Genomic DNA, 110,814 nt, shown 5'->3' on the forward strand with positions numbered 1-110,814 from the left:
ATTTTTGGGAGCCGTCAGAGTTGTAATTGATATTGTAGCCCAGGAGCCCAGACCCGTACTGGTGCCCGTCCCCTGCATCCAGCAGACGGACAGCGTACGAGTCAGACGAGATCGATGTATTTTTGATCTGAGCGTTTGAAATCGGGATCATCACAACCACCGAATCGAACGCTGAAAGGGTTTCGACACCCCTAACTGAGAGAGTATGTACGTTGTTGCCGCCCGGCTGCGTTTGCTGACTGGGGATCGAAACGCCGTAACTGTCCGAGATAGGTTTGTTGACCTCTAGGATTTCAGCGGCGGCGGGGGCGACGGCCACCACCAACAAGGCGAGGGCGACGAGCACCACCACCCGCGGCCCCCCCGGCGGGGTCAGATTCAGCCGCATTTTAGTGCCCCCTTAAGATGATACACACCGTGGCGAGCAGCACAATCAGCAGGACGACGATCAGAGAGTGGTCGGTGAGCCAGGCGATCAGGGTGGCGAGCAGGTCGGCGGACTCAAGATTCGTGACCTGCGGTTTGAGTTGAAGCGTGTATCGGTTGGACTCCGAGACGTTGAGCGCGATCACGCTACTGGTATTGGTCGTCAGGAGGTGGGTGCCGCCGGCGTCGAAGACGTCCACCTGTTGTGTCGATAGGCCGATGTCCTGGAAGACCAGCGTTACGGTCTCGGCCGATGCCGCCGGGACAATCAGCGCCGCCACGATGAGGAGGGCGCAGAAAATTGTTTTGGGTATGGGGGATGGATCAGGCATGCCAGTACTCCCCGAGGTGTGTAGGCAGTGGCCCGGATGATCAGAAGACCCGGTCCATCATGCCGAGGATCTTGCCGAGGAAGCCACCGATGAACGCAAGGACTGCCATTGCGACGATCGCGGGGAAGATGCCGGTGATCAGATCGATCAGGCTCGGGACGAGCGTGACCACCGCGCCCAGAACTTCCTGGATGGGGGTGAAGTTTACCGCCATGACATAACACCTCGTTGAGATGTCGTTATGTCCAAGAGTATAAAGGATACTCCACACTTGGCCAAGACTTATGCACAATACGCACATTGTATATATGTAGGACGGACAGGCGCGGGCACGGCGACGCGAAAAACCGCCGCCGGAACCCCCTCGCATGTGTGCGCCCGGGTGGTGAAGAGGTGCAGCATACCCAATACACAAACAAGTTTTTGGACGTCGAATTGACAGCAGAGAAGGCGTTTGCCTTCCGGCGGTGCCTGCGCCTGGAGAAGAAGAACAGGGTGCCTGTCAGGATCATGGTCGAGCAGGAGTTATTGGATGCGGCGGGGTGCGAGCCTCGGTCCGGGGAGTTGTCGGACCTGGCAAACCAGGGCCTGACAATGATCCTGATCGCATCTGGACGACTGTAGAATTATAGCCCTTTTTTTATCTCTTTGTCTGCCGAGCCTACGTGAAGTCGACCAGGGGCGAGGGGGGCGCCGGGATCCTGGGGGAGGTGTTGGGAGACGGCCTTTTTTCTTTTCACTGGATGCGAATGGGAAAGTTGAATAATCCGAATTACAAGGATAGTGATCATGGGAAAAAAGGGATTGTTACGTCGATTGGAAAAAGGCAAGCCCCTAACTGAGGCAGAAAGAAAAGAACTCGATGACATGATAGAGATGGATGAACATTATGTCCATGAGGATGGATCCCCAGATCTAAAAACGATGATTCAAGATGCCGTGATCCAGAGAGATGTGTGTTACGAACGATTTGGAGATGGAAGCGAAGGGGATCAACCCGGAAAAGGGGAGAAGATCGCCTCATGGAATATATTTGATAAGCCGGTCAAGTGCCCTCAATGCGGTAGTGAAGATGTTGAAGGGGGGACAGATGGCTACTCGTTAATTTATGACTGTTTTGACTGTGGGCATCGTTGGTTTGAAGATGATGATGATCTCCTGAACTTTTAATCGATATTCTTTTTTACATGAAGTCGGCGAGGCTGAGCCCTTTCAGATCAGCCGCTCCGCTCTTGCTGAGTAGACTGGTAGCAGGGGCGAAAGATAGACTCTCTTCTGCTCTTCGTTTCCTCCAGTATTCCCGTTCGTTCTCTTCCTCCTCCAGTGGGCCGGGAATGTGGGCCGGGTCGTTGTAGATCAGAGGATCCTCATACCCGCGTACTCGAGGACGTTCAAGGCGCCGAAGGGCATCGGGAAGATCGTCCCGGTGGAACACCCCCTTAAACTGATAGTGTGGACCGTGTTCCTGTCTCCACCGCTGAACCGCCTTTTTCATTGCCGCCTTGATCTCTGCTCCTTCGTCAAGATAGCGGAGAGATTGGCTCATCGTGAAAAACCGCTTGTTGAAGGTCCAGTAGTTCCAGAAACCCTCTTCTGTAAACAGGGCCTTCTTTAGATACTTCTTCAGATAATCCGCTGGATTCTCTTCCTTCTTGGCATCCTGCGGCCGGTTTTTAGAGTCTTTCCATTCCCAACGGCCATTCCGGTTCCTGACAACATAGGCATGGACCATGAAACCCTGTTCCCGTTCAATCCCCCATTCATAGGCCAACTGTTTCCAGTCCTTAATCCAGTCGATACCAAATAACAGAATATGGTCATGGATGAGGCCGTTCTTCTGGAATTCGATCACTCGCAGGTAGGGGATCCTCACCTTGCGCCGGTGGACCTCAGCCTCATACCAGCCCCGCCAGGCTATAGATTCGTGCCGGTTGGCATCGTATAGGGACAGTCCTTTCCCTTTAAAATTGAACCGAGCCAACTGATTCCCGTCTTTGTCCTTGATTATCCGTTCCTGGGGAGAGCCAGCAGGAGACATCCAGATCTTTGGGTCAGTGGTGAGAGTGAGGAAGACGGCCTTGTCGAATAATTCCAGGCTATTATCAATTGCTGTCTCGAATTTTTTCAGCATCTCGACCTTTCGCCCGGCGTTGTTGAATCTGGTCGTGATCGGTAAGACCACATGATCAGGACCGTCAGCCCCTCCACAATGCTCGAGTACGATCCGGTTGTTCTCGCAGTTCACCAGCCACTCCTGGAAGAGCCGGTCCTGGCGGTTGATCCATGCCTCCAACTCTGGGTTGAGGTGTTCGGGATCGGGCCGGACAAAGAGCGGGTAATACCGCAGGTGCATTGCCCTGGCCATGGCGACCCGGCGTTCATGACTTACTCGTTTCGGGAAGAAGGATGGCAGGATCGAAAACCGCCGTTTGGTCTCCTTTTCTGAATCGGAAGAAGAAAAGGCAGGTGTGCAAAGCCTCTTGGAGTTTTGCACCTCCTGCATCAAGTTAAGTATGTTAGGGGTAGCATCTACGTACAGGCCTTTTTTCTGCTGTGGTTCGACACTGAGAGGGTCGATCACATTGTGGTGAAGACGGACATAACCCGCCTCTTCCCACCTCTGGATCCGCCGGCGCAGCCGGTGATAGAGTGCATCTCCAGATTTTCCAGGGTGGTTGAGGACCGAGCAGACCCGATCATACAATACGGTGAACTTTGCACCGCCGAGAATCATCTTGGTGAGATCGACAGACCGATCTCCAGCAAAAAAGTGAAGGGGGCCATTGGACCCGGCGGTAAGGGGGGCAGCGTCCGTCCTGATCACCTGGGGGTATCAGTGCTTCAGGACGGCGCGGACGATGCCGGCGAAGTGGAGACCGATCAGGAGCCCCACGATGAAGCCGAGGACCGGCCAGAAGAACGGCCACCAGGAGAGATCAGGCACGAGACTCCAGCCGGGACCGATGCCGGTGACGTTGATCCACCCACCCGCGTTTGGTTCGGTGATGTCCAGGATCACGGGCTCGCCTCCCGTGGAGCATAATGGGGACAGAGATACCAGGGCCAGAACTGCGGATTGCAGTAGGTCGGGAGAGTGGTATCTCCTCGATGCCTCAAGCGACAGTAACCCGTGAAGAGGGGATCCCCACGGACATTACAGAGACCCCCATCGGTGAAACTGTGCATACACAGATGGGCGGTCATGGGCCGACACCCACTTGATCCCCTGAGATCCCTGATTGCCGGCGTGAACTCGAAGTCCTTGCCGTCCCTGGAGAGGACCAGATCCAGCCAGGCCGGATTGACGGGAGAGAAGGCTGTGAGGGTGGCCTGCATTTTTACCAGTCCTCCCCCGAATCTCGCCGGTCGTCGGCATCCCAGAGATCACAGGTGCGAGGGCAACCGCTACACCCTGGACTGTGCCGACAGACAGATCCGGCACCCGGGCAGGGGTTGTTTGCGACCCCGCCCGGACACCCCGGACAGCCGTAGCACCGGCACTCGTCACCGTTGCGCCATGCGCATTGACTGCCACGTAAGTGGGTGTGGAAGTTCAGGGTCATGCCGGTCTCCTGGAGGATGTCGAAGAGGGTTTTGGGGGCGGTCACAGATCCCACCCCCTCTGGATAGCCTCGAACGTCTCCAGAGCGTGCGGCCCGCTCAGGATCCCGGCCGGCGTCACCAGCCGGACAGAGGACAGATCACCCGGACGAGTCCAGGGGCCGAGGTCAGAGACGGCCTGACAAAACGCCCTGGAGGCGGTGCGCACCTCGGCGGGGGTGACTGGAGGCATTAGGCCACCTCCCGACCCTCGGCGGCAGCCTCCTGGGCCGCTATTAGACGTTCCCGGAGGCGGTCGAGTTTGGCGGCGCCACCGGCCGATGTGATACTCATCGAGATTATCCAGCATGTAGGCAGTCCAGTGGGCCCATTGCCGGTGTTCGAGTTCGGCGAGGCGCTCAAGGAGCAGATCGTCAAGAAGAGGGTCCACTCAGGCCACCCCCTCAGACTCGGCGCGGGTGACGCGGTGACGGGCGAGGAGGCCCGAATTGGCGACCTCGGTGAGGTGGCCGCGGGTGAGGCCGTGCCTCTCCAGCACTGCAAATTCATCCTCCCGCAGGAGAGACAACCTATATAGGATTGCCTCGGCCGCCAGGGCCGCCCGCTTGAGATGGGCGGTCTCCTCGGCGAGAGAGTCAATGGGATCCTCCATGGCGGCCATGAGGGCGAGGTCGGTCGGCGAGGCATACCGCATCATGCACTTGCGCTCGCCCCGGCCGAGGTTGAGCCAGAATTCAGGGACGGTGGCGAACACCAGATAGGGATGCACGGCACCCTGGAGAGGGCCCGGCACCCGGAGAGAGGCGGCGCTCATGGGCTGTCCTCCAGCAGTTTAGACGGGATCCTCGGCCAGATAACCACATGGCAGACCCAATCATCCAGGGTGCCATCGACGCTCCAGTTCAGATCGTATCGCTGGGCGATCTCGTTAATTTTGAGGAGGGCAACATCGACAAAGGCCTCATCCACCAGGACAATACTACTGGTTTTGAGTTGTATGCCGTCAGGATGGACACAGGAGGGGCGGGCATCATACCACGCCACGATCTCCTTATAGGCAGCCTGAAGGACCGCCGCCACCCCGGCAGGGACGGTCATTCGGCGTCACCCCTTGTAAGGGCCAGATCAGATACCTTCCGTTCGACCGCGGCCCGATCCTCAGTATATCCACCGCAGTACTCCACGTTGCCGCCGTGTAGGGGCCGAGTCAGATCAATCTGACGGCCGGCAATGTACATCCGCCGATCCCCGATGATCTGCGAAAACACGCGCCACGGGCCGGGCATCACGCCACCCCCCTCGGCACGCTTCCCACCGCCGCCGGCGGCATCTCGTCAACGACAACGATGATCCCCTTGGCCTCAAGTGTCTCCAACTGTTCCCGGATGTCCGACACGAAGGGCGACCGCCTGATCAACTCCTCCACAATCGCCCGAGTGAACACCCCTTCAGGTCGAGGGCGGCCGCCAGCGGCGGGTATGCTGGCAGTTGACATTATGCCTCACCCCGTGCATGATCCCTCATCGCAAGAGCGCGCAGAATAGCAGACGAAAAGGTGATAATCTCAGAAGGAGAGTGGTGATCAGCGCTTCCCCACTCGGATGCTTGGCGGCTTTGGGAGGAGGGGGCGCCACTCGATTTTTCCATCATCTTACTCAGACTCCTGAGAATGGACAGTGTCTATCAGGCGATTTATCGTCATATCAAACGATTCTCCGGGGATTTTCTCCCCGCTCAGCCGGCGCCAAGTTTGCCCTGACACTTTGACATTCGTCCATCGTGGGATTTCGACTTTGGACATGATCCATGGTGTGCAGGGAATATAAATAAAGGTATCCAATGCATGCATAGGATAACATCACAATTATCATAGAGTCGGATCTGAGAGATGAGTGTGAGTACGAGAAAAAGGAATATCCAGATTAGCCCTAGATTGCCCCCATCTACCTATGATTGGCTTAAGGATATGGTAGAAAGGGGAGAATATCCCAATATAAATCAGGCTGTAATTGCGATTCTAGGAGAATGCAAGACTAATTATGATATCAAACGTATTCGAGGCAAAGTATCAGATGATATCGAGGATGTTAAAAAGAGACTGGACATCTTAGAATCTGAAAACACCGCTCTTAAAACGGAACTTGAATCTATTAAAGCAAGGGAAGAACAAATTGATAAACTTACTGCCATAGTTGCAAAATATAAAGATATTCTGTAAAAGGATTCCTCCATACAATCTATTTTGACATCATTTGAGCGGGAGAATCGACGATAAGGATCACACCGGCTGTGGCGAGATCTTCAAGGATACCTGGCCGAGCATGAGGGTTTCGGCGATACCACTCATCACAGATGGGGGAGGTGATCACAAGTTCTAGGGTCATTTCACTCCCATCGTGGGAGACCACGCGATCTTTAACATTTTCTGAGTTATAATCTCCAGTAGTGTTTCCCCATTCGGATGCTTGGCGGCTTTGGGAGGAGGGGGTGCTCGTTCTGATTTTTGATATCATGAGATCACTGCATCTAATTCGTATCGATACTGAAATATTCATCCCGTATGCGCGGGGTGAAAGTAAATCGAAGATCGGTGTAAGATGAAAGTTATGATCCCTTCGTGACCTCCTGGTGCTCGGCGAGGATGGCGGCGAGGTGATCCACCTGGGCCTGGGTTTCCTCGACAGATTCCAGGCGCTTTTTCAGTTGGATATTCTCACTGACCAGATTTTCAAGGATTTCGGAATGGACTTCCATCTTTTGCCTGAACTCACTTTGGATTTCCCGGATCTCCTGGGGGGCCTGAATCGTGAGTTGTGGCTCTGCTTTTTTGTACTCCTCTGCGAGTTGGGCATTGGTGTATCGTCGATAGGCGTCGGTGAGATAACCCCGGTGGCCACTGAGGGCCTCCGGGATCTCAGCGGAGATCACCAACTTGGATTGACTGAGGAAAAACTTTCGAAGGCCGTGGTATGTCCGGGTCAGCCGGTTCGTTGTCGGATCACGTTCCAGGAGGCCGGCTCCCGTCAGGGCTCGCTCCCAGATCTCCCAGGCATTCCGGCGAGAGAAGGGGAACACCCGGTCATCGGCTGTGATATCTTTTGGCCTGGAGTGGCCGGCGGCAACTAGGCCGGAGTTGCGGAAGGCGGAAGATCGTAGATATTCGTCTCGCACCTTGAGCCACTCTGATAATGCCTGCGCTGCCTCTTCGGTAACGAAGGTCAGGCGGGGGGCACCGTTTTTGGTGATCGTCCCTGGGAGATTGATTGTCGCCGGGCTCTGAGAGAGGTCGAGGTCTCGGATAGAGAGTTTGAGGGCTTCTCCAATTCTCATTCCTGAGCTGGCCAGGGTCAGGACCAAAGCCCGCCCCTTGAGATCCATGTGAGCAAGGATCTTTTTCAGGACAACATGATCTACATCTGCTTCCCGTGTTTGAGGGCCGCCGCTTGGCATCTTCTGACCGATCCGCCGCCGCTGGGAGCGGGACACCTCGATCTCGTTCTCTTCAAGCCATGAAAATGTGCCACTGAGGTATAACTGAGCGGTCATCGGAGCATATCGATTCAGGACGACGGCGAAACCTCGGAGATCGGAAGGGATATCTCGATCCTCCCGAAGGTATTGAAGAGAGAGATGATCATAGGTTGCGGCGTCCGAGGCGGGGCGCTTTACATCCGGCGGGTAGATATAATCTAGGAACCTCCTGAGAGCCGTGCCGTATGCTTTCTTGGTGCTGGCCTTCGCATAGAGTCCAAGATACTGAGAATACGATGTTACCGCCATTCTATGTAATATGCAGCCGACTACATAAAAAAAGATATTAACTTCACCCTCAAACCTCTCTCTGATGTCAAAATCATTCATCACAGCTCTGCTCATCGGTGCTGCAGTGATGTGCGCCTGTTTTGCAGGCTGCACCGGCACCGAGTCTCCCAGTGCCTCCGCCGAGGCCGGGGCGGACAATGTGCCCACCTACATCGTCGGCATCGACGCCCCGTACCCACCCTTCTCGCTGGTCGACAAAGAAGGCAAGCCCACCGGCTTTGATACCGAATCGATGGAATGGATCGCAAAAGATCAGGGATTCAAGGTCGAGTTCAGGCAGATCGCCTTCGACAGCCTGGTCACGTCACTTGAGGGTAAGAACATCGATATCATCTACTCAGGGATGACCATCACCCCCGACCGTGAGGAGAAGGTCAACTTCACCCACCCGTACTGGCAGGTCAACCAGACGGTGATCATCAAAACCGACTCGTCCCTGACCATGGACGATGTCATGGCCGGAAAGGCGACCGTCGGCACCCAGCGCGGCACCACCGCCGGGATCTGGATGGACGAGCACCTCGTTGCAAACGGCACGATGCCCAAGGAGAACGTGAAGCACTATGACACCATCTCTCTGGCCGTCACCGACCTTGAGAACGGCAACATCGATGCCGTGATGTTCGACAGCACGGTCATCAACGATGTCATGGCCGGCAAGAACCTCGAGAAGATCGGTTCCATCGACACCCACGAGTACTTCGGGATCGGCGTCAGGAAGAGCGACACCGCCCTCCTCAACTCTCTCAACGAAGGGCTCGACAAGTTAATGAACGACCCCTACTGGCAGGAACTGATCACCAAGTACAACATGGAGTGACCTTCCCGGTTGCTCTCATTTTTTTCGCAGACTCCGGTTCTGCCCGGGGCCTGCCCGAACCTTTCGGCATTCGAATCTGTAGAATAGAGCATGAGCCGGGAGCACGCCTCAAGCATGCCGCATCAAAAACTTTCATGGCGGATCTTCCGGGGAATTTATATCGAGCATATCCTGAAGTATCCCGGGCATGAACAATCACCCTGGATCGGGCTCTGTTGAATCGACATGAACCCCGGATTCAAGCATACGCGATTGAACATGGCTCAGAGCAGCGTCTCAAGATGTAGAATTATTCCCCTCCCTTGCGCCGGTACACCAGAGAGAGGATCTCGTTCAAGCGCCGGGGTCGCTGCCCCCGGATCCCCGGGAAGGCAGAGGAGAGATCATGAAGAGGATGGCGTCGTCCCCGGCGCTCTCTTCACATGGGGGGATCGAGGAGCGGTCAACTCCCGCACAAAAACCCGTACAGACGATTTCTTCCCGGCAAAAAAGATTGGTCGTCCAGATACATTCTATTGGCGACCTTTTGTTCCTGACACGACCCTAGTTCAGTTCCACAGAGATCTTCGGTATTGTTGAAGTGTCATTGTAGGTCTTTGTGGCCTTTCCTACGAATACAATCCTGGTCTCTGCAGGGGAGAAGTCGGCCTGAACGAGGGGAGCGAACCAGTACTCTTTAAGCGCTTTTTCCGCGTCCTCGAAGTTGAGTGCCGGGGTCGTGTAGATCGTCGTCCCGTTCTCTCCCGCACGTACCTTTGCAAACCCTTCCACATGGAAGGAGGCGGTCTGATCGTCCATGGCAACCGACTCGACGCTGTGCCCTCCAGAGTACTTCTGGAGCGCCTTTTTAAACTCCTCGGTCGGGTCGGCGATCTTGAGGAAGACGGCGAACTTCTCCAGCCAGGAGAGCGAGTACGTAAAGTCTATCGTCGCCGCGCCACTCTCATTGACCGAGATGTCCAGTTCCTCCGCTGTGAAGGCCCCTGCTGGCAGGACCATACTTGCGACCAGAAGGAGCACGGCCAGGATCTGAATCCATGCCTTCATTCTTTCATCACCACGCATACATCAGATTAGCGCCATATAAATATACTGAACACACTCTATTCATTTCCTGCCTGCCCGCAACAGATATATACAAGAACCGATATCGGTGATGGTGATGGGCCGTCCGGGGAGGCACCTCGTTGCGGGGGGGTTTATAACCTGGCTTTTTGCTGTGACCCTCTTCCTCGTCCTGATGAAGAGCGTCGACCTGATGGTGTTCCTGGTACTTGTCTCGATCGGATTTTTCATCCTCGTCGAGGTGCTTGACACCACCTTTGTCAGGCCTTCCCATGTACTCTATCTCAAGTATCTTGTCGCCGCCGGACTCGTCGTATTTGGAACGGTCATCATCGATAAAGTGGCGAGGGTTCTCATCTGATGAAGAGAAAAATGGTCCTGAAAGGGATGGTCGCGGCGTTTTCCCTGGTATGCCTTGTCATCCTGAGCGGGATGTTCGCATCGCCGGTGCTCTACTCGGATGAGCAGGTTGTCTCCACACCGGCCCATGCCCGACCGGTACCAAACGAACGCGCCCAGGACGGGCGGATGGATATGGTCGTCCCCGCGATGGCGGACCTCATGGACCAGAGCGGGACGATCGTCCTCCACGTCAGAGAGAAGGACTTCGAAAAAGCTGAAGAAGATCTGGTCCGTTATATGGAGGCCTCCCGCTCCTTCAACAATCTGGTCGTCAGTCTCGACATGACCGAGAGCGACATCAGCGAGTTCACCGAGGGGAACATGGAGAACATGGGCGCTCTCGCCACACTCCTCGAGGAGAGCAGAAGGATGGACGAACTCTCCAGACTTGAGGTAGTCTATCAGGACGAAAAAGATTCTGAAAATTTCTATTCTGTCACCTATGAGGGTGAAGCGCTCCAGATGAAGATGGAAGAGGCCCTGAAGCGGTATCAAGGTCAGCAGACGGCGATGACCGATATCGGAACAAAGTACGATCTCCCCGTCTCATCCTATGTCCAGAGCGTCTCGGCCTTTGCCGGCGTGGTGGACGAGACCGACCGCACGCGGCAGGGATGGGGAGAGCGGCACGACGACGGCCGTCCTGCACCGAGCATCTCGGTCAGTCCGCCTTCGGTCTCGTACGGCGACTCGGTCCGGGTCTCCGGCGTGACGTCCGGGAGGTCCGCGGAGACGCTCTCGCTCTTCCTTGACGGCAGGGAATGGACCACGGCGACGGTCGACCGGGCCGGGCGGTATGCGGCGGCAATCCCGGCCTCTTCCATCAGTGCCGGCCGCCATCTCCTCTATGCCACCCATGACGGAGGTTACTCGGAGGTGGCCGAATTCGAGGTGCTGGCCGCCCCGGCCGCCCTCACGCTGGAGGTCGGGCCGTCGGCATCGGGCTGGGAGGAGAATATCGTCTGCAGCGGCACCCTGCTCAGCCGGGGAGAGCCGGTCGAGGGTGCCGGGGTCACGATCACATCCGACGACGGCACCACGCTCTCGGCAAAGACCGATGCAGAGGGATCGTACTCCTGCACCGGTCGTATCGAGCCCGGCCCTCGCGAATTGCGGGCCGCCGTCTCCGGAGAGGCTCTCCCCCTCCGTTACACCGTCAGCGACACCGTTGAGATGGATGTACCCGAGCCCGGCGCCCTGGTCACGGCCCTCGTCATGAAGGCCGCGGCCGTCCTGATCGCAGGGATAGGAGTGGCGCTGGCGGTCAGACACAGGCAGGCCAGACGCCGCTCAAGGAATCTGCTCGCAATACCCAGGCGGCCGGTCGGCCCGCCCGAAGGGGTGTGGCCGGGAACGGCACCGGACGCGGTCTCGCAGGCCCGCGAGTGGACGCCTTCTGAGGTGAAGGAACGCTACGCCGACCTCATCTCAAGAGGTCGGTACGGCGATGCGATCCGCCTCCTGTACCTCTCAATCGCCGCCAGGATCGGAAGAGATCAGAAGATCGGGAACTACAACGCCCTGACACCGCGCGAGGTGCTCGGCATTGCGACGGCGGCGGCACCGGCCGGCGGCCTCTCCGGATTTATCGGGGCCTATGAAAAGGTGAGGTACGGCCGGTCCGAGCCGTCGTACGAGCAGACAGCATGCCTGCAACGGTTGTATGATCAGAACTCCGACTATGGGGGTGAGCGCGATTAGTCGGGCGTGGGGGTGTACGGCGGCCCTCCTCCTCGGGATGATGGTCGTCCTCTCTGTCCACTTCTCGACGACCGGCGACGAGTACGGCATCTCGAACCGGGGGTGGAACGGATCCTCGGTCTTCTTCGACGCCGTGCTGGAAGAGGGAGGGACGATGATCACCGACCCGGCCCTCCTCAGCAATTATGAAAACTCGCTTCTCCTCCTTGTCGTACCGGCCTTCGAGTCCGGAGAGAGAGATCCCGGTGCCTATCGAGCGTACCTTCGACGGGACAACACGATCTTCATCGCAGACGAGGGGGGGGCATCAAATGTCATACTCCAGAGTATCGGGTCGTCGATGAGGGTGGTGCCGGCGAACATCTCCTCTCTCGACACCGCGTATACCGGATCGTTCTTCCCGAACGGTCACCCGGCCGCCGGCCATCCTCTCCTCGCCGGGGTGGAGACGCTCACCTTCAACCGTCCCGCCCATGTGACCGGGGGCGAGCCCCTCATGGTCTCCGGGCTCTTCAGCTGGCAGGATCTGAACGGCGACGGGAGGATGGACGCCGGTGAACCTTCGGGGACCTTTTCGTTCCTTGCAAGGGAGGAGATCGGTGCCGGCGAGGTGATCGTCTGCTCTGACCCGAGTCTTCTCATCAATGCCATGCAAGGGGGAGATGTGCCCGGCGGGAACAGGGCCTTTGTCGGGAACCTCAGGTCATATCGCGGTGCGATGCTGGTGGACGGTGCGGCCTCGACGGCAACCCGGGACCGTGCGCTTCTTGCAGGCCTCAGGGATTCGCCGTCACTCCAGGCAGGTCTGCTTGCTGCGTCTCTCTTCGCCGTTGCAGTCCTCTGGAGAAAGAAGTACAGGGTGGGTGGGTAGATGGAACCTGATCTTGTTGCAACAGAACTGAATGGTATATCTGAGACATATGGAAAGGTAACCGAGACCGTCGGCCGGTTTGTGGTTGGAAACGAACCCCTCATCGAGATGATCTATATCGGAATGCTCAGCGAGGGGCACATCCTCCTTGAAGGAGTGCCGGGGACAGCCAAGACCGTCATTGCAAAGACGATCGCCCTCCTCTCGGGGTGCGATTTCAGCCGGATCCAGTGTGCGGTCGATATGCAGCCGGCAGACATCGTCGGGGTGCGGATCTATGACCCTGAACGTCGGGACTTTGTCCTGAGAAAGGGGCCAATTTTTTCGAATTTTATCTTGATCGATGAGATGAACCGGGTCAGCCCCAGGACGCAGAGCGCCTTCATCGAGGCGATGAGCGAACGGCAGGCAACCATTGACGGTGCTCTACACCGCTTTTCAAGTCCGTTCTTCGTGGTCGCAACCCAGAACCCGTACGAGTTCGAGGGAACCTTCCCGCTCATCGAAGCCCAGAAGGACCGATTCATGTTCAGTGCAAGGCTCGACTATCTGGACGCCGAGAATGAACTCGAGATCATCAGGCGGGAGAGCACAGGTTTCCTTGACTGGGAGAACTACAGCACCGAGGTCTCCCCGGTCCTTTCACCGGCAAGGATCGGGCGTTTTATCCGTGCGGTCCGTGCGGTCAGGGTCGAAGAACCTGTGCTCCAGTATATCAGAGATATCGTCCTTGCCACGAGGAACCATACCGACATCTGGCTCGGTGCGAGCCCGAGGGCGTCCATTGCCCTGGTGCGGGGCGGGAAGGCCCTTGCAGCGCTCCATGGCCGGGCCTATGTGATCCCCGACGACATCAAGCAGGTCGCTCATCTCGCCCTTCCCCACCGTCTCGTCATCAGGCGCGAGGCCGACCTCGGTGGCGTGACCGCCCATGAAGTGACCGACGAGATCCTGGCCGCCGTCGAGGTGCAGTAGGTGTCTGTCGGGAGCGGTGCCTACGGAGTTCTTCTTTATCTTGGAATACTCGCAGGTCTCTCGCTCCTGGTGGATAGCCTCGCTGCGGTCCTCGGAGCGTGTGCCGTCGGCACGTTTCTCTTCATCAGGTACGCCGTCGCCTATCGCCGGTTTGCGATGGTCGTCACCAGCCTGAAGGTCACCAGAGAACTGGAGAACCCGGCCGTCAGGCAGGACTCGACGGTCGGCGTGCGGGTGCGGGTCACCGCCGCACTCCCGCCCGGGTGCCGGATCGAGGTCGAAGACCTCCCACCTGCCGGGGTGCAGGTAGTCGGGGGATCGACCTGTCTCTCCCTCGTTGGCCCCCTGCTCGAGGAAGAGGTGATCTCCTACTCGATGGTCGTCCCGACCGAAGGGGAGGTCGTCTTCAGGGGGGTGGAACTCAGACTCCCCGACCTCTTCTTCCCGAGGATCGCCGCTTTCAGGGGAGAGGGCATGCGCCTCCCCACACTGATGGTGCGGCCTGAACGTCGTTTCATCACTCAGAAAGGTGAGCAGGACGACACCGGGCCTGAGTCCCGCCACCCCTCAGGGGGGACAGGCGGGACGGTACGCTCCTTCAGGGAGTTTGTCGACGGTGACGATGTACGCAGGATCGACTGGAAAGTTTCGGCAAAACGGGACTCCCTCCATGTCAGGGTGTATGCCGACGAAGAAGAGCGGCCGCCGCTCATCTTTGTCGACCTCCCCAGGGGAGAGGTCAGTCAGCATGCCCGCGCCGCCCTGAAAAAGGCGGTGCGGAGTGCGGTCGCGGCTTCGGTGCAGACACATGGCCGCACCTCCCTGATGGCGGTCAAAGGCCCCAACCTCCTCGTCTATCTGCCTCTCGAAGCCGATTATGCACGGGCCATGCAGGCACTTGCCGGCGGAGAGAACACGACGGCGGAGGAGGCATACTTTTACCGCGCCCGCCCCCCCTCCTTCCTCCGCACCAATCTGAACGCCCTTCTCTATGGGTCGGGGAACGGAAACGGAGATGGGAACGGCCATCGAGCAGGCTCTGACTATCGCGAGAGACTCTCTGCGGTCTATGGATCGACCCTCAGAGGACGGGAGCGGACAGTCTACGAACGGCAGTTGACACAGGCGGTGTGGCGGCTCCGGCCCCGCCGCATCGAACTCTTCTCCTGCCGGGACGGCGATCGGAGCCACCTTGACTTTGTGGTCTGCATTGCGGAGCGGGCCGGGGTTCCGGTCGATCTCTGGAAACAGAACGGGCACAGACACCCGGAGAGTCCAGAAGGGGGAGCGGAGGCGGTGCGGTGAAGCCGGTGCTCTTCCTCCCGGTACCCCTGGCCCTGGCGGCCGGTCTTCTCTCCGGGGCATGGCTCGACACCCTCCTCTTCTCGTTCCTCTATCTCGGAACTCTCTGTCTGGCGCAAAGGTGGAGGTCGGACGGATGGCTTCTTCTTTTCTGCGGCGGCGAACCGCTGGTGCTGGTCACCGCCGGGAAGTCATGGGAAGCCGCAATCCTCATCCAGTTCCTGGTGCTCTGGGCGGCGCTCGCCACCACCCAGGATCGATCGGCACCATGGGTGATCGTCGGGGCGGGGTTCGTCCTCTCAGGAGGGGCGATGATCGCCGCCCTGGACGAGGTCGTGACCGCACTGCTTGCCGTGGGCGGACTGGTGCTCCTGGCTTTTTCCCTCGTATGGCTTGCCGAACATCAGATGAAATCCAGGGCGGAGATCGGACGATGAAACAACATGGATACAATGACTATTTCATGGCAGGGACGGTGCTGATCGCGGCCGCGGCCCTGGTGCTGACGATTGCATATCTCACCAACCGCGGTGACCTGACCAGTGCGACGCTGGCCATGTGCGGGATCGCCTCTTTTGTCGGCGGGGTCTTCCTCCTCACCCTCTCGAAGGGAGAGCCCTTCGACCCCGGTTATGTCGGTGCTCTCCCTGCCGCCGGCACCATCAACCTCAGTCGGGTGGCCTCAGACCTCGGGCTGATGGGCGACGGAGTCTACCTTCCTCATGAGACGAAAGATTCCCCCATACTCCAGTTCATCCCGGCGGGGTCGTATCATGGAACGACGATCAGGGAAGACTTCTCCTTTGCAACGGCAGACGGTTCCGAAGGACTGGTATTCCTCCCGATGGGGCTTCCGCTCCTCGAACAGTTGAAGCATGATGCAGGACTCAGGATCCCGGCCGACGAAGCCGAGATCCTCTCCTGCATCCGGGAGGTCTGCTCAGATGTCCTTGAGGTCGCCGAGAATGCCGCCGCGGAACGGAGCGGCGATGGGATCGTCGTGACCATGGGAAAGTTCAGGCTTCTCTCCTGCTGCACTGCCATACGTGCCGAGTCTCCGAAGTGCTGCACCATGGTCGGGTGTCCGGTCTGCAGTCTTGTCGCCTGCATCCTCACCGAAGGATTCGGGAAGCCATGCACGCTCTCGAAGGCCCAGGTCGACGAGGGGCGCGGCGACCTGACCCTCGTGTATTCCTTCCCCGAGTGAGAAATTTCCGAGTGGCGGCGCGTCATCACTCAATGTCTGGTACCTTTTTTTCCCTGTGGTGCCGCGCCATCTCCCTTTCTCGCGTCGGGGTGCACGGGCATAACGATTGCCAGAAAATGATCGTGACGCGCGTGGTACCGACCTCCCCACCGATCCTCGCCTTGGAGGAGTCCGGGGGCAGCGCCCCCGGCGTGAAGATGGGGGAAGGCACGTCGATCAGACGTGCCGCCCCGACCGCCGTATCTTCACCGCCGTCTCGCACCGGGGGGCGTTGCCCCCCGGACCCCCCACGGATGAAGATAGCCGAGGGGCGGCAGTTGAACAGTATCCTTCAGGTGCCCTGTTGCGAGGAGAGGAATCAAGTATCCCTTCGCACTCAGGAGAACTGCAACGAGAAATTTTCATCACGTATGCTTGAGCCAGGGGTTCATGCCTGATTCTACAAAGCCAAAAAATGTTCAGTCAAGGTCCAGACCTATTGGTCAGAGATTTGAGATGCGAAAAATGGAGACGCCCCGGCCGGGACTTGAACCCGGGTCAAAAGCTCCGCAGGCTTCTAGGATATCCACTACCCTACCGGGACACTGCAGACGTGCTTTATAGAGTTGGAGGTCATCCCATATATTCATTTCTCTCTTCTGGAAGAATGGTGGTCAGGTCAGACCGATTCCTCAATCTGCCCGACCCTGACTGTCAGGTTCACGTCCACACAACTCCCATGCATCTCCAGCAGATATTTTCCCGGTCCCAGAACTCTCAGTTCCTTCTCCCTGACCGTCGAGTAGAGTCCGCCGAACCCATCTTCAGTCACGATGTTCCCGTTCTCGTCCCTGACGATGAGCGTAAGCCTGCTCCTGTCACTGGGCCGGGTCACGGTCTCCCACTTTTCCTGCGTCCCATGGGTGACCAGCACCTTTCTGCTCTCGATCTCGGGCGTCACCTCGGCCTCGACGATCATGGGAGGGCAGGGAACATCGATCGACCACGCCTTTGAGAGTGAGGATTTGTTCAGTTCTTCATGGAGGACGATCGGGTACTCCTGTTTTATCGGTTGTTCAGGCATGGTGTGCGCACTCGGCCTGAGCGTCGGCGTGGTCTCAGTAGGATAGGGCGTCACCTCGGCGACATGATTGCTGTCCATCACCGTGCCGGGAGTCTCTTCAGGACCGGTTGTGCCACCACCCTGTGACGACTCGCCCGCCTGAGCGGAAGGGATCTCCTCGGCACATCCTGCGGCAAACAGGGCCATGCAGATGAGAAGAGGAAGGAGAATGTATGGAATTTTCATCACGAAAGAATGCAATCTCTCGATATATATGACTTTACAGCCGGATCTGAGCCAAGATTATATATTTTAGAATGGGAAAAACACCGTGCAATATAATATTTTGCATTTGCCCCGGGAACTCATAGGGCACAATATGAGGAAATAATCCCGTAAAATATCTCTTCAGCGCGGATGAGCGACTCGATGTTGACGCGTTCATTGACCCCATGGATCGTCGTCACCTCGCCGGGCCCGTACTCCACCGCCGGGAACCCGGCTTTCCGGAGATGGCGCGCGTCGCTTGCCGCCCACTGAAAGATCGGGACCGGCGCCTCCCCATAGACCCGCCTGATCCCGGCACAGACCCGTTCGGTCACCCGCGCCGCCGGCGAGGTGCAGGACGGGTCGGAGACCGCAGTCACCTTCATCTCCGCCGACGGGACCTGGGCCGCGATCTCGGAGACGATCTCGCCGGCCGTACACCCCCACGGGATCCGCAGGTCCAGGTCAAGGTCGCAGTGTTCGGCCACGATGTTCGCCTTCTCTCCCCCCCTGACCACGCCCGGGTTGAACATCACCCGGCGGAGCACATGGTCCAGACCTTTGAGTCCGAAGAGATCCTCCAGCACCACGGAGGAGCGGGAGATGATCGTCTCCATCTCAGTACTAACCGGGTAATCACGTTCATGGAGGGCCTTGAGATATTCGATGACCTCGTGCGCCTCCATCACCGCGCTCTTTCCGATGGCGGGGTACAGAGAACTGTGGCCCGGCTCGCCTTTAAAAGAGAGAGAGACCCGTGCAAGACCTTTCTGTCCGATGCACGGGGAGAGAGGCGGAGTTGGTTCTGCAATAAGCGTGTCGCACGGTCTGAGCACACCTCTGGCCAGGAGATACTCCATCCCATAACACCCACCGGTCTCCTCGTCGCAGACAAAGACCACCTCAACCGGCGGTTCCTCCCCCTCATCGATGGCCCGCCTGAGAGCGGTGAGCAGGGCGGCACACCCACCCTTCATATCGCTGCTCCCCCGCCCCCAGATGCACCCGTCCTCTTCCACGCCGCTGAAAGGAGGGTGGCGCCAGCCGTCGGCAATAGCCGGGACGACATCGAGATGGCCGCAAAGAAGAAGTTGTGGGTTATGGTGCCGCGCGATCAGGTTGCACCGTCGACCGTCCCTGGAGACGACCGCACTCTCGATCCCGATCTCCGTAAGAAATGTATGGATGTACTCGGCAACCTCCCGCGTCTCCCCGGGCGGGTTCTCGCTCCTGAGTCTGACCAGGTCTTTGCAGAGATCGACGACATCCATCCTTTTTCTTCCTCTTCAGGCGCTTACGCTCGATTTGTACTCCTCAAAGAGTCGCCCGAGCGATCCCTCCGTGTAGATAGTGTTGAGAAATGTACGGGAGAAGAACTCCTCGACCGCATCGGCGAAGAACGCCGCAGGTACAGGTCGCTTGCTCTCCGGGTCCAGAACAATCCTGAAACTCCGGTAACCTGCCGGGTTGTCCTCATCATAGACCCCCCGCCAGACCATCGGGAGTTTCTCAAACCGCTCCGGATGGTTTGCCTTGAGCCAGTTGACAAAGCCCGGGAAAAGCGGGCGGTCGTCCTTTTTCGCCTCATCAAGCCGCCAGCGCATGTACTCCTGGTGCATCATGTTCTTGGGCGCCTGATAGTTGATGGCATAGGTGCTCAGGGTATGCTCGATGTGCGCAAGTGCATCGAAGAAATAAAACGAGAGTGTCGGGTGGAAGTCACTCGGATCCTCCAGGATGAGGGACTTTCCATAATACCTCACCAGAACTCTGAAATATTCATCCTCGAAGAGTTCGTTCATACACTCTGTTTACCCGGTCATCCTATATACCATTGCATACGGGTAGGAACAGAAAATAAGAGCAGAAAAAGCGTGAGAAAGAGATCATACCTCCCGCTCACTTGAAAAACGGCTCCCTGCTCTGCACTGCCTGCATGAAGAGGGCCTCAAGTTCCTCCCCATGCTTGCCCCTGATATCGACGTGGTTGTCGGCCCGGAGCAGACAGGGCTTGAGATACCCGTCTGAGGTGACCCGCAGACGGTTGCAGTAGGCACAGAACTCGGTGTTGTGGAGAGGACGGACCACCTCCACCTCAGCCCCATCCATACAATATTTTTTGCGGTGATGCATCCTCCTGGTGAGGATCTCCTTCGAATGTTCAGCGATCTCTCTCTCCAGACGGTCCACATCTCCATGGAGAGTGCATTCGTTGAACTCCATCAACTCGATCACCTGGAGGATGAGGTCGTCGGTATCCCTGACATAGGCGAGGAAGTCATCGATCTCGTCCTCGTTTACGTCCTTGAGAAGGACCATGTTCAACTTCACCGGGGTGAGGCCGGCGTCCATCGCAGCCCTGATGCCCCTGACCACCCGGTCGAGGAGATCTCTTTTGGTGATCTCCCGGTAGCGTTCAGGCCTGAGTGTGTCGAGGCTCACATTCACCCGCGAGAGCCCGGCCGCCTTAAGATCATGGGCGAGCCCTTCGAGAAGAGTGCCGTTGGTGGTGAGCGACACCTCGATCCCATCAGGAACAGCCCTGATGATATCAAGGATGTCTTTTCTGAGGAGGGGTTCCCCGCCGGTCAACTTCACACTTCTGATCCCGAACTTTGCCCCGACTCTGAGGATCTCCCGAATCTCCTCGATCGAGAGTTCTTCGCGCGGCTGTACCTCGCCCTCCGCATGGCAGTAATAACAGTCGAGGTTGCACCTGGGGGTGATACTGAGGCGGAGGTTGGTCACCTTCCGGCCGAAATGGTCCTCAAGCACCATCTCCACTCCTCCTGAAGTTCTTGGCGATGATGTACACCTCCCGGCTCCCCCGCCTGGAAGCCGGCGGTCGGTACGTGCGCACCGAGTGGAAATGCTTCTTCACTTCGGCATAGAACTCAGGAAAGTCCTCGCCCTGGAAGGTCTTACAGACAAAGTTCCCCCCCTCCTTGAGGAGCGTGACCGCAAAGGTGAGGGCATCCTCTCCCAGAGCAATGGCGCGGGCCTGATCGTAACTCGTCGCCCCCGAGAGTTTGGGGGATGCATCGCAGGTCACCACCGAGACCGTGCCTTCGGCGAGTGTTCGTATCTCCTCCTGGACTTCAGGAGTGGTAAAGTCACCGACCACGGTGGTGACGCCCTCCATCGGTGCGATCGAATTGAGATCGACCCCGATGATCCGGCCGTGCGTGAGGCCCTGGAGTACCTGCAGCCAGCTCCCCGGCGCGGCGCCGAGATCGACGACATTGTCGTCCTCCCTGATCATTGAGAACCGCTTCTGGATTTCGGTCAATTTATACGCGGCCCGTGCCCTGAAGCCCTCTTTCATCGCTTTTTTATAATATCTGTCCCGTGTCCATTGTGATGTCATTGCCTTATCACCGTTTTATTTCAGAGCCCTATGGCGGTACCGGATAGAATAAAAAATATCATGCTATAATGTATAAAGAGTCTTATAAGGGGTTTGTAATGTTAAAAGCAACGATTGATGCAGAAACCTTCAGGGAGTCGATCGACGCGGTGGCCGCGCTCGTGACCGAATGCCGGCTCCACGTCGACGAAGCCGGGATCAGGACATGCGCGGTCGACACCGCCAATGTCGCCATGGTCTCCCTCGAGTTGAGCAAGGACGCCTTCGAGACCTACGAGGCCGCCCCTGAAGAACTCGGGATCGATATCGCAAAGATGAAGAGCATCCTCGGGATGATGTCAAAGGGCGACCTCCTCTCCCTCAACCTCGCCGAGGGCAGCCACAGACTCGAACTCTCTTTCGGGAGTTACCAGTACTCGGTCACGCTCCTCGACGTCAACACTATCAGGAAGGATCCGAGTCCCCCCGCGATCGAGCTCCCCGGCAAGGTCGATCTCTCGGGCAGCGCTCTTTCCTCAGCAATCAAGGCCGCCGACGTCATCTCCGACAAGATCGCACTCGGGATAGACGAGAAAGCCGAGACCTTCTTTATGATGGCCGAAGGCGACACCGACCACATCAGACTCGAACTCGGGCGCGACCAGCTCATCGACATCCGGCCGGCAGAAGCGCGCTCCCTCTTCTCCCTCGACTATCTCAAGGACATGGGCAAGGTCATGGCCCGTACCGAGAAGGTCAGGGCGGAGATCGGCGTCGACCATCCGGTGCGTTTCCTCTTTGACCTGGCCGACGGGAACGGTCACATCCAGTACCTCCTTGCCCCGCGGATAGAGGCCGAGTAATGGGCATCGACCTGGACCTGAAGGATCTGGCACGATATCCTTTTTTGCAGGAGTCCCAGACATTTGCCAGGGACAGGACCGGGTCCATCGACACCTTCCTGGAGAGTCAGGTCGGCAAGATCGTCCTCCCGCATGCGGCAGCCCGCGTGAGGGCGGCGCTTTTCCCCGACCAGGTCGACCAGGACGAATCCGAGCCCCTCTCCGAGGTATCCATCTTCTCCTATGCCGTCGCCCGCGTCCTGGTCTCCTGTACAAAGGACCGGATGATGGCGGACCGGCTGGCCAGGTACGAGGCCGCACGCGCCGCCGCCGCTCTTCAGGACGAAGACCCCGCGATCAGGGCCTATGTCGCACAGAGCCTCGGGATCGATCTCGATGCGCGGACCATCCCGGTCACGACCTATGTGGAACTCGTCGCCCGTCTTCGCGATGACCGCTGGCGACTGGTCAACCGGCAGGTGCGGGAAGGCGCGGTCACCGTCGGCACCACCGAGGTGGGCGAACTGCTGCGCGAGCGGATCCGCGTCGTCGTCGGGAGAGACCTCCCGCTCAATGTCCCGACGTCGCTCTGCGATGCGCTCAAGCCCTATATCGACGAACTCACCGCCGCCCTGAGAGAGAAGACTCTCGAAGAGTTCGGCGAGGTGGACGAGACCTCCTTCCCCCCCTGTATCGCCGCCCTCATCAATGCCGTCACCGCCGGGACCAACCTCTCGCATATGGGCAGGTTCGCTCTCACGGCCTTCCTCCACAACATCGGGCTCACGACGACCCAGATCGCCGAGGTATTCCAGCGCGCTCCCGACTTCGACCTCTCGATAACAATGTACCAGGTCGAGCACATCTCCGGTCGGTCGGGAACTGAGTACACCGCTCCCTCGTGCGCGACGATGCGGACCTACGGGCTCTGTGTCCACAAAAATGCACTCTGCGAGACTATGAGCCATCCGCTCTCCTATTATCGACGCAAAAAATGGCAGCAAGAAAACAAAAAAAAGGAATAAACGGATTTTTCAGCTGATCTTTTCTTTGATGATATAGCCTGCGCCGCTCATCGTGACCAGGAAGATAACGAAGGCGGCGACGTAGGCAAGCCCGGTTCCCTCCGGCCTCATCCCCTCGGGGACAACCCCGGGCAGGGCGACGAGCAGCACGACGAAGAGCAGCAGGCTTACAGCCCCGGTCAGCACATCAAGTACACGCGCGTCCATATACTCACCTGTTTTGCCGTCCCCCTATTTCTCTTCTCCTGACGGTCTTTCATCCTTTTGTGGGTCATGACCCATCACCCTGGTATGGGCCGTGACCATGCACATGCCCCTCCCGGGCCGAGATGTCGTCTCCGAGTCGCTCGTCAGACATGGCATCACCGCGCGGGCCGCGGTGATGCGCGCCCTCACCAGAGCCTTCGGCGAGGATGTCGACCTCAGGGAGACGATCAGGATCCTCCATGACGTCGACGTCGAGGTCGTCGGCGAGGGGATGAAGTGACCTGCCCCCGTGTCGAGGGGGGCCAGGATCCCCGGGGAGGATGGACTTCCCGGAGTGGGCTGCCGGGCGGTGGAGCGGCACAACCACACGCACTTCAGGCGACAGCATCAACGGCTATATTATCCGCATGTGCCCCGGTCACATGGGGGAGCGACCTGTCACGCAGGGGCAAGGGCGGAGTCAAACCCCCGATGTTCACCCTGGAAGAGGGCTAACCATGAAAATGATCCTGACGTTCAATTCTGGAGTTCTTGATGGGAGTTCGGACACATATTTTGCTCCCATAACTGATATGCAGAGACAAAAACTTCCCTTAGAACGATCAGGGCCGCTGCCTTCCCTGGCACGAGGAGGTGGGACGGCGTGATGATCCGATGTGCCGCCCTCAATCGTAGAATCTTCACCGTCGTCTCTCGCCGGGGGGGCCCCGAACCCCTCCACGTATGAGGATAGCCGAGGGGCGGCGACTGAACAGAGTTGAAAAAGAAGTCCTTCGCCGCCTGGTGCGCGCGGGAGCGGATCGCCGCGGTCGGAGCACTCATGGACCTGACAGACTTCCACCAGATCGCCCTCGACACAAATTGCCGGGTGCAGAGAGGAACTCGACCCGCGGTAGGATTATGCCGGTTCAGGGCGAGGAGATCTGACATGACCGGAGATGAACGCGACCTGGCGCTCAGGCGGCTCGCCGAGGCGGTCGAACTCCTGAAAGAGGAGATGGATCCCGATCTCATCCCTGAAGTCGGAACCAACATCGCCTATGCGCTGGAAAAGGCGCGGAGTCCAGAAGACGTCGCCGCCGTGGAGGGTCGGATAGTCAGACTCGGCGATCAGGTCCATCCTGTCGGCGAGATCGCCTTCGGGACGAGCGACCATATGGCCAGGATCGTCCTGACAGCGATGCGGTTCGACCGGCGGGTACGGGCGGCCGCCAACATCAGGTTTGCCGATTTTCTCATCGAAGAACTGGAAGAGATGATGCTCGACATCAGGTACTTCGACCGCGTACAGGAACCGCCCGGAATAAAGACAATGGATTGGGGGGTCGCCTCCTGCTGCAAGACCGGCGTGCCGGACATCATCTATGACCGCGGGGCCGTGGGCAAGGAGCCGATGATCCGGATCCTGGGCGAGGATCCGATGGAGGTCGCGCACAATATTCTTAAACTGTCAAGACTCATTAAAGATACAAAATTGAGGGATAGGTGCGAATGGGAATAAAGCCAACATATATCAAGAGTCTCGCTCAGGACATGATGAAAACCCACGCTGGACGCTTCTCCGGCGATTTTGAGCAGAACAAGCAGGTCGTATCTGAGTTTTCAGTTATCGACTCCAAGTGTGTCAGGAACCGCGTCGCCGGCTACATCACAAGGAAGCAAAATACTAAAAGGACATCGGCATAACTCCTACTCATGTTCGAGGGAGTTTATCCAGCTATTATTACTCCTTTTTCACGGACGCCTGACCGGGCTCTCGACCTTGAGGGCCTCCGGTCAAATATAGCATATTTGATCGAAGAAGGAGTCCATGGAATCGTCCCCTGCGGTTCGACCGGGGAATCTGCCACCCTCACCTTCGAGGAGCACGAGCAGGTGATCGGGGTGGCGGTGGAGGCGGCAGACGGCAGGATCCCGGTGCTTGCCGGGACGGGATCAAACAACACCGCCGAGGCGGTACGGTTCACGAAGGCGGCGCGTGACCTCGGGGCGGACGGGGCCCTGGTCATCAGCCCGTATTACAACAAACCGAACCGCTCAGGACTGATCAAACACTTCACCGCCCTGGCCGACCTGGACATCCCGATCGTCATGTACAATGTCCCGGGGCGGACCGGACAGAACCTCCGGCCCGACCTGGTCGTTGAACTTGCCGATCACCCCAACATCGTCGGGATCAAGGAGGCGAGCGGCGACCTTGAGCAGGTCTCCATGATCATCGAAGAGACGCAGGACAAGGACTTCGCCGTCCTCTCAGGCGACGATGCCCTCACGCTCCCGATCCTTGCTCTTGGCGGGGCGGGCGTCATCTCGGTCGCCGCCGACCTCGAACCCGCACGGATGGTTGCGATGTACGAGGCCGTCCGGAGGGGCGACCTGGTCGAGGCGAGGAGGATCCATTACGGACTCTCACCGCTCTTCAGGGCGATGTTCATCGACACCAACCCCATCCCGGTGAAGACGGCCGCAGGGCTGCGCGGGATGGCCGCAGGGCCGGTCCGCCTCCCGCTCGACGAACTCGACACCGAGAAGATCGAGGCGCTCAGGGAGGTGCTGCGGCATTATGACTAAGGTCGTTGTCTGCGGTGCCCTCGGACGGATGGGGACGATCATCGGGCGTCTGGTCACAGAATCTCCAGACCTCGAACTCGTCGGCGGCGTCGACATCAGGGAAGGCTCCTTCTATGGGGCACCTGTCGTCGAGGCCGAGAAGATCGGCGAGTTCCTTGACGAGGTGCGGCCCGACGTACTTATCGACTTCACGGTGGCAAGCGCATCGGTCGAAAACATCAAGGCCGCGGCATCGCGCGGCGTTGCCCTGGTCGTCGGGACGACCGGGTTCTCAGTCGAACAGCGCGAGGAGATCAGGACGGCAGTCGAGGGGCACGTCCCCGCGGTCATCTCCAGCAACTACAGTGTCGGCGTGAACATCTTCTGGAAACTGATCCGCGAGGCGGCGCGCCTCCTGCGCGAGGGGTACGACGTGGAGGTGACCGAGGCCCACCACCGCTACAAGAAGGACGCACCGAGCGGCACGGCAAAGACCATCCTTGAGATCCTGGATGAAGAACTCGGTCCCCGCCCCCATGTCTACGGACGCGAGGGGATGAAGGAGCGGGAGAACGAGATAGGCGTCCATGTGGTCAGAGGCGGCGATATCGTCGGCGATCACTCGGTGCTCTTTGCCGGGAACTACGAGACCATCGAACTCTCGCACCGTGCCTATGACCGCGCAGTCTTCGCGAGCGGGGCCGTGCGGGCGGCGGCCTGGACCCATGGTCGGACACCGGGGATCTATTCGATGGACGACGTCCTGGGTCTCTGACCGGGCAGTTCCATCGAAATCTATTTCTCTGTTTTTTGTGAAGATATAGAACGGAGTATTAGTATGGTTGCAGTTGTTGACTCTGATCTGTGTGTTGGATGTGAAACGTGCGTCGATGAGTGCCCGGCAGAGGCCATCACTATGGAAGACGGTATTGCGGTCGTCGACAAGGACCTGTGTACCGACTGCGGAACCTGTGTCGACGTCTGTCCGGCAGAAGCCATCCAGATGGAATAATCTTTTCACCTTTTTTCTTTCGGATCTCTTCTGCCGATCCGCCGTGCACGCCTGGCCCCCTGCCTCCTGTCACCCGTGGATCGAAAGGCACATTTATCTATTTCGTTGCGTTCTTCACCAAATCGAATCTATCGCCCCCTTTAACGTCACTGATAGAGAAAAAATGGAGAATGCTCTGCAAAAGGAACATTTTAATAAACCTTCGCATATAGGTAGAGTCATCCATGATTACGGTAGGAGTTCTCGGCGCAACCGGTGCCGTCGGTCAGAGGTTTGTACAACTCCTGGCCGATCACCCCTGGTTCGACCTCGGGGTGCTGACGGCTTCGGAGCGCAGTGCTGGCAAGAAGTATCGTGAAGCGGTCAACTGGCGCCTTGATGTGCCGTTCCCTGAAAACGCGGGAGAGGTTGTTGTCAGCCCCACCACCGCCGAGGCGGTCAGGGACTGCGACATCGTCTTCTCGGCGCTGCCTGCAGATATCGCAGGGAAAGTCGAGGTCGAGGTGGCTGCCGCCGGCGTTGGTGTCTGTTCCAACGCCAGTTCACATCGGATGGACCCTGATGTCCCGCTCGTCATCCCCGAGGTCAATGCCGATCATCTCGGCCTCATCGAGGTGCAGCATGACCGGGGACGGGACGGTTTCATCGTCACCAACCCGAACTGCTCGACGATTATGCTTACTCTCGCTCTTGCACCTCTATGGTCGCTCGGCTTCTCTGGCGTCCAGGTGGCGACGATGCAAGCGATCTCGGGCGCTGGCTTTCAGGGTATCGCCGGCATGGAGATCTTCGACAATGTGGTCCCCTTCATCAAGAATGAAGAGGAGAAGATGGAGACCGAACCAAGGAAGATCATGGGAACATTTGATGGTGCTGCGGTCGAACCGGCTTCCTTCTCGGTGAGCGCATGCTGTAACCGGGTGCCGGTTATCGATGGCCATACTCTCTCGGTATGGCTTGACATGGACCGACCCCTCGATGAGATCAGGCGGGCGTTCGAGGAGTACGTAGCACCGTTCTCCGGCCTGCCGACGCAGCCCGCAAAGTCTGTTGAGTACCTGAAGCAGCCCGACCGTCCACAGCCGAGGCTCGACCGGAACCGCGGCAATGGCATGACAGTATCGGTTGGAAGACTGCGGGAGGGGCCGAGATTCGCTGCACTCGGCCACAACACCATCCGCGGTGCGGCCGGGGCATCGGTCCTGAATGCCGAGTTAATTTATAAGGAGAAGTATCTCTGATTGACCATCAGCAGAGGTGGACTATGTTGAAAGACAACACAGTATTCGTCGGGAACAAACCGGTGATGAACTACGTGCTCGCAGTCGTTACCCAGTTCAACAATGGTGCAGATGAAGTGGCTATAAAAGCAAGGGGCAAGGCTATTTCAAGGGCTGTCGACACGGCGGAGATTGCCATCAACCGTTTTCTGGATGGGGTCGCAAAAAAGGAGATCCTCACCTCGACTGAGATGATCGATACTGACACAGGAAAGACGAACGTGTCGAGTATCGAGATTATTCTGTCCCAAAACCTCTAACAGGGACATACCTCTTTTTTTCCCCGACCAGAAAGGCTATATGATCTCTCGTAAGAGATCTATTCTGAATGAGACGACTGGCGTATGGTCTTATGATCTTCCTGTGCCTCGCGGCGTTTGCGGTGCCCGCAACGGCTACGGAAAATGCATCTGAATATCGATATGGCTATATCACAGTCCAGAGCGTCGAGATCGATCTGGTCAACGAGGATGCAACCGTGAACGTCACATATGCCGTCGACGATGGTGTTCAAGTTCTTGTCCATTTTCTCGGGATGAGCGACCTGCGCACCAAGATTACCGAGGCGGCAAACTTCCAGAACGCCACTATAGAAGAGATTGGAATGGACCACGCGGTCCTCGCGGTCAATGGAGTGGCCAGGAGTTTTGATGACGGCACATTCCGCTTCTATGAACACGATTTCCTGGTATCAGTCCCCCAGCTCACCGTGAAGTCGCCACAGGAACAGCGGGTCTATTACAACACCACCCGTCTGCCGGCAAGCATAGGATACTTCAGGACGTAAGTCCCGGTTTCTCAGATTCGTTTTAATTAGGTACAGAGGCCCCGGCTAACAGGCCAGGGAGAGATTGCCCTTTCACCTTCAATACATTTTTCCCGGCTCTGTTGAATCGCTCATGAAGCGAAAGCACGTCTCAGGCGTACTGTATGAACATTGTTCTGAGGGGATCTTCTGATCGACGGGCCTTCCCCCGCGCTCGCTCCGGGGGTAGTGCCCCCGGCACCGGGTTTGGGAAGGCGTGATGATCAGATGTGCCGCCCTCATCGCAGGATCTTTCTCGCCGTCTCGCGCCGGGGGTTTCAACCACGTATGCGTGAACCTGGAGTTCATGCCCAATTCTACAAAACCTGAAAAACCGATCCTCCCGATCGATACCCACACTCCACAGAAGTGCCCGGCGTGTGAGCATACGTACAGGGAGACTTGCGAGGACATTGGGTACCGGGAGTGTGAGTTTCAACTCCATACCGATCCCACTGCTGCTCGAGCCATCGCTCAGACAGACATATCGTGCCCGAGAAGGCCATCTGTCAACCAGCCGAAGTAGCGGAGCCTAATTACAAACTCCGTCCTTCAGGGTGGGGTAGTTGACTCCCTTTTTTCTCGATCCAGCGGTTGATCAACGACTGGATGTACACCCCGACAAAAGCGAGGAAAAGCCCGGCGACCATCGAGTAGACCGCCCACTCCACCCCTGCGATCTCCTCGAACGGGAAATCCTTGATCATCGAGATCGAGAGCATGTATATGCTGATCCCATAGACGATGATCCCGATCGCCCCGATGAAGAAGGGGAGGACGATCACCTTGCCGAGGTCGACAATCTCATGGAGATAGACATCGATGATCTTGCCGATCGAGGCGGTGAGTCCGGCCACGGTGAACCACCCGATCGCCCCGAAGGCGAAGGTCAGGATGTGAAGGAGGAGGCCCTCCTCAGTGTAGTACGCGAGGAGGCTGTTGAGGCCGATGATGATCCCGACGATCACAAATAAAATCGCTGCGATATAGGAGACAAACGTGATCCGTCCCCGGTGCAGTGCGGTCTGGAGCGAGTTGATGCTGTAACTGAAGAACTCGTCCATCCCCAACCCTTTGAAGAGCAGATACAACCCGAGGGCCCCGACCACGATGATCGTCGCCCCTTCGGGGTACCCGATCAGGTACGCCGTCGCATAGATGAGCATCGCAAGGCCCAGGGGTATGAGAACCATCCTGGCGACCTTGGGGTCGTCGAGGAGTTTTTTGATGATATAGTAGGTCCCTTCGAGGTTCGGCATCTGGGTGACGATCACCCGCTGCACCCCGCTCACCACCATTCTCGACTGGACAACCGGGAGGACGTACTCATCCTCCGCACCATCGGAGATCAGAATGCAGGACTCCGCACCGGTCGAGTCGACAACCCCCATGAGGTCCGCGGCGATCTTACGGTCACCCTCGAGCATATGCATATGGTCGCCGGCAAGGAGGGCGACCTCGACCTCTTCGCCCTTCTCGACAAGGGCGTCGTACGTCTTGACCGCCTGGAAAATGGCATTGACATCAGAGTCTTCGGGGTCTGCGAGGCCCAGCGCTTCCGCAGCCTTCAGACATGCCTCCCTCCCGACCACCGGGCTTTTGACATTGGCCTTGAACCCAAGGTCGTCGTCCCGATCGACGCAGAGAATGAGTGTCGTGCCGTCAGCCATTAAGAAGGTACGTTGTTTTCAAAGTAATAAATGGTTGCGAATGGACAGAAAAAAGGGTATTAAATAAGTTTGGAACGCTGCAGGAGAAGAATGTCCTCGGTGGTGAGCTTCTCCCCGCCCTTGAAGAGATCGAAGATCCGCTCTGCTTCCTGGCGGACCTGCCGCTGCTCCTTCGTGACCTTGGTCTTCCTCTTCTTGTTGTGCAGACCGGAGATGACCTTGTCATAGTCACGGAGTTCCTTCTGACAGGCGATGAAGGCCTGGTGCTCCTCGTCGGCTGCCTCCTGTGCCTCGACAAATGCCTTGTGCTCGGCGTCGGCATTCTCACGGGACTGGTCGGCCTTGCGGTAGAAATCGACCATCTGATCGTGGTGGTTCTGGGCAAGCTCGGCGACCTCGGTCACCCTGTCGTGGATATCGGAGGCCTGCTTGCGCAGATCCCGGGCGGCCTGGAGTTTGGTCTTGAGATCCTTGTTCTGCTCAAGTTCGTCTTCCTGCTCCTTGATGGAGGCCTTCATCTGCTTGATCTTGTCGATCAGTTCCCGTTCCTTGTCGGTGGTGAAGACTTCGGTCTGCTGCCGAAATTCCATCGACTCGATCTGCCGCTGGAGCTCCTTGACACTTGAGTTGCGCTGAAATGAGGAGTGCTCCTTCTTGAAAGACTCGATCTCGCCAAAGTACTCGTTCGCCTGGGCGTTGATCTCGTTCCTCTGAACCTTCAGCTCCTTGACCTCGGTGTTGTATTTGTCACGGAGCTCCTTGTTCTTCTGGGCCTCCTCAACGAACTCACGGGTCTGGCCGTTGAGTTTATTCCTCTCTTTGGCATGGGAACTGGCGAGGGCGTTCAGTTCGTTCCGCCTATCTTTGTGCTGTTCAGACTCGGAAAGAGATTTCTTTCTTTTTTCGATCAGTTCATCCAACATGCTTTACCAATCCTCAAATCTCGGTACCAGTTGTATAGAGCCACCGGGTCTGTTGATGCACGGGCGGTGCCCGTAGGAACGTGAGGTGAAACAAAAGAAATGATACAACAAAAGATGCCATACGGAACAGAGACAGTCCTCCGTATCCTGTGCTCACAACGCTGTACATTGATGTTCAACTCCGATACCCTCTGGTGCATCCGACTTTTCGGTGTGCCGATTGCACCATGGCGATCCGCGGTGGGATATACCAGGATTTCTAATAATTAACGTCATTGTTCGTATTAAGCGTTTCGTTTGGGGCGAGGGGAATGAAAGCCGGTATCGCCGGTCCCGAAAAAAAGGGGGTTGTAGAGTTATACTGATCAGAGGAAGTCGATCAGGTGCCCGCTGGTCTTGTCCTGCGCGAAAGACCGCTGCGGAGCCGCCTGATGCCTTGCACGAGAAGCCGGTTCGCGGGAGGCCTGGAGCCCCGCATGGGCGCCGCCGAGGATCTGGGCGCTCTTGACCCCGGTCATGATGGCCATGACCCTGACCTTGCCCTCATAGTCGTTGTTCACCCGTGCACCCCAGATGACGTCGGCATGGGGGTCGAGTTCATAGGTGAGGGAACTTGCGATCTCCTCGGCGTCCTGGAGAGTGAGGTCGCTGCCGCCGGTGATGTGGATGAGGCTGCCGGTGGCTCCCCGGTAGTCGATGTCAAGGAGCGGGTGGGAGAGACACTCGTGGACGACGCTCTCGGCCTTGTTCTGCTGCTTGCTCTCGCCGACGAGCATGCAGGCGACGCCGCCCTTGCTCATGATTGCCCGTACGTCGGCATAGTCGATATTGATCAGAGAGGGCTGGGTGATCGTCTCCGAGATGCCCTTCACGGTCTCGGCAATGAGCTGGTCCATCACCGAGAAGGCCTGGCCCAGGGGGAGGTTGGGGACATAGTTGATGAGCCGGTTGTTGTCGAGGACAATGACCGAGTCGGCGCTGGCGGCGAGTTGCTGGAGCCCTTCCTCGGCGCGCAGCAGCCTGGCCTTCTCCACCTGGAAGGGGTAACTGACCATCCCGACGACGATCGCACCCTGCTCCTTTGCGATCTGGGCCACGACCGGGGCCACACCGGTGCCGGTGCCGCCGCCCATCCCGGCCGTGATGAAACAGAGGTCCGCGGTCTCAAGGAGTTTCTCCAGGGTCGGGCGCGCCATCTCCGCAGCCCGCTTGCCGACGTCAGGGAACCCGCCTGCGCCCAGACCCTTGGTGAGAGACTTGCCGATGAGCACCCGCTTGTCGGCCTGGATCATGTCCAGGTGCTGCTTGTCGGTGTTGACGGCAATGGTCTCCGCCCCATTGACCTGCATGTGGTAGAGCCGGTTTATCGTGTTGTTGCCCGCGCCGCCACAGCCAACGATGACGATCCTGGGCTGGCCGAGGAAATCGTCTTCATCACCAATTACTCCTCCATTATATCTTGTTTGTTCCATTTCGGCATTTTTCAGTGCCTCATTGATGATCGTCTGCATCAAAATCCTCCTAAACCTTCACTGACACCTGGTCGCTCTCCCGCAACGCCCGGTCACCACGCTTCTCGACAAGATCCCGTACCGCGTGCCGTACCGCCTCGGACACCGTTGGGAACTCACCGCTATCGACAAGCCTTTGAAGCATTTCGACCTGCTGTTTTGGAAGTCTGATCGTGATCCGCTCCATCTTCATCCTCGGGGGGAAATCTGACAATTGGCAGACGAGCGTATGCCAGTTGTCAGACAGAAAGATGCTATCTGTCTGATCGCTGCACCAGTTGAATGAATTAACATTATGATAGTATAAAAAGATTTTGAATTGCGTTTTTGCCGATGAGTATCCTTATATGGCATGGAATGCCAAATTTGCGTGAATACGTGTCGATATGACCTCGCAGATACCAGACAAGATTATTCACGGCGGGACCGTGCGGTGGCATAAGAAGCATTCTGAGATAGATCTCCTTGATTTCAGTGCGAGTATCAATCCCTTCCCCCCTACTGTCTCTCTCACCCCTCCTGATGAGGAGGCGATCACCTCCTATCCCGACGACCGGTATGAGGAGTTGAAGGAAGCGATCGCCGTACACTTCAGGAGGGCACCAGAGGAGGTCACTCTGGGCAATGGCTCGGTCGAGGTGATCCGCACTTTCTGTGCTGCCACCCTCGGCCCGGGCATGCGCGCCGCGATCATCCCGCCGACCTTCGGAGAGTACGAGATGGCGGCGCGCCTCGCCGGGGGAGCGGTCACCACCGATCCTCGGGGGGCCGCGGTCAGATTTCTCTGCAATCCCAACAACCCGGACGGTACGCTCACCGGCCGCGACGAAGTGCTCGCCCTCCTCGACAACCTCCCCGAAGGCCAGCGACTCTTTATCGATGAGGCCTTCATCGAACTCGCCGACCCGGCCGAGAGTGTCTCTGATGTACGTCACCGGGCGCTCTTTGTCTCCAGGTCGATCACCAAGTCCTTCGCCGTACCCGGCCTGCGGTTCGGCTTCGGCCTCGGCGACCCCGACCTCATCGCCGAACTCGAAGCCCGTCGCCTCCCCTGGACCGTCAACGCCTGGGCCGAGGCCTTCGCGCTACGTGCCCTCCGCCACGCCGACGATCTCGCCGAGTCCAGGCGGCTGATCAGGGGGGAGCGGGCATGGCTTACCCGCGAACTCCGGGCTCTCGGCCTCGCCCCATACCCATCCTCTGCCAACTACCTCCTGGTTCCGGTCCCGTGTCCGGCCTCCGACCTGGCCGCGACCCTGATGAAGCAGGGGGTGCTGGTGCGGGACTGCACATCCTTCGGCCTTCCCCATGCGATCCGGGTGGCCGTGCGGCGACTGGACGAGAACAGGAGACTTGTGGAGGCCATCGCTGGATGCTTGCCCTGATTCTGGCCGGCGGCCAGGGTTCCAGGCTCAACATGGGCGAAAAACCCCTGGTGACCATCTGCGGCCGACCGATGATCGAGTACGTCGTCGAGGCCTTCACCCTGGCCGGTTGCGAGACGGTGGTCGTCGCCTCCCAGCAGACCCCCTACACCAGAAACTGGTGCCGGGCCCATGGGATCTCTCTCTACTCGGCAGGCGCCCGCGGGTATGTCGCGGACATCGTCGAGGCCGTCACCGAACTCGGCGAGGAGGGGCCGATCATCACCTCGGTCTCGGATATCCCCTGCGTCACCCCCGACCTGGTGACGAGAGTGCAGGAGGCCTATCAGGAGTCCGGCACCCCTGCCCTCTCCACCTGGGTGCCGGCGGCACACTGCACCGGGTCGGCATTGCGGGCCTCGTATCAGGAGTATATCGACGGGGTCGCCGCCTGCCCGGCCGGGGTGAACGTCCTTCTCGGTGCCCGGATCGAGGAGGAGCAGAAGGAGTCTCGCCTCCTTATCGACGACCCTGCCCTCGGGCTCAACGTCAACACGCGCGCGGATCTCGCCCGTGCGGCGCGCCGTCTCTGTCCGGAAGCGGCGGGCGCATCCGACAGGTTCGGGCGTGAATCCTGAATTTTATCCTTTAGAAACCATATTAACCTGCACGGTCGAAATCTCTCTATGCAAGCTTCCCGGGAGATAGAACTGGAAGGGCATATCATCGATTCAGGCGTCATGACGATGGTCATGGACCGGGTCATGGATATGGGCGGGGATTTTGAGACCCTCGTCTTCGATATCGGGAAGAAAAAGACCGACACCAGTTATGCACGCCTACGGGTGAGCGCCCAGGACGAGGGCCATCTCGAGGCGATCCTCAGCGAACTCTTCAGGCTCGGGGCACACCTCCCGGTCTCCACCGACGCCAGGCTTGTCCCGGTGGAAGGCGACCGGATCGTTCCCAAGGGCTTCTACTCGACGACCAACCACCCGACCTGGATCAAGTTCAGGGGCGAGTGGATCCCGGTCGAAGACCTGGAGATGGACTGTCTCCTGGTCATCGACCCCGAAGAGAAGCGGGCCTTCTGCACTCCCCTCTCCAAACTCAGGAAGGGAGACTGTGTCGTCGTCGGTGACGACGGGGTCAAGGTCGAGTTCCCCCAGCGGCCGCGCGAAGGGGGCCGGTTTGAGTTCATGCACGGGACCGTCTCGTCCGAGCGCCCTTCAGAGACGCTCATCGAGAAGATCGCCCGCGAGATCCTGGACATCAAGCGCGAGAACGGCAAGATTGTCCTGGTCGGCGGGCCTGCAATCATCCATGCCGGCGGCGGTGCGGCACTGGCCGAGATCATCCGTGAGGGCTACATCGACACCCTCTTCGCGGGCAACGCCCTGGCCACCCACGACATCGAGTTCAACCTCTTCGGCACCTCCCTCGGGATGAACATCAAGACGGCGAAACTCGTCACCGGCGGGCACAAACACCACATCTATGCCATCTCCGAGGTGATGCGGGCGGGCTCGATCAAGGACGCGGTAGAGCAGGGCGTCATCACCGGCGGCGTGATGTATGAGTGCGTGAAGCGTGACGTCCCCTTCGTTCTTGCAGGATCGATCCGGGACGACGGACCCCTGCCCGACGTCATCACCGACGTGATGGTGGCCCAGGACCGGATGCGCGAGCACCTCCGCGGGGCGAAGATGGTGCTGATGGTCTCGACGCTCCTCCACTCGGTGGCAGTCGGCAACTGCCTGCCCTCGCAGGTGAAGACGATCTGCGTGGACATCAACCCGGCCTCGGTGACCAAACTGATGGACCGCGGCACCTCGCAGGCGATCGGGGTCGTTTCGGACGCAGGCACCTTCTTCCCGATGCTTGCGAGAAAACTGGAAGAACTCTCAGAAAAAGTCAGCGAGTAAGGGGCATGCACCATGGGCGTTCGTGCCCCATGACATACTCCCACTCTTTTTTGCATCCGCACTCCACCTCGTCGAGGAGAGCGCGGACCAGTTCCACGTCGCCGGTGAGGGCGAAGTCGTTGATCCCCTGGACAAGGTCGCGGTCGCAGGTCCCGCAGTTGTGCGGTCCCCGCGTCGCACCCCCGCCGACGGGATCGCAGAAGACCGGGACGTCGCCGGAGATGTCCGCGAGCACTTCGAGGATGGACCAGAGGTACGGCGGGCGGTAGGTGCGTTCCTTCCAGGCCTGTTCCAGTTCGGTGCCCCGCTGGACGGTGCAGGCATTCATCGAGATCATCCCGCAGTACGGGGTCACCTCCAGGATCGATTTTTTCATGTCCTCGACCGCTTCTTTCTCGGTGAGGAACATCGGCTTGAGGAGAAGGTAAGCCTTCACCCCGGCCCCGGCCGCACCTGCCCGCTTCGAGGCGGCGATGAAGTCGTCGAAGGTGAAGCCCTTCCTGATCGATTTTTCCCTGATCGCGTCGTCGGTCGTCTCCAGTCCGACAGCGATGTGGAGAGGGGTATCGAAATCTCCGGTGTCGAGGGCGGCTACCATCGCCGCCGTGCCCTCTTCCTCGACGTACTCGGGGCGGGTCTCGACGACGACGACTTTCCCGGCAAAGGCCCGGCAGACGTCCTCCCTGAAGGCCGGGGGTACCTCGACCGGGTCGAGGAAACTCCCGGAGGTGAAGATCTTCACCATCTGCACGGCCGTGAGGTCGAAGTGCTCCTCCACCCAGGCGAGTTGCCCGCGCATCTGCGCGAGGATCTCCTCTTGAGATGCCCCAAAGTAGCCCTCAAACCGGTACCCGCACATCAGACACCGGCGGTACGAGCATCCGCCGCTCTTGAAGATGACGGTGAGCGAATCGAGAACCGAGCCCTCATATCGGTCCTTTCCCTTCCACGTCGCCAGAGGTTTGATCGACTCCATAGATACCATTAACACTTCATTCGTTGATCTTTTACCTATGAAAAGGGTTGTTCTCCCCCTGATCTGTCTGCTCTGTCTCCTCTTTCTGACCGGGCCAGCATCAGCAGCATTTGTAAAGATTGCGACCCCTGAATCGGTCAATGCAGGTCAGACCCTCGAGGTCACCGGCACGACCACGGGCGTGAACCCTGGTTACACCTTCAATGTCGTCCTCTATAAGATCGGCGGCAGCAAGTCGGAGATCGACCGGCAACAGGTGATCGTCCAGGATGACGGGAACTTCACTGTCGACTTCAAGACCGACGGCCTGAAGAGCGGAACCTACTCGACCGAGGTTGCAACCAAGGGCGAAGATATCTTCGGCGGGAGTTCGAAGAGAGTCACCATCTTCAACGTGGTGAACCGCGCCGACGACTTCACCGTCACCTCTCCATCCACCCAGGAGTTCGACGGCACGCTCAATGTCGCCGGAAAGATCAAAGACTATGCCGACGGCGGCGTCCGCCTGACCGTCACGGGTTCGGGCAAGAAGACAGTCTATGGCCCCACCTGGATCACCACCACGCAGGGAGTCTTCTCCGAGGAAGTACCGATCGCCTCCGGCGGCCGGTATGTGGTCGAGGTCATGGACAACTCCAGTTATCTCTGGCAGACCGACTTTATGGTGACCGGCGGGATCGTCACCGGCACCCCCACACCTGTCCCCTCGGACGGACAGCCTGCGGGCGCGGTCTACTCGGCCGCAGCCCCGGCTTCCCGCGACGCCCCGGCCTACTTTGCCGTCGAGACCAGCGGCGGTGAGATCACCATCGCCACTTCTTCAGGTACCGACTGGGTGATGGAGTACATCGACACCGACGGCACGAAGACCGTGGTCAACGAACAGGGTGCCTCGGCCCCTGAGTCGGTCACCTTCGATGCCGACGCGGGCACCGTCTATGTGAAGGTCACCCCGCAGCTCTACACCGGCGAGGGCACCGTGACCGTCACCGCCGAGAACGTCCGCTCGGTCGCGGCCGATCTCTCGGTCGCCGAGAAGTTCGGCGACGCCGTCCCCGAACCGACGACCCAGAGCCCCCTCCCGCTCTGGCCAGTCTGTGCAGCACTGGTGCTGGGTGCCGTCCTCTTCACCAGGCGGGCGTGAGCGCCTTTCGGCGCATATCTTTTTTATGCGCAGCCTGCCAATAGGGTATGGCAAGCCGGGATAGTCTAGTCCGGTAAGGCGACGGCCTTGAAAGCCGTTGGTGTCCGCACCTCGGGAGTTCAAATCTCCCTCCCGGCGTTTTTGAAACAGGTTCCAGATCTCTTCTCGTGGCGAGTCAAGAACAAAAGGTTGCCAGGAGAATGCGATTGAACGACAGAAATTTTCTGTACTGATTTTTATGTGTGGGGCACTCGCCCCCCCGCCCCTGCGTGAAGAGAGCGCCGGGGTGAGACCACTCTCTTCATGATCTCCCTGCTGCCTTCCTGTCCCTATCGCAATTCCGGGGGTTCCGGGGGCAGCGCCCCCGGCGCGATTCATGGAGGAAGGCACGTCGATCAGACGGGCCGCCCCCACAGAAGAACAAGAAAACTCACCCTGCTCTCTCGCGCCTGGGGGAGACCCCCCGGACCCCCCACGGCGAAGATAGGGGCGGGGCGGCAACGAAGCGGCGGTCTTGCCCGTTGCCCCCCGCCGTGAAGAGCGTTATCAGGAAAACCCGGCCAGAGATTTTGGGTTTGACATGACACGAGAAATCATTCTACCAACTCTGTTGAATCAGGCACGAGCCGGAAGCATGCCTCAGATGTTGGGGGCTCTTTGATCCATCCCCTCACCGTCGGGGGGGAATCGACCCCCCGGTTTCTTTGCCATCTTCATGATGAGTGCATGGTCCTCTTCCGTGATCGCTCGCATCGCCTGCCCCTTGATCCGGTCTGACCACTGCTTTTTGTCGGTGATGAATTTCAGGCGAGGGATGAGGGGCGTGAACTCCACGGGCGGGTCGAAGATTGTGATCGTCTTCAGTCTGACCCGCAGTGGAAAAACCTCGTCCCCGAGTTTTCTTGGGGCGGTGAAGATCGGATCGGTGTCCTCATAGACAACGGAGACGATCTCGAAGCACCCGATGATCGCAGGCGGCAGGGTAACGTCTTTATCGACCGCCTCGTGCCCGACATGGAGGAGCAGGGTGTCGCCAGGTCTAATCCTGTTGATCTGGCTGACGTCCCTCTTCGGGACGCCCCAGATCTCCTTTTTTATCACGACGTCTGCATTCTCACGGGTGGAGGTGGCGAGCCAGCGGATCATGAAGTGCAGTATAGTTCGTGTTTGGAAAAAGGTATCGAAGGGTCTCCCTGACCAGGGATGCGATGCCTTCATCACCAGATCCATCACGTCCACACAGGCGAAAAGATCTCTGACCAGGTATTTTCGCTGGCATAAGAAGAAAAATGGGGCTCTGTTGAATTCCTCTTCTGGAGTGACCATGAGGGGTTGCTCACACCCTTGCCCCCATGTGATGGATGGATCGGCAGAGGACGGGTTCACTCTCAGAACGATCACACTCCGCCTTCCCGGCCCAATCGCAATTCCGGGGGTTCCGGGGGGCAGCGCCCCCGGCGCGATTCATGGGGGAAGGCACGTCGATCAGAATATCTCTTGAACAATATTCAATCGCGTATGCTTGAGCCCGGGGTTCATGCCTGGATTACCATGAAAAACTTTTCATGAGGTATGCCTGAGGCGTGCTCTTGCCTCATGCTCGATTCAACAGAGCCCATAAATGGACAAACCGAGAGGACAGCACACATTCACCACCCGGACCCAACCTTCAACACCCCCCTCCCCCCACTATGAAGAAGAACTCATGCACACCGTCGACGCACTCCTGAAAAAATACTGGGGCTACACCGCTTTTCTCCCCCACCAGAAAGAGATCATAACATCGGTCCTGGAGGGACGGGACACGGTGGCGATCATGGCGACGGGAGGCGGGAAGTCGCTCTGCTACCAGTTGCCCGCCCTGTACCTCGGCGGCCTGACCGTCGTCATCTCTCCCCTTATCTCGCTCATGAAGGACCAGGTCGACGACCTGAACCTGAGGGGGATCCCTGCGGCCGCCTACAACAGTTCGCTGGAATATTGCGAGCGCAAAGAGATCGAGGCACAGTTGAGAGACAACACCCTCAGGTTGCTCTTCATCTCCCCGGAAAAATGTATGCAGCCCAACTTCCTCAAATTCCTCGGCAGGTTCCAGGTCCACCTCATCGCCGTCGACGAGGCGCATTGCATCTCAGAATGGGGGCACAACTTCAGGCCTGAATACCGGCAATTGTCCAGGCTGAAAAAACACTTTCCAAACGTCCCGGTCGTCGCACTGACGGCCACCGCCGTCCCAGAAGTCAGGAAAGATATCCATCGACAACTCGGGTTATCGGATGCCCGCGAGTTCGTCGGCAGTTTCAACCGCACCAATCTCCGGTATAGCGTGGTCCAAAAGACGAACCCGATGGCCCTGCTTCTCACCTACATCGGGAGGCACAGTAACGAGTCAGGGATCGTCTACTGTTTCAGCAAGAAAGAGACCGAAGATCTTTCACGGGAACTCCAGAAGTACGGGTACAAAGCGCTCGCCTATCACGCGGGCCTCGCAAAGACCATCCGAGAAAAGGTCCAGGACGATTTCATCCACGACAATGTGCAGATCGTCTGTGCCACCGTCGCCTTCGGCATGGGCATAGACAAACCTGACGTCCGCTATGTCATCCACTACGACCTGCCCAAGACCATCGAGTCGTATTACCAGGAAACCGGGCGTGCGGGGCGGGACGGCCAGTCCAGCGAGTGCGTTCTCTTCTACAGCCGCGGCGAGTACGGCAAAGTCCGCTCCATGCTCGAACACGACCGATCGAACGAAGGTCATATACGAATCGCCGTCCGCAAACTGCAGGAGATGCTTGATTATTGCGAGACAACCGGCTGCAGGCGGAAATATCTTCTCAATTATTTTGGAGAGGAATATGGCGGGGAAAATTGCGGTCTGTGCGATAACTGCGACCATCCCGGGGAGACGGTCGACGGCACGGAATGCGCACGAACGATCATCGCGTGCGTGGAACAGTTGCCGACGAATTTCGGGATCGAACTCATTGCAGATGTCCTGAGGGGCTCGAAGAACGAAAAAATCCGGGACAACCGTTTCGACCTCCTCCCGGCCTATAATACCGGCGCTGAGCAGAGCAAAAAGCAGTACAGAACGTGGATCAACGACCTGGTCAGGCAGGGATATCTGGCACGGACCGGGGAGAGATATCCGGTCATCGCCCTGACAGAGAAGAGTGCGGAGGTCATGAGGGGAGAGGTGCGGGTGATGCTTCCGGCGCCTGAAGCTGGCGCAAAGAAGCGTGCCAGGCCCCAGAGCAATGAACCCACGGATCCGGAAGACAGGGAGTTGTTCCTCCGACTAAAAACGCTGCGCAAGTCGATTGCAGACCGTGACAGCGTACCCCCCTACATCATATTCCCTGACCGAAGCCTGAGAGAGATGGCCGGCGCCCGTCCCTGCGACAGGGAGAGTTTTGGGAATATCACTGGCGTCGGAGAGTTCAAACTGAAAAAATACGGTCCAGAATTTATCTCAGCCATCGAGCAGTATGTGCGGGATAAAGGGGCCTGACCATACCCTCCGGCCGGTTCTGCCATCAACACTTATACCCCTTGCGGTCTATTTTTCACCCATGTCGCCGCGTATCCTCATCGCCTATGCGACCAAACACGAGACCACGCGGGAGATCGCCGACGCCATCGCCGAAACGCTGAAGGAGCAAGGCATCGACGCCGAGGCCAGATCAGTCGGTACGGTGGACTCCGTCTTCGGATATGACGGAGTCGTCATCGGTTCTCCCATCTACATGGGAAAGATCCTCAAAGAGGCAAAGCAATTTGTGGCCCGCTTCGCCGGCGCCCTGCAGGAGAGACCGACCGCGGCCTTTGCCGTCGGGATGAGTTGCAAGGACCTGACCGACGAGAACTGCCGGAAGGTGGAGAAGGCAATGGAACCGGTCACCGGCCCTCTTCAGATCAGAGGAGAGATGGGAATGTTTGCCGGGAGGATGAACCCTTCCTTCGCTCCGGTCATCGGCCTTTTCATGAGATATGACGAGGCAAAGACCGAAGACGCCCGCGACTGGGATGCGATCAGGACGTGGGCCCGTGAGTTGCCGGGGCGGCTCGGGATTGCCGCTGTCTGATCAGGAAGGGCATCTGAAAATTCGGCCCTGTAGAAAATCTCACTTCTTCTAGGTTTGAGTATGATTCAACCGCTTTCCCCCATGCTCACGCCGGGGGCTCTGCGCCCGGTGAGAGCGTAAGGGGAAGGCACGTCGATCAGACGTGCCGCCCCGACCGCCGTATCTTCACCGCCGTCTCGCACCGAGGGGCGGCAGTTGAACAGTATCCTTCTGGTGCCCTGTTGCGAGGAGAGGAATCAAGTATCCCTTCGCACTCAGGAGAACTGCAACGAGAAATTTTCATCCCGTATGCTTGAGCCAGGGGTTCATGCCTGATTCTACAGAGTCGAAAATTCAAAAAAATAGGTTCGGAGAGGAATCTCTCAGATTGTATTCTTCTGAGTCGCCTCTGCCTTCAACTTTGCCTCAAGTTGGTCGAGGAGTTTTCTGATCTCCTCGATCTCCTGGAGGGTAGTTACATTGTCTGAGGTGCCGTCGTCGCCCCCGGTGATCCCGGTGCCCCGCCACTGCGTGAGGACATCGTCGAGGCTGGTCCCGATATAGGTCTCGCCGCCGTGCGCCACGACCAGCCCGATCTCCATCACCTCGCCGGTCTGGGAGACGACCGGGATGATCCATACTTCCTGATCGTCGATGACGTACATGATCGGTTGCACGACCTCAAGCCCGCTGGCCATCGCAACCTTCTGGTGCTGCTGGACATTGGCCGCGGCCCCGAAGTCGTTGTAGTAGCCGGGCGCGTTGTAGAAGGTGAAGGTGCCGTTCTGGACGTCGCCGAGGACATACCCGACCATCGAGGAGTCCTTGCCCGGCGTGGTGATCGCGCTGAACCAGTACTGGTTCCCGTCGGTGCCCTGCACGAGATAGACGTCGGGATCGCCGGCAGAGAGGCTGGCCCCGGCTTCGCCGTGCGCGATGTACACGCTGCCGGTCGGGTACTTCAGGTTGCGCTGTCCCCACCAGGAATTGATCCAGCCGTCCGAATAGGTGCCCCACCAGCCCAGGTACGTCTCGGTGAGATCCTCGTCATAGACCCGCTGGACCCATGCGGGTTGTTTCCCGATCTCGTAGAACTCGTTGGTACCGGTGACCGGGTCGGTGATGACCAGGCCCTGCGGGGTCTCGCCGATGATGCCATACAGCCCTGGCTGCGAGAGGAGGGCGACCCACTTCGGCGTGCCCCGCTCATCGATCTGGAAGACCGGGTCGTGGATGATATAGGTGGGATAATCCTCCCAGATATGCCTGGTCAGATCGTTTTCGAGGATGGCATTCGGGGTGTAGTGCATCGGGATCCCGGTGACCAGTCGGGGTTCTGCCTTTGGCTCCTCGGCGGAGACGAGGATGTATCCGTCGGTGCCCTCGCCGGAATAGATGAGGGCCTTGTCGACTGAGTTGTAATCCAGGGGGACCAGCCAGGTCAGTTCTCCATCGAGGAACTGAACGTCGGGCTCGAAGACGCCCACTTTATACCCGAGGTTTCCGATGACCTTGTCGGCCCGCCAGAGTGCGGTTTTGGCCGAGGTCAGTCTGATGTGGTCGGTGTCGATGAGGTCGACGGTGGTGTCGGTCGTCTCGACCTGCGGGATCTCGGCGAGGCTCTGGGCTCCGATGATGTATGCCCCCGAGGTGATGAACGGGACCGCGACGAGGGCCACGGTCAGGGCGACACCGCCGATGACTCCCATCCTCTCGTTGTGATGGAGATATGAGGAGGCGAAGGCGCTCATCGCCAGAGAAATGCCGAGGTAGGCCACGATTTCAAGCGGGATCAGCGCCGGCGTCGTGATATACAGGACGGCCGCTGAAGCAACGGCACCGATGCCGATGAACCAGGGTTGGTTAAGTTTGAGTGTCTTGTCTTCTATGCGGACTGCCCAGAAAGCCGTCATGATGAGCCAGAAGAGTACGAGTAGTATGCTCATAGTTGTTGATCTGATTGCTATTGGTGTTAAGGATACTTTACATCTCGTATCGATGGACGGTTGATATGCTCTTTTTGGTACGGATACTCCGGTTCCGGGATCAGTGAGGTACCCCCATATTGTCCGTCTTTCCGGGATATTGAGGTTTGAAGATGGAACCGATCGAGCCGCGATGAGGATCTCGACATCCCGGGTGTTTCCCAATGATTGGAACCAGGATTATGAGATTTATCGGGGTTTTTGAGGCCTGATCCCGGCGGAGAGGATGGATGAGTATGGATCCACCTGCAACAGGCGGGTGCGGGGAAGGAGAGCAGACGGAGGATGCCCCAATATTTTCGGGCATTTAGGGGCCAGGGTGAAGATTAATTGGCTTATCGGCGCCAATTTACTTTAATAAGATTTTATATGGACCATAATCCAATAATATGTCATAATATTGAGGTCAATCCCTCTATTCTGTTCCATGCAATACATTTTATTGCCGCACATGAATACGCCATTTAATACATCAATCTGATTTTTTATTACCCCAAGTATCTTTATCATCCAACATGCTCGCCCATACTCCACCGAATATTTGAGAATGTTTATATCTGATCGTGATGTTCATGATCCGAGGGACATCTGATGAAAGCAGCGCCCATTATCTGTGTATTGATGCTTATCGCCGCCTGCTGTATTGCAGGATGCGCATCTTCCAGTACAGACGAAGAAAAAGGTCAGGAGCCAGTTACCACCGGTGCAACCGGCAGCGGCGACTCCGGCCCGAGTGCAGATCTCTCCGCCGGCGAGGAACAGAGACCAGAGGCGGGAAGCGTCAAGGCGGTCGGTTATCAAGAGTTGATCACCTATCTGCCCGCAGCCCCGTCAGGCTGGACCGCGGAAGAGCCCTTCGGCATCACCAACCAGATCGACGAGGGGACGTGGAGCATGGCAACCCTGAGTTATTGCAACGATGCCAACGAGGAGACGACCGCGGAACTTGTCATCTATGACTCCGCCTATTATGCTGTCGGAGGATGGGAGTTCTGGGAGAGCAAATTCTCGTACGAGACCACCGACGGCTATCTCAAGTCCGGCGAGGTCCAGGGTTATCCGTCCTGGGAATCCTATGAGAAAGATCTCCAGACCTACGCAAAATGGGTCGGAATCGATGACCGGTTTATGGTCTATGTGTCGATAGATGCGGGGTCAAAGGCAGATCTCGACACCTTCGTAAATGCCATCGACTACAAGGGGATCGCATCCCTGAGATAAGCAATCCCCTCATTTTTCCCCTCTGGTTTGATATGGCAATTCTTCTCAGGACTATCTGATAACCCCGGCCTTTCGGCTCTGTTGCATTCCTCTTCTGGAATGACCATGAGGGGCTGCTCACACCCTTGCCCCTCCGTGATGGACCGGCAGAGGACGAAAACCCCCTCTGAACGATTCCCCTCCCGCCTTCCCACCCTATCGCAATCACGGGGGTTCCGGGGGCAGAGCCCCCGGCGAGAGCGTAGGGGGAAGGCACGGCGATCAGAAGGGCCGCCCCGCCAGAAGAACGAGAAACTTTACCCGGCTCTCTCACCGGGGGGCGGCGAAGTGCTCGGTTCCCGAGAGGGAAGGCGGTTGATGCATGCTCAGATCGGGGGATCAGAGGGTCGTCCCGAAAAAAGGCAGAAAAAAAGATCGAAGATTCCTTCAACACTCACTCTTCTGAAGTTCTTTTTCAGTCTCCTCAAAGACCGCTACGATTTCGGGCTCAGGCTCAGGCGTCATTTTGCTGACGACATAGATCGCAAGCATCGAGAGGATGAACCCGGGCACGATCTCGTACAGCCCGAAGAATCCAAACCACTTCCAGATCAGGACCGTCAACCCACCGACGACGATCCCGGCGAGGGCCCCCTGCCGCGTCGTCCGCTTCCAGAAGAGACCCATCAGGATCACCGGGCCAAAGGTCGCGCCGAAACCGGCCCAGGCATAGGAGACGATCTTGAAGACGCTGCTCTCGGGATCGAGCGCGAGGAAAATAGCCAGCAGAGCAACAAAGAGAACGGAGAAACGGCTCACCCAGATCAGTTCCTTCTCGCTTGCCTCATGTCTGAAGAAAGACTTGTAGAGATCCTGCGAGACCGCCGAGGCGCTGACCAGGAGTTGAGAGGATGCCGTGCTCATGATCGCCGCGAGGATCCCGCAGAGCACGATACCCGCAAGGAACGAGAAGAATACCTCGCTGGTCATCACCATAAAGACCGTCTCGGCATCAGGGCCCAGAAGAGGTTGGTTCAGATAGGCGCGGCCGATCAGACCGATCGCAACCGCAGCAAGGAGAGAGATGGTAACCCAGACCATGGCGACCGATCTCGCCTCTCTGATCTCCTCAGGTCTTCTGATCGCCATGAACCTGACCAGGATATGAGGCTGACCAAAATACCCGAGCGCCCATGCGAGACTGGAGATGATCGCAATGGCGGTGAGAGGCAGACCGGTCTCCGCGTCCATGAAGGGGTTGAGGAGCGCGGGGTCGACCTGCTCGATCCCGGTGACGGTGGCACCGGGCCCGCCAAGAAGGAGGATGGCCATGATCGGGACCATCAAGAGAGCAAAGAACATCAGCGTCCCCTGAATGAAGTCGGTGAGACAGACCGCCTTGAACCCACCAGTGAAGGTATAGGCGACGACAATCAGCGAACCGATCAGCAGCGCCGTGGTGTAGTCGAGGCCGAAGACGGTATTGAAAAGTTTCCCGCCGGCGACGAACTGTGCGGAGGTGTAGATCAGGAAGAAGATCAGAATAAACACCGCTGCAATCGCGCTGATCAGACCGGATCGATCGTTGAAGCGATTCTTGAAAAAGTCGGGGAGGGTCAGCGAATCGTTGGCTTTCTGGGTATAGACACGCAGGCGTTTGGCGACAAATTTCCAGTTCAGGAATGTGCCGACGATGAGCCCGAGCGCTACCCATACGGCACTCATGCCGGAGAGATAGGCCAGCCCCGGGAGGCCGATGAGCAGCCAGCCACTCATATCCGAGGCTTCGGCACTGAGTGCTGCAACATAGCGGTTCAACCCCCTGTTCCCGAGGATGTAATCGCTGACCGTGTTTGTTTTGTTGTAATACAAGAACCCGATGACGACCATTGCGCCCAGGTAGACGATAAATGCGGCTAATATAGCGGTGCCATTGCTGAACATGCTCACTCCTGTAACGAAGGTCTCTGTCCGCCATTCATCCCTATTTAAAAAAAGAGGTCAGAGACACATCGATTTGTAGAAATGTTCACAGGAACACTATTTATAGGGTTCGGACTTGACTTCGGGTTTACGGGTGAGACGGGGACTTTATAAATGTTTGATTCGAAAAAAATTCTCATTTTTCTGGATGCTGCAATTTTAATCTCCCCTAGCCTCCCTTATAGCCATTCTAGACCTATTATGCTGCCCGGATGATATCCTGGAAGAGGTGGAACGCATTGTTTCAGCGATCCCCGGGTCACCGGGACGGGCGGAAAGAGGAGGTGATTGACTGATGGAGGAACCGCGATTATTCCTTCAAGAGCGTGACCATCGTTTCTCACCGCAACCTCACCACCTCGGCCAGGGCCGCCACCGAGTCGATGATCTCATCGGGCGCCACCTTCGCCTTCTGTACGAGTTCCTCCCGGTATTTCCCGGTCCTGACCAGGAATGCCTTCATCCCGGCATTTTTCGCCCCGCCGATATCGGTTGCGATGTCGTCCCCGATCATGACCGCATCTTCAGGAGCCACTCCCATGTCATCGAGGGCAAGGGTGAAGAAGGCCTTCGAAGGTTTCCCGACAAGATGGGCCATATTCCCGGCGGCGTACTCGAGGGCTGCCACATACGGCCCGGCAGAGAGCATGAGATCCTCTGCGCCCCGCCAATAACGGTCTTTCTCAAGAGCGATGAGATCCGCACCCCTGAGGAGGAGCCTGAGGGCGCGGTTCATCGACTCATACGTGAACTCGTCCCCGGCATCCCCGACGACGACGAACCTGGCATCTTTTGCACCGAGCGGGATGCCGGCCGACAGGAAGTCGGTATGCACATCGCCGGTGGCGAGCAGAAAACACCGTCCGCCACCGCGCTGTTCGATCTCCCGGGCGGCTGCGAGCGAGGGAGTGAAGATGAATTTCTCAGGGATCTCATACCCGATGTCCCGGAGCATGGCCGCCAGCGAGGCGCGGGAGCGGCGGGTCGTGTTGGAGACGCATCTGAAGGGGATCCCAACCTCCTGCAATGCTTCCACCGCCGCCGCCCCGCCGGGCACCGGCACGCCGCCGACATGGAGCACTCCTTCGATATCGAGCAGCACCGCTTTTGCATCGATCATCGTTCCCTCATCGGTGCAGAGCATAAAAAAACCATGTCTCTGCAGACACCCTCCAGGACACCAGTAATTTTCTAATTTTTCGGCTCTGTAGATTCGGCATGAGGCGGGATCACGCCTCAAGCATACGGGATGAAAATTTCTCGTCGCTTGCTCTCCCATATTAAGACAGGAGATTTGGGGGAGACCGTGTTCCATCGCCACCCCCACCTATCTTCGTCGTGGGAGTCCGGGGGTGAAACCCCCGGCGCGAGACGGCGAGAAAGATCCTGCGATGAGGGCGGCACATCTGATCATCACACCTTCCCAAACCCGGTGCCGGGGGCAGAGCCCCCGGCACGAACTTGCGGGAAGGCACGTCGATCAGACGTGCCGCCCCCAACAGAAGAATGAGAAACATTACCCTGCTCTCTCGCGCCGGGCCCCCCACGATGAAGAGAGCCGGGGGGGCGGCACCATGCTCTGCACGCTCTCTTTCTGGCAATCACTATGACCATGCACCCAGGGCGAGAAGGGAGATGGTGCGGAACCAGAAAGTTACGAAAAAAGTATCACACATTTGACTGATGACACAACACCAGAAGTCAGGAACTGATCACTTCCGGTCAGATATCGAGATGTTTATATGCACCAATATATCTATTGCATGTTGGAATGGATACTAAATCAGATTCAATCGCACTCTTCATCGATTTTGACAATATCGAGATCGGGATAAAGAGAGGATATAATCGGAGTTTCTCAATCGGACCGGTTATCAAAGAACTCTCTGAGATGGGCACCGTCGTTGTCAGGAGAGCGTACGGCGACTGGGTATCTTACCAGGCCTATCGGGAAGGCCTGATCGAACACGGGATCGAACTGATCGAACGAACAGCCATCACAAACAGCGGGAAAAACGGCGCGGACATTAAAATCGCCATTGACGCCGTCGACCTGGCACTGAAGAACGACTTCATCGACACCTTTGCAATCGTATCCGGAGACAGCGATTTTCTCCCGCTCATCCAGAAGTTGAGAGAATATGGGAAGTATGTGACGGTGATCAGCGGGGATGGTTTCACCAGTCCGTTTATTATGAAAAATTGCGACAAGTTCATCTCATATGAGACGATCGCCGGGATCGAAAAACCCCATGAAGAGAAGAAGAAGTTGAAAGATGCGATCGAACTGCTCGAAAAGGTCATACTCTCCAGGGTCGACGAAGGAAGAGGACTGCACCTGGCCGCGATCAAAAACCAGATGCTCAGACTCGACCCTTCATTCAACGAAAAGTCCTATGGTTTTTCCAATTTTGGAAAATTTATCAGGTACATCGGCGACGAGTGTCTTCTCCCGATAAAAATCCACACCAGGGACAGCGGGGACTGGTACCTCGACTACTTCTCCGACGACGACGAGATGATCACCTCAGAAGAATACCAGCAGCGGGAACCAAATCTCCGGGAGTGGGGGATCATTTTTGGGACCATTGAACGGTGTTTCCGCGAGGGCGAGGGCAAGTATACCCAGGGGTGGTATCAGTACCTGATCGCATACCTGACGCAGCAGAGACGGGAGGGAAAGATCGGTCTGGACCAGAACAGTCTGCGGGCGGCACTGCACCGTCTCCTTGACTATGGCATATTGCTCCAGAAAAATCCGGAGAAGAGCCTTGAGAAATCGGTGTTTCAGTTGTCCGGAACCTATGCGGAAAAAAAAGCCACATTCATGGACGAACGGTATCGCGGCCTCTGAGACGGTCCACCGACACCCCTATATCTCACGGCCCCCATCTCGCCGCCGGGAGAGATAATGCAAGAAGACGCAGCCCGACCGCCCACCAGGATCATCCGGGTGCCTCTGCGGATGATGAGCGCTTATCTGGTGCTGGAAGAGGGAGTGATCGTGGTCGATACGGGGTACCCCGGGAGCGAGGAGACGATCCTGGAAAAACTCAGAGAGACGGGCTCAGCCCCTGAAGGCGTCACCCTCATCCTCCTCACCCACTGTCATGCCGACCATGCCGGGAGCGCCGCGGCCCTGCGACAGAGGACCGGAGCCCGAATCGCGATTCATTGTCTGGACGCAGAAAATCTCAGGAACGGCCTTCAGGGTCAGATCCATCCGCTCAGTATGGTGGGGAGACTGACCGGGTGGTTCTTCGAGCGGGAGGCATACTCCAGGTACCCTGCCTGCGAGCCCGACATTCTCATCAAGGACGAACTCGACCTGGCGCCCTTCGGTGTCAGGGGCAGGGTGATTACGACGGCCGGCCACACCCCCGGCAGTGTCTCGGCCGTCCTGGAGAGTGGCGATGCCCTCGTCGGGGATCTCATCAACCCTTCGATCCTGTCAGGAAAGCCCGGCCTTCCCTTCTGGGGGGAGAGCGAGGAAGAGATCAGAGAGAGTGTCAGAAAAGTGCTGGCCTGCAGGCCCAAGCAGATCTATCTCGCACACGGGGGGATGTACCAGGCCACAAGAGTGAGGGAAGCGTTCGGGCCCTGATGATCAGATTCGCAAAAAAAAGAGTATTCTTCTCACCGATTAGTCGGCGTCGCGATGGTGAGGCACGTTCCGCCGATGAGACGGACGCTCCCGATGCTCTTTCCCTTCATCCGCTCGACGATGGTCTTTGCGGACTCCTCGGGCACCTCGACGAAAGTGTTGTTGTCTTCGATCCGGATCGCCCCGATGGACCGTCCCGGAATCCCGGTCTCACCGGCCAGAGCCCCAACAATATCCTTGGGTCTGATGTTGCGGTCTTTGCCGGCATTGAGGTGGAGACGAGTCATTCCGACCTCGACTTCTCCCCTATCCTCAGGTTCCGCAGCAGTTGACTTTGGCCGCGTCGTCCCATGACTGAGCATCATCTTCAGGAGGGCCGCCGCAACATCCTGGGCGGAGAGATCATCCTCGCCGATCACCCGGTCGACGATCCCGGCGTACCGGTCAAGGTCTCCTTCCTCGATCGTCTGCCTGACCTTTTCAGCCAGATTGCGCATTCTGCTCTCCTCAACATCCCGCTTGGTCGGGACCGGGAGGTTGTGGATCCTGGCCCTGGAATGGCGCTGGATCGCCCTCAGCCGGTAGCCGTCCCGCGGTCCGACAAAGGTGATCGCACGGCCGCCACGCCCGGCCCTGGCCGTCCGCCCGATCCGGTGGATATAATATTCTATGTCCTGGGGAAGGTCGTAGTTGATGACCAACTCCACGTCCTCGACATCGATCCCCCTGGCGGCGACGTCGGTGGCGATGAGCACATCGATGGCGTCGTTCCTGAACCTGCCCATCACCCGATCGCGCTGCACCTGCTTCATCCCGCCGTGGAGCGCCTCAGCCCTGACCCCGAGGGTATGGAGCTGAGTGGTGAGGTCGTCCACACCCTGCTTGGTGTTGCAGAAGACGATCGTAAGTTCCGGGTTGTAGATCTGGAGGAGCATGGAGAGCACCTCGGGCTTCTCCCTCCCCCGCACCGTCACCGAGAGTTGCTCGACTTGCGGGACGGTCATCTCTTTCTGCTGCACCCGTACAAACGCCGGGTCTCGCTGGAAGCGGCGCGAGATATCCCGGATCGGTCCCGGCATCGTCGCCGAGAAGAGGACGGTCTGGCGGTCTTCCGGAGTCTCCGAGAGGATCCGCTCGATGTCCTCCCTGAAACCCATGTCCAGCATCTGGTCGGCCTCGTCGAGGACGACGGTCTGCACAGCGTCAAGAGAGAGAGTACCGCGCTCCAGGTGATCGATCACCCGTCCCGGTGTCCCGACAATGATCTGCGCCCCGTGCCGCAGTGCTCCGAACTGTCTTCCGATCGGTTGACCTCCATAGATCGGAACGACAGAGAGATTTCCCTGGTGGCGGGAAAGCCTTTTGATCTCGCCTGAGGTCTGGAGGGCAAGTTCGCGCGTCGGAGAGAGAATCAACGCCTGTGTCCGGGGATCCTCTGGACTGATCTTTTCGACGAGCGGAATCCCGAATGCCGCCGTCTTGCCAGTACCGGTCTGGGCCTGACCGGTCACGTCCTTTCCTTCCAAGATCTGAGGGATAGCGAGTTTCTGGATAGGTGTTGGCTCCTCAAAGCCCATATCTTCTATTGCCTTGAGGATATTCGGGGAGATGGGAAAACTTGAGAAGCCACAATATTCTTGCATTCCTTACAAGTATGTGTTCACCCCTCATTAGGTACCATGTAAGGGCAGGGGCAAATCCACCTCCCGGACCTTTTTTCCAGATGCCCATATGCCGGTTGAATCTTATCGACCCTTAAGGAGACGGAGATATGAGGTTTTTATCGCATATTATTCTCTTTATGCCCACATTCATCTCCTCGCGCGGACGGTCGCCGGGGGAAGGGAGGAGAGATAACTCAAGGCCGAACGCTATCGGGAGCCTGAGACGCCCCCTCCGGATGTGATCGATAAAGTGGGCGCAACAGCCCCTCAGGAGAAATTTGAGCCAGTGCCTGCCCTCGATCGAAATCCGTTCGGCGAGGCTGATACCGTCATCTTCATGATCACCCCCCGCCTTCCTGTCCCCATCGCCATCCCGGGAGTCCGGGGCCAGCGCCCCCGACGAGAGCATGGGGGAGGGCAGGCGGGCGAACGAAGGGCCGCCCAAACCGAAGGACGAGGAATGCTCTAAGTTGCTCTCTCGCGCCGGGGGGCGGCGAGGGGTTGTGTTCTCCCTCGCTGTCAGGGTGTGAGGAGCGTGAGTCAACTACCCCGCCCTGAAGGACGGGGCTTGAGACTCTATCGTGTCGATAGTTCTCGTGTGGGTGGTTGACTGCACCCCTGCACCTCCAAGGTATACCTGTAGGTGCGTGCTCTGGACTCAATGTTCCGAGCCCCGATCAGGTCGGCATGAAGCGAGTGTCCACAACATTCGCAGACAAACGATTTCCTGTGCCTGTTGTTCTTGCTGATATGATTGCATCGAGGACAGGTCTGAGAGGTATAGGCCGGATCGACGTGAACCGTTGATATGCCTTTTTCCCCTGCTTTGTACTCGATAAAGGACTGAAGTTCAAAGAACGCCCAGGAGTGATGTGTATATCTCTGCTTCTTCGAGGTTTCTGTCCGATCCCTGATCCCGGAAAGATCCTCCAGTCCAATCACATCAACATTGTTCTGAACAGCAAACTCAACAATCTCCTTAGAAACACGGTGGTTCATATCAGTCATAAGCCGTCTCTCCCGGCCAGAGAGGTGGTTCAGCATCCTCTTTGCCGACCGGGTGCCCTTCGACTGCAACCGTTTCCGCATGTTAGAATAGATGTTTCGGAGATCCTTGGCTTTCCCGCCACAGAAAAACCGACACTTTTTGTCGGTTGTCGAGGCAACCGCAAGGAAGGTCTGGCCCACATCAACCCCCATGAAAGTCGATGACTCCATAACCTCACGGGTCTTGGTCTCCCTCTCACAACAGAGGTGGAAGTAATACGTCCCGTCCTGGTGTTTCACCAACTTTGAAGCTCCAAACTTCCACGATCCGTCGAGATATTGCTCCATGTGAGAATACCGGAAGAAATGATACTTTCTTCGGCCTTCGAGGGTGGTAAGCCCGATCTCGTCTCTGTCGAGAGTGAAGTCCCGTCCGAAGGAGAAGGTCATCGTGCTGGGGGTGTATGTGATCTGCTGCCACGTGGTCTTCTTTGCCTTGATCTGCTTCTGGAGTGTCTGGTAGGTTCCCGTGACCTGTCGGACGACGTTGCAGGACATCTGGGACTTGAGACCAATCTGTTCCCGGAGGGTCGGGTAGACGATCTTCTGGAGGGCAGCAGAACCCCTGGGTTTCCCGAGTTTGTACACGACCGCAGAGACGTAATTCATCCCCTCGGTGTAGGCCTGTACCGTCCGGTCAAGGAGATCGGTATCAGGACAGTCCATCTTGAGGATGACAGTCTTTGTGGTGAGCACATAGGCCTATTTCACTCAAAAGTATTAGGGTTATGTGCGTGAACTGCAAGTCCTCCACGGCCTGAAGACCGGGGACTCCTTGCGGAGATGGTTGAAGTTTTCTACAGAGCCCAAAACCCTACAAACCCCAAAAAAAGTATTAGATCAATCCGCGGCACGCGAGGAAGTAGGCCATCAGGGTTTCGAGCCCCCAGATGTACTCGGCGGCATCGACCGATCGGATCTGCCTGCCGATCTCTCGCACGCGCCGGTGGTCCTCCTCCCACTCCTCCATAAGGCGTTCCTCCACTTTCGCCTCCCTGAGATAGGAGAGGAAGGCTGCATCGTCACCCGAGGCACGGTGAGCAGCGATGTCGGCGGGCGTGATGAGTCCATAGGCCAGCGCCCAGCTCATCACCCCGGAGGAGTAGTCGCCCTCCTCGACCTCCCGCTCCCAGGTGCCGACCCAGTTTCCGATCCTGACCATCTGTTGGCCGTACCAGACCAGTTCCCGGAGATGAGGGAGGTCTTCCTGCCTGAGGGCGGGTGAGTACAGGGCGTCCACGGTCCCACAGATGTAGATGGTCATGTTGTGCGAGTTGTAGGAGAGGTTCTCGGCATGGCTGATCGCCTCGGGGTGCCGGTTGATGAGGTAGGCATACCAGAACGAGTTCCAGGTCTGGGCAAGGTCGAAGAAGAAGAGGTCGCCGAACTCGGCCCAGCGCGGGGCCGCTTCCACCCGGGCGTAGATTTCATCAAAGAGGGTGGCGAGGTAACGGACCCGGTGCGCCTCTTCGGGCGTCAGGTCTGTTGGTATCTCCAGATCGTCGCGCCTGAACGGAACCTGGAGCATCACCTCAAGCAACCGCCGGTTCTGGTGTCGGTCGGAGACGTCGTCGGTCACGGTGGTGGCCAGGATGATGAAGAGTTTGACCAGCGCCGCGTCCCTGCGGCATGCCGGCGGGACCGAGGAGAAGCCGAATGCCGGATCCTGATCGTACAGGATCTTCCAGCACCACTGCCAGAGGAACCGGTTCCTCTCCCCAAAATGTTCCTCATATTCGGGGAGGACGGCCACAAACTCTTCCGGAAGTCCGACCGCTGCGATCCCCTCTCTCAACAAGCCTTTTTCGGTGTCTGCATAGGTGCAGACCGCACTGATCACTGTTTCGTTATCGAGCATCTCAGCATCTCCTGAAAAGACCGGGCCGGAAGAGAGGACTGGGGGGTCAGGACCATCGGGGCCTGGCCGGACACTTCGGTGTGCTGGCGGGGGGTTCAGGCACCCGGTCTGGATCCTGATCGGGCCATCAAAGATATAAATATATTTATCAAATAATAAACCGGACCCGATGGTTCTGTATTGATTATACGTGACCGCAAATACCGTGATTTCCATGAAGAAGACAGGAACACTTCACGGCCTTCACCGCCCGGGAAACGGTGTGCACTGCGGGATCGGTGGCCATGAAATGGACGGTCCCTTTCTTGAGGTGAGCGAGGAGATCTTCTGGTCCCTCGAAGGGTTCGAGTTCAACAAAGGTGCGGCAGAGTTCGAAGGGGAGGTGGGCATCCGAACCGACCGAGAGCATTTTTTTGTGGGTCCGGCCGTACGCCTGGGCCGCACGATTCGCCTCCGGCGAGATGTTCCTGGCATTGTAGCCCTCGATGATGTCGACCCGACCGATGATCTCTTCAAGGGCGCGCCTCTCGATGGCGCTTGACCTGAAGGCGCAGAAGGGGTGGGGGACGATCGAGATGGCACCCTGCGCCCGGATCAGGTCGACGGTCTCGGCGGCGGGGAGGCCCGGTGGGATCTCCTCGGTGAGGAAGGCGCCGATCACCTCCCCTTCGGCCGTCGAGATCTCCTCGGCGCGGATGAAGGGTACGTCGGGGTCGGTCTCCCTGATCCGGCGGTAGACCTCTTCGGAGCCGCGGACGGTGTCGTGGTCGCAGACCAGTGCCAGAACCCGGTGCGTCTGCCATGCCCGGACGACGGCATCCGCCCCTACCACGGCGTCGGGCGAGTGGGAGGTGTGGACATGCATGTCAAGCCCGATGCACTCACTGTCTGTGTCAGTCGTCTGAAAGCGATCAGCGGGTGTGGTCCTCGATGACATGAATATAGATTGTTGGCCCGGAAGTATAGAGATGCTCCACTTAGTTTCCGGAGCACCCAATAAAATATAGAGGAGGTGGCCGCGTTCGACCGCCATCCGTATATGCCAGGAACGGCAGGAACATCCCATATGGATATGATCCGGATCCTGGGTGCAGGCCCGGCCGGGCTCTCGGCGGCCGTCACCCTGGCGAAGGCGGGGTACAATGTGGAGGTGTACGAAAAACGGGAGGACGCCGGGATGCGCTTCAAGGGCGATCTCCAGGGCCTGGAAAACTGGTCGGATCCCACCGACGTCATCGAGCGCCTCGAAATGATCGGGATCAGGCCCGCGTTCGAGCACCGCCCCTACCCCTGTCTCTCAGTCTCCGACGGTCAGGAAGTGCTCCCCTTTGCCTGTCAGAAACCTGCCTTCTATCTGGTCAGGCGGGGGAGCGAACCCGGCAGTCTTGACCATGCCCTCAAAGAGCAGGCCCACGATGCCGGGGCCGAGATCAGGTTCAATGAGACCCTCCCGGAGGAGAAAGCCGACATCGTGGCCACCGGTCCCGACAGGCGGGGGGTGCATGCCGTCGCAAAGGGCTACACCTTCTCGACCTCGATGGACGACCTTGCCTACGGGCTTGTCAATACCGCCGCCTCCAGAAACGGGTATGCCTACCTCCTGGTGATGAACGGCCGCGGCTGCCTCTGCACGATGCTGACCAGGTGCTTCGATGAGGCGGGGGCCTGCCTGGCAGAGGCCGAGCAGACCTTCTCCAGACTTGTCGACCTGGAGGTGCGGGATCCAGAACCCTGCGGTGGGGTGGGGAGGTTTGTCCTGCCGCCGCACTTCCAGGATCAGGGAAGACGGTACGCCGGGGAGGCTGCCGGCCTCCAGGACCCCTTCTGGGGTTTTGGGATCCTGTACGCCCTCAGGTCCGGCCACCTCGCCGCGCAGAGTATCATCAAGGACCTCGACTACGGCCACGCCGCAGAGGAGGCCTTCGGCGATCTGCTGAAGGCGGGGGTGGTCAACCGCTACCTCTGGGACCGGTATGGTCCGGAGAATTATGCCGGGATCTACCGGAGGCTCAGGGGAGTGACAGACCCGCTGCCGTACCTCCGTTCATTCTACACCTTCAACACCTACCAGAGGTTGCTGTATCGCAAGGCAAGACGGCACATGAAGGAGCGGTACGGGACAGTGCCGGCGGCATGAGGTCTCCGGGAAAGTTCTAGACTCATTAGTTCACGAAAAATTATGATCTGACCCAGATCCAATGGAACCCCTCGTATGAGGAAAGGGTTTTGTTGGGCTCTGTAAAATTCCTCTTCAGGAGTGAACATCGGGGGCTGACCACACCCTTGCCCCTGCATGAAGGATCGACGGAGGACACGATCACCCTCTGAACGATTCACCCCCCTCTGCCTTCCCGTCCTTATCGGAGCGCCCCCGGCGTGAAGATGGGGGACGGCGTGATGATCAGGCGTGCCGCCCTCAATCGTAGAATCTTCACCGCCGTCTTGCGCCGGGGGGCGGCAATTGAACAGTATCATTCAGGTGCCCTGTTGCGAGGAGAGGGATCAAGTATCCCTCCGCACTCTGGAGAACTGCAACGAGATATTTTCATCACGTATGCTTGAACCCGGGGCTCATGCCTAGTTCTACAGAACTGAAAAATGAGAGAAGTACTGAGACCACACCGTTATGAGGGGGTACCCCTCTCCCCTGCCATTTCCCTCCCAAACGGATTTTTCGCAAACTATTTGTACACATCTGGAACCACTATCTGGGATAAATGGACCCCCAACCTTCACCCCCTGGAGTCAAGGATCACGATGAACAGAGTTTGATCGAGCGGACGATCGAGACATGTCTCTGGAACTCTCGCTTCATCGTGTTGCTTGCCGTCGTTTTTGGGATCTTAAGTGCGGTCGTGCTTTTTATCTCGGGTTCGATCGAGGTCGTCACGACCCTGACGCACAGCATCTCGATCGCCGATGCCTCAGTCATGCATGAGGAGATCCTGATCGGGATCGTCGGGGCCATCGATTTCTATCTGATCGGTGTCGTGCTGTTGATCTTCAGTTTCGGGATCTACGAACTCTTCATCTCAAAGATCGATATCGCACGCAAAGAAGGAGATTACAACAACATCCTCGAGATCTATACCCTCGACGACCTCAAAAGCAAGATCATCAAGGTCATCATCATGGTGCTGATCGTCAGTTTCTTCCAGCGGGTGCTCACGATGGAGTTCAATACCTCACAGGACATGCTCTTCATGGCTCTCTCGATCCTGGCGATCTCGCTTGGCGTCTATTTCATGCACAAGCACAGGGTTTGAAGGGCCAGGAAAACAGGCACCCCCCATTCTTTCAGATCGTTTTTGCGTCACGGTTCAAAAAAGAAGAGAGATCATTTCGGCATTCCTGCATTAACTCTGGACATCGGCACCTGCCGGTGCGTACGCCGGGTAGGTCTGGATATTGCGGATGTTTGCCTGAGTCATGTTGTCGACGGTCTGCGGGTAGGAGATGCCCTGTGCAATCCCCTCGCCCCATGGTGCGATGGTGATGCAGCGGAACGCGAGACCTTCGTTCACCATGTCAGGAATGATCGGCTCTGCAGACTGGTAGTGGATGATGATCGGCTCGACGGCGGGCTCAGGCTCGATGACGATCGGTTCCGGTTCGATAGTGACATTCTCGTCGACGGTCACATTTTCATCAACGGTGACGTTTTCATCGACCGTCACATTCTCGTCAACGGTGATATTTTCATCGACGGTCACGTTTTCATCGACGGTCACATTCTCACCATCGGTCATGTTCTCATCGCCGGTGACATTTTCACCATCAGTGATGTTCTCATCGACGGTCGCGTTCTCACCATTGGTCATGTTCTCATCCATCTGAGCCATGAAAACACCCGAGTAATTCATTAAAGTCTCATCGGTGACATTCTCCATGGTCTCGTTGGTCACGTTGATGTTGTAGTCACCATAGACGAAGAGCGCACCCGCAGGCACGACCTTCCCTTCCTCGCCTCCCCAGGTACCATAGAGTGTCGTCTCGTTCTCGATCGTCACCATGAATCCGCCGTCACGCAGCACCCACCCCTCCATCGGGACATCCATGCCGGTGATATAGTAGACCCTGTACTCATTCCTCGGGTCGACACCGAATGCGACCGGTTCAGGGACTGTGGTGAAGTTCATGCCGAAGGTCTCCTCAAAGTAGGCCGTCGCCTCGTCTCTGGTCGTGTTGATCTCCTCGTCTGTGCGGCCCATGATATCCTTGTGGAACCACATCGCAAGATCGCCTTCCTCGGGCGGGACAGACGGGTCATACTGCCCGGTTGCCATCGCGACGACGACTTTAAAGTCGTCCTCTTCGACAGCAGTGACGGCACCCACCCCGAGGACCGCGATGGCCACCAGAACAAGTGACGCCACAAGTGTTTTTCGCATCATTATTCCATTCCCCCTCGTGTTTCGGCCAGAATATGGCCATCTTATCTCCCGGAACCGGAAATTATGTACGCCTCAACCGGCAAACCAGTTAAAGACCGATTTCCTGCTCGGAAGGTTTACCCACATGGATGCGTCCCGATATATACTTTCTCCAACATCCATGAAATCCGAAAATCGTGGCCCATAATTGTCGCATCCGACAGGGCGACATGATGAAAAATCCATGAATCTCAGTGCGGCGACCCCCACCAGGTGTCAGCAGATTGACGAACATAGACCATACCGGGCCCCTCGCCCTCGCTCCCCCCATAAAAACACATTGAATTTATGATAGTGGCCATCCCAGAACCCTCTTCTGAACGACGAGGTACTCTGTTCCCGTCCGCGGCCCTGTCGTGAGGAGAGGGATCAAGGGACTTTACACAGTCCATAGATCGTTCATATCAGATGCAGAGAGAACCCCATCACCCCCGACACAGTCCCGGTCCAATGGGCAGAGTCAGTTTCATATAATTCCAGGAACAGGTGCGGGCATGAGCATCAACTATGGACCACTCTCTCTCGCGTGCCTGCTCGTCCTCTGCCTCTGCACCGCGGGCACGGCCCATGTCCCGGTCCAGGGCGGAGAGAACGATCACCTCGACCATGCCCTCCCGGTCGAGAACCCGGAAAAATCCTGGGTGGTCTACGACACCCTCCCGCCTGGTGGCGGGGTGAAATACTATCGCTTCGATCTTAAGGAGGGAGATGAACTCCGCCTCGGCCTCTTCACTCCGGACCACACCGCCTCACCACCGACACTGGTGGTGATGGAGCCGGAGGTCGCAGGATCAGGTGCCACTCCGTCCGGTGTCGAGATCCCTCCCGACGCCGCGGCCGTCGTCGTGGAGAGTGCTCCCCCTGATCAACCTGAGTACGAACCCTTCACCCCCTCGGCACTCTATCCTGTGGCGGCGTACACCCTCGTCGCCACCGTGCCAGGCACCTATTATGCCGCCGTCGCCGGGGACGAAGGGAACTTCGGGCTCTCGGTCGGATTCAGGGAGGAGTTCTCTCCCTCCGAGTGGCTCGGCGTCCCGCTCTCGGTGGTCGGGGTCCATCTCTGGGAGGGGCAGTCTCCGGCCCTGGTCTTCGGCCCCCTGGTACTGGCCCTGGCCATCGGGGCCGTCTTCCTCGCCCGGGCACCGCGGCGCCCCGATCTGCCCGGACTCCTGGCCCTTGCGGCCGGGCTTCTGTACATCGGCGGGGGGGCGATGGTCCTCCTCCAGATGGGGATCGCCATCGCGCAGACCGGATGGGCCGTTGCAGCCCTCTTCACCCTCATCTTCGCCCTCGGCCCGATGCTCCTCGGGGTCGTCGCCCTCAGGGCAGGGAGGGAGAGGGAGCGGAAGGGCTTTGTCCTGAAGATGGCCGGCGTCGGGCTGCTCGGCTTCCTCCTCTGGGCTGGATTGGTCGTCGGGCCGATCCTTGCCCTGGCCGCGGCCCTGGCTGGCGCCCTCAGAAGAGGTGGGTAGCGGGATACCGTTATCCTGCCATGCGTCGTAAGATAGCAGAATTATGACTGAGGCAAAACGACCTGTTGTCCTGATCCTTGGTGCGGGAGGGGTGGGCCTCTCTCTTGCCGGGGCACTTGCGGGGGTCGCCAGGGTTGCCGTCGCATGCAGGCCGCGCCATGCTGCGACGGTCCGAAGAGACGGTCTCGTGATGGAAGGGGTCTGGGGGGACCGCATCGTCCGTGAGATCGCCTGCATCGCCGGTCCCGAGGAGGCCCCGTCTGCACCGGATCTCGTCATCATCACAGCGAAGGGCTTTGATACCAGGGCGATCTGCGAGGAATACGCCGCCGTGCTCAGGGGAAGCACCGTTGCCAGTCTCCAGAACGGGATCGGCAACGAGGAGATCATCGCCGAATATGCCGGAACCGTCATCGGCGGCACGGTCACCACCAACTTCTCGGTCGTCGGCGACGGGCATGTGAAGGCGAAGAGTCAGAGCAGCCCGATGGTCCTTGGCCTCTGGTCAGGCCCCGATGACGAGAGTCTCCAACGCCTTGTCGCCCTGATACGCTCGGCCGGCATTCTCGTCGAGGCCGTGAACGACATCAGGTCGGCAAAATGGTCGAAGTCGCTCCTGAACCTCTCGGTAAATCCGATCTGCGCCCTCCTCTCCATACCGGTCGGGAAGGCGGCCGACCTTCGTCTGCGGAGCGTGATCGAGCATATCGTCTCCGAAACCTTCGCCGTGATGGAAGCAGGGGGCGTCAGGACGGCATGGCCGTCTGCAAAAGACTACCTCGACTACCTCTTCTCGGTGCAGGTTCCCGACTTCGCCACCGCCTACCCCTCGATGTATTATGATATCCAGGCGGGGCGAAAGACCGAGATCGACCTCCTCAACGGCTACGTCGCCGGGCAGGGGGAGAGACTCGGGATCCAGACCCCATACAACCGGTGTATCGCCGACCTCATCCGGTTCAGGGAGATCGACGGCAAATGAAAGGACGCTTTTCATAAAGACGCAAGAAGATCGTCCAGGATTCGCCTGCTCTCGACCATCGCCTCCAGTGTTCGCTTCATGATCCTCCCGTTCCGCAACTCCCGGCCCTCGTCGATCCCGTGGGACGCGGCATATCCGGTCAGGAGGCCGACCTCCTCATCGGTGAGCGCATTCTTCCCGGGGTCAGGGAGCGGCAGGATCTCAAGGGTCACCTTCTCTCCGGCAAGATACCCGGCGATACGCCTGAACCCCCCGAGGCCGATCTCTCCTTCGCCCACCGGCCGGTGATCAAAGACATGGTACCGTGGATGAGGACTCTCCGGGGTGCAGTCATGGACATGATACGACACCGGGACGCCGGTCGCCCTCACCTCTCCGATGAACCTGCTCATGGACTCGACGGCCTTTCCTCTCCTTTGCCCCACTTTTTTCCGGTAATAATAGTAGACATGCCCGGTGTCGATGCATGCTCCCACTGATCCGATTCCGGTCGCCCTGATCGACTCCATCAGTCCGATATAGTCGCGGGGTACGAGGCGGCCGCTGAACTCCACGTACAGGATCTTTCCACGTCTCATGAGAGAAGGGTCGATCGCCCTGCAGGCACCGGCATATGCCTCCATCCCGGATGCCGAGAGGGTTCGGGCGTGCGGATCGCTCTCGTCGTGAACGACGACCGAGATGCCGGGAAGCGCATCGAGGAGCGAGACCGCCGCGTCGACATACTGTTTATTCCGGCAGGGTTCGTCGTCTGAAAAATAAAACTCAAAATCCTTCCCTCTCCGGATATGTATTGAGACCTCGGGCACCCGGGGAAGGCCTGCCAGGAAATTCTTCAGGATCTCCAGGTCTCGCTGCGACCTGATACCGACCTCAAGGCCCATCCGGTGCCGGCAGGCACACCGCACCTGCATCTTCATGAGCGCCATGTCTCCGCCCCGGAGGTCGAACCTGATGAAGTAAGTGGGCATGAGTCCTGGCAGATGAACATCCGGTCCGAGTTTAAAAGTTTGCAGGCAGAGAGTATATGAACGGGGGCCGTGCACTCTTCACCATGGCCTGGAAGCGGGCCCTCCTTGAAAAGCGAGAGGTCCGGACGTCGGAGGGGAGGTATACCATCACCCTCGAGAGAGAAGATCTCTCGGTCCTGTATCCCGCAATGGAGCGCTACACCCTCACGCTCCGGGCCGGAAAAAAAGAGGTCGCCGTCTTCAGGACCAACACCTACGAATACTCCCCTACCGTCGGCCTCGACCCCCGCTCGGTCGCCAGGCAGCGCGCCCGAATATGGGAGGAGAGATTGAAAGACGAACCCCTCGATTTTCTCGAATATCTCACGAAAGAACAGACCCGTCGCCTGCCAACCCTCCCGCTCACCGATGTGCTCGTCATCCAGGGAAGCCCGCGGGCCGACGGGAACTGCAGCATCCTCGCCGGATGGGTCGCAGAAGAGGTTAAAATCTCCAGGAAGTCAGTGCAGGTGCTCTTGCCCGACGACATGGAGATCCATCCGTGCATCGGGTGTTACCAGTGCTACAACACCGGTGCCTGCACCTTCGAGGACGAGATGGAAGGGGTTGTCCGCGCCCTGCGGTGTGCCCGTCTCCTCGTCGTCTGTACGCCGGTCTACACCAGCACCGTCCCGGCCGGGCTCAAGGCCCTCATCGATCGCTGCCAGGCCCTGCATGCGGCGCTGAACTTCACGGGGAGGAGAAGAATGGAGGGTACTTGTGGCCTCCTCCTCGGAGTCTGCGGTCGGCAGGGCCAGGAGAACTTTGCATGTCTCGCACCGGTCGTCGAGGTCTTCATGGAGAACCTCGGGATTGTCCCGGCCGGCGAGGTGCTGGTCGACGGCATCGACCGGGCGCGAGACATCAGGACGATACCCGGTCTGGAAGGGTGGGTGCGCAAAGCGGTGCGAACCGCACTCAGTACTTCGTGTTGTCCTTCATGATCCTGAGCATATCCAGCCAGATCACGAGTTCGCCCTTCTCGACACCCTTTTCAGCGCCTTCGCCACCGCTCTTGATGATCCCCTTCACAAAGCCGTCGGTACCGAGGCCCTCGTCGATCTGCTCGACATTCTTCTCCGATACCTGGATGACGCTGTGGACATCGCCGACGATCACCCCGACGTTCGCCCCGCCGGTTGCCTCGGGCATCAACACGATGATCTTCTTTGTCGTCTCGGTTTCCAGATCAGGAATGCTGAGGAGAGGGGCGAGGTCGATGACCGTTGTAACCTCACCCCGGAGATTGATCAGCCCGGCGATATGGGCCGGGGCTCTGGGAACCGGGGTGATCGGGATCATCTCCACGATCTCCCTTGCCAGGTGGATGTCCAGGGCATAGCACTCGCCACCCAGTTCGAACTTCACGACATCGATAGTTTCAGCCATGTCCGGGCCTCACGCAAGTTTGAAGCCGCCCACCTTCTCACTGAGGTGGCCGACCATCTCTGCAACTTCATGGGCGCCGCTCCCGACCTCCTGGGCCGAGGCCGACACTTCTTCGGTGAGGGCGGCCATGTCTTCGATGCCGCGCATGCTCTCCTGGGTCATGCCCCTGGTCTCGGCCACCTTCTCGGTGACGCGGTTGGTGTTGCTTGCCTGGTCCTCGGTGGCTCTGGCGATCTCGGTCACGTTCTCCTTGACTTCCCGGGACATCATGACCAGGTGGTTGAGGGCTTCGAGGGTCTTGTCGACACTTGCGATCCCCTCGTTGATCTCGGCGTAGACTCCCTCCATGTCCCTGGCTGTCATCTCGGTCTGGCCCTGGATGGTGGTGATCAGTCCCTCAATGTTGCTGGTCGCCTTCTTCGACTCGCCGGCAAGGTTTCTGACCTCGCCTGCGACGACCGCAAAGCCGCGACCGTGCTCACCGGCTCTGGCCGCCTCGATCGCAGCGTTGAGCGCGAGCAGGTTGGTCTGGTTGGAGATGTCGGTGATCAACTTGACGATCTTGTCGATCTCCTGCATCTGGGAGTTGAGTTTGCCAATCTCGTCCACAGCCCGCTGGGCAATGGTCACAACGGCCTGCATCTTTCCGGTCGCTTCCTGGCCGAGGTTCCTGGCCTGTTCGCCGACTTCGGCACCCTTCTCAGTGTTCTGGAGCACTTCCTGGCAGGTGCTGGCGATCTCCTCGACCGATGCGGAGAGGTCGGACATCGCGCGTGCGGCGTCCTCGAAGTTGTCGAGTTGTTTCTTGGAGTCGTCAGATGCCTTCTGGCTCTTTATCGCGACCTGCTCGATGGCCTTCGCGATCTCCTCTGAACTCTTGCTCGTCTCGTCGGTGTTGGTGTTCACGTCCTGGATGGCTCTGGTGATATCGCTCATCAGATCGTTTATGGCAGTCCTGGTGTCGAGGAAGTCTTTCTTCAGGTTCCTGAGGGGATCGTCCTCGCGAAGTTCAAGGGCGACCGTGAGATCTCTCTTTGCCATGGCACCGAGAGCGGTTTCCAGTTCTTCTGCACTCGCTTCAAGCCGCTGTGCATTCTCTTGGGCCTGCTTCTCCTGTTCCTTGATGACGGTAATATCCTGGACGATCTCAATGTGCCCGATCCGCTGACCTTCTTCATTTTTCAGGTAGGCGACTTCAAGTTTGAAGTTCTCCTCGCCGACGTCAAAAAAGGTGTTTATCGAGTCTTTACCGCTTCTCTGGAGTTGTTTGACACCACAGTTTTCGTTGTGGCAGAGCGGACCATTGGTGGCGCTGCAGTGCCGACCCCTCTGATGATCGCGATCAAGGCCGAAAGATTCTGCGAAAGCTTTGTTCATCGCGGTCCAGTTCATTGCCATATCGGTGACACTGATCGGGTACGGGATGGTGTCCAGGATCTCTTGATACCACCGGGCCTTCGTTTCCGCGTCCCCGGCAAGTTTTTCAGCCCGCGCCTGCTCTTCATCCGCCGCGGTGGTGTCTTCGATGACGAGGAGGATATTCTCGATCTTCCCGTCCTCACCGAAGAATGGGATGCTGTACTCATGGGCGCGCTTCACCCCGACCGGGTATTCGACCACGGTCCTGGAGCAACCACGCGTCTTTTTCCGGAGCGTGTCGCTGAGCCCGTCCCCTTCTTGCTCAAGAATCTTGAAGTCCTCGACATGTATCCCGACGACCTCGTCATGAGTCATCCCGCTGAACTTCTCGAAGGCGGGGTTGTCATCGGTGACATTGCAATCGGCATCCAGGAAGAGCATGGGCACCGGGTTCTCGCTAATCGTCATCTGGTAGTTTTTCAGATTTAAGGAGAGTTCTTTGCTCTCTTCTTCCTTCTTCTGAAGTTTCCCGATCAGCTGGTTCACTGCTGTGACGATAGGTCCGAGTTCTGCATCACACTGCTCTTCATCAAGGGTCTTTGAAAAATCCCCGTTCAGTGCCCTGGATATAGTATCAGTAATCTCTGTAATCTCCACTTCTCTTCACCTGCCAAGATATGTTCTGCACTCTGCCCTGCGTGCGGAATTCTGATCTTCATGGGGGGTATATTCCCATCAGAGCGTACTGGTAGTGGCTTTCGCGCACGGCTGAGTCTAACGTACTAAATTCAATTCATCATTTATATTACTTCCTATTAATTTATTTTTTGAATTTTGAACCATTATGATTTATCGTTAATAAATTAGTCGACATATAGAAAATAAGCTTAATTGGTCATTCATACACACAGAATGATTCCATACCAGCAGGAATATCACAATCTTTTTAAAAAATAAGGTTTTTTAGAGATCATTTCCCCCAAATAAGCCGTTTAAGATCCCTGTTCTGGATGAACGGTGCGAGGGTTTTCACATCCCCCGGCCCCTGCATGAGAATCGATCTGGAGCAGCCTTGTAGAATAGAGCATGAGCCGAGAGCACACCCCAAGCAGAACACATGAAAAGATTCATAGTAATTTCTCTTCAGGAGCATGAATCCAGGATTGACCACACCCTCGTGAATGATCAATAGGGGATGGAATCACCCCTCGGTTCCTGTCACCCTCCCGATCAGGAGGAGAGGGATCGAGGGATTACCATGAAAGAGTATTCATGTGGAGGTTATTCCAAAACTCTCCTCTTCCACTCTCCACCAAAGAGAGAGATCAATGATGGTGTAAAAACCTCATCCCTCGCAGCTTGAACATACATTCATCACTTTTCCCATCCTCGCGCCGGGGGCGCTGCCCCCGGACCCCCGGGGATTGCGATAGAGGTGGGAAGGCACATTTGATGATCCTGAAGAGGGGATTACCGTTCTCCACCCTATCTTCTGCGGAGGGAACAGGGTGCGGCAGCCCTCCGACGGAAGATATGCGCTCAAAATTTCTGGAATGAAGGATTTTGATCCAGATGAAGATTCATGTCCGGGGTACTTTTGGGATATGCTCGTGGGATGCACGAGGCGTGCTTTCGCTTCATGAACAGTTCAAAAGAGCCGATTGGTCCGGATTTATGAAGATCTTCCCTCCTACATGGATGGTTTCTGGATGAAACCCTCAACTACTTTTTTTTCTTCGGCCTGCCCCGTTTGCCATTGGACTGAACGCCTAATTTTTTTAGCATCTTTTCAATGGACCATCGACCTCGACCGAGTTCTTTTTCCAATATATCTATCGAAGCCTTCTTTGTTTTTCCAGATGAGATCAGTTGATTGAACCGTCGTATCAGAGTTTTCTTGTCGCTATCAATCCATTTTTTACCTTGATTTGCCTTTTTTTCTATTTCTGGAATTCTTAACGCCGACAAAAGGTATCCTGGTTTTAGATCTCGCAATTCTTCGATTTTCGTACTGAACATCAAGGGAGAAATCTCAAAACCGATCGCCCGGCGATTCAGACCGATGGCCACTTTTGCGGTCGAAAAGCCCCCAAGAAACATATCGCACACCAGATCGCCCTCATCGCTACTGTACTGGATCATTTTAACGAGCAATAAGACCGGCAATTCATTCTTATTTTTCACCCGGCCAGGCTTGTATTCACGATTGATAATCCAGACATCTTCACGATCCTGATAGTTCAATGAACCACTATTGGGGGCCTTTTCCTTAACGCCGAATCGAGATTCCAGGTTGAATGTCCTGTTACCCCCGGGTTTCTCGTAATAGAGGATGTGATAATGGGAAGAAACATATTTTTTGCTCGTATAAACTCCAAAATTGTATTTCCAAATAATATGATTGATCTCTTCAAGTTTGGTCTGTCGAAGAGCATGAAGGATATGATAGAGATTCGTATATCCTGAAACAATATATATCGACCCGCCCGGTTTGAGAATACGTTCCGCTTCTTTTATCCATTTAAGGCTGAATTCTCCGCATTCAGATTCAGGGATTTCGACATATCCCTCTACCACAAAATCCTCGTTCCGGTTATAGTGCAGGTGGAGTTTATCCCCGTTGATCCCATACGGGGGATCGGTGACAATAAGATCTACAGAATTCGATTCGATATGCTTTTTAGCTCCAGATATGCAGTCTTCGTTGTAAAATTTGCCACACGGTGTAATGAAAGACTCCATGGTATATCCTTCTGTTTCTACTCAATTTTATTCTCAAAATCCTGCGAACTCTACTGAATTTGTATCTTTTTCACCACTTCTAATCCTTTTCTTTTTCTCTCCTTTCTCCAGGATTCACCCTCAGAGGACAGACGAGCATCTTCTTCAAATGAAGTCAGCAGGTCGTACCCATCGCGTATCGGTCCTCTCCTCCGGGGAAGTTTGTCAGGGGAGGAGGCAGCCCGAACAGAGCCACGATACGGAGCAAAGTCTACCCACACCCCTGATAAGAAGTCGGGGCGTTCCACATCTCAGGGCGGATCCCGGACCGGAAACCGCCGCACACATTTTTCGTCTCTGATTCTCCGAATAAAACGGACCCCGTCCTGTCATGAGCACGCACACCAGGCAATGGAGAAGCAAAGACAGAAGAGAGTAAGTGTCATGTCATCACTCAAATGTCTGATACTTTTTTCAGCTATGTTGAATCGCCCATAGCAGACTTCAGGGTGATTTTTATAGTAATTCAGCATGAACCTTGGGCCCAAGCATACGCGATTGAACATTGTTCTAGAGATCTTCTGATCGATGCGCCTTCCCGCACGCTTGCGCCGGGGGCGCTGCCCCCGGACCCCCGGGATGGCGATAGGGACGGGAAGGCAGCGGGAAGATCATGAAGAGGATAGTGTCGTCCCCGACGCTCTCTTCACGCGGGGGACTGGAGGATGGTCAACCTCCCGCACAAAGATCAATACAGACGATTTCTTCACGGCCAAAAATGTCTGTCGTTCAATCGAATTCTCCTGGCGACCTTGTGTTCTTGTCTCGCCACCAGACAATAGGAACAAATGCGAGGGGAGGGGTTCGAACCCTCGAACTTCTACAAGACTGGACCCTAAATCCAGCGCCTTTGACCTGGCTCGGCAACCCTCGCGTATACACCGGCACAAAGGTCACTCTCTGGTAGGAGCGCCCCCTATAAATATCATAGATGCCGGGCACGCTCCGACCACCTGATTTTATCTTTTCTCCCCTCAAATGAAGAGCAGGACTGCTGGACCATGCTCAAAGCGCTGGACACCTATCAGAAAGGCATATACTATATCCTCATCGGCCTCCTCGCCATCATCATCGGTTTTTCCGTGATCGAATTGGCGATCCTGACCATTCAGGGCCTGTTCTACCAATCGGCCCTGCGGCTTGAGAACCATGAGATCATCGGAGTCTTCGGGCTTTTCCTCCTTGTCCTCATCGGCCTCGAACTCATGGAGACGATCCGGGCATATGTCGAAGATCACAGGGTCCATGTCGAGGTGATCATGCTTGTTGCGATCATCGCCGTGGCGAGGAAGATCATCATCCTCGAGTCAGAGGAGGCAAACGAGTTCTCCCTCATCGGTATCGGGTTCGTCATCATCGCCCTCGCATGTGGTTACTATCTGATCAAGAAGGCGAGGAACACCGATAAGGAAACCATAACCGAACCCTGCCTCCAGAAGTGAACGATAACCCCCTCACACACCCGATCTATTCTCTTTTTATCAGCATCTTCGCCGGTGCGTTCCGAAAATAACGACGAGGGACGTTTCGGAAGAGGGATATATGGGACATTCAAGAATCTCGTAGATGAAATATGAATCATAAGATGATAGTGCCAATATTGTTCTGCGCCGCCCTCGTTCTCATCGCCGGATGCACCACCACTCCCACTCCCGCACCCACCACCGCCCCGGAGGCGGTGGTGGCCAACGCATGCTACGACTCGAAGGGCCACGTCACCTTTGAGATCGTGAACACCGGGACGGCTGAGGCCGTCATCGACTATGCCTGGACGCTCATCGACCCCGCGACCGGAGAACCGATCGATGCGGGGGAAGGCTCAGTCACTCTCGGCCCTGACGAGTTCGAAGGAGTCTCCGCCCCCATCAATACGACAATTCCCCATGACGACGCTGGGAACTCCATCATCTGCGTGAACCTCTCGGTGGACGGGAAGACCATCCATCAGTACCGTCAATGATCCCCAACTGAAGTCGCAGGCATGAACATTCATGCCCATAGGCTTGCCCTTCCATCTCTTCCATACTTTTTTTCTGGAAGTGGAGTGCAATAGGCTGATTGACGACAATCATGCATGCAATGTTCTTTGCTGGACTTTGTAAAAAATCTTGATTCAGGATCTTTTATTTAGGATCAACCGCCCTCAGATCCCATCAGAGGAAGAGACCAAATCGCCCTGTTTTGCCTCAGACCGTACTTCTTTCTTCCCGCCGCCGATGAGAGCAAGGGCCGCGGGCATGATGACGATCGCCCCGATCAGGGAGAACCCGACGGCGATGACCGTCGTGATCCCGAAGTTTGCGATGATCTTGAAGTCCGAGAGCATGAGGGCCGAGAAACCGCATGCGGTCACGAGAGCCGAGACCGTGACCGCCGTCCCGACCTTCTGGACCCCATCGCGTATGGCGACGAGGGGGTCGCCGGTCTCCTCAAGTTCCTCGGCATACCTCTCCATCATCAGGATCGTGTACTCCGAGGCAACGCCGATGGTCATTGAGCCCAGGCAGGCTGTCATCGGGGTGTAGTCGATCCCGAGGAGGAGCATGCCCACGGCATTCCAGCCCACGATGGCGACGAGGGGAAAGAGGGGCGAGACCGCGTACCGCCGCCTATAGACGACCACAAGGTACGCCAGGATCAGGGCAAAGCCAAGGTAGGTCATCTCACCCTTGCTTTGCGCGATGTTGGCGATGAGAGAGGTGTACATATCGTAGTCGCCGGTCGGATAGACTACAATGCCGGGCGGCGGCTGCATCCAGCCGACATCGGTCATGACCTCCTCCTTCACCTGGTTCTGGGTGCCCATCTCCATATCGGTGGTCGAGAACTGGATCACCGCGGCCGTATGGCCGTCCAGGTACTTCGCCCTCTCATCTCCAGGGATGCGGGCGAGGGCCGCGGCGAGACCGGGTTGACTGGCGGGGAGGACACCGTTGTTATACTGTCTGATGAGCGTCGCGATGCTTGTGACGCCGGTGAGTTCAGGGTGCTCGTCAAGGGCGTACCGGCCGAAACGATCGATCCAGGCGATCGCCTGATAGTCGTCCACCCGGTCACCCTCCACCAGGAGGGGGAAGGGCTGGACCGAACCCACTATTCCGGTCACCGTGTTCAGGGAAAGTTTGGTCGGCATGTTCGGCGGGACGAAGGTGTCCTGGTTGGTATCGATCGGGATCGAGGTGTCGACGGTGATCCCGGCAAAGGCCACCACCGCCGCCACCAGCAGCACCGGCACCGGGTTCTTTGCGATCTTCACCGCGGCTCCCGAGAGGAGGCTGTCGTACCGGTTCTTCAGGGCGACCGCCCGACCAGACCCCCCGGGCTTGGGACGATACTTCACGAGGAGAGCCATCACGGGCAGACCGACCAGGGCCGCGCCGTAACAACAGGCGATCCCGATGATGCTGACCAGACCGAAGGACCGCACCATCGGTACCGGCGAGATGAACATGGCGATAAAGCCCATCGCCGTCGCAAGCATCGCAATGAGCACCGCAGGGCCGGTCCGCACGATCGTCGTCCTCACCGCGTCAGGGAGGGGGGACAGGCGGCACTCCTCGTCGAGTCTGGCCTGGAACTGGATCGCATAGTCGATCCCGAGGCCGAGCAGCACCGGGAAGGCAGCTACGACGCCGATATTCATGTGGATGCCATTGAAGCCCATGATCCCGAAGGTGAAGATCATCCCGACCACCACAAGAGCCGCAGGGATGAAGCGGTGGCTCATCGAGGAGAAAAGCACCGCAAGGGTCACGACCATCAACCCCATCGCCGCGGCGATGAGCACCAGCAAGGAGCCGGAGAGTTCATCCTCCATCTGTTCGTCGAAGGCGGTGTTCCCGGTGATCTCGATCGAGACGCCGGGCGGCGGGGACTCGCTGTCGATCACCGACTGGATGTTGCCGAGGACACTGCGGGAGACGTCCTTTGAGACCCCCTGGTCCACCGTGACGAGGGCAAGGGTCATCGTGTTGGACAGGAGCAGTTTCTCCTTAAGGTCGGGGGGGAGGCGGGAGACAAGTGTCTGTGCCTTAGCCCTTGAATCGGGAAGTGTGCCCCCGTTCATCTGCATGAGCACGTCGGCAAAACTCTCCACAGAAGCGACATTCCTGACCTCCCTGATCTCTCCTTCAAGACGGTTGAGGAAGACGAGGAGGTCGGGGTCGAGGGGATCGTCGCACCGCACAAGGAGAACCACCGTGTCGGAGAGGAAGCGTTCGCTGTAACTGTCATAGATGATCCCCTCCTTCGTCGATTTGTCGAGATAGGTGTTCGACCCTGTCTCCATCGTGACGCCTGTCATCCCGATGATGCCGACGACGAAGAGGACGCCTATCAGGAGGGCGAGTTGGGCAGGATAGCGGAGGATCCCCGTGGCCACCCCGTTGAAGATCTGCTCTATTCTGGATATATCGTCTGATTTTTGCGGGATCATGCCAATGCCTGTATGAAGTATTTTTCTGTCCTCCGGGTATGGTTTTTTCGTATCCCGGCCCTGACCGCCACCCTCATATCAGATCACTTCCACTGTAGGTGTATGGAAGACCTCCCTGACTACAACGACCTCTGGCGGGCGGCGATCGAGTCGCGGCAGGGCGAGGAGAGCGACCCGGGTGCCCGGTGGGACAAAAAGGCCGGGGCCTTTGATAGGATGGCCCGCGCCGATGGTGTGCCGGTCGAGTACTGCATGATCGGCGTCAGGCCGGATGAGACGGTCCTGGACATCGGCGCCGGGACCGGGCGGCTCTCGGTTCCGTTCGCACGGGAAGCGCGCCATCTCACCGCCCTCGATCCCTCCGAGCAGATGCTCGACCGACTCCGGCAGCATATGGCCGAGGCCGGGCTCTCCAACTACACAGTCCTCAGGGAGCGGTGGGAGGTGGCGGAGGTCGAGGGCCATGATGTGGTGGTGGGCGCAAATGTCCTGGGCTTTGCCGACCTCCGTGCGGCCCTTGCAAAGATGGACGCCGCCGCACGCCGGGCTGTCCACCTCTTCTGGCACGCGGGGGAGTGGCGCGAGCCGGACGAGATGACCCTGCACAGAGTCGTCTTCGGGGAGGATCAGTGGGGATACCCGGACTATCTCTGGGTGGTGCATGTCCTCCACGAGATGAGGATCTATGCCAATGTCACCATCTACGGGACCGAGCACACCACCAGGTACGCCTCGGTCGATGAGGCGGCGGCTGAGTGGTGCCGCCTCCATGATGCGCCTGACGGAAGCGAAGCGACCGTGCGGTCGCACTTTGCGCGGGTGCTCGCCCCGCTGGAGGGCGGCGGGTACGTGCTCAGGCGGAGGTGGAGGATGGCGATGATCTGGTGGGAGAAGGGGACGGGATGGGCGACCTGAAGAGTGGATGGCTCCTGGATGCACGCGGACTCTCAAAGAGGGGGGACATCTCTAACTCCCCATCTTCTCACATCAATCGCGCCGGGGGCTTCCTCTGAGATCGAGAAGATGGAAGATCAAAGATCTGTCCTGTCGGTTTTGTTGAATTCCTCATGATAAAAGGTTTAAAAAGATCCCATTCACACATCAGCACCAAAAAAGGCAGATTTTTAAGACAATATTGAACATGAATGCCTATTGATGAAATATGAGTCCAGAACCCGACCCAATAAAGTCAATCTCCATCCCGGTCATTATGCTCATCTGCCTCTGCCTCACATGCGGCTGCTTTACGTCACAGAGTTTTTCAGTCCCACCGAATGCGTTCGGTCTTCCTCTCCTGGACATCTGGAATGAGAGCGTCGCACTCTCCGGGATAGATGAGCGTACTGCTGATCTTTCCGACCTATACATCTTCATAAAGGACAACGGCGGGATCGAATCTATGAATCTTGCTTTCTCTGGAGAGAAAGACGGAAAGATACAGCGTTACCGGGTTGACATGAACGGAGAAGGACTATTCACCCTTCGATCCACAGGAACACTCGACCCGGACATGGACCCCATCAAAGTACGTCCCCGCCCACTCCTCAGAGAACTTGAGATGATCGACTACCGGGAGTTTATCGGGGATCTGCCCCCAGGAACATGCATGCTGAATGTCCGCCTGCATGATGGTGTGGGAGCGTCGTTCGATGAAAGGAATGTGTGCATCATGTCGCTTGAGAACGGGACCTTTTCTCCCCTGAAGAGGGTCATCCAACCAGCGTCTTATCTCACGATATGCAAGATGTACAGAACAGACCATGAGAATGGCACATCATATTCCAGCGATGTCGGCCCTGAGGGAGAACGCACCTACATCTTTGCGTTCACCCCCGATCAACTGACAGGAGTTTCTGTAGAGTGCCCCGAATATCCTCAGGAGGACACAGAGGGGCCCTGCAGGCCCCTCATCCCATCCGCCGGCGGCACCAGCGGGGGCGGATCCTCTCGTTGATGTATGAACCTGAACTCTGCATAATCGCAGGCAAAATAATCCTGACCCTTTTGTCAGGGCGACACTTCTGTTCCCCGGCGTGAGAAGATCTCTCACCTTCTCCCTCTTGCGGGGTTTACACTCTCGAATGGCCATCTTCCTGCAAAACGATCAATTCCGGGCTCTGTAAAATCAGGTATGAGGCGTGCTCTCGGCTCATGCCAGATCTACAAATCCAGAACCAGACAGGTCTGGCCCTCCCAAAATCCCCCCGGAATCCTGTCTTTTTATAGGCATCCCTCGCAGGCGTATCGTGGGGTCACAGGGGAAAACATTACCTTCAGTCATATCGGGGCTCAGGGGGCCGGGAGTGGCCCGGTTCCCTCCCCGCGTTGCATGAAAAAACGGCCCTCCGGCCCGATCGGAAACGAAGCCCGGGATGACCCAGGATCGGAGGCCTGAATCTTGAAACCAGGGGCAATATGGCCGTATTCTGGGGCGGGTCGTACCTCCCTGCCCATGTCAGCCCTCACCCTCCGGGGTTCCAATCCCTCAGGCGCCCGCCGTCTCCTTCGCGCCCTCCAGTTCCTCCACCAGAATATGGTACGCCGTGATCGCGAGCACCACAAAGAGCGGCCCCAGGACGAACCCGACCAGACCCATCACCACCAGGCCGCCGAAGAACCCGATCCACATGATCACCGGGTGGATACGCGCCCGCCGCCCCATCATGAGCGGGCGGAAGTAGATGTCGGGAAGAGCGCAGACGACCGGGTAGCCGATGAGGGCGGCGAGGGCCGCGCCCCTGAGGTCGCCCTGGGAGAGGGCGAAAGCCCCGACGATGAGCATGATCACCGAAGGGCCGATGATCGGGATGAGCTGGAAGATCCCGGCCATCACTGCAAAGAAGATGACATGGTCATAGCCAAGGATCCAGAAGAAGGGGATGGCCAGGATGAACGTGATCACCGACGTCGCCACATGCACGACATATATCGCATAGAGGGTGTCGATCGAGGCCGTGGTCATCCGCTCCACCGCCACCCGCAGACGTGATGGGAGGGCGGCCGTCAGTTCGGCGGCGACGGCGGCGCCCCGGAAAACGAACATATAGAGGCCCAGGAAGAAGACGATGAAGTCCAGGAACAGGTTCGGCACCTGGGTGGCGATACCGGCAGCGGCATCAGCGAATGAAGCGAACCGCTCATCAAACCAGGCAGCGACCTCACTCTCCGGCCCGATCCCGGCCGCGGGGTCGACACCGGCCGCACCGATCCAGCCTGTGATCCCCTGCATGATCTCAACGAGGAAGTCGGCGTTCTGCGCGAGGACCGCCACCGTAAACCCAACCGCACCGGTCAGCACCAGAAAGACGATGACTGTCACGACCAGAGCCGAAAACCCCTCGGGGACCGACCTCTCGACCAGATAGCGCTGGAGAGGCATCACGACCACCGCCAGGGAAAGGGCGAGGACGACCACCCATAGGAGATTCCAGAAGGCGACGGCCGCTGCGAGGAAAATAGCAAAGACCAATACCATCGTCGGACGGTCGAGGGGGGAGAGGTGTGGCGTCATAGAGATGTACATTTGAGTGCGCCTCAGCCGGTATAAATCCTCCCTGATCCGGTCGGAGGCAAAATGTGCCATAATATCAATTTTCTTATAGGATGGTGAGCAAATACCTCGAACATACGGGAATAGAAAGAGAAGAGACGGATTAACAGAATTACAAAAGATTTATCCTATAGTCCCTGTTAATTACGTTTAATAAACCGTACCCGGAGACCTGAAATGCTCGCTGACTATGAACAGGTACTGATCGCTGCCGTTCTCTGCTGGATCCTCTTCGTCACCGTCGACGTCCTCTTCAGGCTGCCTGAGAAGGGAGGAGTGAGCGGGGCGAGCGCGATCGGAAAGAAGATCGAGGCCGACGGCGGCGCCCTGCACGGCGGGTACATGATGGGCAACATCGTCTCCTCGCCCGACGCCTCGGCCGGCACCCTGCTGGCCGCATGTGGGGTCTATGTCGCCGGACTCCCCGGGGGACTCGCAGCGGCGGTCCTGGTCTATATCGGGAACAGGATATGCCATGACCCCGGATACGCCGGGACGACCGGCGCGGTGCTTGCCAGCCTCATCTTTACCGGCCTTGTCGGGGCCGGCTTTTCTGCCGAGAACTTTATTGCCGGGATGGTCATTGCAATCCTCACCGTCCAGGGCCTCTCGCACCGGTATGCGAGCAGACTTCTCGGACGCCTCTGGGGGTGGCGGAGTTGATCGCCCTGTACATCTGTGGAGTGGTCGCCCTCTTCGCGGCCGCCCGGACGCTCATCGAGCCCGACCCGTACAGAAAACTCCCCTACCTCAACGTGCTCAACTTCGCGATCGCCGGACTCATCGTGCTGGTTCTCGACCACCCGCTCTCTCTCGTCGCGGCCGCCGCCTACTTTGTCGGCTCGACCCTGGAGGCCAACGCGATCGCCTCGGCCCGTGCGGGGGTGACCGGTGATGATTGAGTTCCTGACCGCTACGCTGGCGGCGATCGTGCTTGCCGGTGCGATCGCGACCGCCTGGGTGCGCGACCCCTTCTCCAAACTCATCGCCCTCGGGGTGATGATCGGCGGGGTCATACCCTTCATCGTCGCACGAGGATACCTCGACGTCGCCATCGCCGTGAGTCTCATCGCCCCGATCGCGACCATCTTTGTCCTGCTCATCGCAGGGAGGAGGGACTTCTATGACGCCTGAGTTCTACCTCGGCCTCGCCGTGCTCGTCATCGGGACCCTCGCCGCCGCGAGACCGCGGCCGCACACCTACCTCTCCCGGATGATCAGCCTGGAGATCCCGGCCTGGGGGCTGCTGCTCATCATGCTCGCCTACGACGAGACCCTGGCCCTCCTCACCTTCATCGCGGTGACGGCCATCTCCACCTTCGTGCTGGTGCGGGTGATCGAGCGGAGGGGTGAACCATGAGGATCTACGAACTCGTGCACAAGATCTCTGAGATCCTCTCAGACTACGAGCAACTGGTCAGCGTCTTTGCGGCCATCGTCGTGCTTGTCGCGGTCATCGGGATCTTCACCCTCCCCGAACTCGCCTATTACGACGACCAACTCTACCCCAAGAGCATCGACCGCACCAGCCCCCTCGATCCCTACGATCGGGGCGGCGAACCCTTCGGGAACACCACCGTCGTGGCACAGTACCCGGAGAACTCGCCGTACCTCGGCTATGTCACTGCCTACCTCACGCCCCTGACGCGGGCTCTGGCGACGCTCACACTCTACACCGGGACGACGATCGTCTCCCATCCGGGCGGGATCATCGACGAGATCCTGTACAACACCAGAGGCCTGGACACCGTCGTCGAGACGACCATCCTCTTCGTGGCCTTTGCGATCGCCAGTTTCGTCTTCAGGAGGGGACGTAATTGATACACGAATACACCATCGGACTCGCCGTCGCCTTCACCGGGATCGCCGTTGCCTTCCTGGCCCTGGCGCGGGAGAGAGACGACCTTCACCGCCTCCTCCTCACTGACCTTGCCGAGATCCTCTCGCTTGCGGTCATCGCCCTCGTCGGCACCGACCTTGCCGAGGCCCTCATCCTGCCCGGTCTGGTCGTCGGGATCTCGGAACTGATGGCCCTCTCCGAGATCTATCTCAAGAAAGAGAAGCTCTATGATGAACCGAAAGAACGGGTGCACTTCGAGGTGATGGACACCGCGCCAGGGATCCTCGCGGCCGCCCTCGTCGTCTACGGCCTCGTCCTCTCCGGGTTCTCCGGCGGGGTCGTCGCCGGCCTCGGCGTCGTCTTCTGGTTCCTCTGCAAAGGACACCGGGAGCAGTTCGAACTCCTGGAAACCGTCAGCGGGTATGCCTGGGCGGCATGGATCGGGGCCTTCCTGGTCTTCATGTTCCTGCCGCAGTACTGGTTCTTCGCCGTGATGATCGCAGGCTCTGCGGTCCTCGTGAAGGTGATGACCAAGATGTCCCTCCTCGGGACGATGCGGGGTGGTCAGAATGCCTGAGTTCACCGGCGGCGCCATCGGCGGCGACCTCCTGGCGGCCGTCCCCTTCGGCGACATCGTCAACTATATCACGCCCCTGACGGCAAGCCTCTTTGTGGTGGCCCTGCTCTTCACGGTCTTTGCCATCATCTCCAGGCCTGAGAAGCAACTCGACATCGTCTTTGGCACCGAAGCCATCTATACAAAAGAGGTGACCCCTGACGAACTCAGGTTCAGGCGGTTCATGGCCGTCGCCTGCGGGATCGCCACCATGGGCGCAATGGTGAGCGGCGACATCTTCAACTTCACCCTCTTCGTCTCCCTCATCGGGATCACGATCATCGGGATCGTCGCCGCGGTGAAGAACCAGCACGTCCTCAACGCCGCCTTCCAGTACGGGATCGTCGCCATGACCGCCACAGTTCCGCTCTTTGCCGGAGCGGCGATCACCCTGGCGACGACCGGCACCCTCTCTATCTGGGAACTCTCCGCAGGAGCAGGCGTGCCGCTCATCGCCAAACTCCTCCTCCTCCTCGGTGTGATGGGCGAGGGGATCGCTCCCTTCTACGCCGCAAAGACCGAACTGTTCAGGGCGCCGGGTGCGCCCTACGTGATCCTCATCCACGTCTCGTCCCTGCTGATGTTCCTGCGGGTGGTCGAGATCCTCCTGGCGGTGTGATGCAATGAAAAATGAGACATACGGACTGGTTGCAGCGGTCTCGACCCTCCTCTGGATCGGAGCCGGGCTTGCCGGCCTGCTGGGTGCCGTGCCCGACGGAGCCGCGGCGGCCCTCACCATCGTCGCCTTCCCGGTCTCCGTGGTCACCACCATGCTCTGGTGGATGGCCAGGACTGGTGAAGAAGACATTCCATTCGTGGGGTACTAGAGATGATCGGCTATCTGATACTTGCAGTCTTCATCGGCCTGCTGTATATGGGCATTCACCGGAAGGTGATCGCGAGAGTTCAGGGACGGCCGGGTCCGCCGATCTGGCAGGAACTTCTCCACACCCTGAAGTTTTCCTTCAAGCAGACCTGGATTCCGAAGACCGCAAGCCCCGCGATTTTTGTCGGGATCGTCTTTGTGGCCATCGGGATCTGGACCACCGCCCTCTGGGTCGTCATCTCGGGCGGGAGCCTGCTGATTATCTTCGGGCTCTACATCTGCTACAAGATGGTCGAGCACGGTGTCGGGCTCTCGCCGGGTTCGCCGTACGCCAAGTTCGGTGGGGTGCGTTCGGTCATCTCGGCGGCCTCAGAGATCCCGCTCCTCCTCTCGGTGGGGGTGCTCTACTTCTTCACCGGCTCGCTGATGATCGGGGACATCGCCGCCTTCCAGGCCGAACACGGCCCCCTGCTCGTCACCGCAGCCCCGGCGGCCCTGGCGCTGTACGTCGTCATCCTCTCGAAGATGCACTACAGCCCCTTCTCCATCGTGGAGAGCAAAGAGATCGTCAGCGGCTACAAGACCGAGCACTTCGGCGTCTGGCGGGCCGGACTGGAGGCCGCGGACGGGATCAAGACCTTTGTCCTGCTGTACCTCTTCGTGCTCCTCTTCGTGGGGCCGCTCCCGCTCGTGCTGATGCTCCTCGCGATGCTCGTGCTCATGCTCACCCTCTCGTTTGTCTGCGCCCTCACCCCGATGCTCGCTCCCTTCGACTCGGTCACGGTGCAGACCGGACTCATCGCGGTGGTGCTGGCATGGACAGCACTCCTGGTGGTGGTATTATGATACGCGAACTCATCGCAGGCGGTGCGGGAGTCTACCTCGTCATCGCCCTGACCGAGGGCATCCTCACGGGATCGGTCCTCCTCCAGGCCAGTGCGGTCGTTGCCCTTCTCGTCCTTCTTGGGGCCCTCCTCTTTGGCAGAGAGGAACGGTTGCACCGGGCCGAACAGACCCTGCTCTGGTGCATGGTCTTTGCGATCGCAGGCTATGCCCTTGCCCGGATCGGAGGTGTGTTCTGAGATGGTGGATATCATCTATGAGAAAGACCTGCGCCCGATGAAGTACCATGTCCTGACCGGCCCCCGTCAGGACCGTGCCGTGCGGGCGATCGCAAAATGGTTCAATGTCAGGGTCCAGCCGATGCGCAAGTTCCTCATCGAGAGGCTGGACATGTCTGATATGGAGAATATGCCGGCCCGCTGGGAGGTCGCCGAGGCCGCACCCGAGGCCGACCCTCTCGATGCCGCGCTCGGCGCTCACCGGTTCACGCAGAACATTCCGCTCTTTACCGACGAGGAGATGGCCCGCGCCCTTCAGGCGGCACGGGCGGCGGCCAGCGAAGGCGCCGGCACAGACACAGCGGCGAAGGCCGGCAAAGATCTGCTCAAGGAAGTGATTATAGGATGAGAGTCCTCCAGAAAATGAAAAATGCCGTGCGCTCCCGTTCGATCCATGTCTCGTACGTGGACACCGGGTCATGCAACGGCTGCGATATCGAGGTGCTCGCATGCCTCTCCCCCCGCTACGACCTGGAGCAGTACGGGATCTATGTCCACAACAACCCCAGGGAGGCCGACGTCCTCCTGGTGATCGGGTGCTGCACTCCCCAGTGGGAGGACAAACTCAGGTCGATCTGGGAGAAGATCCCCGAGCCCAAGGTGGCGATCGCCATCGGCAACTGCCCGGTCTCGGGCTGCGTCTTCAACCGTGAAGGCGGGTATGTCAACCCGCCGGCAGAGAAACATATCCCGATCGCGGCGTCTGTCCCGGGATGCCCCCCCCGGCCGACCGAGATCATCAGGGCGATCCTCTCGCTTGCGCCGCAGGTCTTCGAGGACTACGAGGAGAAACAAGGATGAAAAAGACCGTCGATGTTGCGATGCCGATCGGACCGGTCCACCCCTGCTGGAAGGAACCGGTCAGGATCAAGTGCGAGACCAGGGGCGAGAAGGTGCTCGCCGCCGAGGTCGAGATGGGATACATGAAGAAGGGGATCGAGCGGATCATGCAGGGCCGACCCTGGCAGGAAGTGATGTTCCTGGCCGAGCGGGTCTGCGGGATCTGTTCGATCGTCCACAACATGGTCTTCACCGAGACGATGGAGGAGATCTCGGGGATCACACCGCCAGAACGGGCGGCGTTCCTCCGCGTGGTGGCCAACGAACTCGACCGGATGCAGAGCCACCTCATCGCCAACTTCTCGTACTGCTACACGATCGAGCACGAGACCCTGGCGATGTATCTCCTCAACGAGCGGGAGACGGTGATGGACATGATCGAACTCCTCACCGGCAACCGGGTGAACACCGCCTATATGATCCCCGGCGGGGTGCGCTATGACCTGCGCGAGGAAGACGCCGCGACCATGAAAGAGAACCTGGACCGTCTCGATAAGAACCTCACCCGATACATGAAGATGTTCGACGGCGGCCCGCTGATTGCCCTGCGGAGCCGCGGGATCGGGGTGCTCACCGAGGAAGATGCTCTCGAAGCCCATGCCGTCGGCCCGACGGCCAGGGCAAGCGGGATCTCCGCGGACTGCCGGATCAACCACCCGACCTACCGGAAACTCGGTTTCACACCGGTGGTCAGGACAGAAGGGGACAACTATGCACGGATCATGGTCAGGTTCGAGGAACTCATGCAGAGCATCGGGCTGATCAGGCGGGCCCTGGCGATGATGCCCGAGGGTCCGGTCCGCGGCGGCGGAGAGTGCAAGGGCGGCGAGGCGAGGTATTCGGGCGAGGCCCCACGGGGCGAACTCACCTACTTCATCAGGACCGACCGGTACGGCCGGGTGGAGGAGATCGCCATCCAGACGCCGTCCATTATGAACATCGATGCATGCACCCACTATATGCTCGAAGGGGTCAACTCGCTCGCCGACGTGACCTCGACGTTCATCAGTTCGGACCCGTGCATCGCCTGCAATGAGAGGTAGAGAGAGGATGAGTGCTTCGGTCATCTGGTATCTGAGAGAATTTCTGCGGGGCGAGTGGTTGAAGAAGTTCTTCTTCGCAAAGACCGCTCCGCTTGTCGACCCCCCCTACTTCAGGGGCTATCCGACCCTTACCGACAGGGAGTGCACCCACTGCCTCTCCTGCATGATGATCTGCCCGACGCCGGGCGCGATCGAGGTGGTCAGGGACGGCGAAGGTTGGACCCCAAAGATCTACGAGGGCCACTGTATCAGGTGCGGTCTCTGTGTCGAGGCCTGCCCGGAGGATGTCCTGGACTCAGGACGGGTGCTCGCCACCCAGCACCGCGACCACACCGCTCTCTCGGTGAGGTATCAGGTGACGGTGAAGCCCGAGGCCTGCGTGCGGTGCGGCAACTGTGTCGTCGCCTGTCCGGTGAACAAGGAGGCCGATCCGCAACTCGGTTCGACCGGGACCTCGGCCAACGACGAGGTGATCATGAAGATCCGCAACGGCAACCTCTGGGTGCTCCATGACGAGAAGTGCACCGGATGCAAGACCTGCGAAGAGGTCTGCCCGACCGACGCCATCGCGATCGCACGGGTCGCCGAAGGGACGCAGGAGGGACGGTCGTGAAGGCCCTCTTCAACACCGGACGCACTTCGGCGCAGGGGCAGGGACTGGAAGCGAAGGCGCAGCCCGAATATATGGAGGCGACCTCGATCTGCATGATGAACCCGGTGGACCTGATGGACCTCGAACTGGAGGAAGGGGAGCGGGTGCTCGTCCGCGGGCCTGCAGGCGAGGTGATCCTCACCGCGGTCCAGAACGAGGGCGTCCCGCGGGGGACCGTCTACGTCCCGATGGGCCCGTACGCCAACGCCGTCATCGACGCCGGCACCCATGCCACCGGCATGCCCGACTACAAGTCCTGCATCGTGGACCTGGAACCGACCGACGACGAGGTGAAGAGACCGGCCGAATTGATGGAAGCGATCGGCGGGCTCGCCTATGAGGGGGACACAGAATGATCCACGAAGATATGATCTGCCCGTTCTGCGGTTGTCTCTGCGACGACCTGGTCATCGAGACCGAGGGGACCGAGGTAGTGCGGGTGGACAATGCCTGCACCCTCGGGAGCCACAAACTGATGAACGCCGGGAAACACCGGCTCAAAGCCCCGATCATGCGGGACAGTGGCCGGTGGCGGGACGCCACCTATGAAGAGGCGATCGAGTACACCGCGGGCATCCTCCTGGACGCCGACCGACCCCTGCTGTACGGCTGGTCCAGCACCCAGGGGGAGGCGCAGGGGGCCGGAGTCTCGATGGCCGAACTCCTCGGCGGGGTGATCGACTCGACCACCTCGGTCTGCCACGGGCCCTCCATCCTGGCCATCCAGGAGGTCGGCCACCCTGGCTGTACCCTGGGTCAGGTGAAGAACCGGGCCGACCTGATCGTCTACTGGGGCTGCAACCCGACCGAGGCCCATCCCCGGCACATGAGTCGGTACACCACCTATGCAGACGGCTACTTCCTGGAGAACGCCTTCAGGGACAGGAAACTCATCATCGTCGACGTCAGAAAGACCGAAACCGGAAGCATCGCCGACGAGTTCATACAGGTGAAGCCTGGCGGCGACTATGCGGTCCTCTCGGCCCTGCGGGCGATCGTGCGGGGACGCGAAGATGTCGTCCCGCCGACAGTGGCCGGAGTGACCAAAGAGCAACTCCTCAGGGTCGCCGCACTCTGCAAGGAGGCAAAGTTCGGGGCTCTCTTCTTCGGGGTCGGGCTGACGATGTCGCCCGGCAAGTACAAGAATGTCAGGAACGCCATCGAACTCGTCGACGAACTGAATCGGTACACCAAGTTCACCCTCACACCCCTGCGGGGGCATTACAATGTCTACGGTTCCAACGAAGTCTTCACCTGGATGACCGGGTACCCGTACGCCGTCGACTTCTCCAGGCAGATCGCCTTCTACAACCCCGGCGAGACGACGGCGGTGGACATCCTGGCACGGAAGGAATGCGACGCCGCGCTCATCGTGGCAAGCGATCCCGGTGCCCACTTCCCGAAGAAATGCCTGGAGCACCTGACCGACATCCCGACGGTGCTCATCGACCCGATGCACACCATGACCACCCCGCTTGTCAGGTGCCAGATCCCGACGGCCGTCACCGGTATGGACGCCGCGGGCACGGCCTACCGGATGGACGGGGTGCCGATCCATGTGAAGAAGTTCCTGGACCTGGGCTACCCCAGCGACACCGAGATCATCACGAAAATCTTCGAGAAGGTCACGGAGGTGAGACATCCATGAACGAGTTACTCGTCAAAAACGCCTATGTCATCGACCCCATCAACCATATCGACGGCGAAGTGATGGACATCGCCGTCAGGGACGGTCGTATCGTCGAGGACGTCGGCCCACAGGCCGAGGTGATCGACGCCGAAGGCTGTCTCACCCTGCCCGGCGGCGTCGACTCCCACACCCATGTCTGCGGAACCAAGGTGAACTTCGGGCGGTACATGAGTCCTGAGGACATGCGGGCCGGGCGCGAGGTGCGCCGCGGGGTCAAGCACGCCACCTCTGGCTACTCGGTCCCGACGACGTACGCCAACTCATACCGCTATGCCATTATGGGCTACACCACCCTCCTCGAAGGAGCAATGGCACCTCTCGAGGCCCGCCACACCCACGAGGAGTTCTCGGCCACGCCTCTCCAGGACATGATGGCCAACACTCTCTTCGACGGCAACTGGGGGGTGATGAAGGCGGTGAGCGAGGGCGACATCGAGCGTGTGGCCGCGATCGTCGGGTGGACCCTCTCGGCGGTGAAGGGCTTCGGGATCAAACTGACCAACCCCGGCGGGACCGAGGCCTGGGGGTATGGCAAGGATCTCCGGTGCATCAAGGACGAGGTTCCGCATTTCGGGGTGACCCCGGCCGAGATCATCGAGGCGATGATCCAGGCCTGCGAGATGCTCAGGCTCCCCCATTCGGTCCACCTCCACTGCAACAACCTGGGCACGCCCGGCAACTATGCCTGCACGGTCGGCACCTTCAACCTGGTTCCCGACCTCAACAAAAAGCGCCAGAGCCTGTACGCAACGCATGTCCAGTTCCACAGTTACGGCGGTTCGGACTGGAAGACCTTCCGTTCGAAGGCCGAACCGGTCGCGTACACCGTGAACAACCGCCCCCAGATCGTCATCGACATGGGGCAGGTGATGTTCGGCAAGACCACCACCATGACCGCAGACGGCCCGATGGAGTTCAACCTCTACCGCCTCCACCACAACAAGTGGTCGAACCACGACGTGGAACTGGAGACCGGGTCAGGGATCATCCCGGTGCTGTACAGGAAGAAGAACCTGGTCAACTCGATCATGTGGGCGATCGGCCTGGAACTGGGACTGCTCGTGAAGGATCCCTGGCGGTGTCTGCTCACGACCGACAACCCGAACGGGGCGCCCTTCGTGAAGTATCCCGAGATCATCGCCCTCCTGATGAGCAAGAAATACCGGGACGCCGAGTTTGCGACCGTGCACCGGAGGACCGAGTCCAGGGTCGACCTCCCTGCCCTCGACCGCGAGATGGACTGGAACGAGATCGCGGTGATGACGCGGGCCGGACAGGCAAAGGCCCTCGGGATCACCGGGATCGGGAAGGGCCACCTGGGCCTCGGGGCAGAGGCCGACATCGCCGTCTACCCGTTGAAGGTCGGCGAGATCGATCCGGCGCAGGAGTACCAGAAGATCATCGACGGGTTTGCCAGGGCAAAGTGGACCGTCAAACGGGGTCGTCCGGTGGCGAGGAACGGCGAGATCCTGGTCCATGGCGAGAACACCACCATCTGGGTCGACCCCAAGATCAGTCCCGAGCATGATATGAGCCGCGACCCCAAGTTCACGGAGATGTTCAATCACTGGTACTCGGTGCGGATGAGCAACTACCCGGTCCAGGATGAGTATCTCAAACGAAACCTGCGGATAGAGACGGAGGCGACGATATGAGGATTGTGCTGACGATGAAGGAGCGCACAAACCCGCACATCCCTATCGAGGCTGAGAAGATCAACCCCGCCTTCCTGATGTGGGGGACAGACGAACTCACCGTCTGGGAGGGGAACAAGGAGCGTCGTCTCGACGAGGTCTTTGAGATCGAGATGGAGGGCACGGCCACCTCAGTCAACGAGGTCGAGGTGGTGCTCCGCGGCGATACCTCCAGGGTGAAGCGGGTCGGTGAATACATGGACGGCGGCCGGATCACCATCGAAGGCGACATCGGGATGCACTGCGCTAATTTCATGGCCGCAGGCACTATCGAAGTGATGGGAAATGCAGGCGGCTGGTTTGCAAGGGAACTGCGGGGCGGCACGGTCATCTGCCGCGGCGACGCCGGTCACTACTGTGCCGCAGGATACCGGGGCGAGAAGAAGGGGATGAGAGGCGGGAAGGTGGAGGTCTTCGGGAGTGCCGGAGACTTCACGGCCGAGCACCTCTTCGGCGGCGAGGTGATCGTCCACGGCAACTGTGGGGATATGCCCGGCGTTGACATGCAAGGGGGTTTTCTCACCATCCATGGTGACTGCTCGCGCCCCTGTGGGAACATGACCGATGGGAGGTGCATGGTGCTGGGGTGCGCTTCGGAGATGCTCCCCACGTTCAAGAAGCAGGACGAGGTGAATGGGCCGGACGGTCTCTCGCTCACTCACTTCACCGGGGATGTGGCCAACCGCGGAAAAGGAAATCTTTTGGTCAGGTGCTATCAATATCTGGAGTGATGATACGGCACGAATGTGGGTATGAGGCGCCGGTCTTCTGTCGACGCTGTGGCCGCCCCCTCGAATACACTGAACGCCGCGGTATCTATTGCCCATACTGCGGCCGACAGGTGACGATGATCTGTCCGAAGTGCGGAGAGCGCTGGTGAAGAGCCGGGTCTATTCTATCCGGCTCCTGACCCAGCGGGTGTATTCCGAACGAAGCCTGCTCTTCTCCGACTCGTCAAGATCTTCTTTGCCTGTGTCGTCCAGGAAGTCCTGGAGCTGGCAGACAACCTTTTCTGCGTCCTGATGGTCGATGGCTTCGAGGTAGACGGGAGCGCGCATGACGTCTATCACCTCGCCGCAGATATGGCAGAGTTTCCAGTGCTGGTAGGGATCTACATAGGTGAAGTTCAGGCATCCAGGACAGCGGATGACATGGTACATCATCCGGAGATGCGTGTTGCTGGGTGAAAAAGATTCCTCTATGCACTCACAAAAAGAAGAAGGGGCGTGCAGTGCCCCGTTCACCAGCGCCCACCGCGTCCTCCGCCAAAGCCGCGGCCCCTGCCGCAGCCCCGCGGGAGGCCGCCGCGGCCGAGGCCGTAATAGGCGCCCTGTGGCGGCTGTGCCGATACTGTTTGTTCTCCAGTCTCTACAGTGGGTGCGGGAGCAACCGGCCTGCACCGGCCGCGCCCTCCTCCGGTCAGCGACCCCCTCCCCAGGGGGCCGGTACCGTCCATACCTGGCATATTGATCACATCCGCGGGCATACACCCGCAATTATTACTCATATGCGCATTATTAGATAAAGGGTGATGATCAGGCAAATTGCCATGCAACAAAAGAAAAAAGAGTTTGCCGGCCCTTTCACCAGTGCCAGTGCCAGCGTCCTTCCCGCTTCCCGGTCTCGGTCCTGATGATGACTTCCATCGTGGCCGGGACCGCAGCCCCCCCGGCAGCCTCGCCGGTGCCCGTCTTCAGCGAGGGCCCGAACTTCCGCTGGGCAAGTTCCTCTTTTCCAAGCTTCCCGATACTGTACCATGTCATCTCGACACCTCTGCAGACGACCGTCCCGGACCGCCCGCACACTCCCCCCATCTCGGCCCAACTATATCAAACCCATGGAGCCGGACGCGAGACCTCTCTCATCCCAGCTATAGAGAATCAGGCATGAATCGAGAGCACGCCTCAGGCATTACCATATGAAAACTCGGCTTTGTAGAATCAGGCATGAACCTTGGGCTCAAGCATACGGAATGAAAATGATCGTGGGTCTCCAGAGTGTTTGGATCCGTGCTCCGCCTTCAGAGCAGGACACCACGGGGGAACACCGCCTTATTGCCGCCCCACCCCTATCTTCGTCGTGGGGGGTCCGGGGGTGAAACCCCCAGCGCGAGATTGGGATAAAGATTCTGCGATGAGGGCGGCACGCCTGATCACCACGCCTTCCCACACCTTCACGCCGGGGGCGCTGCCCCCGGACCCCCGGGATGAAGATAGGGGCGGGAAGGCAGAAGGTCGATCATTCAGAAGGTCTCTCTGTCATCTGCGTATCACTCACGAAGGAGTCTAGAGAATTTAATCCATCATGCAAACCCGGAGAGATGATCCTCAGGATCATTTACATGATAAATCCTCCAGATGGTTATCTCTGCGGGGGGCTAGCCGCACCCCGATCCCCCCGCGTCAAGATAGGACAGGGGACGGGAACTCCCTCTTCATGTTCGCTGATTTTGCCTTCCCAACCCTATCTTCATATCGGGGGTCCGGGGGCAGCGCCCCCGGCGCGAGCATGCGCGAAGGCGGTTGGGTCACGCTTGCCCAGAAGAGGTGAGGATTTACCATGAAAATGATCCAGACGTTCAATTCTGGAGTTATGGATGAGAATTTGAACACACAAATTTCTCTCATACCTGATATACGGAGAAAAAAACCGCCCTCAGAATGATCGGGCTCTCTGCCTTCCCGCCCCTATCTTCGTCCCGGGGGTTCGGGGGCAGCGCCCCCGGCATGGTGGTGTGGGAAGGCACGTCGATCTGATCGGCCGCCCCCCATCGTCGAACCTTCACCGCCGTCTCGCGCCGGGGGGCGGTGCCCCCCGGACCCCCCCCCACAGATGAAGATAGTCGAGGGGCGGCAGTTGAACAGTATCCTTCTGGTGCCCTGTTGCGAGGAGAGAAATCAAGTATCCCTTCGCACTCAGGAGAACTGCAACGAGATATTTTCATCCCGTATGCTTGAGCCAGGGGTTCATGCCTGATTCTACAAAGCCGAAAACGCTTTCATGGTAACTCCTCGATCCTTCTCCTCCTGACCGGGCGGGTGAGGGGAACCGAGCACTTCGCCGCCCCCTGGCGCGAGAGAACAGTTGAGCATCCCTTCTCCTAATGGTGGGAGGGCCTGTCTGTTAGGGCCGGAAGACAGAGGAGAAGATCCAGGAGGGAGTGTTGCCGTTCTCGGCGTCTCTTCTGCAGAGGGAGACCTGAAAGTGGCAAGCCCCTCGTCATTACCTGTCCTGAGGATTTTCTCCAGGGCCATTGGACCGGTTTTGATCAAAAATTTTCGTGAACCGCCGGAACCCCGACCGATGGCTATTAGTCTGGAGGAGACCGATAGAAATATTCTATGCATATCGAGGTAATCCCGGTCGAAGGCCTCCCACTTATCCATCAGGGGGATGACCTCGCAGAGATGATCTGCAAACTGGTCGCCTTCGAGGACGGCGACGTCCTCTGCCTCGCCTCATCGGTCTACTCCAAGGCGCACGGCCACACCAGACTGCTCGATGAGATCGTTCCCTCGGCAAACGCAGAGCGTATCGCTCAAAAAACCCATGAAGACCCCAGGTTCGTCCAGGCTGTCCTCGACGACACCACCGACGTCATCCTGGAAGATCCTTTCATCCTCTCCGAGACCGTCACCGGCCATGTCGGTGTGCGGGCCGGACTCGACCACTCCAATGTCGAGGACGGCATGGTCGTCCGTCTCCCCCCCGACCCGATGACAGCCGCGGCCGGACTGCGGGACGCGCTCAGAGTGGTCTGTGGCAAAGAGATCAGAGTGATCATCACCGACACCTGCGGCCGCTCCTTCAGGCGGGGCCAGGCGGGCGTCGCCATCGGGTGGAGCGGGATGACGGCGATCCGCGACTTCCGCGGCGACCACGATCTCTTCGGCCACACCCTCGAGATCACCGAAGAGGCGGTGGTCGACGAGGTCGCGGGCTTCTCGAACTTTGTGATGGGCGAGAGCAACAACGGCATCCCGGCCGTGGTCTTCAGAAACTGCCCCCAGTGGAACGGACACGACGATCTCCACTTCAGGAGAGACGAAGACATCATCAGACAGGCGCTCGGCAAAAACTAAACTCCGGCTTTGTTGAATCGGGCATGAGGCGAAAGCACACCTCAAGCATACCGAATGAACAATTGTTCTGTGCAACGCTTCGGAGCGTGGAGGAATCGGCTCTGTTGAAACCTTCAATTCCTCTTCTTCCAGCCTTGAGGGTGCCAGGAACCGAACACTTCGCCGCTCCTCGGCTATCTTCTTTTGGGGGAGTTCAGGGATCTCCCCCGGCGCGAGACGGCAGGTTCAGATCTTTCAGTTGGAGCGGTCCTTCTGATCGCCCGCCTTCTCGCATGCTCTCGTCGGGGCCGCTGCCCCCGGACCCAGGAAATGCGATAGGGGGGAAGGCGGGCGGGGAATCGTTCAGAGGTTGTCTCCTTCCTCTGCCGATCCGTCACGCAGAGACACGGGTGTGGTCGGCCCTTCGTTCACGCCAGAAGAGGAATGCAACAGAGCCGAAAAAATGTGCTTTGATCCAGAGAAATGTTCCAGTCCTCAGACACTTTGGGGATGACCTCAAAAAAATATCAGTAGAAGAAGTCCAGCAGGAGAATAAAGACGCCCACCGCCGCGGCGATCGCGACCACGTACATCGGGTTGATATGGAACGCCCGCCGGCTCTCGCTGTCATAATAGTTCACAAGACCCGCAGACGAGACAAGCCGTCCGCTACTTTTCTTCGCCATGGTAGAAGGTTCACATTCAATATATATAAATTCGGTGTCAATGGATGGGTATGCCGGAACAGACGTACGAGGCGACTATTCTCATCGGGGAGGCCCTCGAATCGGTGACCGGTACGATCGTTGTCACAGACGGGGTCGTGACCGGGATCGAGGAGGGGCCGGTGTCCACCGACCGCTGGATCTGCCCGGCACTCTTCAATGCCCATACCCACCTCGGCGACACCGTCGCCATGGACTGCGCCACCTGTGGCAACCTCTCCGACCTGGTCAAGCCCCCACACGGACTCAAACACCGGATACTCAGGGCGACCCCGCGAGACCGTCTTGTAGCTGGCATGCAGGCCAGCCTTGACGTGATGGCGGCCACCGGCACGGTCGGGTTCGCCGACTTCAGGGAAGGCGGACCCGAAGGAGTGCTCGCACTCAGGGAAGCGCTCAAAGGATCCCCCCTCCACTCCCTGATCCTCGGGCGGGATGGAGGGGAAACCTTCGGCGACGGCGTCGGGATCAGCAGCGTCACCGACATCGCCGACGCCGAAGAGCAGGTGGCCAGGGCGCGGGCCGCGGGCAAGGCCGTCGCCTTCCATGCCGGGGAGAAGAACCCGAACGACATCGACGGCGCCCTCGCCTACGACCCCGACCTCCTGGTCCACTGCACCCACGCCACCGACCGGCAGCTGCGGGCCATTGCTGATGCCGGCATTCCCATCGCCGTCTGCGTCCGCTCCAACTGGATCCTGGGCGTGACCCGCGGCGCCGACCACCCGCCGGTGAAAAAGATGCTCGAATTCGGGTGCACCCCCCTCCTCGGCACCGACAACGTCATGTTTGTCCAGCCCGATATGTTCAGAGAGATGGCCTTTGTCGAGACCGTCACCAGGCTTCCCCCGGCCGAGATCTTGCGCGCCGCGGTGAAGGGGGCGGGACTCGCGGGCAGGACCTACTTCATTGAAGAGGGACAGAAAGCCAATTTCATCATTATTAATACTTTCAAATCAAACCTCAGGTTCAGCACGGACCCGGTCGCCTCCATCGTCAAGCGGGCGGGACGGGGCGACTTCCTCGAAACCGTTATAAATACACAAACTGAGTGATCTTGCAAATTCTGATTTTAGGAGGTGCAGATATGTTCCACACAATTGTCGTCGCCGTCGACGGTTCAGAGATTAGCATGAAGGCCCTCGAGACCGCCATGCACGAAGCGGAGGTCTGGGATGCGGACCTCCATCTAGTTTATGTTGTTGAGACCAGCATGTTCTCCTCCATCCCCATGGACAATACCTGGGAGATCATCTACTCTCTCCTGGAGACCGAAGGAAAAGAAGTCTTTGAAAAGGCCAGAACGCGCGCCGAGCAGGAGGAACTCTCCATCGAGACCCACCTGAGAGACGGTCACGCCGGAAACGAGATCCTCGCCCTGGCCGACGAGGTCGGAGCCGACCTGATCATCATCGGTTCTCGCGGCAAGAGCAACATCGACCGCCTCCTCCTCGGCAGCGTCTCCGAGCATGTGGTCAGGAACAGCAGTTGCACGACCATGGTGGTGAGATAATTCCTGCAAAAGCAGATGACATGTACGTCAGAGATTATATGACCAAAGACGTCGTCTCGGTTGAGATCCCCAGCAACCGCGACGACATCCTCAAGATCCTCAAGCGGACCGGGATCAGCGGCGTGCCGGTCACCGAGAAGGGTAAAGTCGTCGGTGTCGTGACCAGAAAGGATCTTCTCCGCAAGTCGGAAGAGACCCAGGTCGCCCTCCTGATGTCACCCCACCCGGCGATGATATCCGTCGATGCCCCCCTGGCCGAGGCGGCCAGGTTGATGACCACACACAAGTTCCGCAGGCTGCCGGTCATCGACGAGAACGAGTGCCTTGTCGGACTCATCTCGGCCGCAGACCTGGTGGCGGCGATCGCCCAGCTCAGGATCAAAGATGAGATCTCAGAACACTTCACCAGCAACACCTTTGCCCTCTGGGAAGAGACGCCGCTCCCGCTCGTCGGACGGATCATGGAGATCTCCGACGTCGAGGCCGTGCCGATCATGGACGACAAGGGACGGGTCTCGGGGATCATCGCTGAACGCGACCTGATCCGCAGTTCCCACATCGAGGACTCGGTCGAGGTCTCCGACTTCTCGAACGGGACCGACGACGACGAGTGGACCTGGGAGAGCATCAGGGACATGCATGTGATCAGTTACGGCGTCTCCAAGGTGAGACTCCCCGACAAACCGGTGAGTGCGGCGATGATCCAGAATGTCATCACCGTCCCGAAAAACGCCGGGGTGAGCGAATGTGCACTCATGATGAAGCGCTCGCGCCTCGACCAGTTGCCGGTGGTCAATGGCGACAAAAAACTCATTGCAATGCTCTTTGACCGAGAGCTCATCAAGGTGCTCTGTGCCGGGCCCGGAGAGGCCCCGGATCAATAACCTTTAAATTTCTTGGTATCACTTATAACTGAGTAACGCTTTTCCAACTTTTAGCGTGTAATTTTTGGGGGTATTCGAATGCCTGAAATACATCAGGAAATACTCAAAGGAACCACAACTGTGGGTTTAGTCTTTCATGAGGGCATCGTCCTCGCCACCGAACGGCGTGCGACGATGGGCAATCTCATCGCAAGCAAGAAGGCAAAGAAGGTCTACCAGATCGCAGACCGTATAGGAATGACCACAGCCGGCGGTGTTGGCGACGCACAGTCGCTCGCCAGGCTGATGCAGGTGGAGTGCAACCTTTACAAGGTTCGCCACGGCAAGAACATCTCGGTTGGTGCTGCAGCGACGCTTCTCTCCAACTATCTCCAGCAGAACCGGTATTATCCGTACTATGTCCAGCTTCTGGTCGGCGGCGTCGACCGGAAGGGTCCGAGCGTCTACTCGGTCGACGCCATGGGCGGAGCCTCGCTGGAAGACGAGATCGTCTCCACCGGCTCGGGCTCACCGATGGCATACGGTGTCCTTGAAGATCGGTTCCACCCCGACCTGAAGGAAGCCGAAGCGGCTGAACTCGCCACCAGGGCACTCAAGGCGGCGATGCGTCGCGACTCGGCTTCCGGCGAGGACATCAGTGTCGTCGTCATCACCGGAGAGAAATACGAGGAACAAACCGTCGAATCGACCAAGAAATACTCTGAATTGATCCAATAATTCTTTTTTCAGGACGATAGTAATGCTCATAGAGGATAGACTCAAAGAACTCAGGGACAAGATCAACGCTAAGGTCCCGGCCGGGATTGTCATTTCCCAGGTCGAGTTTGAAGGCCCTGAGCTGGTCATCTACACCGACGAACCCAAAAAGTTCGCCGACCAGGAAGACCTGATCAAGGTGCTTGCCAGGGATCTGCGTAAGCGTATCGTTGTTCGACCCACCATCCTTGAAGACCCCGAGACCGCGGTCACCAAGATCAACGCGGTCGTCCCTGAGAACGCAGGCATATCAGACATATTTTTTGACCCTGATACCGGCGAGGTGCTCATCGAGGCCGAGAAGCCGGGTGTCGTCATCGGCAAGAACGGGGCGACCCTGCGTGAGATCACCAAGAATACCTGCTGGACGCCCAAGGTGGTGCGGACCCCGCCAATCGAGAGTTCGACGGTCAAGCAGGTGCGACAATACCTCCGTTCCATTAAGGACGACCGTAAGGCGTTCCTGCGCACCATCGGCCGGCGGATCCACCGGGATGTCATCGCCAAGGACCACTGGGTCAGAGTGACGACTCTGGGATGCTGCCGGGAGGTCGGGCGTGCGGCCTTCCTCCTCACCACACCTGAGAGCAAGATCCTCATCGACTGCGGAGAAAAACCAGGGAGTGCTACGAGCACGCCGTACCTGTACGTGCCCGAGATCTCTCCGCTCTCTTCCGTCGATGCGGTGGTGCTCACTCACGCCCACCTGGACCACTGTGCCCTTGTCCCGCTTCTCTTCAAGTACGGCTACGACGGGCCCGTCTACTCGACGCCGCCGACGCGGGACCTGGCGGCACTCCTCCAGCTCGACTACCTGGACGTGGTCAAGAAGGACGCCGGCAGGCAACCATACACCTCCAATGAGGTGAAGGAATACCTCAAGCACTCGATCACCCTCAACTATGGGTCGGTCACCGACATCGCACCCGACATCAAACTCACCTTCCATAATGCCGGGCACATCCTGGGATCGGCCGTCGCACACTTCCATGTCGGAGACGGCCTCTACAATATCGCCTTCACCGGCGACTTCAACTACCAGAAGACCCGTCTCTTCTCACCGGCGGTCTCGAGTTTCCCCCGTCTCGAGGCCGTGTTCATGGAGAGCACCTACGGCGGGTCGAGAGATCTCCAGCCGCCACGCGAGGAGGCCGAGAACAAACTCTACGAGGTCGTGAACCGGACAATCGAACGGGGCGGCAAGGTCGTCATCCCCGCCTTCGCAGTCGGACGGTCGCAGGAGGTCATGCTCGCTCTCGAAGAGGGTATGAGGAAGGAGAAGATCCCGAAGGTCAAGGTCTACCTGGACGGGATGATCAAGGAGGCGACGGCCATCCACACCACCTATCCCGAGTATCTCAACTCCGACTTGCGCAACCAGATCTTCAGGGACGGACTCAACCCCTTCCTGGCCGAGTGCTTTGTTCAGGTCGACTCCTCTGAACTGCGGGAAAAGGTCATCGGCGGCGACCCGTGTGTCATCGTCACCACGAGCGGTATGCTCAGCGGCGGGCCGGTGATGGAGTATCTCTACGCCCTGGCCCCTGACGAGAGGAACACCCTCATCTTCGTCGGGTACCAGGCCGACGGCACCTTCGGCCGCAGGCTCCAGAAGGGCTGGCGCGAGATCCCGGTCGGCAACCGTGAGACGATGGTCGTCAGGCTGGATATCGAGACGGTCGACGGGTTCTCCGGTCACTCGGACCGCAAGCAGTTGATGAACTTCGTCCATCACCTCCAGCCCAGGCCCGAGAAAATTTACACCATCCACGGCGACGAGGGGAGCACCATCGACCTGGCCAGTTCGATCTACAAGCGGTACCGGATCGAGACGCGTTCGCCGATGAACCTCGAAACCTATCGTATGGTATAGATGAGACAGCGCCTCACCCTTTTGCTCGGCGTCTTCGCCGTGATGGCGCTGTCCAATGCAGTCGTCCCGGTCCTGCCGGCCCTCGCAGAGGGCGCGGCGTTCCAGGGCGCCATTTTTTCCGCGTATTTCCTCGGAGCATTCCTGACGGTCTTTCCGGCAGGGCTCCTATCAGACAGGATCGGGCGGGTGTTCCTGGTCAGGGCCGCACTCCTGCTCACCATCGCGAGCGGAGCATTGATCCTGATGGTCTCAGACCCGCTCGCCCTCCTGGCGGCGCGGGCCCTGGAGGGGATCGGGGCCGGGCTCTTCGTGCCGGCGGCGATGTCCTGGATCAATCTCCAGTCCGACCACCGGAAGATGAGCGGCAACTTCATCGCGGCCCTGAACGTCGGCCTGGTCGTCGGCCTGGTGGTGGCAGGATGGCTGAACGGGTTCTTTGGGTCTTCAGGGGGAATCATGGCCTTCACGGTCATCACCCTCATCCCGCTCCTCCTGAGTCTGATGATGAAAGATGTGGCGGTCGGCCCGGTGCCGGGCGGCGGTGCCGATCTGCTTGCCATCGGCAGGGACTATTTCTGGATGTACGTCGCGACGATCATGCTGATCGGGGCGACCGGTGCGGTGACGGCACTGTACCCCGAGTACACCGGTGAAGAGGCGGCGGCCCTGGGCGTACAGCTCGGGGCGATGAATGTGGCCACCATCTTCTCGTCCCTGGCGGCGTCACGGGTATCTCTGAAACCGATCCCGACGATCCGTGCATCGGCGGCGCTGATGGGGGCGGCGGTTGCCCTCCTGTACTTCACGCCGGTGGCCTTCGTGCTCATCGGGGCACTGGCGGGAGTGGTGATCATCGCCCAGGTCAACTACCTGGCGGCCGACCCGACCCACCAGGGGGCGGTGATGGGATTGTTCAACACCGCGACCTATGCAGGGATGACCCTCCTGCCCTTTGCGGCCGGGGTCGTCGCCGAGTACCAGGATTTTGCAGCGGCATTCGCAATGATCGCCGTCCTTGCGGTCATCATGGCCGCCACCATCGGGCGGTGCCGGTGCAAGGTTCCGGAATAATGGAGAGAAACTATGAGATCAACATTTGAGAACCTGGACGGAGAAAGTGTCCAGGAGAAGTTTGCCGGTCTGGGAATCACCCCGGGCGAGCGTATCGACATCCTCGAAATCCAGCGGCTCGGCCAGGAGTATGGTTTCAGGGCGGTCCTCTACTTTGAGGAGGAGATGGGGAGGAACGGCGACCTTGCGGCCGACGAGAAGGCGTACAAAAATGTACCCGAGACCGAGCGGCCGTTCATCTCGGTGGACGGGTTCCTGAAATATGCCAGGGAGTATGATCCCTACTCGTTCGAACTGCGGCTCAAGGATCTCCCGATCATCATCGAGGTCGCCACCGTCGGTGAGATCAAGGGCGAGCCTTATATGGCCGGGCTGATGCCGTTCCTCGACGACCTCGAAGACTTCGAGGAGCCCGAGGTCATCGAGTAAGCGAAGCGTCGGCCCTATCTTCAAGAGCTGAGAGGGCCTTCCTCGCGGCGGCCCGCTTGGCGTCGGCCTTGCTGCGGCCACGGCCCCTGGCCGAGAGGAGGCCGGGAGCGGTGACCGCGCAGGCGAAGGTCGGGGCATGGTCCGGACCTTCGCGCCCGAGGATGAGGTATTCGGGCATCTCACTGTATTCTTGCTGGAGGTGCTCCTGGAGCCTGCCGATGACATTGCCGTCCGGGTCGAAGTGGAGGACGTCGTCGGCGATGAGCCCGAGGACGATCTCGCGCGTCCGGTCGAGGCCGAGGTGGAGATAGAGGGCGCAGATGAAGGCCTCGAAGACGTCGGCGATGATCGGGCGGGTGAGGGGTTGGCCTGCGCCGAGGAGGATATGCTGTTCGAGCCCGATCCCGGTCGCCGGAACGATCACCCCGAGGTGCTCGTTCTTGGTCGCTTCCATCCGTTTTGAGAGCGCCCCCTCCGAGCAGTCGAAGTGGCGGAAGAGATATTCGGCCACGATGAAGTTGAGGACGCGGTCGCCGAGGAACTCGATCCGCTCGTAGTCAGGGCGGGGGCAGAGTTCCAGGGGATGTTCGTAGGCGTAGGACCGGTGCGTCATGGCCTGGTCAAAGCGTGCGAGGGTCTCGTCGTCGGGGTCGGTGACGCCGATCCCGGGCTGTGCAAGAAATTGCGTGAGTTCTATTTTTCTGGTCCATTCCATCGGAAAACCGCCGGCCGGGGAAAAGGCTATTGTGCAGAAAAATATAGGTCTGACGCATTATGAAGATGCTCATCGGCGGAGAATGGAAGGCGGCCGCGAGCGGGGGGGAGATGGAGGTGGTCAACCCGGCGACCTGGGAGACGATCGGGACGGTGCCGCTGGGCGGGCACGAGGACGCCGGGGCGGCAGTGGACGCCGCGGGCAGTGCGTTCGCGGGCTGGGCCGACCTCCCGCCGGTTGAGCGGGGGAAGGTGCTCTTCAGGACGGCGGCGCTGGTCCGCGAGGAGACGGAGCACCTTGCGGCCACGCTCGTCGCGGAGCAGGGCAAACCGCTGCGGGAGGCGACCGACGAGGTGCGGGGTTTTGCTCATGTCCTGGAGTACTACGCAGGGCTTTCGTCGTCCCTGTACGGTGAGAGCATCAACACAAAGGCCTACGGGCGGATCATCGTCGAGAGGCGCCCCCTCGGGGTCTGCGTCGGGATCGTCCCGTGGAATATGCCGGTGCTCATCGCGGGCTGGAAGATCGGACCGGCGCTGGTGGCCGGGAACACGATGGTGCTCAAACCCGCGAGCACCACGCCGCTGACGACCCTGGCCATCGGCGACCTCTTTCTCAGGGCCGGGTTGCCGGAAGGTGTCCTCAATGTCGTCACCGGTCCTGGCGAGACGGTGGGCGAGGCCCTGGTCACGCATCCGAATGTCAGAAAAGTCTCGTTCACCGGCGATATCGGGACCGGGCGGCATGTGGCCGAGACGGCAGCGCAGACGATGAAGCATGTGGCCCTGGAGCTCGGCGGGAGCGATCCCATGATCGTCTGCGACGATGCCGACCTTAAGGCCGCCGCGGCCGGGGCGGTGGTCGGGCGGTTCTACAACTGCGGTCAGACCTGCACGGCGGTGAAGCGGGTGTACGTCTTCTCTGACGTTGCCGAACGGTTCAAGGAACTGCTCGTCGAGAAGACCCGTGCGATCACGGTCGGAGACGGGATGGAGACGTGGGTGCGAATGGGGCCGCTGAACAACGCGGCCGGGCTTGAGCGGATCGAGGGAGTGGTCGAGGACGTGCGGGAGGAGGCGGAGATCCTCACCGGCGGGAGGCATCCGGGAGGGAAGGGGTTCTTCTATGAACCGACGCTGATCACCGGTCTTCCCGCCGACGCCCCAACTCTGCGCGAGGAGGTCTTCGGCCCGGTGCTCCCGGTCGTGGAGGTCGAGGATCTCGACGAGGCGGTGGAGGCGGCGAACAGCACCCGCTATGGTCTTGGGGCATCGATCTGGACGAAGGAGATCGGGCGGGCCGAGCGCGGCTGCCGGGACCTGGAGGCCGGCATCGTCTGGGTGAACCAGCACCTCAAGGTGCCGCCTGAGACACCGTTTGGCGGGGTGAAGTGGAGCGGCACGGGACGGGAGAACGGGCTGCATGCGCTTGAGCGCTATACTGAGGAGAAGGCGCTGTTGATCAGGTCGTGAGGGGGGCGAATTGCGGCGTGGTTGTACACTCCGGAGTGTAATACTCCTGAGTGTCTTCCTCGACCGGGAGGGGGTTGCCACCCCCACAGAAGATTGGGGGGAGGACCGTGTGTCGCCTTCATGAAGGACATTGAAAGGTTCATCTGGTGTTTCTTCCGTGCTTCATGCATCCCGCCTGATGATGGGTCTCATCCCCTGTGTCCTGGTGGAAAAATGGTAAATTCCATTTTCAATTTGTCCAGATAGACCTGCCCCGAGCCCCGCATGACTGATACATAGAGGACAGAGACACCCCCAGAACGATTCGTCCTCTGCCTTCCCGGCCCTCTCTTCGTTCCGGGATCTTAGGGGTAGAGCCCCAGGCGCGATTGGTGTGGGAAGGCGTGAGATCAGAATTCCTGAAACAGAAATACGTGATGATCAGCCGTGCCGCCCATATTGGAGACTCTTCCCCGGCGGACCCCCACGGACCGAAGATAGGTGGAGGCGGCAATTGAGGGAGATCTCCACCGATTCTTCCGTCTTGAAATGAGACAGCAATGACAAGAAATATTCAACTGCGTATGCTTGAGCCCAGGGCTCACGACGAATTCTACAGAGCAATAAAAAGGGGAGGGACTTCAGTCCCTGAAGAGGACGTGGGTGGTCATCGAGCGGGCGCCGAAGAACTGCTTGCAGAACTCCCCCATCTTCTTGGGGCCGTATTCCTTGCAGGAGAAGATGTCGAGGTAGGCTGCGTTGGTCTCGTTGGCAAAGTGGCCGGAGACCAGAGAGGTCTCGATGAGCTGGGTCATCGAGTATCCGGCCACTTTTTCGTTGGGGCCAAAGTGGACGACCGTCGGCTCGCCGAAACGCTTCATATCAATGAGGTCACAGAGCTCAACGATAAACCGTCTGATCGTGTCGGCATCTCTGATGGCCTCAGGGTCGCATTCCTTGAGGTCAACACTGGTGTAAAGGCCCCAGGAACACTGCTCTCTGAACCGCTCGATGATATCGTCGTCAGAGAGGGCGTCCCAGGTTGTCATCGCACGGTTAAGGCCAAGCATGTCAGGCTGGTTGTTCATTTCGGTAGTGGTCATCTCCATACTGATCCCCTCCTGGGGGTCTGTAGAATATTGATGGATCTACAACACATGATGGAGATTTAAAAATATCCCTCGTGACAACTCGCCAGGATTGAGAATGTAAGAGCAGAATATGGGCCATATCGTCAAAAAATGGCTAAAAAAACCCACATTTTGATTAAAATGCCCTCAGGGCCGCCGAAATGAAATAAGACAGATCCTTGCCCTATTCCCTCCCCCAGATCCAGCGAGGGATGCTCAGGCCATGGATCGGTTCTGCGCTCCATACGCGTCCAGATTTCAATTCGGCATGGTCCGGCACGATGAAAATCAAAATAATCAGGTTTAATTTGTCAAAATAGAGCCAATTCGGTTTTAATTTGGGCGATTGCGAATCATAAGAGAATAAATGGGGCAAATAGTCCTGAATATGCCATATTTTGTCCGAACTGAAGGCCCATGAGATTACATCGATATCGGGTATGAAATATTGTTCAAAAAGATATGGATACATCCGTGCACACATGTGATCATTTTCTCTGCTCCCGGGCCGCCGGGTGCGGCACCCCCTCCAGTTCAGGGGCCGAACCGTGAACGGCCACATACTTCGCCACCGCGTGCGGCGCCCCGATGAGGAGACGGCGGGCGGTGTGGTAGACGCTTGGCTGTTTCTCCGGGTCGACGGCCCGCATCACCGAGAGAAGAACACCCACCAGCGGCGCCTGGTGCTCTTCGGCCATCCGGTCGAGGGCGCCGAAGACCTCGAGGGCGCTGACCGTGTTGTATTCGTTCACCCGGCCGAGGCGGCCGAGCACCTCTGCAAGATACTCCCGGCCCTCCGGCGTCTCCAGCGAGAGCTGCCGGTTCCTGGCAAACCGGCCGAAGAGTGCCCGCTGGTCGTTGGACTGCTCCATCCGGAAGGACGGCGAGGCCGTCACCCGTTGCACCAGATCGAGGGCGTCGGGTGCGGACGAACCGGCGACGACGGCAAGGAACGTCTCCCAGGAGACCGGGTGTTCCTTCGACTCCTCCTCGAAGGCGTCGAGCACCGCACGCCGGTCGGGCGCCGAGGAGTCGAGGTACGCGGCGAAGGCAGCGATCCGATCGGTGGCGCACTGTGCATCGTCGAACTGCTCTTTGATAAGCGCGTGGATCTCCGAGGTGTCGAGGGCGGCGAGCACCTGCAGGACGGCGTTCTTCACCTGTCGCGCCTTGATCGCCGACGGACTCCGGTCGGTCGGCGCCGCGGCGTACCGGCGGTAGAGAGCGATAAGCCGCTCCTGGTGGGCGGCCGCGATCCCCCGCAGCAGGCGCACCCGTGCGTCGTGGAGGGCGGTGTATCGGTGGGCGTACCGGGGATTGGTCACCGACTCGAAGATGGTGAGGAACTGCCCGCCCGCACGGCGCATCAGGTCGGTGTCGTCGGCGAGGTCGGCATAGAGCGTGCAGAACTCCGCCGACGGCACCGCCGCGGGGTCGGCAAGCAGCCCGAGCATCTCGACCTCCGCACACCGCTGGAAGGCGGAAAACCTGGCGATGAGATCGGGATCGGTCCGCGCCTGGAGGAAGAGCGCCGCAGGCGCGGCATCGTCGGTCACCCGCCCGTAGAAGGTGTAGCCGCGGTTGACCGAGAGGTAGGCAGGGGCGTCGACGTCCTCGAAGACCATCGTCTCGTGTCGTCCCCTCACCAGGTGCGTCTGCTCCGCAAGGTCGACGCCGTCGGCCGCGACCAGGGCCACGGTCAGCGGGAAGATCCAGGGCTCCGCGCCCTCGCGGGTCTCCTGCTCGAACGCGAGCGTGCAAGTACGCCTCGACGGATCGTACCGGTGCGTCATCCGCACCTCCGGGTACCCGGTCTGCTTCAGCCACACCCCGGCCATCTCGCCGAGACAGCGACCCGAGACCCCCTCCATCGCCTCCAGCCAGTCCTGCCTGGAGGCGTTCCCGTGGGCGAATCGCCGGTGGTACACCCCGAGTCCCTGGACAAAGGCCTCTTTCCCCACGACGGTCTCGACCATCCTGACAAACTCCGGGGACTTCACATAGGTGACCCCGGTGATCAACTCGTTGGGATCGTTGAACCCGTCGGGCTCGATGGGCATCGAGGCCGCCCCCTCGTCCAGAGCGAAGGTGCCGGTCTCGGGATCGACGAGGTCGAGGACCGTCTGGAGACGGGCATACTCCTCGCCGAAGAAGAACCCAAAGTGCTGGTTCTCCACATGCACCGTCACCGCTTCGTTGAGCCAGATCTCAAATGGCGTCTTCCCAGTCACCTCGGAACCGTTGAGGTTGTGGTAGTACTCGTGGACCTTCACCCGCACCATATACTCGAAGGCCCGGTCGGTCATCTGCGGGAAGGGCATCAGCCGGTTGGTGGTGATGGTGGTGTTGCCGACATTCTCCATCCCGCCATAGTCGGAGTTCTGCATCCCGATCTCGCGGTACACCGTGCCGGTGTAGGCATACCCGGGGATGATCTCCCCGACCCGCGCGGCGAGTTCGGCCCGCAACGCCGCGACGCGTTCCCCGTCCCCGTCCCCGTCCGCCTTCGCCCGGTCCCGCTCGTGGCACCGCGCCATGATGGCCTTGCGGAGAGGGAGGTCGTGGTATTGGTCCGGGCCGGTGAAGAGATAGACCCAGAGCACGCCGTCGGCGAGCACCTCCAGCGCCTCCTCTGCGGCCGCGGGGTCGGAACCCGGAGGGGCCAGGAGTTCGAGGGCGAAGGTCCGGCCGTCCGGGTACTCGAACTCGCGCCTGAAGGTCGCATAGGTGCCGACGCCCAGGAAGAAGAGGTACGGGGCCATCGGGGTGATGGTGTTGTCGAAGGTGACGACCTGCCGGCCGTCCCCATAGGGTCTCGGGGCCGAGAGGGGGTCGCCGTTGGAGATGATGTTGGTGTAGCGTTCGTCCGCGACGACCGTCGTCATGTAGGTGCACTTGGCCATCATGTCGTCGAAGCACGGGACGATCCGCTGGAAGCCCCACTGCTGGCACTGGGTGATCTGAGTCGGCGGGGCACCGGCCGGGGTCACGTCATAATACAGCCCCTCCAGGAGGTGGTCGGAGGGGCGGCACCTGGTGCGGGTGAGCAGGTGGAGGTCTGCTCCGGCAGGGAGAGGGGTGGCGAAGGTGAAGATCAGGAGGTGGCCTTTCGTGTTGTACTCAACCGAGGCCTCGAACTCCTCGCACGAGGCGGCCAGCACCTCGAGGTCGCGGGCATTCAGTTCCAGCCTCTCGACCGACCGGTCCCGCACCCGCAGATGCAGCCGCGACCCCACCCCGGTCACCTCGTCGCCGACCGAGATCATCAGGTCCATATGGAGGACATCAACCGGCAGTTCGCCAAAATCTTCTGGATAAAAGGTAAAAAGACGCGTCATCAGACTCACCCAGGATAGGGGCCGGGGAATGATTATCCTTGCCCCTGCCGGGTGGATCCTATTCTTCTATCTCCGTTGCAAGAGACTCCTGATGCGTCCGAAAGGAACATCAGGGGTGGTGATGAGACACAGGATCCCGTCATCCTCGTCGGTGACAAGGAAGGTACCTGACCTGGTCTCAAGCGTGAAGTCCGAGACCTCACCGATCCCAAGAACGTCCGCGAGATCGCAGGCGATTCCAAAGGCCGAACAGAGAGCCTGCTCGTCCAGGTCGTCGGGCCGCCTCCCGGCCAGGACCTCAAGGCCCCCGGCACCGCACCGACCCACCATCTGAATCCCGACATCCAACCCCGGTGCAGCCGGGACAGGCTGCATCCGGGCTTGGACCGGAGGTTCGTCAGGTACCGTCGGTGCCGACACTGCACCTGCGATCGGGACGCCATGTTCCTCGCACCATTCTTGAGCGGTCGAGAACTCTTCTCCGGTATACCGGCAGAGAGTCAGATCGACCACCTCCTGAGAAAGGAGGTATTCCCTGGCTGCTTTGCCGCGCAGGACCATCCCGCCGTACCTGAACCAGTAGGCAAGTACCTCTCCCTTCTTGATCAGGAGAAACCCGTTCCCTCCCTGGACCTCGACCGCAATTTTTCCGACAAACTTGCCGGTGTGGGAGAAGACCCATGTGAGTGGGGCCTGCATCATGCCAAGACTGGCTCCTTCAGGGAGTTCTACTGTCATACCACTGATGTGATCAATTCGATGTTCTTCTTCATCTCGTATCTGACCCGGCCCTGGTTGGCCCCGGGGCCGAGGAGAACTGCAAGCACGGAACCGTCCTCGATGGGCATGACCAGGAGGCTTCCCCCGGTCCCCTCCACGATGGCTCCACCGTATCGCTCGGTCTCCAGCCCGCCGGCGAGTCGGTCCCAGGATGATGCCGCCCCATGTATCAGGGGAGCGGCGCCGTCCCAGTCGGCACCCCCGGCCTGACCGAGCACCTCGCCTTCAGGCCCGACCAGGGCGGCACCGACCGCCCCGCCGACCAGCAGTTTTTTCAGGACAAATGTGAGCATTCCAACCATCAAAAAACCTCTTCAATGCCCGAAAGTTTCAGAACCCTGCCCCGTATCCGCCCGGCAGCCTCAGTGCCAAGGACCGGCACCACCGCCGCGTGGCAGGCATCCGCCAGAGCAGGGAGGTCGGCCCGGGTCAGCCCGGACGGACTCTTGTTCAGTGCCTTCTTCGCACACCTGGAGAGGAGACGCGCGGCCGAGGGGCCGATCTCCTCCTTCAGGGCTGCGAGCACGTCGTCGTCCAGCGACATCCAGGGACCACCTCACTCATTATCTTCACGAGCAAGAGCATCGAGAACCCGGTACGAGTTGATCATCCTGTTGAAGGATGCGGCAAGATCTCCGATCTCGTCGTTGCTCATGACGTCGACCTCTGCTCCCTTGAGGTCTCCCATCGAGACATTCCTGGCCACCTCAGAGAGTTGTGTGATAGGGCTTGTGATGCTGCTTGCAAGGAAGAAACTCCACATCACCACGATCGCAAGAGTCGCCAGGGTCAGGACGAATACCGTCCCCTGGAGACCGAGGACTTCCACAATCCATCCCGTGTCTCCGGCCGCCATGATCCCGAGCAGGATGACCGGGATCACCGCGACAAAGAGCATGCTCACAAAGAGTTTGTAGAAGATGGGGATCTGGAGGGTGAGGCTCCTCCCCTGTGTGCCGGACCTGGCCATGCCGTCCATGGGTGATTATTCTACAGGTTAGAATTTAAACTTTATGAATTGAGTTATCTACCCTGGGCGTATTCAAAACTAAATTGAAAATAATTTTCAGGCGCCCCGGAGCATTCCCGGACTGATTGGCATGGAAATAAGAGATCATAAAAAGAGGTCCGGCAGAATTCCCATTCTGGAGTGCTGATGACAGTCTCCTCTTTCGAGATCTTCTCATTTGCCTTCCCGGCCATGATCTCGGGGGAAACGAGCGCCGGTGAGTTCGAGAAAATCTGTGATTCCAGATAGGGTTCCAGGTAATGCCCCGGAATAAAACCGAAAATCTATTGCTGAACATTTGACTCCGATGAATCAGGCATGAGCCGGGAGCACGCCTCAGGCATGCCGCATGAATACTCTTTCCGAGTGGAACTTTCGAGTGCGGAAGGATTTTTTATCGGCTCTGTTGAACCCCCAATTCCTCTTCTCCTGGCCTTGAGGGTGACAGGAACCGGGCACTTCGCGCCCCCCGGCGAGAGAGAGAGCAGGGTGAAGTTTCTCGATTTTCTGTGGGCGCGGCACGTCTGATCGACGTGCCTTCCCACACGCTCGCACCGGGGGCGCTGCCTACGGACCCCCGGGATTGCGATAGGGGGCGGGAAGGCAGAGGGTGTTCCCGTCCTCTGCCGATTCGTCATACAGGAGCGGGGGTGTGTTCAGCCTCCAATGTTCACTCCTGAAGAGAAATTTTACAAAACTACCGGGTCCGTACACAGCCAGAAAAAAAAGAAATACGGAGATCACTCAGTGGCAGCGTTCTCCGGGTTCGAACGCCAGGAACGCCCCACCAGGGAGAGGACTGCGGGCATCACGATGATCGCACCCAGCAGCGAGAACCCGACCGTGATCACGGTGACGACTCCGAAGTTCTGGATGATATTGAAGGTGGAGAGGATCAGTGCCGAGAAACCGAAGACCGTCGTCATCCCCGAGACCGTGATCGCCGTCCCGATCTGGGAGACGGCCTGCTGGATCGCGTCATAGACCCCGGTCCCCTTCTCGCGCTCTTCGTAGAACCGCTCCATGATCAGGATGGTGTACTCCGACGCCACCCCGATGGTCATCGAGCCCAGGACCGCGGTGAGCGGGGTGTAGTCGATCCCGAGGATGTACATGATCAGCCCGTTCCACCCGACAATCATCATGATCGGGATGAGCGGGGAGGCCGCCTTCCCGATCTTGCGGTATATCAGGAAGAGGAAACCGAGGATGAGCCCGAAACCGAGGAGCGTCATCTGGGTCTTGCCCTTGGCGATATCGTCGATGAGCGCCGTGAAGAGTTCGAGGGTGCCGGTGGGGTCGGCGACGATCCCGGCCGGCGGTTTATCCCAGACGATGTCCTGGCGGACCTTGTTGATGAAACTCTCCGCCTGTTCCATCTCCATGTCGGTCAGGGAGAACTGGATGACCGTCTCCATGTTCCCGCGTAGATACTTCGCCTTCTCAGCCTCCGGGATCCGGTTCAGCACCATGGCGACCTCGGCATCGGTGCCGGGCAGAACGCCTTTGTTGTACTGCTGGATCAGACTGACGATGCTGGTCGCGCCGGTGATCTCGGCATTCTCCTTCACCTCGGATTGCGAGAACCTCTCGATCCATTCCAGACTGTCCAGACTGATGACGTCGTCGCCCCTGATATAGATGGGCAGGGTCTGGGTCGAACCCATCGTGCGCGTGATCTTCTTGAGGTCGACGACCGCGGGCATATCCGAGGGGACGAAGGTCTGCTCGTCGGTGCTGATCTTGATCTCGCCGTCCATCTCGACCCCGACGAATGCGATGAGGCCGAGGATGAGGAGGATGGGGACCGGATTCTTTGCAATCTTCACGGCCAGGTTGCCGAGGAAGGTGTTATACGCATCCATCCTCCCACTCGCGGCGGCTTCGACCTCTTTCTTGGGACGATACTTGATGAGCACCCCGAAGGTCGGGACGATGATGAGAGCCGCAAGATAACACATCACCACCCCGATGACACAGACCAGACCGAAACTCTGCACCATCGGGACCGGAGAGATCCGCATCGCAATAAAACCCATCGAGGTTGCGATCATCGCATACAGGACCGAGGGGCCGGTCTTCGTGATGGTGGTGACCACCGACTCGTCCACCGCGGCCCGCCGCCGCTCCTCCTCAAACCGGGAATGGAACTGGATCGCATAGTCGATCCCGATACCGATGAGCACCGGGAAGGCGCCCATCGTCGCAATGTTGATCTTGATCCCGGTCAGGCCCATCAACCCGAAGGTGAGGATGAGGCCGGTGGCCACGATGAAGACCGGGAGGAAACGGTACCTCACATGGGAGAAGAGAAGGCCGACGGCAAGGATCATCAGGAGCATCGCCGCACCGATGAGGACACCCATCGAAGAACCCATCTCTTCTTTCATCTGCTGGGCAAAGGCGGGGTCGCCGCTGACCGTCACCTCGACACCCGGCGGCGGGTTGGAGATGGCCACCGCCGAGTCGATGGCATTGAGAACATTCTCCCTGACATCGGAGGAGACGCCGGGTTCAAGGGTGATGATCCCGATGGTCATCATGTTGGAGGGGACGTAGCGGTCCATGATCTCCTGGGGCACCCTGGCCCTGGCCTGCTGCACCTCGCCGTCCGAACGGGGCAGGACGCCTCCGTTGACCTGTTTGACCAGGTCGACGATGCTCCGGGTCGAACTGACATAGCGCTCGTCCCCGATGTCCTCCTGGAGGGTGTCCAGGTATTCGAGAACCTGGGGGTTGAGCACGTTGTCGGTCTCGACCAGCAGCATGATGCTGTCTGACTTGAACGAGTCGGCGTACTTGTCGTAGAGCATCCCGCGGGTCGTGGACTTGTCCAGGTAAGTGTCCGACCCGGTCTCCATCGAGATGAGGCTCATCCCGTAGAAGGCGACGAGGAGGAGCATCACGAAGAGGCCGGCGACCGTGGCGGGGTGTTTATTGATGGTTTCTGCGATTGTCTGATACGGGGACTTCACACCTCGACCTCCATATTAACTCACTATGTCTGCTCCGGAGATGCATAAACTATTTGTTGCGATTGAGACAACAAATCTCGCGAAAGGGAAGGTGCCGGATGAACGCGAGAACGTAGGACACGGGGCGGGGGGCCTCCCATTTCAGGATTCAGAGTTCCGTTAAGAGCCCCGTGCTCCTGTCGGCGTGAGATTGAAAAGTCGGCTCTGTAGAATTTTGCATGAGGCGAGAGCACGCCTCAGGCATACGCGATGAACATTTCTCGTCGCTTGATCGTTCTCTTTTCAAGACAGAAGAATCGGTGGGGGTCTTGTTCCATCGCCGCCCCCCCTATCTTCGTCGTGGGGGGGTCCGGGAGGTGCAACCCCCTGGCGCGAGACGGCAGGGAAGACTCTTCAATTGAGGGCGGCACGTTGGATCATCACGCCTTCCCACATCTTCACGCCGGGGGCTCTGCCCCCGGACACCCATGACGAAGATAGGGCGAGGAAGGCGGAGGATAAAATCATTCAAAGGGGGTATTTTTTCTCTACGTATCTCCCTTGAGGGCTACTGAAGAGGGCAAGTCATCATACAAAACCCTCACGGT

Annotated in this window: 121 protein-coding genes and 3 tRNA genes (1 of these 124 running past the window's edge); 69 read left to right on the forward strand and 55 right to left on the reverse strand. The window is 58.7% G+C overall.

The window, feature by feature from the left end:
• The 3 genes in view from RJ40_RS02410 to RJ40_RS02420 are tightly spaced (at most 40 nt apart) and all read right to left on the reverse strand, a layout consistent with a single transcriptional unit that may run on beyond the window.
• Nucleotides 1–388, reverse strand: the 5' end (the start) of a protein-coding gene (locus tag RJ40_RS02410; protein ID WP_265581761.1) for a hypothetical protein. The gene continues 1,604 nt to the left of window position 1, outside the view; 388 of the gene's 1,992 nt are visible here — the first part of the coding sequence; its start codon is at nt 386–388; its stop codon lies beyond the left edge, outside the window.
• A gap of 1 nt (nt 389) precedes the next feature.
• On the reverse strand, nt 390–758 hold the full coding sequence (locus RJ40_RS02415; RefSeq protein WP_265581762.1) for a hypothetical protein: 369 nt from the start codon (nt 756–758) through the stop codon (nt 390–392).
• Nucleotides 759–798: 40 nt separating this feature from the next.
• Nucleotides 799–972, reverse strand: a complete 174-nt coding sequence (locus tag RJ40_RS02420) for a hypothetical protein (RefSeq protein WP_265581763.1) — start codon at nt 970–972, stop codon at nt 799–801.
• A gap of 209 nt (nt 973–1,181) precedes the next feature.
• Between RJ40_RS02420 and RJ40_RS02425 the strand changes: the two genes are divergently transcribed.
• Nucleotides 1,182–1,382, forward strand: coding sequence for a hypothetical protein (locus tag RJ40_RS02425; RefSeq protein WP_265581764.1), 201 nt, complete (start codon nt 1,182–1,184; stop codon nt 1,380–1,382).
• A 165-nt stretch (nt 1,383–1,547) separates the two neighbouring features.
• Complete coding sequence (locus RJ40_RS02430) at nt 1,548–1,928, forward strand: zinc ribbon domain-containing protein (RefSeq protein ID WP_265581765.1); 381 nt, start codon at nt 1,548–1,550, stop codon at nt 1,926–1,928.
• A gap of 13 nt (nt 1,929–1,941) precedes the next feature.
• Here RJ40_RS02430 and RJ40_RS02435 read toward each other — a convergent pair whose 3' ends face one another.
• The 8 genes from RJ40_RS02435 to RJ40_RS02470 all read right to left on the reverse strand — a co-directional run bounded on the left by RJ40_RS02435 (nt 1,942) and on the right by RJ40_RS02470 (nt 5,763).
• Nucleotides 1,942–3,492 carry a replication endonuclease gene (locus RJ40_RS02435; RefSeq protein WP_265581766.1) on the reverse strand — a complete coding sequence of 517 codons (1,551 nt, stop codon included), beginning with the start codon at nt 3,490–3,492 and terminating at the stop codon, nt 1,942–1,944.
• 99 nt (nt 3,493–3,591) lie between these two features.
• Entirely contained in the window at nt 3,592–3,777 is a 186-nt protein-coding gene (locus RJ40_RS02440; protein WP_265581767.1) for a hypothetical protein, read from the reverse strand.
• On the reverse strand, nt 3,774–4,094 hold the full coding sequence (locus RJ40_RS02445) for a hypothetical protein (protein WP_265581768.1): 321 nt from the start codon (nt 4,092–4,094) through the stop codon (nt 3,774–3,776). Before RJ40_RS02445 ends, RJ40_RS02440 begins: the two co-directional genes overlap by 4 nt.
• Before the next feature lie 2 nt (nt 4,095–4,096).
• On the reverse strand, nt 4,097–4,366 hold the full coding sequence (locus RJ40_RS02450; protein ID WP_265581769.1) for a hypothetical protein: 270 nt from the start codon (nt 4,364–4,366) through the stop codon (nt 4,097–4,099).
• A complete protein-coding gene (locus RJ40_RS02455) occupies nt 4,363–4,551 on the reverse strand; it encodes a hypothetical protein (RefSeq protein ID WP_265581770.1) in 189 nt (62 codons plus the stop codon). The genes RJ40_RS02450 and RJ40_RS02455 overlap by 4 nt, the downstream gene beginning before the upstream one ends.
• Nucleotides 4,552–4,749: 198 nt before the next feature.
• A complete protein-coding gene (locus RJ40_RS02460) occupies nt 4,750–5,133 on the reverse strand; it encodes a hypothetical protein (RefSeq protein ID WP_265581771.1) in 384 nt (127 codons plus the stop codon).
• Complete coding sequence (locus tag RJ40_RS02465; RefSeq protein WP_265581772.1) at nt 5,130–5,417, reverse strand: hypothetical protein; 288 nt, start codon at nt 5,415–5,417, stop codon at nt 5,130–5,132. Before RJ40_RS02465 ends, RJ40_RS02460 begins: the two co-directional genes overlap by 4 nt.
• Before the next feature lie 187 nt (nt 5,418–5,604).
• Nucleotides 5,605–5,763, reverse strand: coding sequence for a hypothetical protein (locus tag RJ40_RS02470; RefSeq protein WP_265581773.1), 159 nt, complete (start codon nt 5,761–5,763; stop codon nt 5,605–5,607).
• Between the two features lie 450 nt (nt 5,764–6,213).
• On the opposite strand from RJ40_RS02470, the gene RJ40_RS02475 reads away from it, so the two are divergent.
• Nucleotides 6,214–6,537: a hypothetical protein gene (locus RJ40_RS02475; protein WP_265581774.1), complete on the forward strand. Its 324-nt coding sequence runs from the start codon at nt 6,214–6,216 to the stop codon at nt 6,535–6,537.
• Between the two features lie 386 nt (nt 6,538–6,923).
• Here the strand turns inward: RJ40_RS02475 and RJ40_RS02480 are convergent, their stop codons facing one another.
• Complete coding sequence (locus RJ40_RS02480) at nt 6,924–8,180, reverse strand: tyrosine-type recombinase/integrase (protein ID WP_265581775.1); 1,257 nt, start codon at nt 8,178–8,180, stop codon at nt 6,924–6,926.
• Between RJ40_RS02480 and RJ40_RS02485 the strand changes: the two genes are divergently transcribed.
• Nucleotides 8,164–8,961, forward strand: a complete 798-nt coding sequence (locus RJ40_RS02485) for a transporter substrate-binding domain-containing protein (RefSeq protein ID WP_265581776.1) — start codon at nt 8,164–8,166, stop codon at nt 8,959–8,961. The genes RJ40_RS02480 and RJ40_RS02485 overlap by 17 nt on opposite strands.
• A gap of 543 nt (nt 8,962–9,504) precedes the next feature.
• Here the strand turns inward: RJ40_RS02485 and RJ40_RS02490 are convergent.
• Nucleotides 9,505–10,008: a hypothetical protein gene (locus tag RJ40_RS02490; protein WP_265581777.1), complete on the reverse strand. Its 504-nt coding sequence runs from the start codon at nt 10,006–10,008 to the stop codon at nt 9,505–9,507.
• 115 nt (nt 10,009–10,123) lie between these two features.
• Here RJ40_RS02490 and RJ40_RS02495 point away from each other — a divergent pair, with 115 nt between their 5' ends.
• From RJ40_RS02495 to RJ40_RS02525, 7 genes are read left to right on the forward strand one after another with little or no spacing between them, the layout of a single operon-like run.
• Nucleotides 10,124–10,387, forward strand: coding sequence for a hypothetical protein (locus RJ40_RS02495; RefSeq protein ID WP_265581778.1), 264 nt, complete (start codon nt 10,124–10,126; stop codon nt 10,385–10,387).
• Entirely contained in the window at nt 10,387–12,129 is a 1,743-nt protein-coding gene (locus RJ40_RS02500; RefSeq protein WP_265581779.1) for a carboxypeptidase-like regulatory domain-containing protein, read from the forward strand. Before RJ40_RS02495 ends, RJ40_RS02500 begins: the two co-directional genes overlap by 1 nt.
• Complete coding sequence (locus RJ40_RS02505; protein WP_265581780.1) at nt 12,116–13,000, forward strand: DUF4350 domain-containing protein; 885 nt, start codon at nt 12,116–12,118, stop codon at nt 12,998–13,000. Before RJ40_RS02500 ends, RJ40_RS02505 begins: the two co-directional genes overlap by 14 nt.
• Complete coding sequence (locus RJ40_RS02510) at nt 13,001–13,975, forward strand: AAA family ATPase (RefSeq protein ID WP_265581781.1); 975 nt, start codon at nt 13,001–13,003, stop codon at nt 13,973–13,975.
• Nucleotides 13,976–15,280 carry a DUF58 domain-containing protein gene (locus tag RJ40_RS02515; RefSeq protein WP_265581782.1) on the forward strand — a complete coding sequence of 435 codons (1,305 nt, stop codon included), beginning with the start codon at nt 13,976–13,978 and terminating at the stop codon, nt 15,278–15,280.
• A complete protein-coding gene (locus RJ40_RS02520) occupies nt 15,277–15,714 on the forward strand; it encodes a hypothetical protein (protein ID WP_265581783.1) in 438 nt (145 codons plus the stop codon). Before RJ40_RS02515 ends, RJ40_RS02520 begins: the two co-directional genes overlap by 4 nt.
• Nucleotides 15,711–16,484, forward strand: a complete 774-nt coding sequence (locus RJ40_RS02525; protein ID WP_265581784.1) for a hypothetical protein — start codon at nt 15,711–15,713, stop codon at nt 16,482–16,484. The genes RJ40_RS02520 and RJ40_RS02525 overlap by 4 nt, the downstream gene beginning before the upstream one ends.
• Before the next feature lie 511 nt (nt 16,485–16,995).
• On the opposite strand, the gene RJ40_RS02530 is transcribed toward RJ40_RS02525, so the two are convergent.
• The 6 genes from RJ40_RS02530 to RJ40_RS02555 all read right to left on the reverse strand — a co-directional run bounded on the left by RJ40_RS02530 (nt 16,996) and on the right by RJ40_RS02555 (nt 21,160).
• Nucleotides 16,996–17,067: transfer RNA gene (locus RJ40_RS02530), tRNA-Arg, on the reverse strand.
• 75 nt (nt 17,068–17,142) lie between these two features.
• Complete coding sequence (locus tag RJ40_RS02535) at nt 17,143–17,772, reverse strand: hypothetical protein (RefSeq protein ID WP_265581785.1); 630 nt, start codon at nt 17,770–17,772, stop codon at nt 17,143–17,145.
• A gap of 119 nt (nt 17,773–17,891) precedes the next feature.
• A complete protein-coding gene (locus tag RJ40_RS02540) occupies nt 17,892–19,064 on the reverse strand; it encodes an ArgE/DapE family deacylase (RefSeq protein WP_265581786.1) in 1,173 nt (390 codons plus the stop codon).
• 15 nt (nt 19,065–19,079) lie between these two features.
• Nucleotides 19,080–19,595, reverse strand: coding sequence for a hypothetical protein (locus tag RJ40_RS02545; RefSeq protein WP_265581787.1), 516 nt, complete (start codon nt 19,593–19,595; stop codon nt 19,080–19,082).
• Nucleotides 19,596–19,692: 97 nt separating this feature from the next.
• Nucleotides 19,693–20,571, reverse strand: coding sequence for a GTP 3',8-cyclase MoaA (gene moaA, locus RJ40_RS02550; RefSeq protein ID WP_265581788.1), 879 nt, complete (start codon nt 20,569–20,571; stop codon nt 19,693–19,695).
• A complete protein-coding gene (locus RJ40_RS02555; RefSeq protein WP_265581789.1) occupies nt 20,561–21,160 on the reverse strand; it encodes an RlmE family RNA methyltransferase in 600 nt (199 codons plus the stop codon). Before RJ40_RS02555 ends, moaA begins: the two co-directional genes overlap by 11 nt.
• 98 nt (nt 21,161–21,258) lie before the next feature.
• Here RJ40_RS02555 and RJ40_RS02560 point away from each other — a divergent pair, with 98 nt between their 5' ends.
• Together RJ40_RS02560 and priL are read left to right on the forward strand one after the other, a co-directional pair.
• Nucleotides 21,259–22,002 (forward strand): DNA polymerase sliding clamp, encoded by a 744-nt coding sequence (locus RJ40_RS02560; RefSeq protein WP_265581790.1) that lies wholly within the window; start codon nt 21,259–21,261, stop codon nt 22,000–22,002.
• On the forward strand, nt 22,002–23,006 hold the full coding sequence (gene priL, locus RJ40_RS02565; RefSeq protein ID WP_265581791.1) for a DNA primase regulatory subunit PriL: 1,005 nt from the start codon (nt 22,002–22,004) through the stop codon (nt 23,004–23,006). The genes RJ40_RS02560 and priL overlap by 1 nt, the downstream gene beginning before the upstream one ends.
• Nucleotides 23,007–23,015: 9 nt before the next feature.
• On the opposite strand, the gene RJ40_RS02570 is transcribed toward priL, so the two are convergent.
• Entirely contained in the window at nt 23,016–23,213 is a 198-nt protein-coding gene (locus RJ40_RS02570) for a hypothetical protein (protein WP_265581792.1), read from the reverse strand.
• Nucleotides 23,214–23,310: 97 nt separating this feature from the next.
• Here RJ40_RS02570 and RJ40_RS02575 point away from each other — a divergent pair, with 97 nt between their 5' ends.
• From RJ40_RS02575 to RJ40_RS02615, 9 genes are all read left to right on the forward strand, one after another.
• Nucleotides 23,311–23,493, forward strand: a complete 183-nt coding sequence (locus tag RJ40_RS02575; protein ID WP_265581793.1) for a hypothetical protein — start codon at nt 23,311–23,313, stop codon at nt 23,491–23,493.
• A gap of 477 nt (nt 23,494–23,970) precedes the next feature.
• Complete coding sequence (locus tag RJ40_RS02580; RefSeq protein ID WP_265581794.1) at nt 23,971–24,714, forward strand: thiamine-phosphate synthase family protein; 744 nt, start codon at nt 23,971–23,973, stop codon at nt 24,712–24,714.
• Complete coding sequence (locus RJ40_RS02585) at nt 24,705–24,899, forward strand: 30S ribosomal protein S17e (protein ID WP_265581795.1); 195 nt, start codon at nt 24,705–24,707, stop codon at nt 24,897–24,899. Before RJ40_RS02580 ends, RJ40_RS02585 begins: the two co-directional genes overlap by 10 nt.
• A 9-nt stretch (nt 24,900–24,908) precedes the next feature.
• Entirely contained in the window at nt 24,909–25,784 is an 876-nt protein-coding gene (dapA, locus tag RJ40_RS02590; RefSeq protein ID WP_265581797.1) for a 4-hydroxy-tetrahydrodipicolinate synthase, read from the forward strand.
• On the forward strand, nt 25,777–26,538 hold the full coding sequence (gene dapB, locus RJ40_RS02595; RefSeq protein WP_265581798.1) for a 4-hydroxy-tetrahydrodipicolinate reductase: 762 nt from the start codon (nt 25,777–25,779) through the stop codon (nt 26,536–26,538). Before dapA ends, dapB begins: the two co-directional genes overlap by 8 nt.
• 63 nt (nt 26,539–26,601) lie before the next feature.
• Nucleotides 26,602–26,775 (forward strand): 4Fe-4S binding protein, encoded by a 174-nt coding sequence (locus RJ40_RS02600; RefSeq protein WP_265581799.1) that lies wholly within the window; start codon nt 26,602–26,604, stop codon nt 26,773–26,775.
• Between the two features lie 224 nt (nt 26,776–26,999).
• The gene (gene asd / locus RJ40_RS02605) at nt 27,000–28,016 is read left to right on the forward strand and encodes an aspartate-semialdehyde dehydrogenase (RefSeq protein WP_265581800.1); all 1,017 of its coding nucleotides are present in this window, start codon (nt 27,000–27,002) and stop codon (nt 28,014–28,016) included.
• 23 nt (nt 28,017–28,039) lie between these two features.
• Nucleotides 28,040–28,315 (forward strand): DNA-binding protein Alba, encoded by a 276-nt coding sequence (gene albA, locus RJ40_RS02610; protein ID WP_265581801.1) that lies wholly within the window; start codon nt 28,040–28,042, stop codon nt 28,313–28,315.
• Nucleotides 28,316–28,407: 92 nt separating this feature from the next.
• Nucleotides 28,408–28,842 carry a hypothetical protein gene (locus tag RJ40_RS02615; RefSeq protein ID WP_265581802.1) on the forward strand — a complete coding sequence of 145 codons (435 nt, stop codon included), beginning with the start codon at nt 28,408–28,410 and terminating at the stop codon, nt 28,840–28,842.
• Nucleotides 28,843–29,396: 554 nt separating this feature from the next.
• On the opposite strand, the gene RJ40_RS02620 is transcribed toward RJ40_RS02615, so the two are convergent.
• From RJ40_RS02620 to RJ40_RS02635, 4 genes are all read right to left on the reverse strand, one after another.
• Complete coding sequence (locus tag RJ40_RS02620) at nt 29,397–30,530, reverse strand: DUF373 family protein (RefSeq protein ID WP_265581803.1); 1,134 nt, start codon at nt 30,528–30,530, stop codon at nt 29,397–29,399.
• A 59-nt stretch (nt 30,531–30,589) separates the two neighbouring features.
• A complete protein-coding gene (locus RJ40_RS02625; RefSeq protein ID WP_265581804.1) occupies nt 30,590–31,453 on the reverse strand; it encodes a coiled-coil protein in 864 nt (287 codons plus the stop codon).
• 365 nt (nt 31,454–31,818) lie between these two features.
• Nucleotides 31,819–32,964 carry a cell division protein FtsZ gene (gene ftsZ, locus RJ40_RS02630; protein ID WP_265581805.1) on the reverse strand — a complete coding sequence of 382 codons (1,146 nt, stop codon included), beginning with the start codon at nt 32,962–32,964 and terminating at the stop codon, nt 31,819–31,821.
• A gap of 10 nt (nt 32,965–32,974) precedes the next feature.
• Entirely contained in the window at nt 32,975–33,151 is a 177-nt protein-coding gene (locus RJ40_RS02635) for a ribbon-helix-helix domain-containing protein (RefSeq protein ID WP_220682126.1), read from the reverse strand.
• 199 nt (nt 33,152–33,350) lie between these two features.
• On the opposite strand from RJ40_RS02635, the gene RJ40_RS02640 reads away from it, so the two are divergent.
• From RJ40_RS02640 to RJ40_RS02650, 3 genes are read left to right on the forward strand one after another with little or no spacing between them, the layout of a single operon-like run.
• Nucleotides 33,351–34,349 (forward strand): pyridoxal phosphate-dependent aminotransferase, encoded by a 999-nt coding sequence (locus RJ40_RS02640; RefSeq protein ID WP_265581806.1) that lies wholly within the window; start codon nt 33,351–33,353, stop codon nt 34,347–34,349.
• Nucleotides 34,337–34,966, forward strand: coding sequence for an NTP transferase domain-containing protein (locus RJ40_RS02645; protein WP_265581807.1), 630 nt, complete (start codon nt 34,337–34,339; stop codon nt 34,964–34,966). The genes RJ40_RS02640 and RJ40_RS02645 overlap by 13 nt, the downstream gene beginning before the upstream one ends.
• Nucleotides 34,967–35,014: 48 nt before the next feature.
• Nucleotides 35,015–36,253: an ornithine cyclodeaminase gene (locus tag RJ40_RS02650; RefSeq protein ID WP_265581808.1), complete on the forward strand. Its 1,239-nt coding sequence runs from the start codon at nt 35,015–35,017 to the stop codon at nt 36,251–36,253.
• Here RJ40_RS02650 and RJ40_RS02655 read toward each other — a convergent pair.
• Nucleotides 36,243–37,229 carry an archaeosine biosynthesis radical SAM protein RaSEA gene (locus tag RJ40_RS02655; protein WP_322743887.1) on the reverse strand — a complete coding sequence of 329 codons (987 nt, stop codon included), beginning with the start codon at nt 37,227–37,229 and terminating at the stop codon, nt 36,243–36,245. The genes RJ40_RS02650 and RJ40_RS02655 overlap by 11 nt on opposite strands.
• A gap of 37 nt (nt 37,230–37,266) precedes the next feature.
• On the opposite strand from RJ40_RS02655, the gene RJ40_RS02660 reads away from it, so the two are divergent.
• A complete protein-coding gene (locus tag RJ40_RS02660) occupies nt 37,267–38,373 on the forward strand; it encodes a hypothetical protein (RefSeq protein WP_265581810.1) in 1,107 nt (368 codons plus the stop codon).
• A 54-nt stretch (nt 38,374–38,427) separates the two neighbouring features.
• Nucleotides 38,428–38,511, forward strand: a tRNA-Ser gene (locus RJ40_RS02665).
• A 501-nt stretch (nt 38,512–39,012) separates the two neighbouring features.
• Here the strand turns inward: RJ40_RS02665 and RJ40_RS02670 are convergent.
• The gene (locus tag RJ40_RS02670) at nt 39,013–39,519 is read right to left on the reverse strand and encodes an EVE domain-containing protein (protein ID WP_265581811.1); all 507 of its coding nucleotides are present in this window, start codon (nt 39,517–39,519) and stop codon (nt 39,013–39,015) included.
• A 559-nt stretch (nt 39,520–40,078) separates the two neighbouring features.
• Here RJ40_RS02670 and recQ point away from each other — a divergent pair.
• Both recQ and RJ40_RS02680 read left to right on the forward strand, forming a co-directional pair.
• Complete coding sequence (recQ, locus tag RJ40_RS02675; protein ID WP_265581812.1) at nt 40,079–41,887, forward strand: DNA helicase RecQ; 1,809 nt, start codon at nt 40,079–40,081, stop codon at nt 41,885–41,887.
• A 61-nt stretch (nt 41,888–41,948) separates the two neighbouring features.
• On the forward strand, nt 41,949–42,461 hold the full coding sequence (locus RJ40_RS02680) for a flavodoxin domain-containing protein (RefSeq protein ID WP_265581813.1): 513 nt from the start codon (nt 41,949–41,951) through the stop codon (nt 42,459–42,461).
• 362 nt (nt 42,462–42,823) lie between these two features.
• Here the strand turns inward: RJ40_RS02680 and RJ40_RS02685 are convergent, their stop codons facing one another.
• Nucleotides 42,824–44,386, reverse strand: a complete 1,563-nt coding sequence (locus RJ40_RS02685; RefSeq protein ID WP_265581814.1) for a hypothetical protein — start codon at nt 44,384–44,386, stop codon at nt 42,824–42,826.
• A 630-nt stretch (nt 44,387–45,016) separates the two neighbouring features.
• Here RJ40_RS02685 and RJ40_RS02690 point away from each other — a divergent pair.
• Nucleotides 45,017–45,646, forward strand: a complete 630-nt coding sequence (locus tag RJ40_RS02690) for a hypothetical protein (RefSeq protein WP_265581815.1) — start codon at nt 45,017–45,019, stop codon at nt 45,644–45,646.
• 426 nt (nt 45,647–46,072) lie between these two features.
• On the opposite strand, the gene putP is transcribed toward RJ40_RS02690, so the two are convergent.
• Both putP and RJ40_RS02700 read right to left on the reverse strand, forming a co-directional pair.
• Nucleotides 46,073–47,569, reverse strand: a complete 1,497-nt coding sequence (gene putP, locus RJ40_RS02695) for a sodium/proline symporter PutP (RefSeq protein ID WP_265581816.1) — start codon at nt 47,567–47,569, stop codon at nt 46,073–46,075.
• A gap of 379 nt (nt 47,570–47,948) precedes the next feature.
• Nucleotides 47,949–48,728 carry a TIGR01458 family HAD-type hydrolase gene (locus RJ40_RS02700; RefSeq protein ID WP_265581817.1) on the reverse strand — a complete coding sequence of 260 codons (780 nt, stop codon included), beginning with the start codon at nt 48,726–48,728 and terminating at the stop codon, nt 47,949–47,951.
• 651 nt (nt 48,729–49,379) lie between these two features.
• Here RJ40_RS02700 and RJ40_RS02705 point away from each other — a divergent pair.
• Together RJ40_RS02705 and RJ40_RS02710 are read left to right on the forward strand one after the other, a co-directional pair.
• Complete coding sequence (locus RJ40_RS02705) at nt 49,380–50,462, forward strand: NYN domain-containing protein (protein ID WP_265581818.1); 1,083 nt, start codon at nt 49,380–49,382, stop codon at nt 50,460–50,462.
• Nucleotides 50,463–50,519: 57 nt separating this feature from the next.
• Complete coding sequence (locus tag RJ40_RS02710) at nt 50,520–51,212, forward strand: MBL fold metallo-hydrolase (RefSeq protein WP_265581819.1); 693 nt, start codon at nt 50,520–50,522, stop codon at nt 51,210–51,212.
• Between the two features lie 32 nt (nt 51,213–51,244).
• On the opposite strand, the gene RJ40_RS02715 is transcribed toward RJ40_RS02710, so the two are convergent.
• From RJ40_RS02715 to RJ40_RS02730, 4 genes are all read right to left on the reverse strand, one after another.
• Nucleotides 51,245–52,855 carry a DEAD/DEAH box helicase gene (locus RJ40_RS02715; protein ID WP_265581820.1) on the reverse strand — a complete coding sequence of 537 codons (1,611 nt, stop codon included), beginning with the start codon at nt 52,853–52,855 and terminating at the stop codon, nt 51,245–51,247.
• A 597-nt stretch (nt 52,856–53,452) separates the two neighbouring features.
• A complete protein-coding gene (locus RJ40_RS02720) occupies nt 53,453–54,619 on the reverse strand; it encodes an RNA-guided endonuclease InsQ/TnpB family protein (protein WP_265581821.1) in 1,167 nt (388 codons plus the stop codon).
• Between the two features lie 139 nt (nt 54,620–54,758).
• Nucleotides 54,759–55,781 carry a hypothetical protein gene (locus RJ40_RS02725; RefSeq protein WP_265581822.1) on the reverse strand — a complete coding sequence of 341 codons (1,023 nt, stop codon included), beginning with the start codon at nt 55,779–55,781 and terminating at the stop codon, nt 54,759–54,761.
• A gap of 184 nt (nt 55,782–55,965) precedes the next feature.
• Entirely contained in the window at nt 55,966–56,718 is a 753-nt protein-coding gene (locus tag RJ40_RS02730; protein ID WP_265581823.1) for a PHP domain-containing protein, read from the reverse strand.
• A gap of 129 nt (nt 56,719–56,847) precedes the next feature.
• Here RJ40_RS02730 and RJ40_RS02735 point away from each other — a divergent pair, with 129 nt between their 5' ends.
• Nucleotides 56,848–57,918: an NAD(P)/FAD-dependent oxidoreductase gene (locus RJ40_RS02735; RefSeq protein WP_322743888.1), complete on the forward strand. Its 1,071-nt coding sequence runs from the start codon at nt 56,848–56,850 to the stop codon at nt 57,916–57,918.
• A 615-nt stretch (nt 57,919–58,533) separates the two neighbouring features.
• Here the strand turns inward: RJ40_RS02735 and RJ40_RS02740 are convergent.
• Nucleotides 58,534–58,713 carry a hypothetical protein gene (locus RJ40_RS02740; RefSeq protein WP_265582634.1) on the reverse strand — a complete coding sequence of 60 codons (180 nt, stop codon included), beginning with the start codon at nt 58,711–58,713 and terminating at the stop codon, nt 58,534–58,536.
• Between RJ40_RS02740 and RJ40_RS02745 the strand changes: the two genes are divergently transcribed.
• The gene (locus tag RJ40_RS02745; RefSeq protein WP_265582595.1) at nt 58,637–59,047 is read left to right on the forward strand and encodes a YqhA family protein; all 411 of its coding nucleotides are present in this window, start codon (nt 58,637–58,639) and stop codon (nt 59,045–59,047) included. The two genes, RJ40_RS02740 and RJ40_RS02745, sit on opposite strands and share 77 nt — an antisense overlap.
• Before the next feature lie 90 nt (nt 59,048–59,137).
• Here RJ40_RS02745 and RJ40_RS02750 read toward each other — a convergent pair whose 3' ends face one another.
• Nucleotides 59,138–60,175 (reverse strand): LbetaH domain-containing protein, encoded by a 1,038-nt coding sequence (locus tag RJ40_RS02750; protein ID WP_265581824.1) that lies wholly within the window; start codon nt 60,173–60,175, stop codon nt 59,138–59,140.
• 533 nt (nt 60,176–60,708) lie between these two features.
• On the opposite strand from RJ40_RS02750, the gene RJ40_RS02755 reads away from it, so the two are divergent.
• The gene (locus tag RJ40_RS02755) at nt 60,709–61,689 is read left to right on the forward strand and encodes a hypothetical protein (protein WP_265581825.1); all 981 of its coding nucleotides are present in this window, start codon (nt 60,709–60,711) and stop codon (nt 61,687–61,689) included.
• 43 nt (nt 61,690–61,732) lie between these two features.
• Nucleotides 61,733–62,671, forward strand: a complete 939-nt coding sequence (locus tag RJ40_RS02760) for a ketopantoate reductase family protein (RefSeq protein ID WP_265581826.1) — start codon at nt 61,733–61,735, stop codon at nt 62,669–62,671.
• 11 nt (nt 62,672–62,682) lie between these two features.
• On the opposite strand, the gene RJ40_RS02765 is transcribed toward RJ40_RS02760, so the two are convergent.
• Nucleotides 62,683–63,600 (reverse strand): hypothetical protein, encoded by a 918-nt coding sequence (locus RJ40_RS02765; RefSeq protein WP_265581827.1) that lies wholly within the window; start codon nt 63,598–63,600, stop codon nt 62,683–62,685.
• Between the two features lie 98 nt (nt 63,601–63,698).
• Between RJ40_RS02765 and RJ40_RS02770 the strand changes: the two genes are divergently transcribed.
• Nucleotides 63,699–64,625, forward strand: coding sequence for a flavodoxin family protein (locus RJ40_RS02770; protein ID WP_265581828.1), 927 nt, complete (start codon nt 63,699–63,701; stop codon nt 64,623–64,625).
• Here RJ40_RS02770 and RJ40_RS02775 read toward each other — a convergent pair.
• From RJ40_RS02775 to RJ40_RS02790, 4 genes are all read right to left on the reverse strand, one after another.
• A complete protein-coding gene (locus RJ40_RS02775; protein ID WP_265581829.1) occupies nt 64,600–65,070 on the reverse strand; it encodes a chemotaxis protein CheW in 471 nt (156 codons plus the stop codon). The genes RJ40_RS02770 and RJ40_RS02775 overlap by 26 nt on opposite strands.
• Before the next feature lie 9 nt (nt 65,071–65,079).
• On the reverse strand, nt 65,080–67,086 hold the full coding sequence (locus RJ40_RS02780) for a methyl-accepting chemotaxis protein (protein ID WP_265581830.1): 2,007 nt from the start codon (nt 67,084–67,086) through the stop codon (nt 65,080–65,082).
• A 1,065-nt stretch (nt 67,087–68,151) separates the two neighbouring features.
• Nucleotides 68,152–69,171 (reverse strand): DNA-methyltransferase, encoded by a 1,020-nt coding sequence (locus RJ40_RS02785; RefSeq protein ID WP_265581831.1) that lies wholly within the window; start codon nt 69,169–69,171, stop codon nt 68,152–68,154.
• An 828-nt stretch (nt 69,172–69,999) separates the two neighbouring features.
• Nucleotides 70,000–70,084 (reverse strand) — tRNA-Leu (locus RJ40_RS02790).
• A gap of 127 nt (nt 70,085–70,211) precedes the next feature.
• On the opposite strand from RJ40_RS02790, the gene RJ40_RS02795 reads away from it, so the two are divergent.
• Both RJ40_RS02795 and RJ40_RS02800 read left to right on the forward strand, forming a co-directional pair.
• Nucleotides 70,212–70,652: a phosphate-starvation-inducible PsiE family protein gene (locus RJ40_RS02795; protein WP_265581832.1), complete on the forward strand. Its 441-nt coding sequence runs from the start codon at nt 70,212–70,214 to the stop codon at nt 70,650–70,652.
• Between the two features lie 143 nt (nt 70,653–70,795).
• Nucleotides 70,796–71,170, forward strand: a complete 375-nt coding sequence (locus tag RJ40_RS02800) for a hypothetical protein (RefSeq protein WP_265581833.1) — start codon at nt 70,796–70,798, stop codon at nt 71,168–71,170.
• 183 nt (nt 71,171–71,353) lie between these two features.
• Here the strand turns inward: RJ40_RS02800 and RJ40_RS02805 are convergent, their stop codons facing one another.
• Nucleotides 71,354–73,645, reverse strand: coding sequence for an efflux RND transporter permease subunit (locus tag RJ40_RS02805; protein WP_265581834.1), 2,292 nt, complete (start codon nt 73,643–73,645; stop codon nt 71,354–71,356).
• 102 nt (nt 73,646–73,747) lie between these two features.
• Between RJ40_RS02805 and RJ40_RS02810 the strand changes: the two genes are divergently transcribed.
• Together RJ40_RS02810 and RJ40_RS02815 are read left to right on the forward strand one after the other, a co-directional pair.
• On the forward strand, nt 73,748–74,560 hold the full coding sequence (locus tag RJ40_RS02810; protein ID WP_265581836.1) for a class I SAM-dependent methyltransferase: 813 nt from the start codon (nt 73,748–73,750) through the stop codon (nt 74,558–74,560).
• Between the two features lie 247 nt (nt 74,561–74,807).
• On the forward strand, nt 74,808–75,599 hold the full coding sequence (locus RJ40_RS02815; RefSeq protein ID WP_265581837.1) for a hypothetical protein: 792 nt from the start codon (nt 74,808–74,810) through the stop codon (nt 75,597–75,599).
• A gap of 531 nt (nt 75,600–76,130) precedes the next feature.
• Here the strand turns inward: RJ40_RS02815 and RJ40_RS02820 are convergent.
• The gene (locus RJ40_RS02820; RefSeq protein ID WP_265581838.1) at nt 76,131–77,168 is read right to left on the reverse strand and encodes an AI-2E family transporter; all 1,038 of its coding nucleotides are present in this window, start codon (nt 77,166–77,168) and stop codon (nt 76,131–76,133) included.
• Nucleotides 77,169–77,372: 204 nt separating this feature from the next.
• Between RJ40_RS02820 and RJ40_RS02825 the strand changes: the two genes are divergently transcribed.
• From RJ40_RS02825 to RJ40_RS02915, 19 genes are read left to right on the forward strand one after another with little or no spacing between them, the layout of a single operon-like run.
• Nucleotides 77,373–77,858, forward strand: a complete 486-nt coding sequence (locus RJ40_RS02825) for a hypothetical protein (protein ID WP_265581839.1) — start codon at nt 77,373–77,375, stop codon at nt 77,856–77,858.
• Nucleotides 77,846–78,097 (forward strand): DUF2109 domain-containing protein, encoded by a 252-nt coding sequence (locus RJ40_RS02830; protein ID WP_322743889.1) that lies wholly within the window; start codon nt 77,846–77,848, stop codon nt 78,095–78,097. Before RJ40_RS02825 ends, RJ40_RS02830 begins: the two co-directional genes overlap by 13 nt.
• The gene (locus RJ40_RS02835) at nt 78,090–78,329 is read left to right on the forward strand and encodes a DUF2108 domain-containing protein (protein ID WP_265581841.1); all 240 of its coding nucleotides are present in this window, start codon (nt 78,090–78,092) and stop codon (nt 78,327–78,329) included. Before RJ40_RS02830 ends, RJ40_RS02835 begins: the two co-directional genes overlap by 8 nt.
• Nucleotides 78,319–78,555: an EhaE family protein gene (locus RJ40_RS02840; protein ID WP_265581842.1), complete on the forward strand. Its 237-nt coding sequence runs from the start codon at nt 78,319–78,321 to the stop codon at nt 78,553–78,555. Before RJ40_RS02835 ends, RJ40_RS02840 begins: the two co-directional genes overlap by 11 nt.
• The gene (locus RJ40_RS02845; RefSeq protein ID WP_265581843.1) at nt 78,552–79,016 is read left to right on the forward strand and encodes a DUF2106 family protein; all 465 of its coding nucleotides are present in this window, start codon (nt 78,552–78,554) and stop codon (nt 79,014–79,016) included. The genes RJ40_RS02840 and RJ40_RS02845 overlap by 4 nt, the downstream gene beginning before the upstream one ends.
• On the forward strand, nt 79,013–79,612 hold the full coding sequence (locus RJ40_RS02850) for an EhaG family protein (RefSeq protein WP_394357400.1): 600 nt from the start codon (nt 79,013–79,015) through the stop codon (nt 79,610–79,612). The genes RJ40_RS02845 and RJ40_RS02850 overlap by 4 nt, the downstream gene beginning before the upstream one ends.
• Entirely contained in the window at nt 79,605–80,270 is a 666-nt protein-coding gene (locus tag RJ40_RS02855) for a hypothetical protein (RefSeq protein WP_265581844.1), read from the forward strand. The genes RJ40_RS02850 and RJ40_RS02855 overlap by 8 nt, the downstream gene beginning before the upstream one ends.
• Before the next feature lie 4 nt (nt 80,271–80,274).
• On the forward strand, nt 80,275–80,478 hold the full coding sequence (locus RJ40_RS02860; protein ID WP_265581846.1) for a hypothetical protein: 204 nt from the start codon (nt 80,275–80,277) through the stop codon (nt 80,476–80,478).
• Nucleotides 80,479–80,480: 2 nt separating this feature from the next.
• Nucleotides 80,481–81,323 (forward strand): respiratory chain complex I subunit 1 family protein, encoded by an 843-nt coding sequence (locus RJ40_RS02865; protein WP_265581847.1) that lies wholly within the window; start codon nt 80,481–80,483, stop codon nt 81,321–81,323.
• The gene (locus RJ40_RS02870; protein WP_265581848.1) at nt 81,320–81,559 is read left to right on the forward strand and encodes a hypothetical protein; all 240 of its coding nucleotides are present in this window, start codon (nt 81,320–81,322) and stop codon (nt 81,557–81,559) included. The genes RJ40_RS02865 and RJ40_RS02870 overlap by 4 nt, the downstream gene beginning before the upstream one ends.
• A 1-nt stretch (nt 81,560) precedes the next feature.
• On the forward strand, nt 81,561–81,947 hold the full coding sequence (locus RJ40_RS02875; RefSeq protein ID WP_265581849.1) for a DUF1959 domain-containing protein: 387 nt from the start codon (nt 81,561–81,563) through the stop codon (nt 81,945–81,947).
• On the forward strand, nt 81,944–82,399 hold the full coding sequence (locus RJ40_RS02880; RefSeq protein WP_265581850.1) for an NADH-quinone oxidoreductase subunit B family protein: 456 nt from the start codon (nt 81,944–81,946) through the stop codon (nt 82,397–82,399). The genes RJ40_RS02875 and RJ40_RS02880 overlap by 4 nt, the downstream gene beginning before the upstream one ends.
• Entirely contained in the window at nt 82,396–83,481 is a 1,086-nt protein-coding gene (locus RJ40_RS02885; RefSeq protein WP_265581851.1) for a hydrogenase large subunit, read from the forward strand. The genes RJ40_RS02880 and RJ40_RS02885 overlap by 4 nt, the downstream gene beginning before the upstream one ends.
• Nucleotides 83,482–83,488: 7 nt before the next feature.
• Nucleotides 83,489–84,094 carry a 4Fe-4S binding protein gene (locus RJ40_RS02890; protein WP_265581852.1) on the forward strand — a complete coding sequence of 202 codons (606 nt, stop codon included), beginning with the start codon at nt 83,489–83,491 and terminating at the stop codon, nt 84,092–84,094.
• Nucleotides 84,091–84,489, forward strand: a complete 399-nt coding sequence (locus RJ40_RS02895; protein WP_265581853.1) for a molybdopterin dinucleotide binding domain-containing protein — start codon at nt 84,091–84,093, stop codon at nt 84,487–84,489. Before RJ40_RS02890 ends, RJ40_RS02895 begins: the two co-directional genes overlap by 4 nt.
• Complete coding sequence (locus tag RJ40_RS02900) at nt 84,486–85,781, forward strand: formylmethanofuran dehydrogenase subunit B (RefSeq protein WP_265581854.1); 1,296 nt, start codon at nt 84,486–84,488, stop codon at nt 85,779–85,781. The genes RJ40_RS02895 and RJ40_RS02900 overlap by 4 nt, the downstream gene beginning before the upstream one ends.
• A complete protein-coding gene (locus RJ40_RS02905) occupies nt 85,778–87,478 on the forward strand; it encodes a formylmethanofuran dehydrogenase subunit A (protein ID WP_265581855.1) in 1,701 nt (566 codons plus the stop codon). The genes RJ40_RS02900 and RJ40_RS02905 overlap by 4 nt, the downstream gene beginning before the upstream one ends.
• The gene (locus RJ40_RS02910; protein ID WP_265581856.1) at nt 87,475–88,248 is read left to right on the forward strand and encodes a formylmethanofuran dehydrogenase subunit C; all 774 of its coding nucleotides are present in this window, start codon (nt 87,475–87,477) and stop codon (nt 88,246–88,248) included. The genes RJ40_RS02905 and RJ40_RS02910 overlap by 4 nt, the downstream gene beginning before the upstream one ends.
• The gene (locus RJ40_RS02915) at nt 88,248–88,397 is read left to right on the forward strand and encodes a DNA helicase PriA (RefSeq protein WP_265581857.1); all 150 of its coding nucleotides are present in this window, start codon (nt 88,248–88,250) and stop codon (nt 88,395–88,397) included. Before RJ40_RS02910 ends, RJ40_RS02915 begins: the two co-directional genes overlap by 1 nt.
• A gap of 10 nt (nt 88,398–88,407) precedes the next feature.
• Here RJ40_RS02915 and RJ40_RS02920 read toward each other — a convergent pair whose 3' ends face one another.
• The 4 genes from RJ40_RS02920 to RJ40_RS02935 all read right to left on the reverse strand — a co-directional run bounded on the left by RJ40_RS02920 (nt 88,408) and on the right by RJ40_RS02935 (nt 90,903).
• Nucleotides 88,408–88,680 (reverse strand): DUF1922 domain-containing protein, encoded by a 273-nt coding sequence (locus RJ40_RS02920; protein WP_265581858.1) that lies wholly within the window; start codon nt 88,678–88,680, stop codon nt 88,408–88,410.
• A gap of 77 nt (nt 88,681–88,757) precedes the next feature.
• Nucleotides 88,758–88,982, reverse strand: coding sequence for a DUF5320 domain-containing protein (locus RJ40_RS02925; RefSeq protein WP_265581859.1), 225 nt, complete (start codon nt 88,980–88,982; stop codon nt 88,758–88,760).
• Between the two features lie 118 nt (nt 88,983–89,100).
• The gene (locus RJ40_RS02930) at nt 89,101–89,280 is read right to left on the reverse strand and encodes a hypothetical protein (RefSeq protein ID WP_265581860.1); all 180 of its coding nucleotides are present in this window, start codon (nt 89,278–89,280) and stop codon (nt 89,101–89,103) included.
• 1,215 nt (nt 89,281–90,495) lie between these two features.
• Nucleotides 90,496–90,903 (reverse strand): hypothetical protein, encoded by a 408-nt coding sequence (locus RJ40_RS02935; protein ID WP_265582635.1) that lies wholly within the window; start codon nt 90,901–90,903, stop codon nt 90,496–90,498.
• On the opposite strand from RJ40_RS02935, the gene RJ40_RS02940 reads away from it, so the two are divergent.
• Nucleotides 90,859–91,599 carry a coenzyme F420-0:L-glutamate ligase gene (locus tag RJ40_RS02940; protein WP_265581861.1) on the forward strand — a complete coding sequence of 247 codons (741 nt, stop codon included), beginning with the start codon at nt 90,859–90,861 and terminating at the stop codon, nt 91,597–91,599. The two genes, RJ40_RS02935 and RJ40_RS02940, sit on opposite strands and share 45 nt — an antisense overlap.
• 506 nt (nt 91,600–92,105) lie before the next feature.
• On the opposite strand, the gene RJ40_RS02945 is transcribed toward RJ40_RS02940, so the two are convergent.
• Nucleotides 92,106–92,264, reverse strand: coding sequence for a preprotein translocase subunit Sec61beta (locus RJ40_RS02945; protein ID WP_265581862.1), 159 nt, complete (start codon nt 92,262–92,264; stop codon nt 92,106–92,108).
• 50 nt (nt 92,265–92,314) lie between these two features.
• Here RJ40_RS02945 and RJ40_RS02950 point away from each other — a divergent pair, with 50 nt between their 5' ends.
• The 7 genes from RJ40_RS02950 to RJ40_RS02980 all read left to right on the forward strand — a co-directional run bounded on the left by RJ40_RS02950 (nt 92,315) and on the right by RJ40_RS02980 (nt 98,829).
• Complete coding sequence (locus tag RJ40_RS02950) at nt 92,315–93,358, forward strand: amidohydrolase family protein (protein WP_265581863.1); 1,044 nt, start codon at nt 92,315–92,317, stop codon at nt 93,356–93,358.
• 32 nt (nt 93,359–93,390) lie between these two features.
• Entirely contained in the window at nt 93,391–93,816 is a 426-nt protein-coding gene (locus RJ40_RS02955; RefSeq protein WP_265581864.1) for a universal stress protein, read from the forward strand.
• Nucleotides 93,817–93,836: 20 nt separating this feature from the next.
• Entirely contained in the window at nt 93,837–94,700 is an 864-nt protein-coding gene (locus tag RJ40_RS02960) for a CBS domain-containing protein (protein WP_265581865.1), read from the forward strand.
• Between the two features lie 78 nt (nt 94,701–94,778).
• Nucleotides 94,779–95,417, forward strand: a complete 639-nt coding sequence (gene psmB, locus RJ40_RS02965; RefSeq protein WP_265581866.1) for an archaeal proteasome endopeptidase complex subunit beta — start codon at nt 94,779–94,781, stop codon at nt 95,415–95,417.
• A gap of 22 nt (nt 95,418–95,439) precedes the next feature.
• On the forward strand, nt 95,440–97,329 hold the full coding sequence (locus RJ40_RS02970; protein WP_265581868.1) for a beta-CASP ribonuclease aCPSF1: 1,890 nt from the start codon (nt 95,440–95,442) through the stop codon (nt 97,327–97,329).
• A complete protein-coding gene (locus RJ40_RS02975) occupies nt 97,330–98,400 on the forward strand; it encodes an MFS transporter (protein WP_265581870.1) in 1,071 nt (356 codons plus the stop codon).
• A 12-nt stretch (nt 98,401–98,412) separates the two neighbouring features.
• Nucleotides 98,413–98,829: a hypothetical protein gene (locus RJ40_RS02980; protein ID WP_265581871.1), complete on the forward strand. Its 417-nt coding sequence runs from the start codon at nt 98,413–98,415 to the stop codon at nt 98,827–98,829.
• Here RJ40_RS02980 and RJ40_RS02985 read toward each other — a convergent pair.
• Complete coding sequence (locus RJ40_RS02985; protein ID WP_265581872.1) at nt 98,819–99,544, reverse strand: ribonuclease III family protein; 726 nt, start codon at nt 99,542–99,544, stop codon at nt 98,819–98,821. The genes RJ40_RS02980 and RJ40_RS02985 overlap by 11 nt on opposite strands.
• Nucleotides 99,545–99,603: 59 nt before the next feature.
• On the opposite strand from RJ40_RS02985, the gene RJ40_RS02990 reads away from it, so the two are divergent.
• Complete coding sequence (locus tag RJ40_RS02990; protein WP_265581873.1) at nt 99,604–101,016, forward strand: aldehyde dehydrogenase family protein; 1,413 nt, start codon at nt 99,604–99,606, stop codon at nt 101,014–101,016.
• 620 nt (nt 101,017–101,636) lie between these two features.
• On the opposite strand, the gene RJ40_RS02995 is transcribed toward RJ40_RS02990, so the two are convergent.
• The 7 genes from RJ40_RS02995 to RJ40_RS03025 all read right to left on the reverse strand — a co-directional run bounded on the left by RJ40_RS02995 (nt 101,637) and on the right by RJ40_RS03025 (nt 110,227).
• Entirely contained in the window at nt 101,637–102,044 is a 408-nt protein-coding gene (locus tag RJ40_RS02995) for an S-adenosylmethionine decarboxylase family protein (protein ID WP_394357409.1), read from the reverse strand.
• A gap of 569 nt (nt 102,045–102,613) precedes the next feature.
• The gene (locus tag RJ40_RS03000) at nt 102,614–105,463 is read right to left on the reverse strand and encodes a M1 family metallopeptidase (RefSeq protein ID WP_265581874.1); all 2,850 of its coding nucleotides are present in this window, start codon (nt 105,461–105,463) and stop codon (nt 102,614–102,616) included.
• Nucleotides 105,464–105,529: 66 nt separating this feature from the next.
• On the reverse strand, nt 105,530–106,201 hold the full coding sequence (locus tag RJ40_RS03005; RefSeq protein ID WP_265581875.1) for a roadblock/LC7 domain-containing protein: 672 nt from the start codon (nt 106,199–106,201) through the stop codon (nt 105,530–105,532).
• Nucleotides 106,198–106,545 (reverse strand): roadblock/LC7 domain-containing protein, encoded by a 348-nt coding sequence (locus tag RJ40_RS03010; protein ID WP_265581876.1) that lies wholly within the window; start codon nt 106,543–106,545, stop codon nt 106,198–106,200. Before RJ40_RS03010 ends, RJ40_RS03005 begins: the two co-directional genes overlap by 4 nt.
• The gene (locus RJ40_RS03015) at nt 106,545–106,787 is read right to left on the reverse strand and encodes a hypothetical protein (RefSeq protein WP_265581877.1); all 243 of its coding nucleotides are present in this window, start codon (nt 106,785–106,787) and stop codon (nt 106,545–106,547) included. The genes RJ40_RS03010 and RJ40_RS03015 overlap by 1 nt, the downstream gene beginning before the upstream one ends.
• A gap of 12 nt (nt 106,788–106,799) precedes the next feature.
• Nucleotides 106,800–107,222: a HAMP domain-containing protein gene (locus RJ40_RS03020; protein ID WP_265581879.1), complete on the reverse strand. Its 423-nt coding sequence runs from the start codon at nt 107,220–107,222 to the stop codon at nt 106,800–106,802.
• 770 nt (nt 107,223–107,992) lie between these two features.
• Nucleotides 107,993–110,227, reverse strand: a complete 2,235-nt coding sequence (locus RJ40_RS03025; RefSeq protein WP_265581880.1) for an efflux RND transporter permease subunit — start codon at nt 110,225–110,227, stop codon at nt 107,993–107,995.
• Nucleotides 110,228–110,814: the final 587 nt, after the last annotated feature.

Source organism: Methanofollis aquaemaris, assembly GCF_017357525.1.
Lineage (GTDB): Archaea > Halobacteriota > Methanomicrobia > Methanomicrobiales > Methanofollaceae > Methanofollis > Methanofollis aquaemaris.

Excerpts from the sequence above, each read along its gene's own strand:
- RJ40_RS02860 (WP_265581846.1), top strand. The coding sequence starts at position 80,275 with ATGAAAAATGAGACATACGGACTGGTTGCAGCGGTCTCGACCCTCCTC.
- RJ40_RS02540 (WP_265581786.1), bottom strand. The coding sequence starts at position 19,064 with ATGGATGTCGTCGATCTCTGCAAAGACCTGGTCAGACTCAGGAGCGAG.
- RJ40_RS02555 (WP_265581789.1), bottom strand. The coding sequence starts at position 21,160 with ATGACATCACAATGGACACGGGACAGATATTATAAAAAAGCGATGAAA.
- albA (WP_265581801.1), top strand. The coding sequence starts at position 28,040 with ATGTTGAAAGACAACACAGTATTCGTCGGGAACAAACCGGTGATGAAC.
- RJ40_RS02950 (WP_265581863.1), top strand. The coding sequence starts at position 92,315 with ATGCCGGAACAGACGTACGAGGCGACTATTCTCATCGGGGAGGCCCTC.
- RJ40_RS02975 (WP_265581870.1), top strand. The coding sequence starts at position 97,330 with ATGAGACAGCGCCTCACCCTTTTGCTCGGCGTCTTCGCCGTGATGGCG.
- RJ40_RS02890 (WP_265581852.1), top strand. The coding sequence starts at position 83,489 with ATGAGTGCTTCGGTCATCTGGTATCTGAGAGAATTTCTGCGGGGCGAG.
- RJ40_RS02510 (WP_265581781.1), top strand. The coding sequence starts at position 13,001 with ATGGAACCTGATCTTGTTGCAACAGAACTGAATGGTATATCTGAGACA.
- RJ40_RS02990 (WP_265581873.1), top strand. The coding sequence starts at position 99,604 with ATGAAGATGCTCATCGGCGGAGAATGGAAGGCGGCCGCGAGCGGGGGG.
- RJ40_RS02460 (WP_265581771.1), bottom strand. The coding sequence starts at position 5,133 with ATGAGCGCCGCCTCTCTCCGGGTGCCGGGCCCTCTCCAGGGTGCCGTG.
- RJ40_RS02680 (WP_265581813.1), top strand. The coding sequence starts at position 41,949 with ATGTCGCCGCGTATCCTCATCGCCTATGCGACCAAACACGAGACCACG.
- RJ40_RS02815 (WP_265581837.1), top strand. The coding sequence starts at position 74,808 with ATGAGTCCAGAACCCGACCCAATAAAGTCAATCTCCATCCCGGTCATT.
- RJ40_RS02930 (WP_265581860.1), bottom strand. The coding sequence starts at position 89,280 with ATGACATGGTACAGTATCGGGAAGCTTGGAAAAGAGGAACTTGCCCAG.
- RJ40_RS02875 (WP_265581849.1), top strand. The coding sequence starts at position 81,561 with ATGGTGGATATCATCTATGAGAAAGACCTGCGCCCGATGAAGTACCAT.
- RJ40_RS02640 (WP_265581806.1), top strand. The coding sequence starts at position 33,351 with ATGACCTCGCAGATACCAGACAAGATTATTCACGGCGGGACCGTGCGG.
- RJ40_RS02785 (WP_265581831.1), bottom strand. The coding sequence starts at position 69,171 with ATGGAGTCTTTCATTACACCGTGTGGCAAATTTTACAACGAAGACTGC.
- RJ40_RS02535 (WP_265581785.1), bottom strand. The coding sequence starts at position 17,772 with ATGAAAATTCCATACATTCTCCTTCCTCTTCTCATCTGCATGGCCCTG.
- RJ40_RS02750 (WP_265581824.1), bottom strand. The coding sequence starts at position 60,175 with ATGATGCGAAAAACACTTGTGGCGTCACTTGTTCTGGTGGCCATCGCG.
- RJ40_RS02485 (WP_265581776.1), top strand. The coding sequence starts at position 8,164 with ATGTCAAAATCATTCATCACAGCTCTGCTCATCGGTGCTGCAGTGATG.
- RJ40_RS02955 (WP_265581864.1), top strand. The coding sequence starts at position 93,391 with ATGTTCCACACAATTGTCGTCGCCGTCGACGGTTCAGAGATTAGCATG.
- RJ40_RS02970 (WP_265581868.1), top strand. The coding sequence starts at position 95,440 with ATGCTCATAGAGGATAGACTCAAAGAACTCAGGGACAAGATCAACGCT.
- RJ40_RS02960 (WP_265581865.1), top strand. The coding sequence starts at position 93,837 with ATGTACGTCAGAGATTATATGACCAAAGACGTCGTCTCGGTTGAGATC.
- RJ40_RS02920 (WP_265581858.1), bottom strand. The coding sequence starts at position 88,680 with ATGATGTACCATGTCATCCGCTGTCCTGGATGCCTGAACTTCACCTAT.
- recQ (WP_265581812.1), top strand. The coding sequence starts at position 40,079 with ATGCACACCGTCGACGCACTCCTGAAAAAATACTGGGGCTACACCGCT.
- RJ40_RS02725 (WP_265581822.1), bottom strand. The coding sequence starts at position 55,781 with ATGCTCGATAACGAAACAGTGATCAGTGCGGTCTGCACCTATGCAGAC.
- RJ40_RS02690 (WP_265581815.1), top strand. The coding sequence starts at position 45,017 with ATGAAAGCAGCGCCCATTATCTGTGTATTGATGCTTATCGCCGCCTGC.
- RJ40_RS02430 (WP_265581765.1), top strand. The coding sequence starts at position 1,548 with ATGGGAAAAAAGGGATTGTTACGTCGATTGGAAAAAGGCAAGCCCCTA.
- RJ40_RS02805 (WP_265581834.1), bottom strand. The coding sequence starts at position 73,645 with ATGATCCCGCAAAAATCAGACGATATATCCAGAATAGAGCAGATCTTC.
- RJ40_RS02620 (WP_265581803.1), bottom strand. The coding sequence starts at position 30,530 with ATGGCTGACGGCACGACACTCATTCTCTGCGTCGATCGGGACGACGAC.
- RJ40_RS02480 (WP_265581775.1), bottom strand. The coding sequence starts at position 8,180 with ATGAATGATTTTGACATCAGAGAGAGGTTTGAGGGTGAAGTTAATATC.
- RJ40_RS02905 (WP_265581855.1), top strand. The coding sequence starts at position 85,778 with ATGAACGAGTTACTCGTCAAAAACGCCTATGTCATCGACCCCATCAAC.
- RJ40_RS02755 (WP_265581825.1), top strand. The coding sequence starts at position 60,709 with ATGAGCATCAACTATGGACCACTCTCTCTCGCGTGCCTGCTCGTCCTC.
- RJ40_RS02635 (WP_220682126.1), bottom strand. The coding sequence starts at position 33,151 with ATGGAGCGGATCACGATCAGACTTCCAAAACAGCAGGTCGAAATGCTT.
- RJ40_RS02660 (WP_265581810.1), top strand. The coding sequence starts at position 37,267 with ATGAAAAGGGTTGTTCTCCCCCTGATCTGTCTGCTCTGTCTCCTCTTT.
- RJ40_RS02865 (WP_265581847.1), top strand. The coding sequence starts at position 80,481 with ATGATCGGCTATCTGATACTTGCAGTCTTCATCGGCCTGCTGTATATG.
- RJ40_RS02645 (WP_265581807.1), top strand. The coding sequence starts at position 34,337 with ATGCTTGCCCTGATTCTGGCCGGCGGCCAGGGTTCCAGGCTCAACATG.
- RJ40_RS02670 (WP_265581811.1), bottom strand. The coding sequence starts at position 39,519 with ATGATCCGCTGGCTCGCCACCTCCACCCGTGAGAATGCAGACGTCGTG.
- putP (WP_265581816.1), bottom strand. The coding sequence starts at position 47,569 with ATGTTCAGCAATGGCACCGCTATATTAGCCGCATTTATCGTCTACCTG.
- RJ40_RS03020 (WP_265581879.1), bottom strand. The coding sequence starts at position 107,222 with ATGGACGGCATGGCCAGGTCCGGCACACAGGGGAGGAGCCTCACCCTC.
- RJ40_RS03015 (WP_265581877.1), bottom strand. The coding sequence starts at position 106,787 with ATGTCGCTGGACGACGACGTGCTCGCAGCCCTGAAGGAGGAGATCGGC.
- RJ40_RS02740 (WP_265582634.1), bottom strand. The coding sequence starts at position 58,713 with ATGACTGAGGCATCGGCGATCGAGATGCTGTGCGTCAGGGTCGTGACG.
- RJ40_RS02840 (WP_265581842.1), top strand. The coding sequence starts at position 78,319 with ATGACGCCTGAGTTCTACCTCGGCCTCGCCGTGCTCGTCATCGGGACC.
- priL (WP_265581791.1), top strand. The coding sequence starts at position 22,002 with ATGGGCATCGACCTGGACCTGAAGGATCTGGCACGATATCCTTTTTTG.
- dapA (WP_265581797.1), top strand. The coding sequence starts at position 24,909 with ATGTTCGAGGGAGTTTATCCAGCTATTATTACTCCTTTTTCACGGACG.
- RJ40_RS02560 (WP_265581790.1), top strand. The coding sequence starts at position 21,259 with ATGTTAAAAGCAACGATTGATGCAGAAACCTTCAGGGAGTCGATCGAC.
- RJ40_RS02880 (WP_265581850.1), top strand. The coding sequence starts at position 81,944 with ATGAGAGTCCTCCAGAAAATGAAAAATGCCGTGCGCTCCCGTTCGATC.
- RJ40_RS02835 (WP_265581841.1), top strand. The coding sequence starts at position 78,090 with ATGATTGAGTTCCTGACCGCTACGCTGGCGGCGATCGTGCTTGCCGGT.
- RJ40_RS02735 (WP_322743888.1), top strand. The coding sequence starts at position 56,848 with ATGGATATGATCCGGATCCTGGGTGCAGGCCCGGCCGGGCTCTCGGCG.
- RJ40_RS02765 (WP_265581827.1), bottom strand. The coding sequence starts at position 63,600 with ATGGCGCTCATGAAGATGCAGGTGCGGTGTGCCTGCCGGCACCGGATG.
- RJ40_RS03010 (WP_265581876.1), bottom strand. The coding sequence starts at position 106,545 with ATGGTTGGAATGCTCACATTTGTCCTGAAAAAACTGCTGGTCGGCGGG.
- RJ40_RS02885 (WP_265581851.1), top strand. The coding sequence starts at position 82,396 with ATGAAAAAGACCGTCGATGTTGCGATGCCGATCGGACCGGTCCACCCC.
- RJ40_RS02820 (WP_265581838.1), bottom strand. The coding sequence starts at position 77,168 with ATGTACATCTCTATGACGCCACACCTCTCCCCCCTCGACCGTCCGACG.
- RJ40_RS02600 (WP_265581799.1), top strand. The coding sequence starts at position 26,602 with ATGGTTGCAGTTGTTGACTCTGATCTGTGTGTTGGATGTGAAACGTGC.
- RJ40_RS03000 (WP_265581874.1), bottom strand. The coding sequence starts at position 105,463 with ATGACGCGTCTTTTTACCTTTTATCCAGAAGATTTTGGCGAACTGCCG.
- RJ40_RS02710 (WP_265581819.1), top strand. The coding sequence starts at position 50,520 with ATGCAAGAAGACGCAGCCCGACCGCCCACCAGGATCATCCGGGTGCCT.
- RJ40_RS02500 (WP_265581779.1), top strand. The coding sequence starts at position 10,387 with ATGAAGAGAAAAATGGTCCTGAAAGGGATGGTCGCGGCGTTTTCCCTG.
- RJ40_RS02845 (WP_265581843.1), top strand. The coding sequence starts at position 78,552 with ATGAGGATCTACGAACTCGTGCACAAGATCTCTGAGATCCTCTCAGAC.
- asd (WP_265581800.1), top strand. The coding sequence starts at position 27,000 with ATGATTACGGTAGGAGTTCTCGGCGCAACCGGTGCCGTCGGTCAGAGG.
- RJ40_RS02575 (WP_265581793.1), top strand. The coding sequence starts at position 23,311 with ATGCACATGCCCCTCCCGGGCCGAGATGTCGTCTCCGAGTCGCTCGTC.
- RJ40_RS02490 (WP_265581777.1), bottom strand. The coding sequence starts at position 10,008 with ATGAAGGCATGGATTCAGATCCTGGCCGTGCTCCTTCTGGTCGCAAGT.
- RJ40_RS02445 (WP_265581768.1), bottom strand. The coding sequence starts at position 4,094 with ATGCAGGCCACCCTCACAGCCTTCTCTCCCGTCAATCCGGCCTGGCTG.
- RJ40_RS02465 (WP_265581772.1), bottom strand. The coding sequence starts at position 5,417 with ATGACCGTCCCTGCCGGGGTGGCGGCGGTCCTTCAGGCTGCCTATAAG.
- RJ40_RS02730 (WP_265581823.1), bottom strand. The coding sequence starts at position 56,718 with ATGTCATCGAGGACCACACCCGCTGATCGCTTTCAGACGACTGACACA.
- RJ40_RS02570 (WP_265581792.1), bottom strand. The coding sequence starts at position 23,213 with ATGGACGCGCGTGTACTTGATGTGCTGACCGGGGCTGTAAGCCTGCTG.
- RJ40_RS02980 (WP_265581871.1), top strand. The coding sequence starts at position 98,413 with ATGAGATCAACATTTGAGAACCTGGACGGAGAAAGTGTCCAGGAGAAG.
- RJ40_RS02420 (WP_265581763.1), bottom strand. The coding sequence starts at position 972 with ATGGCGGTAAACTTCACCCCCATCCAGGAAGTTCTGGGCGCGGTGGTC.
- RJ40_RS02585 (WP_265581795.1), top strand. The coding sequence starts at position 24,705 with ATGGGAATAAAGCCAACATATATCAAGAGTCTCGCTCAGGACATGATG.
- RJ40_RS02625 (WP_265581804.1), bottom strand. The coding sequence starts at position 31,453 with ATGTTGGATGAACTGATCGAAAAAAGAAAGAAATCTCTTTCCGAGTCT.
- RJ40_RS02825 (WP_265581839.1), top strand. The coding sequence starts at position 77,373 with ATGCTCGCTGACTATGAACAGGTACTGATCGCTGCCGTTCTCTGCTGG.
- RJ40_RS02655 (WP_322743887.1), bottom strand. The coding sequence starts at position 37,229 with ATGGAGTCGATCAAACCTCTGGCGACGTGGAAGGGAAAGGACCGATAT.
- RJ40_RS02795 (WP_265581832.1), top strand. The coding sequence starts at position 70,212 with ATGCTCAAAGCGCTGGACACCTATCAGAAAGGCATATACTATATCCTC.
- RJ40_RS02800 (WP_265581833.1), top strand. The coding sequence starts at position 70,796 with ATGATAGTGCCAATATTGTTCTGCGCCGCCCTCGTTCTCATCGCCGGA.
- RJ40_RS02700 (WP_265581817.1), bottom strand. The coding sequence starts at position 48,728 with ATGATCGATGCAAAAGCGGTGCTGCTCGATATCGAAGGAGTGCTCCAT.
- dapB (WP_265581798.1), top strand. The coding sequence starts at position 25,777 with ATGACTAAGGTCGTTGTCTGCGGTGCCCTCGGACGGATGGGGACGATC.
- RJ40_RS02915 (WP_265581857.1), top strand. The coding sequence starts at position 88,248 with ATGATACGGCACGAATGTGGGTATGAGGCGCCGGTCTTCTGTCGACGC.
- RJ40_RS02770 (WP_265581828.1), top strand. The coding sequence starts at position 63,699 with ATGAACGGGGGCCGTGCACTCTTCACCATGGCCTGGAAGCGGGCCCTC.
- RJ40_RS02705 (WP_265581818.1), top strand. The coding sequence starts at position 49,380 with ATGGATACTAAATCAGATTCAATCGCACTCTTCATCGATTTTGACAAT.
- RJ40_RS02495 (WP_265581778.1), top strand. The coding sequence starts at position 10,124 with ATGGGCCGTCCGGGGAGGCACCTCGTTGCGGGGGGGTTTATAACCTGG.
- RJ40_RS02615 (WP_265581802.1), top strand. The coding sequence starts at position 28,408 with ATGATCTTCCTGTGCCTCGCGGCGTTTGCGGTGCCCGCAACGGCTACG.
- RJ40_RS02715 (WP_265581820.1), bottom strand. The coding sequence starts at position 52,855 with ATGCAAGAATATTGTGGCTTCTCAAGTTTTCCCATCTCCCCGAATATC.
- RJ40_RS02545 (WP_265581787.1), bottom strand. The coding sequence starts at position 19,595 with ATGAACGAACTCTTCGAGGATGAATATTTCAGAGTTCTGGTGAGGTAT.
- RJ40_RS03005 (WP_265581875.1), bottom strand. The coding sequence starts at position 106,201 with ATGACAGTAGAACTCCCTGAAGGAGCCAGTCTTGGCATGATGCAGGCC.
- moaA (WP_265581788.1), bottom strand. The coding sequence starts at position 20,571 with ATGGTGCTTGAGGACCATTTCGGCCGGAAGGTGACCAACCTCCGCCTC.
- RJ40_RS02985 (WP_265581872.1), bottom strand. The coding sequence starts at position 99,544 with ATGGAATGGACCAGAAAAATAGAACTCACGCAATTTCTTGCACAGCCC.
- RJ40_RS02810 (WP_265581836.1), top strand. The coding sequence starts at position 73,748 with ATGGAAGACCTCCCTGACTACAACGACCTCTGGCGGGCGGCGATCGAG.
- RJ40_RS02435 (WP_265581766.1), bottom strand. The coding sequence starts at position 3,492 with ATGATTCTCGGCGGTGCAAAGTTCACCGTATTGTATGATCGGGTCTGC.
- RJ40_RS02995 (WP_394357409.1), bottom strand. The coding sequence starts at position 102,044 with ATGACAACCTGGGACGCCCTCTCTGACGACGATATCATCGAGCGGTTC.
- RJ40_RS02415 (WP_265581762.1), bottom strand. The coding sequence starts at position 758 with ATGCCTGATCCATCCCCCATACCCAAAACAATTTTCTGCGCCCTCCTC.
- RJ40_RS02685 (WP_265581814.1), bottom strand. The coding sequence starts at position 44,386 with ATGAGCATACTACTCGTACTCTTCTGGCTCATCATGACGGCTTTCTGG.
- RJ40_RS02775 (WP_265581829.1), bottom strand. The coding sequence starts at position 65,070 with ATGGCTGAAACTATCGATGTCGTGAAGTTCGAACTGGGTGGCGAGTGC.
- RJ40_RS02455 (WP_265581770.1), bottom strand. The coding sequence starts at position 4,551 with ATGCCTCCAGTCACCCCCGCCGAGGTGCGCACCGCCTCCAGGGCGTTT.
- RJ40_RS02925 (WP_265581859.1), bottom strand. The coding sequence starts at position 88,982 with ATGCCAGGTATGGACGGTACCGGCCCCCTGGGGAGGGGGTCGCTGACC.
- RJ40_RS02855 (WP_265581844.1), top strand. The coding sequence starts at position 79,605 with ATGCCTGAGTTCACCGGCGGCGCCATCGGCGGCGACCTCCTGGCGGCC.
- RJ40_RS02940 (WP_265581861.1), top strand. The coding sequence starts at position 90,859 with ATGCATATCGAGGTAATCCCGGTCGAAGGCCTCCCACTTATCCATCAG.
- RJ40_RS02870 (WP_265581848.1), top strand. The coding sequence starts at position 81,320 with ATGATACGCGAACTCATCGCAGGCGGTGCGGGAGTCTACCTCGTCATC.
- RJ40_RS02935 (WP_265582635.1), bottom strand. The coding sequence starts at position 90,903 with ATGGATAAGTGGGAGGCCTTCGACCGGGATTACCTCGATATGCATAGA.
- RJ40_RS02525 (WP_265581784.1), top strand. The coding sequence starts at position 15,711 with ATGAAACAACATGGATACAATGACTATTTCATGGCAGGGACGGTGCTG.
- RJ40_RS02650 (WP_265581808.1), top strand. The coding sequence starts at position 35,015 with ATGCAAGCTTCCCGGGAGATAGAACTGGAAGGGCATATCATCGATTCA.
- ftsZ (WP_265581805.1), bottom strand. The coding sequence starts at position 32,964 with ATGCAGACGATCATCAATGAGGCACTGAAAAATGCCGAAATGGAACAA.
- RJ40_RS02945 (WP_265581862.1), bottom strand. The coding sequence starts at position 92,264 with ATGGCGAAGAAAAGTAGCGGACGGCTTGTCTCGTCTGCGGGTCTTGTG.
- RJ40_RS02900 (WP_265581854.1), top strand. The coding sequence starts at position 84,486 with ATGATCCACGAAGATATGATCTGCCCGTTCTGCGGTTGTCTCTGCGAC.
- RJ40_RS02760 (WP_265581826.1), top strand. The coding sequence starts at position 61,733 with ATGACTGAGGCAAAACGACCTGTTGTCCTGATCCTTGGTGCGGGAGGG.
- RJ40_RS02910 (WP_265581856.1), top strand. The coding sequence starts at position 87,475 with ATGAGGATTGTGCTGACGATGAAGGAGCGCACAAACCCGCACATCCCT.
- psmB (WP_265581866.1), top strand. The coding sequence starts at position 94,779 with ATGCCTGAAATACATCAGGAAATACTCAAAGGAACCACAACTGTGGGT.